The sequence below is a fragment of the Candidatus Dechloromonas phosphoritropha genome (assembly GCA_016722705.1).
GTDB lineage: Bacteria > Pseudomonadota > Gammaproteobacteria > Burkholderiales > Rhodocyclaceae > Azonexus > Azonexus phosphoritrophus.
In genome coordinates, this window is record JADKGN010000005.1 from 1 (window position 1) to 115,343 (window position 115,343).

Genomic DNA, 115,343 nt, shown 5'->3' on the forward strand with positions numbered 1-115,343 from the left:
GGAGCGAGGAACGCCATGCAATCCTTCAAGGCACTATTGATCGAGGAAGTTGACGGTAAAGTCGCCAGTGCGCTTCGCGACACTGGAAGAGGCGGACCTCGACTCGCGCCGTGATCTGCGTCGCCTATTCAAGTAGGGAACCACACACGCCCGCGCGATCAGCCATGGATCCACGCCTCTGCATCGGCGGTATCGATCTCTCGGGTAACGCCTTGATCGCAGGAGCACTGACTCAGTCGCGGCGGGCGATCCGGTGATTGCCACCAGTTTCGGGACACCCACCCGGCACCCGCGCAGTTATTCCGGCGACGCCCGGGTTCCTGGCGATTGGGTCGTTCTCCTCCCAGGGTTGTCGCTGCTTGACGCCATGGCGCTGGGAACCGGGTTTGGTCACGGGCGCGGGCCGGGGACGCCGGAATGGGAGATCCGGGGGATAGCGGAACACGGCGGGGGGATCCTGCGCTGCTCGACGGTGGAGTCGGCAGACGGGCGGGACGATATTCTGTTCTTGCGCTGCGGTACCACGTCGTCGCCCTGACTGGCGGTGGCGCGAGGAGTTGACGCGATTACCCTCGGCGCCTGGGCGCCGTCGAGGTGATGCCGCGCAGCGTCCCCTACATCGCGAAAATTCGTCCGCTCGATAAGGCGCGCTGGGCTTACGCCACAGACAACCTGGGTGGAGACGTTCTGACGTGGATTAACAGGCCTACGGCTCAGGTGGGACGACCGCCAGCATTGGCCTGGCGGCGAGCATGAGTCTGGAATACGACGGTCGTGCCGGCCCATCCCGCGCGGGTGTCGCTGCTCGGTATCGATTCGGGGTATATTCGAGAACCCTATCGGAGCGGTGCGGCGCCTGGCCAGCGACATGCGACCGCCGCATCCATCCGGATGTCGCGCAGGATCGGTTTTGGCAGATCTGCCGGCTGCTTTGCCGTGAATACATCGCCGGCCGTGCCAAGGGGCGGGTTGTCGTGGAGATAGGCGGAGAGTGAGATGACGGATCCGGTCCGTATTCTGGCTGTCGATGATTCACGACTGGTGGGGACGAAGCTAGCCCGGAACCTTAAGGGAACTTTCGATGTTCACTAGGAGGGCGACGGCGAGGGCAGCCTGGCAGTAACTTTGCCCGACCATTCGATCCGGGCCGTGATCTCCGATCTGCAAATGCCCAAGCTCGATGGTGCCGGACTGCTGCAAAGGGTCAGGGCATCCGCCAGCGCCGCCTGCAGGAGATGCCTTTTATCGTCGTTTCCGGCGAGGAAACCGAAGAGGAGCGTGAGCGGGTACGGGTGCTGGGAGCCTCCGACTTCGTGACCAAGGGTGCCGGCAGCGCGGGTGATCCTGACTCCGCCTTAACAACCTGCTTGCGCTGCCGGCCGCCCGCGAGAATCTTAAGCCGGGCGCGAGAGCAGGTTCAGCATCCGTCAACCGGCCTCTTTTTCGCGCAAGAATCTGGAGCACCAGGCTTCGCAGGCGCTGTCGCACGCGGTGCGCTCGGGGATCGACCTTTGCATCATGGTTCTTGGCTTTGATGCCTCGACCGGGTGTGCGAGCGGCTCGGGCAGGATCTGGCCGAGCGCGTCGGTGCTCGTTTTGCCAAGATGCTCGCCGGCAAGGTGCGAAACCGAGGATCTGCTGGGACATTTCGGGCCCGGTCAGTTCGCCATCGTTGCCCCGGGGACTTCGCCGCCGCCAACGGCACCACGTTCGCCGAGCGCGTCCGGGAAGCCGTCGAGGTCGCTCACGTCCCGGTTCAGGGGCAACCGGTTTCGCTGACCGTGAGTATTGGCGTGGCCAGCGTGCCGCCCGATAACGTGGATTCGGCGCTGGCATTGCTGGAACTTTGCGGGTCGGCGGATGCGCGAAGGCATGCGGGCTGGTGGCAACCGCATCGTTGCCGGCGACGGCGGGCCGGCGAAGCCCTATCAGATAAAGGTGCAAAGAGCACTGGAACTGATTCGCGAGCGGCGCGGCGAAGTCGTGCGCCCGCATCTTGGTCACCTTGGCGTCGAACTGTTGCCGCTGCTGCATCTGATGAATCAGGATTTGGGGTTGAATCTACCGCTGGCGGACATTGAACGCCGCTTTCGTGACCGGGCAAGCGAGAAAAAATAATCCGGCATTCTTTCCATGTGCAGGAAAACAATCTAGAGGATGACATATGACGACATACAAGGAATTCCATCAATACTCCATCGAAAAGCCGGACGAATTCTGACCGAGTGCGCAAACTCATCGACTGGAAAGAGCCATTCACCCAAGGGTGCGATTATTCGCGCCCGCCGTTCGCCAAATGGTTCGTCGGCGGCAAGACAAATCTTTGCTACAACGCGGTTGACCGTCACGCCGCCAAGCGTCCGAACGATCGGGCGCTGATCTTTGTCTCGACCGAGACCGACGAGGAAAAGATTTACAGCTTTGCCGAGCTGCAGCGCGAAGTCGAACGCATGGCGGCGATCTATCTGAGCCTCGGCGTCAAGCGCGGTGACCGCGTGCTGATCTACATGCCGATGATTGCCGAGGCCTGCTTCGCGATCCTCGCGTCAGCCCGGATTGGCGCCATTCACTCAGTCGTTTTCGGCGGTTTCGCGTCCGGGTCGCTGGCGACGCGTATCGACGATGCGAAGCCGACCCTGATCGTTTCTTCCGATGCCGGCATGCGCGGCGGCAGGGCCGTGCCCTACAAGCATCTGCTTGACGAAGGCATTGATCTGGCCGAGTACAAGCCAGCCAAGGTCCTGATGATCGACCGCGGCATCGACAAGGGCTTCAACAAGGTTGCCGGTCGTGACGACTACGCGACCCTGCGCGCCCAGTTCATGGATGCCCAGGTGCCGTGCGAGTGGATAGAATCCTCCGAGCCGTCCTATATTCTTTATACCTCCGGGACGACCGGTAAGCCCAAGGGGGTGCAGCGCGATACCGGCGGCTATGCGGTGGCTCTGGCCTCTTCGATGAAGAACATCTATTGTGGCGGCGAGGGTGAAACCTACTTCTCGACCTCGGACATCGGCTGGGTGGTGGGCCACCCTACATCATCTACGGTCCGCTGATCGCCGGCATGGCGACAGTCATGTGTGAAGGCACGCCGCTGCGTCCGGACGCCGGTATCTGGAGGCATATTATCGAGAAGTACAAGGTCAATGTCATGTTCCATGGCGCCGACTGCGGCGCGCGTCCTGAAGAAGCAGGATCCGGCGTACATGCACAAATACGACCTGTCCTCGCTCAAACACATCTTCATGGCTGGCGAGCCGCTCGATCAGCCGACACACGAGTGGTTCATGACCGAGTTGCAGAAGCCGATCATCGACAACTACTGGCAGACCGAAACTGGCTGGCCGATGCTGTCCGGCGTGCCTGGTGTTGAGAAGACGCCGATCAAGTACGGTTCGCCGAGTTTCCCGGTATATGGATACAACCTGAAGATTTACCGTGAGGACGGTTCCGAGTGCGATGCGAACGAGAAGGGCATCGCCGCCGTGGTCCCGCCGCTGCCACCGGGCTGCTTGACCACCGTCTGGGGCCAGGACGACCGCTTCGTCAGCACCTATTTCACCCTGTTCAAGGAGCCGCTGGTGTACTTGTCTTTCGACTGGGCGATCCGGGACGACGACGGTTACTTCACGATCCTTGGCCGCACCGACGACGTGATCAACGTCGCCGGCCACCGTCTCGGCACGCGTGAAATCGAGGAGGCGATCCAGAACCATCCGGCCATCGCCGAAGTCGCCGTGGTCGGTGTCGAGGACAAGTTGAAGGGCCAGATGCCGATGGCCTTCGCCGTGGTCAAGGATAGCTCGAAGATCGCGACTCCCGAACTGACCAAGGCGCTGGAGAAGGCGGTCATGGGAACGGTCGACGGCATTCTCGGCGCCATTGCGCGTCCGGGCCGTGTCTATTTCGTGAGCGGTCTGCCCAAGACCCGTTCCGGCAAGATGCTGCGCCGTTCGCTGCAGGCGCTGGCTGAAGGCCGCGATGTCGGTGATCTGCCGACGATCGACGATGCGTCGACGCTGGAACAGATCAAGAGGGTGCTGGACAGCTAATCACGCCTGCAATTTCAGCACGGACCCGCCGGGGAAACCCGGCGGGTTTTTTGTGTTTGGGCCGTAGGGAATGAGCGCCGTTGGCGAATGTTAGAATGCCGGCCAGATGCACAATTCAGTGATCGCGAGCAAATGATTTACGAAACCATTGCTGCTGTCGATATAGGTTCCAACAGCTTCCGCCTGCAGTTGGGCCGGGTGGTCGATGACCAGATCTATGCCCTGGACTCGCTCAAAGAGCCAGTGCGTCTGGCGTCCGGGCTGATGGTGGGACAAGCGTCTCGATCTCGAGTCGCAGGAGCGCGCCCTCAAGGCTTTGCGCTGTTTCGGCGAGCGCCTGCGCGGACTGGATCAGGGCGCGGTACGGGCGGTGGCGACCAATACTATGCGCGTGGCCAAGAATGCGGCTGAGTTTCTGCCGCTGGCCGAGGAGGCGCTCGGCTTTCCCATCGAGATTATCGCCGGCCGCGAAGAGGCGCGCCTGATCTACCTTGGTGCCGCGCATTCGCTCCCGGCTGCCGCGCACAGGCGACTGGTCGTCGATATCGGCGGCGGATCAACCGAGTTCATCATTGGCAAGAGGCATCGACCGCAACTGATGGAATCGCTGTACATGGGCTGCGTCAGCTACACGTTGCGCTTTTTCCCGGATGGCAAGGTCAACCGGAAGCGCTTACGCGACGCGCAGGTCGCCGCAGCAAAGGAAATCGAGCTTATCGCCCATGACTACAAGAGGCTTGGGTGGAAGGAGGCGGTCGGTTCTTCCGGGTCGGCGCGGGCGATTGCCGATGTGCTGGAGCTGAACCAGTTGAACCCGGGTGGCCGGTTCGGCATTACCCGGGAAGGACTCGACATGTTGCGTGACCTGCTGGTCGAGGCCGGCTCGGCCGAGGCCCCTCGATCTGCAGGGCATCAAGGCGGATCGCATACCGGTCATGGCGGGTGGAATTGCCATCATGTCGGCGGTTTTCGCGGAGATCGGGATCGAGACGATGTCGTATGCCGATGGCGCCCTGCGCCCTCGGCGTTCTCTACGATCTTCTCGGCCGATATCGCGACCACGACATGCGTGATTCGACGGTGGAGCAGTTCCGCCGCCGTTATCAGGTCGAGGTTGACCAGAGCGAGCGGGTCGAAGCCACTGCCCTGTCGGCGCTTACGCAGCTTGACGAGGCCGCGCCCGGCACGGGCGACCTACAGTTTCTGTCGTGGGCGGCGCGTCTCCATGAAATTGGTATTTCAGTGGCGCACAGCGCCTACCACAAGCACGGCGCCTACATTCTGACCTACGCTGACATGCCGGGCTTTTCGAAGCGGGATCAGGCCCGTCTGGCGATGCTGGTCCTCGCCCACCGCGGAACGCTTGACAAGCTGCGGGCCCCGCCTGCGGTCGACAGTATCTGGAAGCTGATTTTCAGTCTGCGGCTGGCGGTTCTGCTGCACCGGGCACGCAACGATCGTGCGCTGCCGGCATGGAGGGTGGCGGCAACATCCGATGGCTTTCGACTTGATCTGCCGGCGAGATGGCTGGCGGAAAATCCATGGACGGCGGCGGCCTTTAGTGAGGAGGCGGCAGTGTGGAAGGAAATCGGCCACGATTACGCGGTGAAGTCGACCGCAGAGAGGGGGCCGGCATGAGCAACCCGCCCCGTCTGCTGATCGAGCCGGGGAAGGTCGTGCTGAGTGGGGAATGGACGCCAGCCGCGCTGCTTCCTGAGCTTTCGCAATTGCGGTCGAGGCTGGTGGTGGGCGGGCTGGGCGACTTGTCGTGGGATCTCTCGGCCGTCGACCGGCTGGACAGCGCGGCAGCGGTGCTCCTCTGGCGGACGTGGAATGAGTGCTGGCCGGCCGAACTGAGCGTTTCCGATAGCTGCCGGCATGCCCTTGAACGCGTCGCGGCTGCCCCGGCGGATGCCGATTCCGGGCAGGACGCGGGGTCGGGGCTGGTCGAGCGGATCGGCTACCTCGTGCTTGCGGTCATCGACAACGGCCGTGGGCTGGTGACGCTGTATGGGCAAATGCTGCTCGATGTCTTGTATCTCGCTCGTCACCCCGCGCAAATGCCGTGGAAGGAAATTGCGGCAAATATCTACAAGGCCGGTGCGCTGGCCTTGCCGGTCACCGGACTGGTCGGTTTCCTGATCGGCGTGACGATCAGCTACCTGTCCGCCTTACAGTTGCGCAGCGTCGGTGCCGACCTGTTCATCATCAATATCCTCGGCATTTCGATCATTCGCGAACTTGGGCCAGTACTGGTCGCGGTGCTCGTCGCCGGCCGTTCGGGTTCAGCAATGACGGCGCAGATCGGCGTGATGCGGGTGACCGAGGAAATCGACGCCTTGTCGGCCATGGGAATTTCGCGCAGCATTCGCGTCATTTTGCCCAAATTATTGGCGTTGACCGTGGTAATGCCATTGCTCGTGCTGTGGGCTTCGGCCATCGCCCTGATCGGCGGCATGCTGTCGGCGATGCTGCAACTCGATATTTCGCTGATCTATTTCGTCGAAAACCTGCAGCGCGCGGTCCCGGTCGCCAACCTTGTCATCGGCCTGGCCAAAGGACTGGTTTTCGGCTTCATCATCGCTTGGGTCGCCTGTCATTTCGGCTTGCGCGTCAAGCCCAATACCGAGAGCCTGTCGGCCAACACGACCACCTCTGTGGTCACGGCGATCACCCTGGTCATTCTGGTCGATGCGGTGTTTGCGATTGCCACCCGCAACATGGGCATCCCGCAACTATGAGCGACGCTTTGCCAACCGCTGTTGTCGAGATGCGCGGCCTGAGCACGCGCATTGGTGATCGTTACATACATCGCAATCTCGACCTGCGGGTCGAACGCGGACAGGTGGTCGGTCTGGTCGGCGGCTCGGGCAGCGGCAAGACGACATTGCTGCGCCAGATCCTCGGCTGCTGCAGCCGGCGGCCGGCACGGTTCGCCTGTTCGGGCGGGATCTCGTCGCCGCCCGCCCGGAAGAGCAGACCGCCATCCTGCGTCGGCTCGGCATGCTGTTCCAGGTTGGTGCATTGTTCTCGGCGTTGCCGGTATTCGACAACGTCGCCTTTCCCTTGCGCGAGTTGAAGCTCCTCGACGCAGACTGGATTCGCCGCCTGGTCAATCTCAAGCTGGCACTGGTCGAGATGGAGGCGGAGCACGGCCGACTGATGCCCGCCGAACTTTCCGGCGGCATGGTCAAGCGCGTGGCGCTGGCCCGTGCCCTGGCGCTCGAACCTGAATTGCTGCTGCTCGACGAGCCGACGGCGGGTCTCGATCCGGATCGCAGCAGAAGCTTCATCAAACTGCTCGGGCAGTTGCAGGGCGAACTTGGCCTGACGGTGATCATGGTGACCCACGATCCGGAAACGCTTGCCGGCCTGGCGACCCATATCGCCGTGCTGGCCGACCAGCATATCGTCAATTTTGGCCCCGCTGCGGAAGTCATGGCCGGCGATCATCCGGTCGTTGCCGGTTTCCGGGATGGCGATAAGTCAAGGTTGTTGTAGGATTCGGCAATGGAAAACAAGTCGCATGCCTTTATCGCCGGTCTCTTCGCGCTTGTCCTCGGTGCGGCGGTGATCTTCGCCCTGTTCTGGTTACGCGGTACGCAGGAAAATCTGCGTGACTACGTCGTGGTCACCAAACACAGCATCGGCGGCCTTAATCCCCAGGCCCAGGTGCGTTATCGCGGGATTCGTGTCGGCAAGGTGACGGATATCCGGCTCGATCGCGACAACCCCAGCGACATCCTGATCAAGATATCCATCGCCGACGACATTCCGCTAACCAAGGGTACGGTCGCCACGCTTTCATATCAGGGGGTCACCGGAATCGCTCATGTTCTGCTGGTCGATAACGGCAAGAATCGCGAACCGCTGGTTGCCATTGACGGCAATCTGCCGCGTATCGCCATGAGTCCGTCGTTGTTCGACGAGGTCAGCGAGAGTGGCACCACGGCGCTGCACCAGGCGCAGGAAATCATGACGGCGGCCAGCGATCTGCTGAACGAGGAAAACCGCCGGCGCTTCGCGGCGACCCTGGTCAATCTGGAAGCGGCGTCGGCCAGCATGAAGCCAGCGCTCGACAACATGAACGCGTCGCTGCTCCAGGTACGCAAGCTGCTCGATGACCGCAATGTGCGGGGTCTTTCACAGGCTGCCGGCGAAGTCGGCCCGTTGCTCGCCGATACGCGGCAACTGGTGAGCAGGATGCAGGCGACCGCCGACAAACTCGACGTGGCCATCGGCGACGCCTCCGCTGGCGGGACCTCGGCGCTGATGCCGCGGCTCAATGAACTGGCGGCGGATTTCTCGCTGACCTCCAGGCAGTTGAGCCGCGTCCTGCGCCTGCTCGAGGACTCCGCCCCAGGGGCTCGCTTCGGGGTGCCGGCTGCGACGCCGGGACCCGGAGAGCCAGGGTTCTCTTCTGCTGGGGCCGCTGACGTGCGCCGTCCGCTGATCGCCTTTTGCTGCCTGCTCCTTGCGGCCTGTTATTCGGCCGGGAAGAGGGGAGGCGATAGTGCGCTGGCCATCTACGATCTTGGTCCGCCTGCCGTTCACGTGGCGGCTATGCTCAAGCGCCGCGAACTGGCGCTTGAGGTGCGGGCGCCCCTCTGGATGGACTCGATGGGCATCGAGTACCGGCTCGCCTATGACGAGCCGGCGCGCCTGCGCGAATACACTCGGGCACGCTGGGCTGGCCCGCCGGCACAGCTCATTCAGCAACGACTGATTCAGCAGCTCGGCATGCGGCCATCGGGTCAGGGCAGGACGCGCTGCGTGCTGCGAATCGACGTCGATTCCTTTGCTCAGGTCTTCAGTGATCCAGCGACGAGTCGCGGTCAGTTGCGGGGCAGGGCGCAACTCCTCGATTCGACGCGGGCACTCCTGATGATCTACGAGTTCAGTATCGAGAATTACGCGCCAAGCGCCGATTCGCGCGGCGGGGTTGCCGCCCTGGCCGAGGCGGTCGATCAACTGGCGCGCGAGCTTGCGGTCTGGGAAAAGTCCGCCTGGAGCGCGGGCAAGGGTGCTGACTGTTCAAGCTGAGACTATGTATTCGGCGATCCGCTGTTTCAGGTCTTCAAGATGGTCGTCGAAATGGGTGCAGTGCATCAGTGACAGCCCGAAGACGCAGGCATAGAGCAGCAGGCTGCGGCTCTTGGCCTCGGTATCCGTCATGCCGGCGGCGACGAAAAGCTTGCGGGTACAGTCCAGTCGATAGAGATCGACCGCTTCGACGAATGTCGCCGCTTGCGGGTCACGGCGGGCCCAGTCGCGAACCGCGAGTTCGATCGCCATTCCCTTGCGATTGCGACTGGCGCCATAGACCTCGACGGCAAAGTGAAGCTGTTCGCGCTCCCTCCCCGGCGTCACCGACGTGGTCTTCTCGATGTCACGGATGCGGCCTTCCTTCCAGTATTCGAGCATCGCCGTGAGCAGATCCTGGCGGTCCTTGAAATGCCAGTAGAAGCTGCCCTTGGTGACACCGCAACGTTTGGCGAGGACTTCGATGCGGAGTCCGCTGAGGCCGTCGCGGGCCAGTACGTCGATGGCGCCTTCGATCCAGTTTCCGCGGTCAAGCTGCACCCGCGGGCTCGCCAGTTTGCGGCGGGCCGGTTGGATCCGGGGTTGACAGAAGGTGTTTCCATACGCTACCGTATGTACTCCATACGAGACGGTATGGTCATTGTGCGCAATGTTGTGCGCTCTGTCAAACTGGTGGCAATCTGTAGTAAAAAGGCACTGACAAAATCAACTGACCGGAAAGGAGCGCTTTGTGAAGATTCTCGTCCCCGTGAAACGGGTAGGTGGACTACAACGTCAAGATTCGTCTGAAGGCGGATGGCACGGGTGTGGATCTGGCCAACGTCAAGATGAGCATGAACCCCTTTGACGAAATCGCCATTGAAGAGGCGGTCCGGCTCAAGGAGGCGGGCGTTGCCACCGAAGTCATCGCCGTTTCCTGCGGGCTCGCCGCCTGCCAGGAAACCCTGCGCACGGCAATGGCCATCGGCGCCGACCGCGGGATCCTCGTCCAAACCGACGTCGAACTGGAACCGATCGCTGTCGCCAAGTTGCTGAAAGCCCTCTGCGACAGGGAACAGCCGAAACTCGTCATTTGCGGCAAGCAGGCCATCGACGACGATGCCAACCAGACCGGCCAGATGCTGGCGGCGCTGGCAGGCTGGCCGCAGGCCACCTTTGCCTCCAAGGTCGTCATCGCCGACGGCAAGGCCATGGTCACGCGCGAAATCGACGGCGGTCTCGAAACCCTCGAGATGTTGCTGCCAGCAGTGGTTACTTCCGACCTTCGTCTGAACGAGCCGCGCTATGCAACGCTGCCGAACATCATGAAGGCCAAGAAGAAGAAGCTTGACACTGTCAAGCCAGCCGAACTTGGCGTCGATGTTGCTCCACGTCTGACGGTACTCAAGGTCAGCGAGCCGCCCAAGCGCTCGGCCGGCGTCAAGGTTGCCGACGTCGCCGAACTCGTCAATAAACTCAAGAACGAAGCCAAGGTGATCTAAATGACCATTCTCGTTATCGCTGAACATGACCATCAGGGCCTCAAGGCCGCCACACTCAACGCGGTCGCCGCTGCCGGCAAGATCGGTGGCGAGATCCATGTTCTCGTCGCCGGATCTGACTGCGACGGCGCCGTCCAGGAAGCCGCAGGCCTGCAGGGTGTCGCCAGAGTCAAGGTAGCCGATGCGCCTCACTATGCATCCCAGACCGCCGAGAACCTTGCCGCACTGGTTATCGCGAATGCGACGGGCTACACTCATATTCTCACGGCGGCCAGCCCCTTCGGCAAGAATATCCTGCCGCGTGTCGCGGCGCTGCTCGACGTTGGCCAGATATCCGAAATTAGCGCTGTTGAATCCGCCGATACCTTCACCCGCCCGATCTACGCCGGAAGCGCACTGGCCACGGTGAAGAGCGCCGACCCGGTCAAGGTGATCACCGTCCGCACCACTGCCTTCGATGCGGTCGCCGGTGGCGGCTCGGCCGAGGTGGAATACATCGCCGCCGCAGCCGATACTGCGCAGACGACGCTGATCAACCGCGAACTGGCCAAGTCCGAACGTCCGGAACTTGGCGCCGCCAAGATCATCGTTGCTGGTGGGCGCGGCATGGGCAGTGGCGAGAATTATCACAGGCTGCTCGAACCGCTTGCCGACAAACTCGGTGCCGCGCTGGGGGCTTCAAGGGCCGCGGTCGACGCCGGATTCGTGCCGAACGACTACCAGGTCGGCCAGACCGGCAAGATCGTCGCGCCGCAACTGTATCTGGCGATCGGCATCTCCGGAGCCATACAGCACCTGGCCGGGATGAAGGACTCGAAGGTCATCGTCGCCATCAACAAGGATCCCGATGCACCCATCTTCCAGGTGGCAGATTACGGACTGGTCGGCGATCTGTTCGAAGTGGTTCCGCAGCTCGAGGCAGCCGTCGGCTAGAATGGCCGAGTGAATCTGCCTGATACTTTGCTGGGCGAGGGTTGGTACTGGGCTGCCTGGGCTGTCTGGCTGCCACTCTTCGCCCGCAGTCTGTTCAGGGCGCCGTGGGCACTGCTCAAGAAGTCCGAGCAGTTGAACGTGTGGCTCGGCATGATCGTGCTGCTGGCGCTGATGTGGAGTCTCAAGGCGGGGGTCAAGCCTGGTCTGTCGCTGCATCTTCTGGGAGCGACGGTCTTTACCCTCAGCTTCGGTCCACATCTTGCGTTCATCGGCCTTTCGCTGGTCCTTCTGGGTGTCACCCTGAATGGCGATGGCGGGTACTTGGCCTTTGCAATCAACGCACTCGTGATGGCGGGTGTCGGGGTGACCATCAGTCAAGCCGTCCATAGGCTGGTCTTGGGCTTCCTGCCACGGCACTTCTGCATCTATGTCTTCATCAATGGCTTCCTTGGCCCGTTCCTGACGGTGCTGGGCGTGGGAATCGCGGCGACTTGCCTGCTGGCGATGGCCGGCGCTTACCCCTGGGACCATCTGGCCAGCGAGTATCTGCCGTATTTTATCCTCCTCGGGTTTTCGGAAGCCTGGCTCAGCGGCATGTTGATGACCCTCTTCGTAATCTATCGTCCGGAGTGGGTTGTGACTTTTGACGATTCCAGTTATCTCGCCAACAAATAGGTACTACAATTCGAAAAAATTCATGTCATTGGGGTCTAAAGTATTGAAAAATTCCATATTCCGTTCTTCCCTGATTGCAGCGATGATTGCGCTGGCGGGGGAGGCGGCGGCAATCGGCCTCGGGGAACTCAGAGGGAAGGCGGCTCTGGGCGACAAGCCGCGCTTCGAGGTCGATATTCTGGGTGCGGGGGCGGGTTTGCTGGATTCCAGCTGTTTCCGGCTCACGAAGCCCGCCGGCGACGATGATCTTCCCTGGTTGAAGCAGGCGACGCTCTCGGTTCGCAGGGGCTATCCGCCGGTACTCGAGATTCGTCCTGGTGTGCCGCTTGCGGACCCCGTGTTTGCGGTGGTGGTGAATGTCTCATGTGGGCATGACATCGTCCGGGAGTACGTCGTTTTTGCGTCACCACCGATCGGCCGCGCTGTGGACACGTCGCCTCGGGGCAGGGTGCCGGCGGCGACGCCGGCGCCGCGAAGGCAGGCTGGAGCGGCTCGCACTGCGGGGGCTCCGCAACGAGCGATTACCCGTCCGTTATCAGCGCCTGCCCCGGTGACCGGTCAACCGGCCGGGCCGGCGAAGGTTCAGGTCGCCGAGGCTGACGTGGCGCCGGCAGACGACAAGATCAAGAGCATGGAGGCCACGGTTGCCGACTTGCAGCAGCGCGCGGCCGAGCTGACGCAGAAACTGGAACTGGCGGCTGCTACCCCGGCCGCGGGGCAACCGGCTCAGCCCGAGGTCAAGCCGGTAACGCCGGTCCCGGCGCCTGAAGCGATCGTCACGGCAGCACCTGTCAGCGGAGGTTCCGATGGTTCGAACAATACCCTTTACGGGGCGCTGATTGGCGCGCTTGTGGCCGTTGCTGGCTGGCTGTTCTGGAGGAATTCCCGGGAGCGCGATGATCGGGGTGCGAACGGCAATGTTGTGGATGTCGAAGTCGACCCGCAACGCAAGGAAGAGCGCGAGGAGCGGGGCGGCGTTGACCTGCCGGTAGGGTCCGCTGCCATGAGGATGCCGATGAAGCTCGATGTCGGTGCCGAAGCGCCGTCGCGGCTGGACTCGATCATGTCGGTCTCGGCAGCCACGGTCGACGAGCATTTCGAGGCCAATCCGGTCATGGAACTGGCTGAAATAATGCTCTCTTTCGGGCGTGTGAAGGGTGCGGCACAGGCGCTTCAGGAGTATATCGACAGCAATCCGCAGGAAGCCCTCAAGCCATGGATCAGGCTTATGGAAGTCTACCGGATGGCGGGAATGCGCAAGGAATTCGAGAAGGTTGCCCGTGACCTCAACAAGAATTTCAACGTTGAGGTGCAGAGGTGGGAGCAGACGGTCGAGCCCGAGAGCGAGGGACCGGTTGACGTGATCCTCGATACCGAGCCGGTGGCCACAGGCAACCGGCTTGCCGAAGGCAAGATTGAAGGAATCGAGGGCATGCCGGCGATCACGGAGCAGGTTCTCATGCGCTGGAACGACGGCAGCGTCATCGAATACATGAATCAACTGCTGCGCGACAACCGGGGCGGGACGCGCCTGGGCTTCTCTTTGCCGGTCATCAGCGACATCCTGTTTCTGGTCGAGTTGAAAGAATTGTCAAACAATATTGAAAGCGAGTCCACACCATCATGAGTGAGTATCAGGCCCCATTGAAGGACATCCGGTTTGTCATGCAGGATCTGGCCGGTCTTGACCAGATCGTGTCCTTGCCGGGTTACGAGGAAGCGACACCGGATGTCGTGGATGCAATTCTCGAAGAAGCCGCGAAGTTTGCCGGTGGAGTTCTTTCTCCTCTCAATCAGGTAGGCGACAGGGACGGTGCCCGATGGAAGGATACCATCGTCACTACCCCGGCTGGGTTCAAGGAGGCTTATCGGCAGTTCGTGGACAACGGCTGGAACGCGCTTGGCTGCGACCCGGACTTCGGCGGGCAGGGACTGCCGCGATTGTTGTTCACCGCGGTCAGCGAGATGTGGAAGGCGTCCAATCATGCTTTCTCGCTATGTCCGATGCTGACCCAGGGAGCCATCGAGGCGCTGATGATCGCTGGCAGCGACGAACAGAAGGCGGCTTACCTGCCGAACCTCGTATCCGGTGAATGGGCTGGAACGATGAACCTGACCGAACCGTCCGCGGGTTCCGATCTGGCGGCTGTGCGCAGTCGTGCCGAGCCAGTAGGCGACGGCACCTACCGGATTTTCGGCCAGAAGATTTTCATCACCTACGGCGAGCACGACATGACGGAAAACATCGTTCATCTCGTGCTGGCGCGCACCCCCGATGCACCGGAAGGCGTCAAGGGCATCTCGCTGTTCGTCGTCTCCAAGTTTGTGCTAACGGCCGATGGCAAGCTGGGCGAGCGCAATGACGTCTACTGTGTTTCGATAGAGCACAAGCTTGGCATCCATGGCAGCCCGACGGCGGTGCTGGCCTTCGGCGACCACGGCGGTGCCATTGGTACGCTGGTTGGCGAAGAGAATCGCGGCCTCGAATACATGTTCATCATGATGAACGCCGCCCGCTTCAATGTCGGTCTGGAAGGACTGGGCGATGCCGAAAGGGCGTATCAGCGCGCCGTGGGCTATGCCAGGGATCGTGTCCAGGGCGGCGAAGTTGGAGTCCGGGGCGGCCCCAAGGTAGCGATCATCCGTCACCCCGATGTCCGTCGCATGCTGATGTCGATGCGCGCCCGCATCGAGGCGATGCGGGCGCTGGCCTACGTCACCGCAGCCGCGCTTGACAATGCGCACCAGAATCCGGATGGCGCCGCGCGTGCTCAGGCGCATGCATTCGCCGACCTGATGATTCCGGTGGTCAAGGGCTGGAGCACCGAGAGTTCGATCGACATCGCTTCCCTAGGCGTCCAGGTGCACGGGGGCATGGGCTACGTTGAGGAAACCGGCGCTGCCCAACACCTGCGCGATGCCCGTATCACGACGATCTACGAAGGAACGACGGCAATCCAGGCCAACGATCTGATCGGTCGCAAGATTGCCCGGGAGCAGGGGGCCACCATCAACGCGGTGATCCGCGAAATGCGCACCGCTGCCGCCGGTTTGGACGGTGATCTGGCAATGATCGGAGGCCGCCAGCTTGCCGCGGTCGACGCGCTGGAAAGGGCTGTTTTCTGGATTGTGGCTAATTTCGCCAGTGATCCGAAGGTGGTTCATGCCGGGGCGGTACCCTTTCTCCACCTGTTCGGCACCGTTGCCGGCGGTTGGCAGATGGGGCGGGCGGCGGTAATCGCCCGGGCGCGAATCGCGGCCGGCGACGACGACCCGTTCTGGTCAGCCAAGTTGGCGACGACCCGCTTCTTCGCCGATCATTGCCTGACCCAGGCAGCCGGCCTAGCGGAATCCATCATCGGCGGCGCGCCAGGGGCGCTGGAAATGGCCGACGACAGCTTCTGACAAATTCCCTCGTTTTGAGTGAAAGCCTGCGATAGTTGTTATAATCGTGGGCTTTTCAACCTTGCCCCACCGCATCCGCATGGCGGGGGGTTTAACCCAGAAGGAGTTTGCATGCGTCATTACGAAATCTGCTTTATCGTCCATCCGGACCAAAGCGAACAGGTGCCCGGCATGGTTGAGCGCTATCGCGCCATCATTGCCGCCAAGAGCGGCAGGATTCATCGTCTGGAAGACTGGGGCCGGCGCCAGCTGGCCTACCCGATCCAGAAAATCCACAAGGCTCACTACGTCCTGATGAACATCGAGTGCGACGGCGAGACGCTGAACGAACTCGAACACTCGTTCAAGTTCAACGATGCCGTCCTGCGCCATCTCACCGTCAAGATGAAGGCTGCGGTGACGACTCCCTCCCCGATGATGAAGGATGAGAAGTCCAGGTCAATGATGCCTGGTGACACGACTCCGGCGGAGTCGGCCGAAGCGGCTGTTGCCTGACGGCAATTCGTACGGGAAAGACGGCTGAACCGCGTCGAACTCTCGGGAAGGCTGGTCGAGCGCAAAGCCCTGCGCTATACCCCGGCAGGAGTACCGGTCAGTGAAGGATTGCTGAAACACGGGTCGACGCAGATCGAAAGCGGTACGGAGCGCTTGGTCGAGGTGGAAATTGCTGTAGTGGCCATGGGCGAACCCGCCCGCTGGCTTCAGGCGGTATCGATCGGCGGGGCAGTCAATGTGACTGGCTTTCTGGTAGCCAGGAGCCGCAACAGCAAGACACCTGTGCTGCATGTGAATTCAATCGAATTTTTGGAAGGAAATGAAAATGGCTCGATTCTTCAAGAAGAAGGAAGACGACAAGAAAAAAACGCGGTAGCGGTCTCTTCAAGCGCCGCAAGTTCTGCCGTTTTACGGCGGAAAAAGTCGAACAGATCGACTACAAGGATGTGGATGTCTTGAAAGAATACATCCAGGAAAACGCCAAGATCATGCCGGCACGGCTGACGGGCACCAAGGCGGGTTATCAGCGCCAGTTGGGCACCGCGATCAAGCGTGCCCGGTTTCTGGCACTGCTGCCCTACACCGACAACCATCAATAATTCCCGGGGAGACGAAACATGCAAATCATTCTGCTCGAGACGATAATCAACCTCGGCAACCTTGGCGACATCGTCAAGGTCAGGGACGGCTACGCCCGCAACTTCCTGATCCCTAAGCACATGGCGAAGCGTGCCACGCCGGCTACCCTGGCCGAGTTCGAGGCCCGGCGTGCGGAGCTGGAACGGGTTGCCGCCGAAAAGCGGGGCGCGGCACAAGGCATCGCCGACAAGATGGCCGGTCTCTCGGTTTCCCTCGCCCGTAAGGCCGGCATGGACGGCCGTCTTTTCGGGTCGGTCAGCAATGCCGATATTGCCGAGGCGCTCAAGCTCGCCGGCTTTGACGTCGACAAGTCGGCCATCCGTATGCCGGATGGCCCACTGAAGACGATTGGCGAATTCCCGCTTGATGTTGTGGTGCACGCCGACGTGGTGGCAAACATCTCCGTGGCAGTGGTTTCCGGCTAATCCAGGCTGTCCATTGCGACCAAAGGCCTCGCAATTGCGGGGCCTTTTTAATTTAAACTTGGCCACATGAATCAGCGCTTACAGAAAAGTTTCGTCAGCGACTCCGCGCTTGCCCAGTTGCGGGTGCCACCGCACTCGATTGAGGCGGAGCAGTCGGTCCTTGGTGGGTTGTTGCTCGACAACCAGGCCTGGGACCGGATGGGCGATCTGGTTACCGACAGTGATTTCTATCGCGACGAGCATCGGCGTATCTTCCGGCAGATTCGCAACCTGCTCGAAAAGTCGAGGCCGGCTGACGTCGTCACGGTCGCCGAAGCTCTCGATGCCGCAGGCGAAGGCGATCAGACCGGTGGGCTGGCCTATCTTGGAGAACTTGCCGCGAACACGCCGTCGGCTGCAAATATCAGGCGTTACGCCGAGATTGTCCGCGAACGGGCTGTCCTGCGCCAACTGGTCGCCACGGCCGACGAAATTGCCGCCGATGCGCTGAACCCGCTTGGGCGGGATGCTGATACCCTGCTCGACGAGGCGGAATCCAAGATCTTCGCCATTGCCGAAGCCGGTGCCGGTCACAGCGATGGTTTCGTCCACATCAATCCCTTGCTGACCCAGGTCGTCGAACGCATCCAGGAACTGCACGACCGCGACAATCCGTCGGATATCACCGGTGTTCCCACCGGCTACGTTGATCTTGACCGGATGACATCCGGCTTGCAATCGGGCGATCTGATCATCGTCGCTGGAAGGCCGTCGATGGGAAAAACCGCCTTTGCGCTGAACATTGCCGAAAGTGTGGCGGTCGAGACCGGTCTGCCGGTGGGAATATTCTCGATGGAAATGGGGGGCACGCAACTGGCGATGCGGATGCTGGCGTCGATCGGACGCCTTGATTCGCATCGGGTGCGCAGCGGACGCCTGACCGATGACGAATGGTCGCGGCTCTCGTTCGCGCTCGGAAAACTGCACGAAGCGCCCATCTATATCGATGAAACCGGTGGACTGACCCCGGCCAACCTGCGCGCCCGGGCGCGACGGCTGGCGCGCCAGTATGGAGGCAAGCTCGGCCTGCTGGTGATCGACTATATCCAGTTGATGAGCGGCAACCGCCAGGGCGAAAACCGGGCGACCGAAGTCTCGGACATTTCGCGGGCGATCAAGTCGCTGGCCAAGGAGTTACAGGTGCCGATCGTTGCCTTGTCGCAGCTCTCGCGCAAGGTGGAGGAGCGCACCGACAAGCGTCCGATGATGTCCGATCTGCGCGAGTCGGGCGCCATCGAGCAGGACGCCGACGTAATCCTGATGATGTATCGCGAGGAATACTACAAGCCCGACACGCCGGACAAGGGTGTCGCCGAAGTGATCATCGGCAAGCAGCGAAACGGGCCGACCGGCACAGTCAGGCTGACCTTCCTCGGTGAATACACGCGCTTCGAGAGTCTGGCCAGCGGCGGGTCTGGGCGCCCAGGTCATTGACCTGCAATACGGTAAGGCTAGAGTTCGACGCGGCGGCGCGCGCTAATGGTGAATTCAAAGCCGGCGGGATCGGTTCCGTCGCGCAGTGCTCCCCGTAATTCGAGTTGCGGTAGGAGCAGAAACGGTATTCTGGTCTGGCGGCCGGGGAGTTCGACATCAGTCCCGAAGTTGAAAGCGATCCAGTTCATTTCCCAGACGCCGAACAGTATCTTGCGCAGGGACAGCAACTTGCTGTCGCGATCCGATAGCCCTTCCATGGCGACGGCGCGCCTGACGTCGCTGGGGTCGACCGGAATCCAGCCAAAGCCGGGAATGTAGAACTCCGCCCGGACGTGTTGCGCCCGGGTCGCATCGTCGCCGTTGAGCCCCAGACTGCGGAAAAGCCGCGAGGGCCCAACGCGCAAGCCGTAAACGCAGCGTGCCGGAATGCCGATGGCGCGACAGAGTGCCACAAACAGTCCATTGATGTCGGCCGAACGCCCCCCGTACTGTCCGCGTATGAGTTGCTGGTTGACGTTGCCGCCACCGCAACCAGGCAATGCGGTATCGTAGATCGTATTGTCAACGACCCAGTCATAGATTGCCTTGGCCTGGGCCACCGGATCCTTGATCCGGCCAACGATCCGCTCGCCCAGTTGATGGGCCAGTCCGTCGTTGGGAATCAGTTGGGACGACTGAAGATTCCGCCGGAGAATGTCCTCACGCTCGGGCGCGACGGTGCGCCTGGCTACATCGAAATGGCGGTCCGCCGTCGTGACCAGCGTCCTGATCTGGAATCGCGCATCGTTGCCATCGGCCCATTCGGAATGAAACACTTCAAGGTCACCGTCGGGAAGCCGGCGCATACTAGAAAGTTTCGATTGCCATCCCAGCTGTGGCCAAGGGTCCGCTGGAAAAGAGTGTCTTGATTGAGTGGGAGGGGCAGCCACAGACGAGTCTGTCCGGATGCCCCCTTGACGGTTACACTGGTCGTAACCTCGTAGATTCGCCAGTCCACAGGCGGTTCAGGCGCCTTGACCGGGGGCAGGCGGCTTGCCGAGGTGCCTTGCGGCGGCTTTTCGGTAATCGGATCTTCGGCGGTATGGGCGACCGGACCTTGTGGCCGGGCCGGCGCGGGAGCGGGCTTTGCACGGCCGTGACTGCCCGTCGACCTTTTGGAGGCTGGTTTCGACGCCGGCTTGGCGTCAGACTTCTTCTTTGCTGCAATCGCTTCGCCCGAAAGCATCGAGAGGACCACGGCAGTGGCAAGGAAATCACGGCGTTTCAAAAGATCCTCCGGCGGAGACAGCCCGTGGCTGAAACGAAAAGGCCGTGTCGCTGACACGGCCCCTGTTAGTTATCAAGGAAAATTATAACACCTCGGCAGCGTGGTCAGCCAAGCGGGAACGCTCGCCGCGTTGTAACGTTATGTGACCGGAGTGCGGCCAGCCCTTGAAGCGGTCGACGACATAGGTCAGGCCCGAACTGCCTTCGGTCAGGTAGGGAGTGTCGATCTGCGCGATGTTGCCCAGGCAGACGACCTTGGTACCGGGGCCGGCACGGGTGACCAGGGTTTTCATCTGTTTCGGTGTCAGGTTTTGCGCCTCGTCGATGATCAGGTACTTCTTAAGAAAGGTGCGCCCGCGCATGAAGTTGAGGGACTTGACCTTGATTCGCGAGCGGATGATGTCGTGCGTGACGGCCTTGCCCCAGTCCCCGCCGTAGGGGCTGCTCCCTTCGTCGATGTGGGTCAGGACATCGAGATTGTCCTCGAGTGCGCCCATCCACGGCGCCATCTTTTCCTCCTCGGTGCCGGGCAGGAAGCCGATGTCCTCGCCGACCGGCACCGTGACCCGGGTCATGATGATTTCGGCAAAGCGCTTGCCTTCGAGCACTTGGGTCAGCCCGGCGGCGAGGGTCAGCAGCGTCTTGCCGGTACCGGCTTGGCCAAGAAGGGTGACGAAGTCGATTTCCGGGTTCAGCAGCAGGTTCAACGCGAAGTTCTGCTCACGATTGCGCGCCGTGATGCCCCAGACGGCGTTTTTCGGGTGCGCATAGTCGATCAGCGTTTCGAGAACCGCCGTGGTGCCGGCGGTTTCCTTGACGATTGCCGCGAAACCATCGCTTTCCAGCCAGACGAACTCATTGACCAGCAGTTGCGGGCACAGCGGTCCGCTGACCCTGTAGCAGGTCTTTGTCTCCTTCTTCCAGGATTCCATGCCCTGACCATGCTGTTCCCAGAAGGTGTCGGGCAGGGCGCGCGCGCCGGTGTAGAGGATGTCGGTGTCCTCGAGCACCTTGTCGTTGAAGTAATCCTCGGCGAGCAGGTTGAGCGCGCGCGACTTGATGCGCATGTTGATGTCTTTCGACACCAGGATGACCGGGCGCTTGGGGAATTTCTTCTGCAGGTGGATAACCACCGCCAGAATCTGGTTGTCGACCTTGGAGGTTGGCAGGCCCTGCGGCAGTTCGGCGCTGATCGCTTCGGTCTGCAGGAAGAGCCGGCCACTCGCCAGTTTGCTCGAGGGGCCATAAAGGTCGATCCCCTTGTCGATATCGACACCATCGTGGACCAGCATTTCGTCGAGCATGCGCGATGTCTGGCGGGCGTTGCGGGCGATCTCCGACATGCCTTTCTTTGTGGCTGTCGAGTTCTTCCAGCGTCATGATCGGCAGGAAGATGTCATGCTCCTCGAACCGGTAGAGGCAGCTCGGGTCGTGCATCAGCACGTTGGTGTCGAGGACGAAGAGCTTGGTAACGGCGGACTTCTTGATGGTGGCAGGCTCGCGCATCATGGAGCGGGTCATTCGTCGCGGTTCACAGGGCCTTGACGAAAGCCAGGACTTCCTCGGCATGTCCGGGCACCTTGACACCGCGCCATTCGCGCCGTAAAACGCCGTTGCGGTCGATGACGAAGGTGCTGCGTTCGACGCCGCGCACCTGTTTGCCATACATGTTTTTGTTTTTCATTACGGAGAACAGCGTGCACACTGCCTCGTCGGTGTCGGCACCGAGTTCGAAGGGCAACGACTGCTTGGCCTTGAAGCTTTCGTGTGACTTCAGGCTGTCCCGCGAAATTCCAAGAATTACGGCGTCGACCGCAACGAATTCCGGATACAGGTCGCGGAACTGCTGCGCCTCAGTGGTGCACCCCGGCGTGCTGTCCTTGGGGTAGAAATAGATGACGACGACCTTGCCGGCTTGTGTCGCCAGGTTGAAATCCTGACCGCCGGTAGCGGGCAGCGTGAAGTCGGAAATCTTCGTGTCGAGCATGGTGTTCCTCCTGATCTCGGTTATTTGGTCATTGTCGGCAATGGGCAGGGATGCGGTCAAGTTGTTACACTTCGCAGCATGCTGAAAATCCCGCTTCGCCTGGCGTCGATCCTGTTGCTCTCCGCCTGTGGGCAGGTGTGGAACGACCCGTATCCGGCGGCGAATGCCGAGCAGAATACCCTCTACGCCGCGTTCACCGACCGTCCGAAGCATCTTGATCCGGCACAGTCCTATACTGAGGATGAGCTGACCTTCACCGGGCAGATTTACGAACCGCCCCTGCAGTATCACTATTTGAAGCGTCCCTACGAGTTGATCCCGGCGACGCTGGAAGGGATCCCGCATCCACGTTTTCTCGACGATCAAGGCAGGGAATTGTCGGCCGATGCGCCGCTCGAATCGATTGCCGAGAGCGTCTACGAACTGAAGCTGAAGTCGGGCATCCGCTACCAGCCGCACCCGGCCTTTGCCGTCGACCAGCACGGTCAACCGCTTTATCTGGGCAAAAACGTGGCCGAAGGCCGGCAGAAGATTGCCGACTTTCCGCAGACGGGTACGCGCGAACTGACCGCCGACGACTACATCTACCAGATCAAACGCCTCGCCCATCCACGCCTGCATTCGCCGATTTTCGGCATGATGTCCGGGCGCATTGTCGGCCTCAAGGAACTGGGCGCAGTACTCCAGGAAGGGGCACGCGAGCTAGCGGCCAATGAATGGCTCGATCTTGACGCCTACCCGTTGTCCGGGGTCGAGAAGGTCGATAGCCATACCTGGCGCATTCGCATCAAGGGCAAGTATCCGCAGTTCCTTTTCTGGCTGGCGATGCCGTTCTTTGCGCCGGTGCCGCGCGAGGTCGATCGCTTCTACGCGCAGCCTGGCATGGCCGCCAAGAATCTGACGCTCGACTGGTGGCCGGTCGGTACCGGACCGTTCATGCTTACCGAGAACGATCCGAACCGGCGCATGGTGCTCACGCGCAACCCCAATTTCGCTGGCCGCCAGACCTTTCCCTGTGAAGGTGAGGAAGGCGATCGCGAGGCAGGCTTGCTTAAGGACTGTGGCAAGCCTCTGCCGTTTCTCGATCAGGCCGTGTTTACCCGCGAAAAGGAAGCGATTCCCTACTGGAACAAGTTCCTGCAGGGCTACTACGATGCCTCGGGAATCTCCTCCGACAGTTTCGATCAGGCGGTGCGTGTCAATGTCGGCGGCGACGTGGCGCTGACCGACGAAATGCGCGACAAGGGTATCCGCCTGCTGACCTCGGTAAAAACCTCGACCTTCTACATGGGTTTCAATATGCTCGACCCGGTGGTCGGCGGTCTCGGCGAGCGGTCGACCAGGATCAGGCAGGCGATCTCGATTGCCGTCGATCAGGAAGAATACATTTCGATCTTCCAGAACGGCCGCGGAATCGCTGCCCAGAGCCCGTTGCCACCGGGGATTTTCGGTTACGAAGGGGGCGAGGCGGGCCTTAACACCGTCGTATACGACTGGGTGGATGGCAAGCCGCGGCGCAAGCCGGTCGAGGTGGCCAGAAAACTGATGGTCGAGGCTGGCTACCCGAATGGTCGCGACGGAAAAACCGGCGAGCCGCTGGTCATTTACCTGGATACCACCAGCGGCGGCATGGGTGAAAAATCGCGGCTCGACTGGCTGACCCGGCAATTCGCCAAGATCGACATTCAACTGGTGGTGCGCTCGACCGATTTCAATCGTTTTCAGGACAAGATCCGCAAGGGTAATGTCCAGTTGTATTACCTGGGCTGGAATGCCGACTACCCGGATCCGGAGAATTTCTTCTTCCTGCTCGACGGCAACGAAGGCAAGGTCGCCAAGGGCGGCGAAAATGCGTCCAACTATGCCAATCCCGAGTTCGACCGCCTGTTCGCCCGGATGAAGAACATGAACAACACGCCGGAGCGCCTACAGATCGTCCGTGAAATGAACCGTATCCTGCACCACGATGCGCCGTGGGACTTTGGTCTGCATCCGAAAAGCTACACCCTGTCGCATCGCTGGCTGAAGAACCGCAAGCCGAGTGATGTCGGTAACAATATCCTCAAATATCAGCGCATCGACGCGGTCGACCGCGCCATTGCCCGGCGTGAATGGAATCGGCCGGTGCGCTGGCCGCTGGCGCTCGGTCTAGCGCTGATCGTGCTGGCAATCGTTCCGGCCCTTATCGGCTATCGGCGGCGGGAGCGTCGGGCCGCGGTCAAATGACGCTTGCCTACCGCCAGCAGGCGCTGGACGGCTTGCTGGCGGAATTCAGGCCGCTCTGGTCTGCGCAACCATTTCGCGAACCTCGGCCCGATTGGTGTCGGCAATGGCCGGCGCTGGAGGCCGAATTACTGGCCCTCGACGATAGCGAACAGGCACGCCCGGCCGACGATGGCGAGGCTGCGCTGGCGTTTGTCGCGCGGCATGTCGCTGGTCTCGCCGCGTTGAATGAACTGGCGCGCGTTGCGGACTGTTCGCGCTCGTCATCACCGGACTGTGGTCCGTTCTGGGCGTACGGAATTCCCGGCCGCAAACGGGCACAGATCGAAGCCTTTGCCGCGAGTGCCGTACGTAGTGGCCAGCCGCTGATCGACTGGTGTGGTGGCAAGGGACATCTCGGGCGTCTGCTGGCGCTGCACTGGAAAATCAGCGTGACGACCCTGGAAATCAACCGCAGCTTGTGTGCCGAAGGCGAGAAACTCGCCGGGCGGGCGCGGGCCGCGCAAGATTTCGTCGCCGGTGATGTCACGCGACTACCGGTTACCAATCTACCGAATGGCGGGCACGCGGCGGCGCTGCATGCCTGCGGCCATCTGCATCGTGCGCTGGTCGGGCGGGTTGCCGCAAGCGGCCTAGTGGCCCTCGACGTGGCGCCGTGCTGCTATCACCTCGGTGTCGCCGGTGATTATGTCCCGACGTCCGGGCCGTTACTGACGCGCGTGACCGGCGATGACGCCCGGTTGGCGGTCACTGAGTCGGTGACCTCTGCACCTCGTCAGAGGCTGCAACGTGATCGTGAAATGGCCTGGAAGCTCGCTTTCGATGCCTGGCGTCGGCTGGAAGGCGATGGTCAGTACGTGAATTTCCGCCCGGTGCCGGCGGCCTGGATGCGCGCCAGTTTCGCCGAATTCATGGTACTGATGACCCGGCGTGAGCAGCTTCCTGAACCCGGAGCGCATCGGCTGGCGGACTTGGAACAACGGGGCTGGGAACGGCAGCGGGAAGTCATGCGGCTGTCGATCGTTCGCCATGCCTTCCGTCGCCCGTTGGAAATCTGGCTGGCGCTTGATCTCGCCGTGCGGCTGGAGAACGACGGGTATTCGGTCAGCCTCGGGCGCTTCTGCGAGCGCCGGCTGACACCGCGCAACCTGCTTATCTCGGCGCGCCTGAGGTGAACAGGTAGGTGGCGAGGTCCGCCGGATGGTCGGCAACAAAGTCGGCGCCCCACGTATGCGGCGGGCCGCCATTTCCAAGGTAGCCGTAGGAAACCGCTGCGGTCAGCGTTCCCGCAGCGTGTCCGGCGACGATGTCGCGGCGGTCGTCACCGACGTAGAGGGTGCGTTGCGGTGCGCAGCCCAGCATTGTGCACGCATGCAGGACCGGCAGCGGGGAAGGCTTGGCCTCCGCCGTGGTGTCGCCGCTGACTACGCAAGTGGTGCGCGGGCTGAGTCCAAGGGCTGCGACGAGCGGATCGGTGAAGCGCGTCCGCTTGTTGGTGACAATGCCCCATGCGATGCCCTGAACTTCAAGCGTATCGAGCAGTGCGGGGATACCGTCGAAGAGTGTAGACAGTTCGCACAGGCGAGCGCTGTAGATTTCAAGAAAGCGGTTGGCCAGTCGCTCATAGTCGTCATCTGCAGGCGCGATGCCAAAACCCGCACCGAGCAGGCCGCGGACACCGCTCGAAGTATGTGGGCGCAGTCTGGAAAACGGCTGTTGCGGTCGACCTTCATCAACCAGCAAAATATTGACCGTAGCGCAGAGGTCAGGTGCGGTGTCGGCCAGCGTCCCGTCGAGGTCGAACAGGACAGCGTCAAGCATTCCTGGTGGCGCGGATCATATAATTGACGCTCGTATCGCGTCCCAGCGCGTAGTGCCGGGTCAGTGGGTTGTAGGTCATGCCGATCAGTTCGTCCGTTTCGAGGCCGGACTGCCTGCACCAGCGAGTCAGTTCGGAGGGCTTGATGAAGCGGGTAAAGTCATGCGTGCCTTTGGGCAGCATCTGCAGCACGTATTCGGCGCCGATCACCGCAAACAGGTAAGCCTTGGGGTTGCGGTTGAGTGTGGACAAGAAGACCTGGCCGCCGGGCTTGACCAGGCGCGCGCATGATGCGACGACGCTGACTGGGTCAGGGACATGTTCCAGCATTTCCAGGCAGGTTACGGCATCGAAGGCGCCGGGCATCTCGGTGGCCAACTGCTCTACGGAAATTTTGCGGTAATCGACCTTTTGTCCGCTTTCCAGCAAGTGCAGTCGAGCAACGCCAAGCGGCTTTTCCGAAAGATCGATCCCGGTGACGATGGCGCCGCGGGCCGCCATGCCTTCGGAGAGTAGGCCGCCGCCGCAGCCGACGTCGAGGATGTGCTTGCCGCTGAGGCCGATGGCGTCGTCGATCCAGTCGAGACGGAGGGGATTGATGTCGTGCAGGGGCTTGAATTCGCTTTTGGGGTCCCACCAGCGATGAGCCAGATCTCCAAATTTGTCCAGTTCTGCAGGGTCGGCATTGAGCATGGTTCGGCCTGAAACGTCAGTTTGGTTGAGCGAAAATGAAAAAGCCCTGCCGGAGCAGGGCTTTTGCTGAAGCGCGGCGTCTTACTTGGTGCCGATGACTTCGATGTCAGCGCGGCGATCCGGCTGCAGGCACTGGATGAGGGCCTTGGACTTGACATTGCCCTTGCACTTGTCGCCGGTGACCGGCTGGGTCTTACCCTTGCCTTCGGTATAGACACGGTTGGTCTCGATACCCTTGGAGACCAGATAGGTCTTGACGGCGGCAGCGCGACGGTCAGACAGCTTCTGGTTGTAGGCAGCCGAACCGATGCGGTCAGTGTGGCCGACGACGAGGATCACTTCGAGGTTGATGGCCTTGGCCTTGGAGACCAGTTCGTCGAGCTTGGCCTTGCCTTCCGGACGCAGCGTCGCCTTGTCGAAGTCGAAGAGGGCGTCGGCAGCGACGGTGATCTTCTCGGCAGTGGGCTTGACGCCGACGGCCGGAGCGGGAGCGGGCGGCTCGCAGACTTCCTTCGGCAGCAGGTCCTTGTCGCACTGGCAGCCGGCCGGATCCTTGGCGGCAGCCGCCGGGGTCCAGTAGCCGGTGCGCCAGCAGAGGCCGAAGCCGCTCAGGGCGACGACGTCGCGCTGGTCGATGACATAAACGCGCTCTTGTGCCTGAACGGCGGTGGCACCAAAGCCGATGCCGGCCAGCAGAGCCACAAGAAGAGATTTCTTGGCAATGTTCTTGATCATTGTTTTCCCTCGTTGAAGAAAATTAGTAAACCTTTTTACCCATGTAGCTACCTGTTTTCAGGATTCGCCACGGACCTCCAGCGTATTCTGCCATAGGGTGATTGCCGATTCCAAGTCATTTTGGCCATGCCAGGAGAGCTTTTTGTGGTCTACGCAACACTTTCCGGCGACCCAGACGTGAGTCACGCATTCACGGCCTGCGACATGGATGAGGTGCGATACCGGATCGTAACAGGGCGTGGTGTTCAGCCCCCTGAGGCTGACGGCGACGAGGTCGCCAGCCTTGCCGGGAGTGATCGAGCCAATTTCGCCAGCGAGGCCGAGCGCAGTGGCGCCATCGAGCGTGGCCATGCGTAACGCCTCGCGGGCGGGCAGCGCGCTGGCATCGCCGCTGCTGCCTTTGGCCAGCAAAGCGGCCAGACGCATCTCACCGAACATGTCGAGGCGGTTGTTGCTGGCGGCGCCGTCGGTGCCGAGGCCGACGTTGATGCCGGCTTGTCGCATTCGCACGACAGGGGCGATGCCGCCGCCCAACTTGAGGTTGGAAGTCGGGCAATGGACGACGCTGCAACCGGTCGTCGCCAGCAGTTCGAGGTCGGGTTCGTCAATGTGTATGCCATGGACGCCGATGAACCCCGGGCCGAGCAAGCCGAGCCGTTGCAACCGGGCGAGCGGGGTGAGGCCATGGAGGTGCCGGCTTTCTTCGATTTCGCGCCGGGTTTCGTGTATATGGCAATGGATCGGGATGTTGATCTGCGCCGCGAGGGTCGCCAGGCGCTCGAAAGTTGCGTCGGAAACAGTGTATGGCGCATGCGGCGCCAGGCAAAATCCGATCAGCGGATGGTTCAGCCACTGTTCGCGAACGGCGAGCCCCTTATCGATGTAATCGTCGGCGTCGCTGGCATAGGGCGTTGGAAATTCGATCGCCGTGATGCCGAGCATGGCGCGCATGCCGAATTCCGCTGCTGCCGCCGCCGCCGCTTCGGGGTAGAAATACATGTCGTTGAAGCAGGTGATGCCGCCGGCCAGCATTTCGGCGCAGGCGAGGCGCGTCCCGTCATAGACGAACTGGTGTGAGACGTTGGCCGATTCAGCCGGCCAGATATGCTTTTCCAGCCAGTCCATCAGTGGCAGGTCGTCGGCTAGCCCGCGCATCAGGGTCATCGCGGCATGGGTGTGCAGGTTGACCAAGCCGGGAATCAGGATGTGGTCCTCCAGAACGACCCGCTGTCCTGGATCGAAGCGGTCGCGTGCTTCCCCAGTGGGCAACACGTCCACGATTCGTCCATCGTGGACGGCGACAGCATGGTTTTTGAGAACCACATCGGGGTCGACCGCGGCAATCCAGCGCGGCTCGAGCAGCAAGTCGATGGTTTGGCGAGTAGTTTTGATGGACAACGGCGTCGGACTCGGTGTACGGGGCGTGTTAAAATAGCAAATTACGCTCGATTCATCCAATAAAGCGCTGCCCGGGCGGCGCGGACGTGAGACATGGACCCATTCGCCAAAGAAACACTGCCGATCAGCCTCGAAGACGAGATGCGGCGTTCCTACCTCGACTACGCGATGAGCGTCATCGTCGGCCGGGCTCTGCCGGATGCGCGCGACGGCCTCAAGCCGGTGCATCGCCGGGTACTGTTCGCGATGCACGAGCTGAACAACGACTGGAACAAGGCATACAAGAAATCGGCGCGTATCGTCGGCGACGTGATCGGTAAATACCACCCGCACGGCGACACGGCAGTCTATGACACAATCGTACGCATGGCGCAGAGTTTCTCGCTGCGTTATATGCTGGTCGATGGTCAGGGTAACTTCGGTTCGGTTGACGGCGACAATGCGGCGGCGATGCGCTATACCGAAGTGCGCATGGCCCGGATCGGCCATCAGTTGCTGGAAGATCTCGACAAGGAAACGGTCGATTTCGGGCCGAACTACGATGGTTCCGAGCATGAACCGCTGGTCATGCCGGCACGCATTCCGAACCTGCTGATCAACGGTTCGTCGGGTATAGCGGTCGGCATGGCGACCAACATCCCGCCGCACAACCTGAACGAGGTAATCGCCGGCTGTCTGGCACTGCTAGCAAACCCGGCGCTGAGCATCGATGAACTGATCGAGTACATTCCCGCCCCCGACTTCCCGACCGCCGCGCTGATCTACGGCATCATGGGAGTCCGCGAAGGCTACAAGACCGGCCGCGGCCGCGTCATCATGCGCGGCCGCACGCACTTCGAGGACATGGAAAAGGGCAATCGTCAGGCCATCATCATCGACGAGATTCCCTACCAGGTTAACAAGAAGACCTTGATCGAGAAGGTCGCCGAGCTGGTCAACGAGAAGAAGATCGAGGGCATCTCCGACATCCGCGACGAGTCGGACAAGTCAGGGATGCGTGTCGTCATCGAGCTGAAGCGTGGCGAAGTCGCTGAGGTCATCCTCAACAACCTGTACAAGCAGACGCAACTGCAGGATACCTTCGGCATGAACATGGTGGCGCTGGTCGACGGCCAGCCCCGCCTGCTCAACCTGAAGCAGATGATCGAATGCTTCCTGGCCCACCGTCGCGAGGTGGTGACGCGGCGCACCGTGTTCGAACTGCGCAAGGCACGCGAGCGCGGCCACATCCTGGAAGGCCTGGCTGTCGCGCTGTCCAACGTCGATGAAATCATTGCCCTGATCAAGGCGGCGGCGACGCCGGCCGATGCCAAGCGCGGCCTGATGGAGCGCACCTGGCGCAGCCCGGTGGTCGAGGAGATGCTGCTGCGTGCGGCCGCCGACGCCTCGCGTCCGGATGGGCTGGCGCCGGAATTCGGCTTTTCCGAGCAGGGCTACCGGCTGTCCGACGCCCAGGCGCAGGCGATCCTCGAACTCCGCCTGCAGCGCCTGACCGGCCTCGAGCAGGACAAGATCGTCGGCGAGTACAAGGAAGTCATGCTCAAGATCGCCGACCTGCTCGACATCCTGGCCCGACCCGAGCGCATCACCGAAATCATCGTCGGCGAACTGACGGCCATACGCGACCAGTTCGGCGACCAGCGCCGCTCCGAAATCGTCCTGTACACACAGGAACTCGGCATCGAGGATTTCATCACCCCGCAGGACATGGTGGTGACGCTCTCGCACGGCGGCTACATCAAGGCACAGCCGCTGGCCGATTACCGCGCCCAGCGCCGCGGCGGTCGCGGCAAGCAGGCGGCGGCGATCAAGGACGAGGATTTCGTCGATCAGCTATTCGTCGCCAATACGCACGACCATATCCTGTGCTTCTCCAATCGTGGCCGCTGCTACTGGCTCAAGGTGTATGAAGCGCCGCAGGGCAGCCGCAACAGCCGTGGCAAGCCGATCGTCAATCTCTTCCCGCTGGAGGAGGGCGAGCGGATCAATGCTGTGCTGCCGGTCAAGGAATTCTCCGAAGACCAGTACGTCTTCATGGCGACGCTGATGGGTACGGTCAAGAAGACGCCGCTGTCCGACTTCTCCAATCCGCGCAAGGCCGGCATTATCGCCGTTGCGCTCGATGACGACGATTACCTGATTGGCGTCGAGTTGACCTCGGGAGAGAGCGATATCGTGCTTGTCTCCGACGCCGGCAAGGCGGTCTGGTTCGACGAGGAAGATGTCCGCCCGATGGGTCGTGGCGCCCGCGGCGTGCGCGGCATGCGCTTGCAGAAAGGCCAATCGGTGATTTCCCTGCTGGTTGCCGAGAGCGATCAGCAGACCGTGCTGGTCGCCACCGAGAACGGCTTCGGCAAACGCACCGTGCTCGCCGATTTCCGCCATTCCGGGCGCGGCACGCAGGGCGTGCGGGCGATCGCCGCCGATCGCGAGCGCAACGGTATCGTTGTCGGCGCCAAGCTGGTGGGCGACGAAGACGAGATCATGTTCATCACCACCGGTGGCGTGCTGATCCGGACCCGCGTCGCCGAGATTCGTGGCATGGGCCGTGCGACGCAGGGCGTGACGTTGATCTCGCTGGACGACGGCGAGAAGCTCGCCGGGCTGGAAAAGATTGTCGAAACCGTCGCCGACATCGAGATCGCAGCCGAAGCCAATGGCGATGCTGCGGGCGAAGCAACAGGCGAAGCGGCCGGCGAGGCTGTGGGGGAGGAATGATGAGCCGGGTCTGGAATTTCAGCGCCGGTCCGGCCGCCCTTCCGGAAGAGGTCTTACGCCAGGCGCAGGAGGAAATGCTCGACTGGCACGGCGCCGGTTGCAGCGTCATGGAAATGAGTCACCGCGGCAAGGAATTCACCAGCATCATTGCGCAGGCCGAAGCCGACCTGCGCGAGTTGATGGGCATCCCGGCCAGCTACAAGGTCCTGTTCCTGCAGGGTGGGGCGACCCTGCAGTTCGCACAGATCCCGATGAATCTACTGGCCGGGCGTTCGGCTGACTACATTGTTACCGGTTCGTGGTCCGGGAAGGCGTTCAAGGAAGCGCAACGCATTGGCAACGTCCGTTGTGCCGCAACGACCGAGAGCAGTGCGTTCACCCGCTTGCCGGGCGCCGATGAAATAAAACTCGACCCCTTCGCCGCCTATCTGCACCTGTGCACCAACGAGACGATCCACGGCGTCGAGATCAGTGCCGGGCGCATTGCCGACACCGGCGTGCCGCTGGTCGCCGACATGTCGTCGCACATCCTGTCGCGGCCGGTTCCCGTCGAGAAATTCGGCCTGATCTACGCTGGCGCGCAGAAGAACATCGGTCCTTCGGGCCTGACGCTGGTCATCATCCGTCAGGAACTACTCGGCATGGCGCCGCTGACCATCCCGAGCATTATGGATTACGCGGTGATGGCCGAGAACGGCTCGCTGCTGAACACGCCGTCGACCTACGGCATCTATATCGCAGGCCTCGTCTTCCAGTGGCTCAAGCGCCAGGGCGGACTGGAAGGCATTGCTGCGGTCAACGCCGAAAAGGGCCGCATTTTGTACGGGTGCATCGACGCTTCCGGCGGCTTCTACACGAATCCGGTCGATCCCGACTGTCGCTCGCTGATGAACGTCCCGTTTACGCTGGCCGATCCGCAACTCGACGCCGCGTTCCTTGCCGAGTCGAAGGCGGCCGGTCTGGTGTCGCTGAAGGGCCACAAGTCGGTCGGCGGGATGCGCGCTTCGATCTACAATGCCGTGTCGCTGCAAGGCGTGCAGGTTCTGGTGGATTTCATGAACGACTTCGCCAAACGCAACGGGTAGAGGCCGATATGAGTGACGAACTGCAGAAGGAACTCGCCGGCGTCCGTGCTGATATCGACGGCATCGACGGCGAACTGCTGCGTCTGTTCAACCAGCGCGCCCGCTGCGCGCAGAAGGTCGGCGAGATCAAGGCCGCACATGGCGCGGCGGGGCACATCTACCGTCCCGAGCGCGAGGCGCAGGTGCTGCGCCGCCTGCAGGAAGCCAATCCCGGCCCGCTGCCGGGCGAAAACATCACCTTCTTCTTCCGCGAGATCATGTCGGCCTGCCTGGCGCTGGAAGAGCCGCTGGGCATCGCCTTTCTCGGTCCGCTCGGTACCTTCTCGGAATCGGCGGCGACCAAGCACTTCGGTCACGCGGCCCGCCTGCTGCCGCAGGTTTCGATCGACGATGTCTTCCGCGAGGTCGAGTCCGGGCACGCGCAGTACGCGGTAGTCCCCGTCGAAAACTCGACCGAAGGCGCGGTTGGCCGCACGATGGACCTGTTGCTGGCGACACCGCTGCGGATCTGCGGCGAACTCGTGCTGCGGATTCACCAGCATCTGTTGTCCAGCGAAATGGATCTCGATGGGATAACCAAAGTCTATTCGCATGCCCAGTCGCTGGCGCAGTGCCACGAGTGGCTGAACCGGATGCTGCCCAACGCACAGCGGATTCCGGTCGGCAGCAACGCGCAGGCGGCGCGGAATGCCGTGGACGAGGCAGGCGCGGCGGCGATCGCCGGTGAAGTCGCTGCTGCCCGCTACGAGCTGCCACGCCTGGCCGAAAACATCGAGGATGAGCCAAACAACACGACACGCTTCCTGGTGCTCGGCAAGCACGACGCCGGTCCGTCGGGCCGTGACAAGACCTCGCTGATCATGTCGGCACCCAATCGCACGGGCGCCCTGCATGAACTGCTGCTGCCCTTCGCCCATGCCGGCGTTTCGATGTCGCGCCTGGAATCGCGTCCTGCCCGCCATGCGCTGTGGGAATACGTCTTCTACGTCGATGTCGATGGTCATCGCGACGATCCGGCGGTGAGGACCGCGCTGGACGAACTGGCTAGTCGCGCTGCCTATCTGAAAATCCTCGGTTCCTACCCGGTCGCCGTTTATTGAGAATTTGCCCATGAGCCTCGTTGAACAAGCGCTGTCTTACGTTCGCGCCATTTCGCCCTACCAGCCGGGCAAGCCGATCAGCGAACTGGCCCGCGAGATGGGTATTCCGGTTGAAAAGATCGTCAAGCTGGCCTCCAACGAAAATCCGCTGGGCATGAGTCCGAGGGCGAGAAGAGCGGTCGAGGCGGCGATCAGCGGCGTCGAGCGCTACCCGGACCAGTTCGAACTGATCGGGGCAGTGGCCGAGCGTTGCGGCGTGGCGCAGAATCAGGTCGTCCTCGGCAACGGTTCCAACGACGTGCTCGACCTGATCGCCCGTGTTTTCCTGGCCCCGGGTCGCTCCGCCGTGTTCGCGCAACATGCCTTCGCGGTTTATCCGCTGGCCACGCTGTCGACCGGCGCCGAGTTAATTGCGACGCCAGCGAAGAACTACGGCCACGATCTCGCCGCGATGCGCGCCGCAATCCGGCCCGATACGCGCATTGTTTGGGTCGCGAATCCGAACAATCCGACCGGCAACTTCCTGCCCTACCCGGAAGTGCGCACCTTTCTCGAAGCGTTACCGCAAGACGTGGTGGTCGTCCTCGACGAGGCCTACAATGAATACCTGCCGCCGGCCGAGCGCGTCGACACCGCCGGCTGGATCAGGGATTTTCCCAATCTGGTCGTCACCCGTACCTTCTCGAAGATTTTCGGTCTGGCCGGACTGCGCGTCGGCTACGCGCTGGCTTCGGCGGAAATCGCCGACCTGATGAACCGCGTGCGCCAGCCGTTCAACGTCAACAACCTGGCAATTGCGGCGGCCATCGCCGCGCTCGACGACCACCTGTTCGTCGCCGAAAGCTACGAACTCAACCGGCGCGGCATGGAGCAACTGGTCGCTGGAGTCAAGCGCCTCGGGCTGGAACACATTCCTTCGCACGGAAACTTCGTCACCTTTAGGGCAGGCGACGGGGCGGGTGTGAATCAGAAGCTTCTGAAACAGGGCGTCATCGTGCGGCCGATCGGCGGCTACGGCCTGCCGGAATGGCTGCGTGTCACCATCGGCACTGAACCGGAAAACGCCCGCTTCCTCGAAGCGCTGGAGAGGGCGCTGTAGATGCCAGAATTCGGCAAAGTTGTCGTTTTTGGAACCGGACTGATCGGCGGCTCCTTCGCGCTGGCGCTGAAAGAAGCCGAAGCGGTCGAGGAAGTGGTCGGCTTCGGTCGTACGCCATCGACGCTGAGATCTGCGCAGAAACTCGGCGTTATTGACCGCGCCGGCATCAATCCGACCCATGAAATCGAGGATGCCGACATCGTTCTGGTTGCCACGCCGGTGGCGCAGATGCCGGAGATTTTCGGCCGTATCGCTCCGTACCTCGGTCCCAACACCATTGTCACCGACGGCGGATCGACCAAGGGCGATGTCGTTGCCGCAGCGCGCCACGCGTTCGGCGAGCGGATCAGCCACTTCGTGCCCGCGCACCCGATTGCCGGCGCCGAAAACAGTGGTCCATCGGCGGCGCGCTGGGATCTCTATCAGGGCAAGAAGGTCGTCGTCACGCCACTTCCGGAAAACGCCGACGATGCGCTTGACCACATCAAGCGCGCCTGGTCGCTGTGCGGGGCGGATATCTACGAACTGACGCCGGAAGCGCACGACCGTGTATTTGCCGCAGTCAGTCATCTGCCCCACCTGCTGTCGTTCGCGCTAGTTCATGATCTGGCGGTGCGCGAGGATGCCAACCTGTATTTCACCTTTGCCGCCTCGGGGTTCCGCGACTTCACGCGCATCGCTGCCAGCCACCCCGAAATGTGGCGCGACATCTGCCTCGCCAACCGCGACGCGCTGCTGGTCGAACTGGACAGCTATCGCGAGCAACTCGACGAACTTCGCGTGGCGCTGGCCCGCAACGATGGCAAGCGCCTCGAGGAAATCTTCGGGGTTGCCCGGCAGGCACGGCGCGAGTGGGCCGACGAAGGCTGAAATGATCCGCCTGCTGCGCGCACTGTTGCTGGCATTCGCGCTGGAGCTCCCGGCCACCCTGGCGGGCGCCGAAGCCCCGGCCATCCTGCTCGCCGAGGTCTATCGCAATCAGGTCGATGTCTCGCAGTATCTGGTCAGTGAAAAGCTCGATGGCGTGCGCGGCATCTGGGATGGCCAGACCCTGCGCTTCCGCAGCGGCAAGACCATCAGTGCACCGGCCTGGTTTCTCGATGGCCTGCCAAAGCGTCCTCTGGACGGCGAACTGTGGATGGGACGCGGTACCTTCGAACGGCTTTCCGGCATCGTTCGGCGCGAGATTCCCGATGAGGCCGAATGGCGGCAGGTGCGTTACATGATCTTCGAACTGCCTGGCGCACCCGGTACGTTTACCCAGCGCGCGGCGCTGATTCGCGAGATTGTCAAACAGGCCAATGTACCGTGGCTGCGTGAAATTGAGCAATTTCAGGTGGTCGACCGCAACAGCCTGCAAAAACGCATGACTGAGGTCGTCATGGCCGGCGGCGAAGGCTTGGTGCTGCACCGCGCCGATGCACCCTACGAAACCGGCCGTAGCGACACCCTGCTCAAGATGAAACCCTGGGAAGACGCCGAAGCGGTAGTCATCGGCCATCTGCCAGGCAAGGGCAGGCATGCCGGCAAGATGGGCGCCTTGCGCGTCCGTGCCAAAGACGGCCGCGAATTTTCGCTGGGCACCGGCTTCACCGACGAGCAACGCCGTGACCCGCCGCCAGTGGGCGCCACAGTTACCTATCGTTACCAAGACCTCACACGGAAGGGATTGCCGCGTTTCGCGAGTTTTCTGCGGGTGCGGATGGATTGACCGATGGATAAATGCCGCAGTCGAGTTGCACAAGTGGAGTGGCGTTTCTAAGAGTTTGCATCACTCTTTCCGTCGGCGGATACCGCAACAATGTAATGGCTGCTGCGAGAGAGAAATCTCTTTTCAACCAGGTGCCACATTGCGACGGCGCAAATTGCGGTCAAGAAGACGGCTGTCCCCAATAGGGCCCATGGGCTGTCGCTGAACTGGCCGGATACAAGAAGAAGCTGGATTATCGGGACATGCAGGATGTAGACGCCGTAGGAAAAGTCCCCGTACTTCCCAAAATTTCCCACATGCAGGAACAACCCGAAGTAGGCAACAAGGGTCGCAAGGGCGAACGGCTCGAAGAATGGCATCGGGTACCTGAAGTTGATGGCAAGAGCGATGACAGCCGCAACCAGAAAGTAGATGCATCTGCGCTCGAATAGAGGCAGGAAATAATAGAAGAAGGCGCCCGCCATGAAATAGGAAAGCTGTCCCGGGAGTTGTCTGCCAAGCCGCACATACAGTTCCAATCCGGTACTCTCGGCAATCGATGTCATGAGCATCAAATATGCAAGTGACGCGCAGTAGGTGACAAGAATCACCGAGAAATGTGAGAAGCGTCTGAAGAGAAAGACAAACACGGGAACCGAGAGATAGAACAGCACCTCGATCTTGAGCGTCCAGAGCGCGCCATTTACTTCGGGTATCTTGTTGCCCTCGAAAACGCCAGGCAGTGTAGGGTGCAGGAAATTCAGGAAAAGAAGGTTGGCAACGACGTATTTTGTCCATGCAGTGGAGAAATAGTCTGCCACGTTCAATGAGCTGACAGCCACAAGACCGATTGCGCAGAGCATGACCACGGTGAAATAGGCCGGATAGATACGGCGAACTCTTTTCCGGGCGTAAGCCCGGAGCGAGGAGGAGCGTTCGAAGCTCATGAAAATAAGGAAGCCGCTGACCACGAAGAATGCCTTCACGGCCATCCCTGATGACAGAATTCGGGATATCGGCTCCAACTCGCTGAATCCGGATAGCCCGTGAACGTGGACCAGGCAGACTGTTCCCGCGAACAGCAGTCTGAGCAGGTCAAAGTTGTTGGCTCTCAGACGAGGACTATTGTGCTGCACAAGGGGCTCCAGGTGTTGATTTCATCAGGGCGTAACGAACCTGGTGCTGATTCCGATCTTGTTCGAGGTCCACAGCCTGATATTTTTCGACGCGAAGGGCGAATCCTACCAAGTTTCCTCGGTGGTGCGTGGCAAGTGTTGGCTCATTTCCAGGGCAATCGCATTTGCCCCGGAGGTTCGAGGCCGAGCAATGAAATCCGATGGTCTGAAAGACGGTCGGCGGTACAGCGTGCCCTCATCCGTGTGTTCCGAGAATCAGGCCTTGAGCGCGATAATCTTCAAGGATGCCGGGTCCGAAAGAGAGGGGTCGCTCCGGGTCGGGGTGTAGAGTTATCCACGGTCGGCCGACAGACGGCGCTCCTTCTGCAGCCAGCTGACTGGTGGCCGGCGGTGGGCCCCAAGGGGACTTCCTTCGGGGCGTAACTCGGTAAGCATGGACAGGGTCATTCGGGTTTGCTTTTCTTGCGCAGGGACTCGCCATCGAGATTGAGGTAATGCGCTTAATGGACCAGGTGGTCGAGAATGGCATCGGCCAGGGTTGGGTCACCGATGACGGCATACCAGTACCGCATCGGTAACTGGCTGGTGATGATGGTGGAACGGCAACCATGTCGGTCATCGACGATTTTCAGCAAGTCGCGGCGGCTCTCGTCGGTCAACGGCGCCAGGCCCCAGTCATTGATGATCAGTACGTCGGTCTTGGCCAGCTGCGCCAAGGCCTTGGCATGGCTGCCATCGTGGCGCCCCAGCGTAACCGGTAACTCTGCGGCGTTCTTTCCAGCGCCGATCGTGCTGTCGACAATCTCCTCCTCGAATCACGAAACGCGGAGGAGGCCAGGATGGCCAAGGCAGGGGAAGGGTCGCGGGTGCGGCGTAGCGCGAGCGAATGGGGGGCGTTGCTGTCGCGATTTCCGGGCAGCGGTTTGAACGTTGCGACCTTCTGCAAACGCGAAGGGATCAGCGATACCAGCTTCCATCGCTGGCGCACACGTCTGGGCATCGCCCTCGACAGTCAGGACAAGGCCAGCGGCCAGCCGGCCACCTTCGTCGACGTCGGCCCTCTGAGCACAACCACGGCGACGCCCGCTCGTTTCCACCTCACCCTCGACCTCGGCGGCGGCCTGATCCTGCAGCCGGAGCGCCGCTGATGTTTTTCCCTGAAGGCCAAATCCGCGTCCAAGTCTATGGCCAGCCGGTCGACCTGCGCAAATCCTTCGACGGTCTGTACGCGATCACCCGTCATGTCCTCGGTCAGGACCCGCTGAGCGGCCAGCTCTTCGTCTTCTTCAATCGCCGTGGCACTCAGGTGAAGGTGCTCTACTGGGATCGCAGCGGCTTCTGCCTGTGGGCCAAGCGTCTCGAAGAAGGCCGTTTCGTCGCCAACTGGGATAAAGTGCGCACGTGCGAAATCGACTGGACCGGTCTGAAACTGCTCCTCGAAGGGATCGAGCCGGGACGCCGGAAGAAGCGTTATCACGCCTCTGGAGCGCCCATAAAAACGCTTCAAAACAGCGGCTTGTGTTAAAATGCACGCATGGATTCAGCACGTTACCAGACGGTTTACAACCTCGAACAAGCCGCGGCATTGTGCCCGCAAGAGGTGCTGGATCTGTGCCAGACGCTGTCTGCTGAAATCACCGCACTGAAGCAACAAATCGACTGGTTCAAGCGCCAGATCTTCGGCCAGAAAAGCGAACGACGCATCGACGTCACGCCGAGCGGCCAACTGAGTCTCGGCGAGTTCCCGACGCCCCCACCAGGTTCTGAGTCACCAGCTTCACCCCATCGCCGCGCATACCCGTCAGCCGACCAGCAAGCGTCCCAGTGACGAAAGCGTGCCCTTCTTCGACGAGAACCGCGTCCCAGTCGAAGTCGTCGAGCTCACCGCGCCGGAAGTCGAAGGCCTCTCTCCCGAGGACTACGAGGTCATCAGCCACAAGGACAGCTATCGCCTGGCGCAACGGCCGGGTAGCTACGTGGTGATCAAGTATCGCCGGCCGGTAATCAAGCTCAAGAGTAACCAGACACTGGTCTGCGCCAACGCGCCGGCCGGTGTCATTGAGGGCAGCCGGGCCGACGTCAGCTTCGTCGCCGGACTGCTGATTGACAAATTTGCCTACCACCTGCCACTGTATCGCCAGCATCAACGCCTGGCCGATGCGGGAATCACCGTCAGCCGGCCGTGGCTGACGCAGATCGGGCAACAGGGCATCACTCTGCTCGAACCGATCTACGAGGCGCAGTTTGCCTCGATCCGCAGCTCGCGCGTCAAGGCGATGGACGGACGCCGATCAAGGCCGGACAGGGCGCACCCGGCAAGCTGAAAGCGGCGTACTTCTGGCCGGTGTATGGCGAAGGCGACGAAATCTGTTTCCCCTTCTTCGCCAGTCGCGAGTTCAAGCACGTCGAGGCGGCCCTCGGACTGACCGCCGCCGAAGGCGCGGTGCTGTTGTCGGACGGCTATCAGGCCTACAGTCATTACGCGGCGCAGATCGGGATCACGCACGCCCAATGCTGGGCGCACACGCGTCGTAAGTTCTTTGACGCGCAAGACGCGGAACCAGAAGCGGCAGCGCAGGCACTCGCGCTCATTGGGGACCTGTATCAGGTCGAAGAGCGCATCCGCGAGCAAAAGCTCACCGGTGCAAGGAAGCGCGACTATCGTCTGGAGCATGCCAAACCGATCGTCGAGCGTTTCTTCGCCTGGGTTGGCGAACGCTTCGCGGCGCAGGGGCTGTTACCGCGCAATCCGCTGACCAGGGTGCTGGCCTACGCGCGCGATCGACGATGGGGACTGGAGGTCTTCCTCGCCGACCCGGACGTGCCGATCGACACCAATCACCTCGAACGCGCCCTGCGGGTGATTCCCATGGGGCGCCGCTCCTGGCTGTTCTGCTGGACGGAGTTCGGCGCCAGGCAGGTCGGGATCATCCAGAGCCTGATCGTTACCTGTCGGCTGCATCAGATCGACCCCTACGATTATCTCGTCGATGTCCTGCAGCGCGTCGCCGAGCACCCCGCCGACCGCGTCCATGAACTCACGCCACGGGTCTGGAAAGAACTGTTCGCTCAGAACCCGCTGCGCTCACCTTTGTACGCGTTGCCGAAGTAGGGGCGCTCGACGCCGCGTAGTTGCCGGTTACGCCCCAGCGCCAGCGCCGGGAGCAGACGCGGCAAGCAGACGTAAAGCGCGCTGTTTCCCTGCCGGCAGGCCTGATTCACCAAGGCACAAGCCAGGAAGGTCTTGCCAACCCCAATCGGGCTGCAAACCAGGACGTTCTGGTGGGTAGCCACCCAAACGCCAGCCATCAGACGCGCGAACAAGGCCCGGCCGAGTCCGCAGGGATAACGGAAATCGACACCTTCCGGGTTGGCAGCCTGCAGGCTTTGTGTGTTCAACACACGGACCATGCCGGTCAGACGGAGCTTTTGCAAGCGCTCGTGGGTAGGAAGGTGGAGCAATGTCATTTTCTTTCAGGTCAGTAGTAATGCGCCTGGCCGCGCACATTGGCGTGTTCCAGGGGAAGTGAAGTCTGTGCAGGCGTGGCGACAGGGCGCTTGTTCTGGCCATGTTTGAGGATAGATTTCAGGCTGATGATGGCGCCGGTGGCGGATACAGGGTGGCCTCGACCCCCATCCCGCTCATTCCGTCCGGCAGGGGATGGCCGATGCCGACCAGCTTTGCATGCCGGAGGATTTTGCCCACCGTCGTCGGCGAGGCGACGACTGCTCGGGCGATTTCACGATGGCTGCGCCTGCCTTCGTGGTACAGGCGCAGTACTTCCAGAATCTTGCGCATGGATAAGCTGCTAAATGCCATGTAGACCTCGGCAAAATCGTCGAGGGCGCCGCGGTTACCCCGCGTCCTGCGCTACTGCCTCCAACCGTCCAACTTGCCTTGGAATCGGTGTCCAGCTTCAGCCGGAATTCACAGCCGTTCCAGGTCGGGAATATTGAAGTCGCGCTCCAGGCAGGTGGGCCCAGGGGCCGATGCGTTGGTAGGCTGCTTCGGGCAGCGACCACACCGAATCGATGACGCCAGCGCCGTGCGTGTCGATCAGCAGGCCATCTGGCTCGCCGTAATGGCCGGGGAGACATGATCGCAGCCGGTGCGTTCCAGCGGCAGCGCGTCGATGAAGGCGTGCCGATCGCAGCCGAAATTCCGACCATTGACGAAGATATTGCCGACGCCGAGATGTGGCAGGCAGTCGGCGGCGCTGACGATGGCGCTGATGAATTCGCCTTCGTTCATTTCGGCGCCGCGCGGGTGTCCATTTTCTTGCTGTCGGCCTGGGCCAGTTGGTAGCCGGCTTCCAGTTTGGTGGCACCGAACGGTTTGTCGCCGACGGCGTGCGCCAGCGAGGTCAGAGCGGCAGCGACGAAGGTGGAACAGACGGTGAGGGTAACGATGCCAGCTTTTTCTAGCCCGAATTTTTCATAAAAGCAGGCGAATCTCGTTTAACCCATTGATATAATAGGGGTTACGCCAATAACGCTTTGTAAGAAGCCTAAACGAGACCGCCCATGGACCATTCTATCCCAACCCAGCTTCGCTTTCCCGCCAGCGCCGGATTTACGATCCGGGCAGAGTTTGACGGCGGGGCGATGTCCTCCGACTTTGGCGCACTCCTGTTGCGTGGCATCGACCTGCAAATCGGCCTGATTCCCCGCCTGGTCAGCGCGATTCACGACAAACGCCACGCCTCGTACATTGACCATCCCCTGGCCGACCTGCTCCGCCAGCGGATATTCCAGACCGCCAGCGGTTACGCCGACGGTAATGACGCCAACACGCTGCGGCGCGATCCGCTGTTCAAACTGGCGGTCGGTCGTGCCCCGCTGGACGAGGGAAATGACCTGGCCTCCGGCCCCACGCTCTCCCGGCTCGAAAACAGCGTATCGCGCAAAGACATTTACCGCCTGGCCAAAAGCTTCGTCGACGCCTTCATCGCCAGCTACGCCCAAGCGCCTGCCGTGATCGTGCTCGATATGGATCACTCGGAGGATGCCACTCACGGGCAGCAGGAACTGGCGTTCTATAACCCCCACTACGGGAATCACTGCTACCTGCCGCTGTTTCTCTTCGAAGGACTTTCCGGGAAGTTCATTACTGCCGTCCTGCGTCCGGGCAAACGCCCGACTGGCAAGGAGAACGCGGCCATCATCAAGCGCGTGCTGCGCTTGCTCCGCCAGGCTTGGCCCGAGACCCACATCATTCTGCGCGGGGATGGCCACTTCTCGAATCCCGAACTGATGGCCTTGTGCGCGTCCGATCCGCATCTGGACTTCCTCTTCGGCCTGGCCGGCAACCCGGTGCTCTCGCCCAAGGCCGAGCCGCTGCTGAAGAAAGCCCGTGCGCTGCACCAGACACACAGCGCCAACGCCCAGCGCCTGGGGAACGCCGAGCCTGCGGCGACACGACTGTACGACGATATCGAGTATCAGGCGGGCTCGTGGCCCAAGGCTTACCGCGTGGTGGTCAAGGCCGAGGTGATGGCCTTGGGTGACAACCCGCGGTACGTGGTGACCTCGCTGTCCGACCCGACGCCTGATGTGCTTTACAAAGAGCTGTACTGTGCTCGAGGGCAGGACGAGAACTTCATCAAGGCGGTGAAGAACGACTTGGCCAGTGACCGGACCTCCGATCATGCCTTCCTCGCCAATCACCTGCGGCTGTTCTATTCGTGTGCGGCGTATGGGTTGATTCACGGCTTGCGCGAGAACACGCTGGTGCATACGGAACTGGCCAAGGCGCAACCGCTGTCGATTATCCTGAAACTCTTTAAGTTGGCGGTGCGCGTGGTGCAGTACAAGGATCGGATCAAGCTGTCCTTGCCTACGTCGTGTCCGATGAAGGGGTGCTGGCGCGGGTGACCGAGTTGCTTTACCTCGTCCCGCGCCCGCCGGCACCGGCCTGATCGACTCGGCGACGCCGTCTCATGCTACCGACTCGAATCCGCTTGAGCGGAGGTCAGGTCTCGCCAGCGCTCTGTCCAGGGATCGATGGCGGCAGGGTGTGATGCCCAAAAGTTGGGGTATTTGGCCGATCGTGGCGGGTTGGCAGCAAAATTCGCAGCAAGCTGACTCGCATCACGGCTGGAATGGCACGACATTGACATCGCGCGGCGGGTTTATGAAACATCCGGGCTAGGGTGTGTTGACAATCACTCCGATAGATGACCATGGCATTGATCGGCGAAATCCTCGTTTACAGTCAATGAGTTACAAGGAGGCTGTTCACAGAGGTTGATATAGGTTCATATCCTGACTTTTGGGTGGCGTCAGGATGATGGTACGTTTGTGGTTGCGTGATGATCAGTTTGAGCGGATAGCGTCCCTGTTGCCGGGTAAAGCCAGCGACCCGGGGTGCACGGCGGCCGATAATCGACAGTTCGTTGAAGCGGTTTTGTGGATTGCTCGCACGGGTAGTCCGTGGCGTGACCTGCCATGCCCATTCGGGCCGTGGAATAGTGTCTATCAACGATTTGCTCGCTGGTCGCGGTGTGGTGTCTGGCATCGCATCTTCACCCAGTTGGCGCAGGACGCAGATTTCGAAGAGGTGTTCATCGACAGCACCATCGTTCGCGCCCATCAACATGCCGCCGGTGCACCAAAAAAAACGGTGGCCAGGCGCTTGGGCGATCACGGGGCGGACTGAGCACCAAGATTCACGCCCTGGTTGAAGGCTTGGGGTCACTCGCCCGCTTTCGTCTCACCGGTGGAGAAGCCGGTGACAGCCCTCAAGCGCTGCCCCTGTTGGGCGATCTGTTGCCCGACTCGCTGAGTGCGGACAAAGCCTACGACACAGACGCGATCATCGAGCATCTTGCTGCGAATGAGATTCAAGCGGTCATCCCTCCCAAAAGCAATCGTATTGTCCAGCGTAGTTTCGATCAGCACCTTTACAAAAATCGCAACCTGGTAGAACGCTTCTTCTGCCGGATCAAGCAGTTCCGAGGCATCGCCACGCGCTATGACAAACTCGCCGAACGCTTCGCTTCCTTCGTCGCCCTCGCCGCAGCTTTCATCTGGCTCACGTGATTGTCAACACACCCTAGACTTTCTCCGTTGAATTGAGGTTGATGCATCAGACTTTCTGACTCATCCAGGCACCCGTCGCAACGCGCAGAAACTGGAACTGCTTTTCCATCCGCTGGCAGCCAGCGTAGATCACCAGATGCAAGCGAAGCTGAACGCGTTCCCGGAAAGTGGTTTGGCGTTCGATCTGTTGCGAGGCGAGGCGAGAGGCTTCCTTGCAACTGATCATTTCCGTTCCAGTTTGCAACCTTTGCCACGAGTGCCTGTCCGATTGGTCGGACGGATGGGAAGATCCTTGCGAATTTTTTCAAGTATGATCGAAAAACTGGAATTCCCGCGAAACGACATGACCACAGACCCGCTGTGCGACACCGAGTTCCTGACCAGTCTGTGGAGAGATATGCTGCGCTTTGCTGACATTCAGTTGCGCAACAAGACTCAGGCCGAGGATGCGGAGCAGGGAGTATTGACTGCCGCGCTGGCCGGCCACGAAAAATCCGCTTCGCGGGTATCCTTGCGCACTTCGGTCCTGGCCATCCTCAAAAACAAGATCGTCGATGTCCCTCGCCGCAAGGTTCGGGAAAATGTGGTGGTCGCCGACGAGGATGCTGATTCGGATATCGAAGCCAATTTCAACGACCGTTCGTACTGGGCCCAGAACACTCCCCGCTCCGAATGGGAGAGTCCGGACAAGGTGACGGAGAACAAGCGGTTCTGGGAGGTCTTCGAAGCCTGCCTCTACCGCTTGCCCAAAGCAAGTGCCAGCATCTTCACGATGCGCGAGGTGCTCGGCTTCGATAGCGATAACATTTGCGCCACCCTGACGATCACCAGCAACAACTGCTGGGTCCAACTGCACCGCACCTGTCTGGGCGTCAACCGGTTTGGCGAGGCAACTTGAGAGTGTGCATCATTGATTGTCCGACATGGCGCTTGATCTTCGTGTTTTACGATGAGACACTTCTGAATATTATTGTTTTATGGAAGTCCCCCCGGGGCTATCCTGTGGCCTGTATCAAACAACCTTGACGGAGACCTAGATGAAATCCTTTGCCATCATGACTGCTGCGCTGGTGCTCGGCTTGACGCTGGTTACCGGCGATGCCGAAGCAGCGAGGCGCCTGGGCGGCGGCAAATCCGCCGGTATGCAGCGCGAATCGATCAGCGCCCAGAAATCGACCAATGCCGCCCCGGCCCCCAGCCAGGCAGCGGCAACGGCGCCACAGGGAGCGCCGGGCGCTCCTGCGGCCCAGCCCAAGCGTTCGTGGATGGGCCCGCTGGCCGGTCTAGCGGCCGGTCTCGGCCTGGCGGCGCTGGCCTCACATTTGGGTTTTGGTGAAGGCTTGGCCAATATGTTGATGATTGGGTTGTTGATCATGGCCGTCGTGATGGTCATCGGCTTCGTCATGCGCCGCCGGGCGGCGTCCCAGCAACCGGCGCTGGCCGGTGCCAGCGGCATGCGGTATGCCGCGCAGGGCGCCGATACGAATCGTGATGACCGGAACGTCGAGCCCCGCTTTTCTACTCCGGTCGCTGCCGGGAGCGGGGCGGCGGCAATTGCCGGTGCGGGTACCACGGTAAGTATTCCAGCCGGATTCGATGTCGATGCCTTCGTCCGCAATGCCAAGGTGAACTTCATCCGCCTGCAGGCGGCGAACGATGCCGGCAATCTGGAAGACATCCGCGAGTTCACGACGCCGGAAATGTTTGGCGAGATCAAGCTGAATTTTGTCGATCGTGGCCAGGCGGACCAGCAGACCGACGTTGTCACTGTCAATGCCGAGGTTCTGGATGTTGCCGAGGAAAGCGAGCGTTACATCGTCAGCGTGCATTTCACTGGCCTGATCCGTGAAGCTGCCAATGCTCCCGCGGAACCGTTCGATGAAATCTGGCACATGATCAAGCCGCGCGCAGGTGGCGGCTGGGTGCTCGCGGGCATCCAGCAGACCCAGTAACGCGGCACCCGCCCAGGGAGGGGCTCCGACGGAGCCCCTTTTTTTTCGGCAGTTCGGGGAATGTTTTGCCGTTCTCGGCGGGGCCCACGCGAGACGGTTTCGAAAACTGACAGACAAAAAAACCCCGCCATGCAGGCGGGGTAACAGGGAGGTCTCGAAACGAGGGATTTCGAGGAGGGTAAAGGGATGGTTCAGTCCTTGCGCCGTCTCTTGAGCAAATGGCGGCCGATCACGATGGCGACGCCGACGGCAACCGCGGCAAGAAAGGCATTGATCGGTTCCGCGCGACCATCGGCCAACCAGTCCAGGCCGGCAACGCCCACGAAGACGCCGAGGCTTTCACTGATCGGGAGATTATCGGCAAAGGCCATTAGTCCGCCTGGCTAATTGGTGCTGAAACGGCGGCGAATTCTACCGCAACCTGATCCAGAAGATGCCGGCGGGCTGTTTCCAGAAACCGGCTGATATTCATTTCACACATGATTTTGTTTTCTTTACTGGAGATTTTCTGGTTATCTATGATCATGATTCTATGGGCGCGCCCCTGCCACGTCTGTAGCGCGCGCGTTGCCTCGACGTAACGGATTTTGATGTTCTGTGACGCTATGTGACGGGAGTTACTGCGCCAATGGCCAGGTGAGGGTGAAGCGGGCGCCGCCGAGAGGTGCGGCGTCGGCTGTGGCGGTTCCGCCATGCAGTTCAAGGACGCGCCGCGTGATGGCCAGACCGAGCCCGTAGCCGCCGGTGGAGCGATCGCGCGAGCGGTCGAGCCGGGTGAATGCGGAGAAGACGCTCTCACGGTCTTCTGGCGGAATACCGATGCCGTCGTCGTCAACATGGACGATGATGTTCCCCTGGTGAAGTTCGGAACTGACGCTGATCTGCTTGCTTGCGTACTTGAAGGCATTACGTAACAGGTTGCGCAGCGCATAGGGCATCGCTTTGCGATCGATATCGACCGCCACGTTTTCGGGCAGTTTCGCGGTGTCGACCGTGATCGTCAGATCGCGACCGAGCAGGCGAACGGCATCGACCTCGTCGCGCAGCCAGTCGGCGAAGCGCACGCTGGAAAAATGTGGCTCGGGTGCCTCGCGCTCGAACCGGGCGTAGGTCAGGCTGGTGTCAATCAGATGGTCGAGTTCGTCGAGGTCGGCTTCCATCATGGCCCACAAGCGCTCGCGCTCGGTTTCGTCATTGGTGTCGCTGAGCATTTCCAGCGCAAAGCGCATACGGGCGATTGGCGTGCGCAGTTCGTGGGAAATCGCCGAGGAAAGTTCTCGGTGGGTGGCGAGCAGTTGCTGCACCCGTTCGGCCATGCTGTTCATGGTGTCGGAAAGCGGGGCGAAGATCTGGCTGCGGGCTGGCGGCGAGCGCGCCTCGAAATCGCCGTCGCCGAGGTCGCGGGCGGTCTGGCGCAGGGTTTCCAGATCACGCCAGACCGGGCGCACCCAGAACCACAGGGCAATGCCGAAAATGACGCCGATCAGGCTCCAGGTCAGCAGGCGCAGGCGGAGGTCGAGTGGCAGCCGTTCCGTCAGTTCTGGATTGCGGTTCGCGGCCAGCGGACCGACGACCAGTACCTTGCTGCTAGTGCCGAGGCGGCGATACATGATGTCGCCGTCGTGGTCGATGGCGATGTCGCCGGCGTCCAGTTTGCTGACCTGGTCCGGTGTCAGGGTCCGGTCGAGGCTGATGCGTTCGACGATGCCGAGCCGGTAGGAAAACTTGTCGTCAAGCTGATTGATCTTGCGCTGCCAGTCCCGGCGCGGGGTCCGGTAAAGTTCATCCTCGATCAGCGTGATGGTGCCGCGCATGAAGCGGCGGGCGTAGTCGTCGGTGATGCCGCGCTGTGCGGTGGAGATGATGAAGTCGGCGGTGAAGGCGATGGCGACGAACGAACCCATCGCCAGCAGGTAGAAGTTGAAGAACAGTTTGGATAGGCTGTAGCGCCGGCCCCGCCAGCGTTGTGGCGCGGCGCGAAAGAGCGAGCGGGCGAGGCTCTGGTTTTTTTCTTGCCCGTGGCCGGGCTCAGTTCCAGTCATGCTTGCTGAACAGGTAGCCCTTGCCGCGAACGGTCTTGATGCGCGTCGGATTCTCGGGGTCGTCGTTCAGCTTCTTGCGCAGGCGCGAGATGCGGGCATCGATCGAACGGTCGAGGCCGTCAAAGCCGATGCCGCGCAGTTCCTGCAGCAGGTCGTCGCGCGAGAGCACGTTGCCGGCGTGCGAGGCGAGGAGCCAGAGGAGGTCGAATTCGGCGGTGGTGAGATCGATCGTTTCGCCAGCCAGCGATGCGGTGCGCGTCGCCTGGCTGATCTGGAAATGGCCGAAGACCATCTTTTCGGCCTCGCCGGCGTGGTTTCCGCCGGTCGCTGGCAAGCGGCGCAGCAAGGCCTTGATGCGCGCGAGCAGCACGCGCGGCTGGACCGGCTTGGCGATATAGTCGTCGGCGCCCATCTCGAGTCCGAGAATCTGGTCGAAGTCCTCGTCGCGCGCGGTGAGCATGAGAATGACACCGCGATAGTGCGGGCGCACGGCCCGGCAGACCTCGAACCCATCCTTGCCCGGGAGCATGACGTCGAGGATGACCAGATCCGGCTGCTCGGCCAGGATGCGGGCCTCGGCCCTGTCGCCGCGCGGCTCGATGGTCACCAGCAGATCGTTCTTGGTAAGGTATTCGGCCGTCAGATCGGCCAAGCGTTCGTCGTCTTCGACCAGGAGTATTCGTGTGCTCATCCGCCAATCTTAACGGCGGCCCGCGTCGCGGTCCACCCTGTTGCGGTCGACGCTTTTCGGAGAGCATTTTTCACCGGGCAATCGACTCGTCCCGGTGGCCGCGTGGATACCGTAAAATGTTGCGATTGACTCAATTTCGTGGGGCCGCATGTTATCTGGTGTCTTTGATCTGCCTTGGTGGGGCTACGTACTGGTGGTCCTTGGCATCACGCATGTCACGATCGCTTCCGTGACCATCTTTCTTCACCGCCATCAGGCGCACCGGGCGCTTGACCTGTCGCCGTTGCCGGCGCACTTCTTTCGTTTCTGGCTATGGCTGACGACCGGCATGGGCACCAAGGAGTGGGCGGCGGTTCATCGCAAGCACCACGCCAAGTGCGAAACGCCGGCTGATCCACACAGCCCGCAGGTGCTGGGGATCAACCGCGTGCTGTGGGGCGGCGTTTTCCTCTACGTCAAGGAAGCGGGCAATCCGGAAACCTTGCGCCGATACGGCCACGGCACTCCGGACGACTGGCTGGAACGGCACATCTATATGCCGGGTCAGAAGGCTGGCATCATCCTCATGCTGATAATCGATGTCGTCCTGTTCGGCGCCGTTCCCGGCGCCCTGATATGGGGCGTGCAGATGGTCTGGATTCCCTTCTGGGCGGCCGGCGTCATCAATGGCCTCGGGCACTACTGGGGCTACCGCAATTTCAATTGCGCCGATGCCTCGACTAATATCTTTCCCTTGGGAATCTTGATCGGCGGCGAAGAACTGCACAACAATCACCATTCGTTCGCGACCTCGGCCAAGTTGTCGAACCGCTGGTACGAATTCGATATCGGCTGGATGTATATCCGCATTCTTTCCGCGCTCGGCATGGCCAGGGTGAAGAAACTGGCGCCAGTGCCGAAACTCGTCACGCCGCGCCCGCTGGTCGATGGCAATACGCTGGAAGCGGTCATCAACAATCGCTACGACGTCCTGGCAAGCTATGCCGTATCGATGAAGAAGCTTTACCACGAAGAACTGGCCGGGTTTCAGGACAAAGCCAGCTACAAGGAACTGAAGCGCTGGCTGGAAACCGATGTTGGGCAGATTCCGGAGGACTGGCGCAAGCGCATCGAAGAGATGCTGGCGCGAAGCCAGAATCTCGCCACTTTTTACGCCATGCGCGCGGAACTCACGGCGGTATGGAACCGGACCAACGCCAGTCGCGAGCAGTTGATTACGGATCTTGAGGCCTGGTGCCAGAAGGCAGAGGCGTCCGGCATCCGCCAGTTGCAGGAGATGTCGGTCAGGATGCGCAGCTATGCCTTGGCGTGAGGTGCCCGTCAGGGCATGGTTTGCCGCGCTGGCGCTGGGGGTGTTCGGCCTCGTGGCGGCCGGCATGGAGTTGCAGAACCTGTTAAGCCTGGCACCGTGCCCATTATGCATATTCCAGCGCCTGCTCTACATGGTCATCGGGCTGGTCGCGCTGCTTGGCGTACTGGTGCCTGCGGGAAGGTTGCTCTGGTCCCCGCCGATCGCCGTGCTGGCGGCCGGCGGCGCGGCGGTCGCCGGCTATCAGTCGTGGATGCAGGCCTTCCCGCATCTGGCGACCGAGTGCAGTTACAGCGACCCCAACACCATCGAGCGTCTGGTCGACTGGCTGGGCATGTTATGGCCGTCGTTGTTTCTCGCCACCGGCTTCTGCGCCAGTCGCGACTGGGAGTTCCTCGGGCTGTCGATGGCCAACTGGTCGCTGCTGATGTTCGGCGGCATCGTCGGCTATGCCGCGCTGCTCTTCGTGCGCAAGGATTGACGAAGTGCGGGCTGAAAAAAACCCGCCATAAGGTCTAGCCACTTACTCAACCTGTTGAAAGCCGCCTAATAAGCGAGCACAATACCCCGTAGGGACAACCACTTACGGGGTATTTTTATGGCCGGAAAAATCTCCGGTAGCGTAGTGCCATCCGCTGTTAGCGCGGGGGCCGGCACCGTCCCTATTCCGCCCTCGGCAAAGTCTCGCGTACCTCCGGCGATTGACGGGATACAGGTCAACTTTTGCAAGAACCCGGCCTGTGGCAACTATGGCGTGCCGCCCAAGCCCACCGCTGCAAGGGGAGGTTCGCGGAAGGCTCCACCCGCGGCACCAGAGCCGGGTGCTTACATCGTGTGGGCGGCAGGGGCGGGATACCCTGTGCTGAAGTGCAAGCTCTGTGGTGAGTTCCCGCCTATCAAGAGTAACCTGGGGGTCGCGGAAGAGGTGGCTCGGCAGGGGCATACCTCCATGCCCCTGCCGAGCCCTGCTGCCCTCACCCAGCTTGCTTGAACAACGGTGTAGGCATTTCCGCCGGCACAGCGTATTACTACGCATTTGGCCTAACGGACATTGGGTCCCAGCGATACCGATGCCGTCGCTGCGGCAAGACCTTTTCGGTGGGGCAAAGTACCCGCCGGCAACGGATGCCCCATAAGAACCGCGGTATCTTTCTGGACCTGATGAACAAGGCTCCGTTTAACCGTATCTGCGAAAAGCACAGCATCAACATCGGCACGGTCTATCGGAAGTTGGACTTCATTCACCAGCAATGCCAAGCCTTTGTGGCCGACCGGGAGCGTAGGTTGGCAGACGGCCTGGAGATACCACGCCTCTACTTGGCGACTGACCGGCAGGACTACGCTATCAACTGGTCTTTTCGTAATGACAAGCGAAATGTCGTACTTCACGCTGCCGGCTCAGCCGACCAGAGCACCGGATACGTGTTTGGAATGCACCTGAACTTTGACTATGGACTCGACCCGGTGGCGGTCGAGGCTGATGCGGTCGCCTGCCACGATTATGCAGAGGCCTTTCCACATAGGAGATACGCACGGTTATGGCTGCGGCAAGACTACGCGGCGGCAGCGGCAAAAAGCCCGAAGCGTCCCAAGGTTGCGGGCTCGTTGAAGGCAGCGATTGACGGAACCTACGTTGCTGCCACTAGCCGTAATGACGTAGAGGTATTTGAATCCGTGAGCAGCAAGGAGCAGTTGCCGCTCACCGGGATGCAGGTTCATGCCGAGTACACACTTTACGGGCACTTCCTTCACTTGAAACGATTACTACCAGGTGCAGAGAAGTTTCGATTCTATCTGGACCAGGACTCAGGAATGCGGGCGGCATGTCTAGCTGCCTTCCAGCCGGAAATTCAGGCCCGGCGAGCAGACGCCTTCTACGTTCGCATTTTGAAAGAGACCACCACGGCCGAGAAGCGAAAAGCAGTGCTGGCGGCCAAGCGGGGATTCGACGCGGCAGCCGTCGCCAATCCAGGACTTTCGCCGGACGAGGTGAAGGTGCTCATGATGCGTGGAGAGCTCAGTCGGATACTAACGATTGGCCCCTGGTCAGACCGGTGGGCTGTTCATCCCCTGCCGAACTCCAGCGAGCCAGAGAAAGCGATGTGCTACGTGACGGACTACGGTGATTTGTCCGAGGAGCACCTGGCTAGGCTGTACCTGCGAGCAACGCTGCATCCGATTGACTGATTTTTCATGCAAGTCCGGCGCCGGTTGAGCCTACTGGAGCGTCCGATAGGGACGGCTAGCAAAGCGGGCCGGACCTGGTATGGTTACAGTGCCTATCGACCGGAAAACATCGTCAAGGTACTGGATATCTTTCGCGTGTATTACAACTACTCCTTACTGGGACAGGATAAGCAAACCCCAGCAATGAGGCTGGGGCTTGCGAAGGGGGTTATCGACCCAATCCTCTTGACTTAGCGGTCTGTCATCTAATTTTGGCAACTTTGCCATCTGGCCGCGCCAAGATATAATCGAGCATGTAACCAATTGATATAAATAGGCGTTATATGACGGCCTAAATATGCCAATATCGTTTCACGGCTAACGGACTACATTCATGGCGCCAATTTCCTTGCCGCCGCCCGCCGCGAGCCTCGGTTTTTCACCCGAAACCGTGAATTGCCATTCACGAATCTGATCGCTTTCCTGCTCACCGGCATTCGCGGCGCAGTTCAGGCGGAGCTTGATTCCTGCTTTGCCCTGCTTGCCGGAAGAACCCGCCTTTGTCGGGCGATCACGGCCAGTGCCTTCTCAAAGGCGCGCAGCCATCTGGTCGCCAATCTCTTTGAGCCGCTCAATACAGAATTGCTGCGCCTGGTCGATGAGGTCGTTCCGCAGCAGCCGGACTGGCAAGGCTTGCGGGTCTTGGCGGCGGATGCATCGAAGGTACGTCTGACCTTGCTTGACCTGGAAGGGCGCCGCCATATTCGAGAAGCGGCCATCTTCGGTTTGTTTCGGCCAGGGATCGAATTGTTCGACTCGCTGATTTTGCACAGTTCGCTGGTCGGCGAACGTCAGATGTTGTTTGAGCGGCTTGACCGACTCGGTGCTCAGGACATGCTGGTGCTTGATCGCGGGTATCCGGGTGCCTGGTTGGTCGCGGCGCTGTTGCATCGAGGTATCCCCTTTTGCATACGCTGTGATTCGTCCGCTTCCTTTTCTGCCATCACCCAGTTCATGCGATCCGGAGAAGATGAGGCGCAGGTGACATTGCCGCCACCGCATCGTCAGGATGCCATTGATTACGAGTGTCCGCGTCTGCCTTCTATGGTTCGCCTGATTCGTCAGGTGACGCCGACTGGCAAGGTACGGGTCTTGATGACCTCCTTGCTTGATACCGCGCGGTATCCGGCCACAAGCTTCTCAGCCCTTTATCACAGCCGTTGGCGTATCGAGGAGGCGTTCAAGCGCATCAAACACCGGCTCAATCTGGAGCACACGTCCGGCCTGACTTGGCTGGCCGCCTGCCAGGATGTTGGGGCCAAGATGGTGTGTGACAATCTCAATGCCCTGGCCACCTACCTGGCTGCGGAAGAGCGGCTGCCCAGCGATTCGCCATGGCGAGTGAATCGGACGATGGCCTTCAATACCGTACGTCGTATCTTGCCCCGAGTCTTGGCGGGTGTGCAGCAAATCACCACCCGAGTTACCAAGGAAATCTTCTCGGAAATCGTCAAAAACCTTCAGAAATTTATCCCTGATCGTGCTCGACCTCGGCCAAACCAGCGAAAGCCTCACCTGTCCTTTGCTTACAAACCCGCCGTATGACTATGGACTAAGTTGAGAGGATTGGTTATCGACCCACAGGAGGTACTCTACTTTCGATAGGCCGATAGCCCTTAATCCATTTTCAATAGATTAAGGAGGCGCTGATTAATTCCTTTCTCGCGTCGAACACGCAACGTAAGCTATTGATTGCATTGGGGCGGCAATTTCGTAAACCGATTAAATCAGCGCTTCCTTAAGTAAGTGGCTAGCCATAAGGCGGGTTTTTGCCGGATACCGAAACAGCCTTGATCATCTCAGCTTGATTTCCTTGTAAGCGACATGCTTGCGAACAACCGGGTCGTACTTCATGAACTCGAGCTTTCCCGGCGTCGTGCGCTTGTTCTTGGTAGTGGTATAGAAATGTCCGGTGCCGGCCGTGGATTCCAGTTTGATCTTCTCGCGACCGCCTTTGCTCTTGCTAGCCATCTTTATTCTCCTTCCCTATCAGACTTCGCCACGGGCACGCAGGTCGACGAGGACGGTATCGATACCGTTCTTGTCAATGAGGCGCAGGCCGGCATTCGAAACACGCAGGCGGACGAAGCGGTTCTCGCTTTCGACCCAGAAACGCCGATACTGCAGATTCGGCAGGAAGCGGCGCTTCGTTCTATTGTTGGCATGGGAAACCTTGTTCCCAACCATCGGGGCTTTCCCCGTTACTTGGCAGACTCGCGCCATGATCGATGCTCCAGAAATCGCTAGAAGAAAGCCCATCAGTATAACGAAGACTCCGGGGTTGTTTCAAGGTTTTTTTGCTTTCTACAGCAATCCGCGCTCGGCAAAGGAAAGCGGCGGGGCGCTCCCGGCGACGACGAAATGATCGAGAACCTTGACATCGACCAGGGCCAGCGCGGCTTTCAGATTCCGGGTCAGCATTTCGTCGGCCTGCGACGGCTCTGCAACCCCTGAAGGGTGGTTATGGGCGAGGATCACGGCCGCCGCATTCTGAGCGAGCGCCGCCTTGACCACCTCGCGTGGATAGACGCTGGTTTGCGTCAGCGTTCCGGTGAACAATTCCTCGGCCTTGATCAGGCGGTTCTGGGCATCCAGCCACATGGCCATGAAAACCTCGCTCGGACGGGTTGCGAGTTTTAGGCGCAGCCAGTCGCGAACCTTGCCCGGCGATGAAAAGACGGTCTCGCGGGCGGTCATGTCCTGAGCCAACGCCCGCCGGGCCAGTTCGAAACTCGCTTTCAGTTGCGCTGCCTTGGCGGTGCCGATGCCGGAAACGCTGGCCAGTTCTTCGAGCGAGGCGTCGACCAGCGCGCTCAGGCTGCCCTCGAAGCGCAGCAGCAGTTCGCGGGCGAGGTCAACGGCACTCTTGCCGCGCACGCCGACGCGCAGATAGATGGCCAGCAGTTCGGCGTCGGAGAGCACTTCCGCGCCGTGTGCCAGCAGTCGCTCGCGGGGCCGTTCGCCTTCCGGCCAGTCGGTGATCGCCATGGCAATTCCATTAGAATGTGGGTGTCGCTCATTCTAATGGCAAGACAATGGAATTACAGGGAAAGCGCATCGTGTTCGGGGTCACTGGCGGTATTGCCGCCTACAAGGCAGCCGAGTTGCTCCGCCTGCTGGGCAAACAAGGCGCCGAGGTGCAGGTGGCGATGACCGAGGGGGCGATGCATTTCGTGACGGCGACGACCTTCCAGGCGCTGTCCGGCAAGCCGGTGTTCAGCGACCAGTGGGATGCGCGGATGCCAAACGCGATGGCGCACATCGATCTGTCGCGCTCGGCCGACCTGATCCTGGTCGCTCCCGCCTCGGCCAATTTTCTGGCGCGCTGTGCCAATGGCTTCGCCGACGATCTGCTAGCCACCATGGTGCTGGCGCGCAATTGCCCGCTGCTACTGGCCCCGGCGATGAACCGCCAGATGTGGGAAAACCCGGCGACGCAGCGCAATGTCGTGCAATTGCAGGCCGACGGCGTGCAGTTCGTCGGTCCGGCCAGCGGCGAGCAGGCCTGCGGCGAAGTCGGCGTTGGTCGCATGGCGGAGCCGGCCGAAATTCTCGAGGAGGTGATCGCCCTCTTCACGCCCAAGGTGCTGGCCGGCAAAAAGGTTTTGCTTACCGCTGGCCCGACCTTCGAGGCGATCGATTCGGTACGCGGCATCACCAACCTGTCGTCGGGGCGCATGGGCTATGCGGTGGCGCGCGCGGCGCGCCAGGCAGGCGCCGCGGTGACGCTGGTTTCCGGTCCGGTCGCTTTTGACGCACCTTTCGGCGTCGACCGCATCGATGTCAGAAGCGCGCTCGACATGCACGCCGCCGTGCTGGAACGGGCCGCGGCTGCGGATATTTTTATCGCGGTGGCCGCGGTGGCCGATTACCGGGTCGCCAATGCAGCCGAACACAAGCTAAAGAAGGACGCGGGCGGGATTCCACCGATCGAGCTGATCGAAAATCCGGACATCCTCGCCGCAGTGGCGGCGCTGAAGGATGGGCCGTTCTGCGTCGGCTTCGCCGCCGAGAGCCGCAATCTCGAGGAATACGCGCAGGCCAAGCGGCAACGGAAGGGTATCCCGCTGATTGCCGGCAACCTGATCCAGCACGGTTTCGGCGGCGACGATAACCGCCTCGTACTGTTCGACGACCATGGCACGCACCCTCTGACGCCGGCGCCAAAATCCGTGCTCTCCAGCCAGCTCGTCCAACATATCGCCGATCTCATGGAAAAATACTGATGCGCCGTATCAGTGTGAATTTACCCGAGACCCCTCGATGGAGTGGGAGCCTTCTCCCACAAGGCTTTCAAGACCCCGCAGGTATCGCACAATGGTGAGACAAATTGGCGATGGTGGAGACATTTTTATAACGATCACGGGATGAAACGGTCTGGTATTTCAGAAGGCGCAGACCGGATGATCTCAGAGCAGTTATCGGTCAGGGCCTCAAAAAATCTGGCAAATATTGCATTGACACATTGGCAACACGGGGCGGCGACACAACATTTCGTTGGTGAGACAACACCCATCAGTTGCAAGTCCGGCTTTACCGCAAGGAGTCTAATAAGGCCAGGCTACTCGAAGGACAGGACTTCGTTAGACTTGAGGCGACACTATCAAGGGGCGCGCGTCAGGACTTCGATCTGCACCGGATAGTGGAGTTACCGCAGTTCGCAGACTGAGGTTCCTCCATCTGCGTATCCTTGGCTCAGATGGAGGCACTATCACCCTAGCAGCCTGTCGGGCTTGAGTTCGACCGATGGCGCGATTTCATAATCCGGGACGAATTGACACCTTTTGGGGCGAAATCGGGTTGTTTTTTCATGGAATTGCAATGCTCCTGTTCTATTTTCTCACTGCGGACGCAATACGGCCATGCGCTTCAAATTCCACGCGAGGCAAACCAGCGTCCATTCGTTCTTGACGTTAGAAAGACCGCGGAGCAGAAACTGGCGCAAGCCCATCACCGACTTGATGATGCCGAACACCGGGTCAACCGTCTGTTTGCGTAGCGCATAGGCGGCACGCCCCGTTCGTGTCTTGAGCGTGTGTTTCATGATCTCGACCGGCGAGGCGTCGCCCGCCAGCAGCAGCGGCTCGGTAAAACGTTCCCGCCAGTCCGGATGGTGCTCGTCGCGCTGGACGGCAATCAGCGGCTCACTGTTGGCGGCGAGACACGCCGCGACGTTCTTCGCGCTGTAATAGCCGGTGTCGGCCAGCCAGGTCTTGGGCTGATTTAGCCCTTCGGGGTTAGCCTGAACTTTCGCCAGCATGGGCTCAACCTGTTCTTTGTCGTTCGTGGCTTGAGTAACATGCGTGGCGAGGATGAGCATCGATTCGGTGTCAACGACCGCCTGCGCGTTATAGCACTGCTCAAAGCCGCCACCAGCCACCTTCATGATCCGCGATTCTTCGTCGGTCAGGTTGATCGGGTCGTTGGCTCGCGGGCCCGGCTCGGGAGGCTCCGGCTCCTTGCCACGGGGCTTCTTGCCCGTCTTTGCTTCCTTGGCCACACGAGCCGACATCTTGGCCTCGTACTCGGCCTGTTCCCCCGCGAACCGCTCCTGGGCTCGCGCTTCGATCTTGACCTTGGCCGCCGCAATCGCGGCCAAGCGATCTTCCCGGCGGGTGATCTCCTCGGGAATGCTGACCCCGTCCGGCACGACCGACTGGTCGGCCGCTGCGGCCAGCGCTAACAGTTCCTGCACTTCGGCCTTCAGATGGGCTTCGATCTTCTCGCAATGCCCGTACGACAAGGCGCTGTGCCGGCTAGCATTGGCGTGAATCTTGGTGCCATCCAGGCTTACCGTGCCAAAGCGCGAGAGTTGGTTCTCTCGGGCCACCTGTAGCACTTGAACAAACGCCGATTCAAATTCCTGGCCAAAGCGCGTCCTGAACGTCGCCAGGGTGTCGTGATCCGGATGCCGGTTGCAGGCAATGTACCGGAACGCCAGCGAGTCGTACGTTGCCCGTTCGATCTTGCGACTGGAGAACGTGCCCGTGGCGTAACCGTAGATCAGCAACGACAGCAGCGTCGCCGGATGGTAGGCCTCACTGCCTCTGCCCGCATAGGCCCGCTCCAGCGCCGAGAGGTCCAGCCCTTCGACCACATCCACAACGTACCGTGCCAAGTGCGCCTTGGGTAACCAATCCTGCACCGAAGGTGGGAGCAGGTAGTCCGTATCTCGATCTATCGGTTGAAAGGCCATTACCGTGCCCGTTGAAATAGTGGATATGATTATATCATATTTCTGGTTAAGTCCGACAGGCTGCTAGCCAATGTATTTCTTGAGCAGTCCGATTGAATTGCCAAACTTGTCATTTCGTCGGAACTAGTGTTTAATTGCATTAATAAACATAGTTAACTATGATGACTCCATCGAGTGTTACGAGATGGAGGCGGCGGTGTCGCGAGTTGCATCGGCGATTAATTGCACGGCAGAAGACAGAAAGGAACTGGAGCGGCTGAGCAAGAGTCGCACGGATGAAGCACGCCTGGTGGAGCGGGCGAAGCTTGTTCTGAGGTGCCTGACGGGGCGACGCAACGACGAAGTGGCGGCAGAGCTTGGCATTCAGGCGGCAACGGTAAGCACCTGGCGCAAGCGGTTTTCCAGCGAAGGCTTGGCGGGATTGCGGGATCGCCCCCGGCCTGGCAAACCGCCAGTCTATCCGGCGTCGGAATTGCGCCAACGCATTCTCAAGCAACTCGAAGCCCCGCCTCCGGCCGGGTTCTCGGGCTGGGACGGCGGCGCGCTGGCTCAAGCCCTCAACGTTTCTGATGACGCGGTGTGGCGTGTGCTGCGAAAGGAAGGCATCCAGCTTCGGCGACATCGTTCGTGGTGCGTGAGTACCGATCCGGAGTTTGCGGCCAAGTCGGCAGACGTCATCGGGTTGTATCTGAGTCCGCCGCAAAATGCCCTCGTGCTTAGCGTCGACGAAAAACCGTCGATTCAGGCGCTGGAAAGGAAAACCGGCTATGTTTGCACCAGTAGCGGCAAGATCGTGCGAGGACTGAAGAGCACCTACAAGCGACATGGCACGATCAACTTGTTCGCCGCCCTCAATGTTGCGACCGGCGAAATTAAATCGAAGACCACCCACACCAAGAAACGTCCTGACTTTCAGGCGTTCATGGACGAGTTGGTCGTTGATATTCCGGACGATCAGCAAATCCACGTCATTCTTGACAATTACAGCACCCACAAGAAAAACCACGAGTGGTTGGCCCGACATCCCAATGTTCACTTCCACTTCACCCCGACTTCAGCCAGTTGGCTCAACCAGATCAAGATTTGGTTCGGCATCTTCGCGCGCAAAACACTCAACGGCGCCAGCTTCGCCACCATCGAGCAGTTGGTACAGGCCATCGAGGCGTTTATCGCAACCTACAACCAATCCGCATCTCCTTTTGTTTGGCGCAAACGTGAAGTCAAGGGCGCTCAACTTAGAAATAAAATCGTTAATTTACGCAATTAAACACTAGCTCTATCCTAGGGTCGAAGCGCTCGATCCAATGACTTGTCAATATTTCGGGTTATTTGTCTTCAACGCGTCTTCCACGCTGTCACGAAGCCAAGCGGGTAGGTTCCAGTTCCCGTAGCGATCATTCCAACGACCACCCAGCATCTTGATGATGCTGTTCAAAGCCTTGTCGTATGGAAACCAGATCGTCAAATATGATGAATAATCTCGAAGAAATACCTTTCTGTTTCGGGCATAAAACACTTTCTCCTTGTAAGAGCATCTGGATGGTGTCTGGATAGTATCCTCGTTGGCATCGCTTACTACGATTGGCATATCCTCAGCCTTCTTCTTTGCTTCCGATCTAGCCTGCTTACGAAGTTCTTCTGCTGCCGGGTAGAAAATCCACTCCTTGTTGGCATGGCCATCAATTACGACTTTGGCTAGGCTGTCCCAGTCCCAAGTCTCTTGAAGCTCTGGATCGACAGTGATTTCAACCGGATTGAGTCCCTAAACTGCTGTAAATCGGGTGGCAGGTAGCCACCGCTTCGATTCGGTAAACTGACGTTGCGAGACGATCGATAACCGAAGGAGAGAAGCGATGACTGGGTATGAGGTTAGCGTAGGAACGGACTTGCTGCCAGGGCTTTTAAACGGGCAGGACGGGCTGGCGAAACTGGTGGAAGCGGTGCTCAATCAAGTACTGGAGGCGCAGGTGACGGAAACGCTGGGGGCGACGCGGCACGAGCGCACGGACGAACGGGCCGGCTATCGCAACGGCTACCGGCCACGCACCCTTTACACGCGGGTTGGGCCGGTGACGCTGCTGGTGCCGCAGACGCGGGACGGCAGCTTTTCGACGGACATCTTCAAGCGCTACCAGCGGAGCGAGCAGGCCTTCGTTCTGGCGCTCATGGAAATGGTCGTGCACGGTGTCTCGACGCGCAAGGTCTCGGCGATCACCGAAGAGCTGTGCGGCGCCAGCTTCTCCAAATCGATGGTGAGCGCACTGTGCGCCGGACTGGAACCGCGGGTCAGCGCGTTCAACGAACGGCGGCTGGACGGCGAGTATCCCTTCGTGCTGGTCGATGCCCTGTTGATCAAGAGTCGGCAAGAAGATCGTGTGGTTTCGCGTGCCGTGCTGACCGTCTCAGGCATCCGCTCCGATGGCTTCCGGGAGATTCTGGGCGTGCGGATCGGCGACACCGAGAGCTTCGCCACCTGGGACGGACCTTCCGCTGGCTCAGAGGGCGCGGCCTCAAGGGCACGCAGTTCATCATCTCGGACGACCACGGCGGCCTGCGTGAAGCGGCAGCGCGGCACTTTCAGGGGGCCAGCTGGCAACGCTGTCAGGTGCATCTGATGCGCAACATTCTGGGCCAATGCAACACCCGCCACCGCGCCGAGGTGGCAGCTGCCGTCAAGCTCGTGCTGCAGGCGCCCGATTTGGTCGAGGCCAAGCGCCGCCTGGCGGAATTCACCGAGCGCTTCGCCAAGAGCGCCCCCAAAGCGGTGGCCTGCCTCGAAGCAGGATTCGAGGATGCCATGGCGGTAATGGTCTTGCCCGAGAAGTATCGCAAGCGGCTACGCACAACGAACATGCAGGAGCGGCTCAACGAGGAAATTCGCCGGCGGGAGCGCGTGATCCGCATCTTCCCCAACGACGAGTCAGCCTTGCGCCTGATCGGCGCTCTGCTGGCCGAACAGAACGAGGCTTGGCAGGAACGGAAGTACCTCGACATGGATGAATTCAAGGAGTGGGCGGCTTCCCGCGCCGCAGCTAGCGAGGGCAACAACGTTGTTGCCCTCGCTAGCTGAAAACCATTCGTCATTCATCGGATCGAAGAGTATTTACAGCAGATTTTGGACTTGACTTTCAACCGCTGCCAACCCAAGGTGTTCAATCAGATCGTGCTTATCGAAATCAACGAAATGCGTGACTGCCACTTCGACGAGAAGGTCTGTGTTCCCGTTCGCTGCAACTAGATCAGGTCGAATCAGCTGCCCACGATTTTCAAGATCCTGACCAGCTAAAACCATCAATGGAACTTCCTGGCGGATGCATGATAAGTTGGTAAAAACCGGCTTAACTTCTATGACATGCTCTGCGCGGCGGCCATGAGATGCCGCCTCTACTGCTCTGACTGCAAACGCGGGTAAAATCATTCCTGATCGATCGATGATGATCTGTTTAGCTGCACGGTGAAGGGCACTCTCGGCAGCTCCATCGCAATCTGCGCCCGTGTGGTGCGCAAAATGCCAGGATCGCTCTTGACCCTGCTTGGCCACCAACAGACTATTGCAATGAGTGCAAATACACTCGCAATGAAGTCCGTTCTGTGCCTCGGCAATTGAAATCATTCGCTCAGTAGTCTTGTGAAAAGCAAATGCTTGTTTCATAGTTGGCTGTGTCATGACCTTCTCCTAAAAATATGTCTGCTGACAAACTCAATTCTCCAGAGCCACTCGCTACGGAACAGACCCAAAACGGGGTTCAAACGGGGTTCGATCTTTGGAAAAGCGCGTCTTTACTTGAGTCTTCAAGCCAGACCTGGAACGAAAAAGGTCGGTTGGACACGAGCTTGCTTCGGGCGATATGTGCCCTAACGATCCAATTTCCAGAACGTGCTGGAGAGGGGTTTAGTCCGATGGAGGTCGCAGATGCAATCGGGCAACAAATGGGGCGCTCATGGACCCCTGGCGACGGCAAGGAACAGATTTCAGATAAAGTCCGTCGCCAATGGAAGCAACTCGAAAAGCTCATGGATCAAAAGCGAGAGGGGCTATTTCAGCAAGCTGCTGACCAGGGATTCTCGTATATCGCTTGGCCCGAACGTGACGAGGGTGGCGGTACCGGGAAAATGACCCGCTATCTCCTCAGGGAGCGGCAGGTATCGATTAATGTCGATGAAACTGAGAGCACGCTGGGAGCTTCGGTACATACTTCTTCTGCCGATGAAATTCGCTATATCTGCGAGGATCTCGACGATGCTGGGCCCATAGCTCGATATTTCTCTCGTGGCTACAAGATGAACGGCTGGCGTCGCTGGATGTTCGTCGCGGTAATTCTTATTGCTGCGATTGAAGCAGCTTTTCTTGTGATTGTGGTGACCGCATCGCTTTCAGGCAAGGCGGGTGTGATGGGGTTCATCAACATCTTGTTCGCTGCTGCTGTCTCCTTGTGGGGCACATGGAAAGTTATTGGCCCGATCGTCACACTGCCTGATAGGCGTATCAATCTGGCACCGTGGTGGATGCAGTCAGAGAATGATGATCGACTAATCGAATGGCGCTGTCCTCCGAAGCACAGCATGAAAGCTATTAAGGCTGCTCGCTACACCTCAGCCTGCCCACTCTGTAATGGAAAAATCAGCGTAAAAAATGGTGGTCGCGAATTTCATGGCCGACTTGTGGGGCGATGTGCAGAAGCGCCTTCTGAGCACATCTTTTCATTCGATCACGTATTGCGTCGAGGGAAACTACAGCGGTAGCGGCTCGTTTCAGAGAAGCATGTCCGAAATGGTTGTTTGAATCGCCCACGATTTTGGCAGCAGTTGGGTGGTCTTAGAGCAAAACCGATCCTTCAGCACTTAGCGTTGGGACTTTTTTTGAGTTCAGTAGGCAGAACCTTATACTTCTCTGCCTCAAGAGTGCAACGCAAAGGTGTTGCACATTTTCAATTAATCGCAACTACCGTGGTACTTGGTCGCCAATAAAGCCAATAGGTTAGAAGGGTATCTCACCGATGCACCGTATCGACGTCAAGATTCTCGACGCGCGCCTGCGCGAAAGCCCGCCGCATTACGCCACATCTGGTTCTGCCGGGCTGGATCTGCGTGCCTGCCTCGACGCTCCGCTGCAGATTGTTCCCGGCCAGACGACGCTGGTGCGCACTGGCATGGCCATTCACCTGGCTGATCCCGGTCTGGCGGCGCTGATCCTGCCGCGTTCGGGCCTCGGTCACAAGCATGGCATCGTGCTTGGCAACCTGGTCGGGCTGATCGACAGCGATTACCAGGGGGAGCTGATGGTTTCGGTGTGGAATCGCGGACACGAAAGTTTCACGCTTAACCCGCTCGAGCGCATCGCACAACTGGTGGTCGTGCCGGTGTTGCAGGTCGGCTTCAATGTAGTCGACGATTTCGCCACCAGTGTTCGTGGTGAGGGAGGGTTCGGCAGCACCGGTAAAGGCTGATGCCGCTTGCCGTGATGTGATCAGCCCTCGCTGACCTTCCGGAAGGGCAGGTGGGTGGCGGTTTCGGCGGCATAGTCGACAATCGCCGGGTGCTGCCTGGCGAGGTGCTGGCCGATCAGGTGGCGCATCCTGGCGTCTTCGATCCAGTGGCAGGAACGCACCACGGTCGGCTCGAAACCGCGCGCCACCTTGTGTTCGCCGCCGGCTCCAGGCTCGAAGGTGGATAGTCCTTCGCGCAGGCAGTAGTCGATGCCCTGATAGAAGCATAGCTCGAAATGCAGGCTGTGGTAGTTGCCGATCGTTCCCCAGTAGCGCCCATACAGCGTGTCGGTACTGCGGAAGCAGATCGACAGGGCGACCGGTTCGCCGCCGTTGCGGGCGATGAAGACGACCATTCGTCGGCCCAGCGCGCTGGCGAGATCGGCAAAGCACTGCGGTGTGAACGCGGCGTAATTCCCGTATTTGTTGAAGGTGGCGGTGTAGAGGTCGTGCAGGGCGGGCCATTCGTCGGGGGCGATCCCGTCGCCGTGCCGGACCTCGATGTCGAGGCCGCTTTCGGCAACGCGCCGGCGTTCCGCCCTGACCTTGCGCCGCCGCTCGGCCGAAAATGCGCCAAGGAAACCGGCGAAATCGTCATAGCCATGGTCACGCCAGTGGAACTGAACATTGTGGCTGACCACCAGCCCCTGCGCACGTAGCAATTCGACCTCGTCGGCGGCGGGAAAGGCGACATGCCATGACGAAAGCCTTTGCTCCGCCACCGTCTCCAGAGCGCCAGCGATCAAGGCTTGGCGAACGGCATTGCCCGCGGCTTCTGGCCCGACCAGAAGTCGCGGGCCGGTTGCCGGCGTATGCGGCAGGCCACTCAGCAGTTTGGGGAAGTAGGGCTTGCCGAGCTGGCTATAGGCGGCTGCCCACGACCAGTCGTGAATGAAGTCGCCGTGTGAATTGGCGCGCAGGTAGAGTGGCAGGATGCCGCATAGCGCGCCGTCCGCGTTCCTGGCGACCAGATGCTGTGCTTGCCAGCCGCAGTCCGGCCCGGCCATGCCGTGCCGTTCGAGGATGGCGAGAAAATCGCCATTGAGAAAAGGATGGCCGGCAGGCGCCAGCCGTGCCCAGTCGGCGTGGGGAATCTTGCTGGCGGCGCTTGCTATGGAAATGCTGATTGGGGACATCGGGGACTCGACATGGCGACCGGGGTCAGATTCTCCGAACCGCCATCGGTTCCACCGCAAAACTTCTTAACGCGTCAGGCTGGCGGCGAATCGCCGTTTCTCGGTTGGCGACAGTTGCTTGACCCGATACTCGGCCCTTGACGCTGCCGAGCAGCCGAGCTGGCGGGTGCGACCGCGTATAACGCGCGCCTGCACCGTTCAGGTGGGCCGTGTAGCGCGCTTCGACGTCGACGGTGATGCCGGTGTAAATGCTGCCGTCAGCACATTCGATCAGGTAGAGATACCAGGGCTGCGGCAGCATTGCGGTGCGGTCGACGGCGAAAAGCGAGGGAAAATCGCCTACTTGCCGAGGGCGGCGAGGGCAGCAGCGTAATCGGGTTCGTTGGCGATTTCGCCGACCAGTTCGCTGTACAGGACGCGATCGTTTTCATCGAGCACGACCACGGCACGCGCCGTCACGCCGGTCAGCGGGCCGGTCTTGATGGCGACGCCGTAGGCGTCCATGAATTCGCGGCCGCGCATGGTCGACAAGGTCTGCACCTTGTCCAGTCCTTCGGCCCCGCAGAAGCGGGCCTGGGCGAACGGCAGGTCGGCGGAAATGCAGAGGATGACGGTGTTGGCGACGTCGCTGGCGTTCTGATTGAATTTGCGCACCGAGGTCGCGCAGGTCGGCGTATCAAGGCTCGGGAAAATGTTCAGAACCTTGCGCTGGCCAGCCAGACTGGCCAGTGTCACATCGGCTAGATCCTTGCCGACCAGCGAGAAGGCGGGTGCCTGATCGCCCTTGGTGGGGAAATTGCCGCTGACTTCGATGGGGTTGCCGCCAAGCGTAACGGTATTCGACATTTGATCTCCTGTTGAGTAGTTGGTGGCCGCCGGAGCCTTTCGGGATTCCGGCGGCCGGTTTGGTGACTATCGGGTGGATGCCGGTTGCGCCGACCCGTTCCTTGATTTTCGCCTGAAAAGGTGGGTTGACCGCAACAGCATGCTAACCCATCGCCTTCAGGTGCTGGATGATCTCGCCGGCCATCGGTTGCGCGCTGCCATAAAGCATGCGGCAGTTGTCGGTATAGAACAAGGCGTTCTCGACGCCCGAATAGCCGGTACCCTTGCCACGCTTGATGACGATCACGTTATGCGCCTGGTCGGCGTTGAGGATCGGCATGCCGTAGATCGGGCTGCTCTTGTCGGTGCGCGCGCTCGGATTGACGACATCGTTGGCGCCGATGATCAGTGCGACATCGGCCTGGGCGAACTCGCCGTTGATTTCCTCGAGGTCGAAAATCTTGTCATAGGGCACGCCGGCCTCGGCCAGCAACACGTTCATGTGGCCCGGCATGCGCCCGGCGACCGGGTGAATGGCGAACTTCACCTCGACCCCAGCCTCTTCGAGGATCGAGGTCATTTCCCATACCTTGTGCTGGGCGTGTGCCACGGCCATGCCGTAGCCGGGAACGATGATGACCTTGCTGGCGTAGCGCATCACCGCCGCTGCATCGAGAGCGGAGAGCTCCTTCATCGAGCCACTGATCGCTTCGCCGGGGCCACTCGCCACCATCGGTGTAAAGAGAATGTTGGAGATCGGCCGATTCATCGCTTTGGCCATCAGTTGCGTGAGCAGCGTGCCGGCGGCGCCGACGACGATACCGGCAATGATCAGTGCCGGGTTGCCCTGCACATAGCCCTCGAAACCGACCGCGAGGCCGGTGAAGGCGTTGAACAGCGAAATCACCACCGGCATGTCGGCGCCGCCGATCGGCAGGGTGACGATGACGCCGAGCACCAGGGCGACGGCGAAGAAGAGCAGGATCAGCGGCGGATGGGCCGGAGCCATGCTCACCATGATCGCGCCGAGCATCACGGCGACCAGCGCCAGCACCACGTTAACCGCGTTTTGAGCCGGCAAACGGTAAGGTTTATCGAGCAAACCCTGTAACTTGGCGAAGGCGATGCAGGAACCGGTGAACGAGACTGATCCGATCAGCGCGCCGAGCGCGCCAAGAGTTAGCGTGACCAGGCTGTGCGCTTCGCCGCGGGCAAATTCGATGGCGGCAATGGCCGCCGCCGCGCCACCACCCATGCCGTTGTAGATGGCGACCATCTGCGGCATGTCGGTCATCTTGACCTTTTTGCCCGAAATCCAGGCCGCCGCGCCGCCGACGCCGAGCGCCGCGAAGATCAGGGCGGTGTTCTTCAGCCCCGGAATCAGCAAGGTGCCGGCGATTGCGAGGACCATGCCGTAGCCGGCCCAGACGATGCCTTTGCGGGCACTGGTTGGCGAACTCATGCCCTTGAGGCCGAAGATGAAGAGCACTGCGCCGATGAACCAGGCGCCTTGAACGTAGAAGGGCAGAACCATTATTTGTCCTCCTTCTTCTTGAACATGGCGAGCATGCGTTCGGTCACCACGTAGCCGCCGGCGGCGTTGGCCGCACCGAGTGCGACGGCGAAGAAACCGATGGCCTGTTCAAGCAGGGTGTCGGCCGAACCGAGGGCGACCATGGCGCCGACGACGACCACGCCGTGGATGAAGTTGGAACCGGACATCAGCGGCGTGTGCAGGATGACCGGCACCTTGGCGATGATCTCGTAGCCGGTGAACGCCGCGAGCATGAAGATGTAAAGCGCGAGCATGCCGTCCATCAGGCGTCTCCCATTATTTGTTTGACCGTCGCGTTGACCGTTTCGCCATCCTTGCACAGCAGGGTGCCGGCGACGACTTCGTCGCTCCAGTTGATGTCGAGTTCGCCATTCTTGATCCATGGCGAGATGAAATTGTAGATGTTCTTGGCGTAAAGCTCGGAGGCGTGCGTCGGCATGCGCGAGGGCAGGTTGAGCGGCCCGTGGATGTTCACGTCGTTGGCGATGACATGCTCGCCGGGCTGGGTCAGCTCGCAGTTGCCGCCCGATTCGGCCGCCATGTCAACGATGATGGCGCCATATTTCATGCGCCCGACCATGTCGTGGGTGATGATGACCGGGGCCTTCTTGCCGGGGATGGCGGCGGTCGCGATGACGACATCGGCGAGGGCGACGGCTTTGGCCAGACTCTCGGTCTGACGTGCCTTCTCTTCGGCGGTCAGGTCGCGGGCGTAGCCACCCGTGCCGTCGGCCGAGACACCGGTATCGACGAACTTGGCGCCGAGCGATTCGATCTGCTCGCGGGCAGCGGAACGGACGTCATAGGCTTCGACCATGGCACCGAGGCGTTTGCAGGTGGCGATCGCCTGCAGGCCGGCGACGCCGGCGCCGATGACCAGGACGCGCGCCGGCCTGATCGTCCCGGCGGCGGTGGTCAGCATCGGGAAGAACTTGGTGCAGCGGGCGGCGGCGATCAGGCCGCACTGGTAGCCGGAGCAGGCGCCTTGCGAGGAGAGGGCGTCCATACTTTGCGCGCGCGAGATGCGCGGCAGCAGTTCGAGGGCGAAGGCGGTGACTTTCCTGGCGTTGAGCGCGGCCAGCCTGGCCTTGTCCTCGAAGGGCCTGAGCAGGCCGATCAGGGTCGAACCCTCGGGCAGCGCGGCGATTTCGTCGGGCGAAGGCGGGGTGACGCGCAGGATCAGGTCGGCGTGGCCATAGGCTTCGCGGATGCCGCTGACCATGATGATATCGGCGTAGTCCGAGTCGAGGAAGTGGCTGTCGTTCCCGGCGCGTTGTTCCATGCACATTCGGGCGCCGAGGGCGGCAAATTTCCTGGCGGTCTCCGGCACCAACGCGACCCGGTGTTCACCGGGGACGCGTTCTCTGGTCACCGCAATGGTCAGCGGCATGCTGTTGTCTCCTTGCTGTCGCGGGGGGCCGCGTTTACTTGTGGCTGATTGCCGGATCGATGGTTCAGGAAGCGTCCATCTGGCAGTTATGGAAGCGCAGTTCCTGCGGGTAGGGGAAAAAGTCCTCGACGTGGCCGTCGCGGATCTTCTGCTGTGCCCCCTGCCAGAAGTTTGGTGACAGTAGATCCTTGTGGTGCTTGTGGAAGATCTTGCGCAAGGTCGGCGACGCGAGCAGGAAGGTGCCGAACTCCTCGGGAAAGACATCGTTCCTGGCCACCGGATACCAGATCTCGCCCGACATCTCGGCCTCGAAATCCGGAGCCGGTGGAATCTTGCGGAAGTTGCAGTCGGTCATGTACTCGATTTCGTCGTAGTCGTAGAAAACGACGCGGCCGTAGCGGGTGACGCCGAAATTCTTCCATAGCATGTCGCCCGGGAAAATGTTGGCCTGGGCAAGTTCGCGGATCGCGCTGCCATATTCCTTGATCGCGTGCTCCAGACCCTCGATGTTGTCGGTGCGTTCCATGCGCTCGAGGTGGATGTTGAGCGGCTCCATGCGGCGCTCGATGTAGATGTGCTTGATGACCAGCGTGTCGCCGTCGATCTCGAAGCACGAAGGGGCCAGGGTGCGCAGTTCCGCCATGACTTCGTCGTTGAAACGAGCGAGCGGAAAGGCGGCGTTGGAAAATTCCAGGGTGTCCGCCATGCGGCCGACGCGGTCGACCTGCTTGACCATCATGAATTTCCGCTTGACCGTCGCGCGGTCCATCTCCTTTGAACTGCCGAAGATGTCCTTGATGATCTTGAAGACGTAAGGGTAGGACGGTAGCGTGAATACCAACATGACCAGCCCGCGGATCCCGGGGGCCATGATGAACTTGTCTTCCGAATGGCGCAGGTGATAAAGCAGATCGCGAAAAAACATGGTTTTGCCCTGCTTGCCGAGGCCGAGCATGATGTACAGCTCGGAGCGCGGCTTGTTGGGCAGGATGGAACTCACGAACTGGACATAACCCGACGGCACCTCCGTGTCGACCATGAAATAGGCACGCGACAGCGAAAACAGCAGGCCGATCCGCCAGGCGTCGAGGAGAATGGCGTCGAGGTACAGCTTGCCTTCGTCGTCATGGAGGACGGGAATGGCGAAGGGGTATTCGGCGGCGCCATTGATCGCCTTGCCGATGATGTAGGCGGCCTTGTTGCGATAGAAGGCCGAACCCAGTACCTGGATCTGGAAGTTGAACTCGCGCGCCGGCATGCCCTTCAGGCGGCAGCGAACAGCGTGATAGACGTGGTTGGTGTCGCGCTCGAGGTCGGCGAACGGCCGCTGCCAGGCGAAATCGCGGACGATGGCGCAGATGGTGCCGCGCAGGCCGTCTTCCCTGGCGTAGTAGCTGCGGTAGATGGGCGCGAAGTCGGCTTCGATGTTCTCGGTGGACAAGGTTGGGCGAATGAACATGAAGTCGTTGCGGAAATAGTCGCGGTGGAGGATTTTGGTCGTCACCGAGTTGAAAAAGGTCTCGGCCAGTTCCGGCTGCTTGTGATTGAGCAGCAGGCCGATGTAAAGCAGCTTGACCTGCTGCCAGGTAGTGTCGTCGATGTGTTGTGCGTCGAAGCCGTTGCGCAGGCGCTCGACGCATTCGTCGACGCGGTCATCGTAAAAGCGGATGCGCTTCTTGACCGCCTTGTGCACGCCGATCCAGTTGGCCTGCTCGAAGCGGGTCTTGGCTTCCTTGCTGGTGGCGCGAAACAGCGTGTAGTGCTTGTTGAAGCCCTGAATCAGCGCCAGCGCGATCTGGTGGGCGCTGGTGCCGTAAAGGCCGAAGGAGATTTTCATTGTGGGCGATTCTCGGTGAAGCATGATTTTAGCACTCGCGACTTCCGGTCAATAGCATGTGGGATGGCTGACAGCCTTCCTCCCATGGCACATAAAGATGTCCCGAGATGTTTTTCTTGTAAGCATGACGAGAGAAGGAGGCTGTAAAATGGTGCTGTGTAAATCAATCCAAATCGAGGAATTACCATGGCTTCCGGGAAATCAAAGATCATCTACACCCTAACCGATGAGGCGCCGGCGTTGGCGACTTGTGCCTTTCTGCCGATCGTCCGTACATTCACCGAGCCGGCCGGCGTCGAGATAGAGAAGGCCGACATCTCCGTCTCGGCCCGTGTGCTGTCCGAGTTTTCGGACTGCCTGCCCGACGAGCAAAAAATGCCGAACACGCTGGCTGATCTCGGCAAGCGCACCCTGCTACCGGAAACCAACATCATCAAGCTTCCGAACATCAGCGCCTCCGTGGGCCAGCTGATGGCCTGCATAAAGGAACTGCAGGCACAAGGCTTCAAGATTCCCGACTTCCCCGAAGCCCCCAAGACCGAAGAAGAAAAGGCCATCCGCGCACGCTACGCAAAGTGTGTCGGCAGTTCGGTCAATCCCGTCCTGCGCGAAGGCAACTCCGACCGTCGCGCCCCGCTCGCCGTCAAGAACTTCGCCCGCAAGTACCCGCACTCGATGGGCGAATGGAAGCAGTGGTCGCAGACTCACGTCTCGCACATGCATCATGGCGACTTCTACCACGGCGAAAAGTCGATGACGCTCGACAAGGCACGGGACGTGCGGATGGAACTGATCGCCAAGGGTGGCAAGATCAGCGTGCTGAAGCCGAAGCTTTCGCTACTGGCGGGCGAAATCATCGACTCGATGTTCATGAGCAGGAAGGCGCTCTGCGACTTCTACGAGAAGGAACTCGAAGACTGCCGACAGTCCGGCATCCTGTTCTCGCTTCATGTCAAGGCGACGATGATGAAGGTGTCGCACCCCATCGTCTTCGGTCATTGCGTGAAGATCTACTACAAGGAAGCCTTCGAGAAGCATGCCAAGCTGTTCGAGGAACTCGGGGTCAACGTGAATAACGGCATGATCAATCTCTACGACAAGATCAAGACCCTTCCCGAGTCCAAGCACGATGAGATCATCCGTGACCTGCATGCCTGCCAGGAGCATCGTCCGCGTCTGGCGATGGTGGATTCGGCGAAGGGCATCACCAACTTCCACTCGCCAAACGACATCATCGTGGACGCATCGATGCCGGCCATGATCCGCGCCGGCGGCACGATGTGGGGAGCGGACGGGAAGCAATACGACGCCAAGGCCGTGATGCCCGAATCGACTTTCGCCCGGATCTATCAGGAGATGATCAACTTCTGCAAATGGCATGGCAATTTCGATCCCAAGACCATGGGCACCGTGCCGAACGTCGGCCTCATGGCCCAGCAGGCCGAGGAGTACGGCTCGCACGACAAAACCTTCGAGATCGCCGAAGACGGCATTGCCAACATCGTCGATATTGCCACCGGCGAAGTGTTGCTGACGCAGAACGTCGAGGCAGGCGACATCTGGCGCATGTGCCAGGTCAAGGACGCGCCGATCCGCGACTGGGTCAAGCTGGCCGTCACGCGCGCCCGCAACTCCGGCATGCCGGCCGTCTTCTGGCTGGATCCGTACCGTCCGCATGAAAATGAACTGATCACGAAGGTCGAGAGTTACCTCAAGGATTACGATACCAGCGGCCTGGACATCCAGATCATGTCGCAGGTGCGCGCCATGCGCTTCACCCTGGAGCGCGTCGTCCGCGGTTTCGACACCATATCGGTTACCGGCAACATCCTGCGCGACTACCTGACCGACCTGTTCCCGATCATGGAACTTGGCACCTCGGCCAAGATGCTGTCGATCGTTCCCCTGATGAATGGCGGCGGGATGTACGAAACCGGTGCCGGCGGTTCCGCGCCGAAGCACGTCCAGCAGTTGACGCAGGAAAACCACCTGCGCTGGGATTCGCTGGGCGAGTTCCTGGCTCTGGCCGTGTCGCTGGAAGATCTCGGCATCAAGGAAGGCAACGCCCGCGCCAAGCTCCTCGCCAAGACACTGGACGCCGCGACCGGCAAGCTGCTCGACAACAACAAGTCGCCATCGCGGAAGACCGGCGAGCTGGACAACCGCGGTTCGCAGTTCTACCTGGCCATGTACTGGGCCCAGGAACTGGCGGCGCAGAAGGAAGACGCCGAACTGGCGACCCACTTCGCCAAGCTGGCCAAGGCCCTGACCGAAAATGAGGCACAGATCGTCGCCGAGCTGAAGACGGTGCAGGGCAAGCCGGTCGATATCGGCGGCTACTACAGGGCCGATCCCGACAAGTGCAAGGCCGTGATGCGTCCGAGTCCGACGCTCAACGCCGCGCTCAAGGCGGCACGCATCTAGGCGACAATCCTATGGCGGCCGGCGCCGGCCGCATTGGCGAAAGGAGCGAAGGTCCAAACGGCCTTCGCTCTTCTGTTTTTCGGGTTGTTTTCGCGGTTGACCGCAGCAGTGCCGCCGTTGGGCGAAATGGCTGCCATGCCGTCGGGTTTTGCTTCATAATAATCCGCGCCGCCGGCCGGATGGGTGCCCTGCCAGGCCTGCCCCGCCAAGGGGTTCGACGCAAATCGTGGTCGTCCCATAACAACGCAAGGAGTGAATATGTCATCACACATCAAGGTTCCGCAAGACGGCTCGAAAATTGTTCCGGGACAAGCGGTTCCCGACAACCCGATCATTCCCTTCATCGAAGGTGACGGCATCGGCATCGACATCACGCCGGTCATGATCAAGGTGATCGACGCTGCGGTCGACAAGGCTTATGGCGGGAAAAAGAAAATCCACTGGATGGAAGTGTTCGCCGGCGAGAAATCGACCCGCCTGTACGGGCCGGACGAGTGGTTCCCCAAGGAAACCTTCGATGCGCTCAAGGAGTATTCAGTGTCGATCAAGGGACCAATGGCAACCCCGGTCGGTGGCGGTATCCGCTCGTTGAACGTGGCGCTGCGCCAGGAACTCGACCTCTACCAGTGCGTCCGTCCAGTGCGGTATTTCAAGGGCGTGCCGTCGCCGCTCAAGAATCCGGAACTGACCAACATGGTCATCTTCCGCGAGAACACAGAAGACATCTACGCTGGTATCGAGTGGGCCGCCAACAGTGATGCCTGCAAGAAGGTCATTGATTTCCTGGACAAGGAAATGGGTATCAAGAAAATCCGTTTCCCGGAATCTTCCGGCATCGGCATCAAGCCGATCTCGATCGAAGGCACTACCCGCCTGGTGCGCGCTGCGCTCAAGTACGCCATCGACAACGACCGCAAGTCGGTGACCATCGTGCACAAAGGCAACATCATGAAATTCACGGAAGGCCTGTTCCGTGACACCGCCTACAAGGTCGCGTGCGAGGAATTCGGTGCCGAGTTGATCGACGGCGGCCCGTGGTGCGAGTTCAGGAACCCGAACAGCGGGCGCGAGATCATCGTCAAGGACTCGATCGCCGACGCCTTCCTGCAGCAGATTCTGCTGCGTCCGGCCGAGTACGACGTGATCGCCACCACCAATCTGAACGGCGACTATATCTCCGACGCGCTGGCGGCGCAGGTCGGCGGCGTTGGCATCGCGCCAGGCGCCAACATTTCCGACCAGTACGCCTGCTTCGAGGCGACCCAGGGCACAGCGCCGAAGTACGCCGGGCTGGACAAGGTAAACCCCGGTTCGCTGATCCTTTCCGCTGAAATGATGCTGCGCTACCTCGGCTGGTTCGAAGCGGCCGATCTCGTCATCAAGGGGATGGAAGCGGCGATCGGCGCCAAACAGGTGACCTTTGACTTTGCCCGCCTGCTGGAAGGCTCCGAGGAACTGTCCTGTTCCGAATTCGGCGATGCCATGATCGAGCGCATGTAAATCCGGCAGGTTTTCAAGCCCGCATGAAGCCTCCAGCAGGGGGCTTCTACATTTCTGGCGGCGCTTTCAGTGCTGTCTTTCGCTTCACCGACGGCAAAAAAGCGAGGGTATCGCTCGCCCCTCTCTGGTGCGCTGCCCAAGGCGGCGCCGGGACCAAAGATCGGCGCCACGCGTAACACCGGCAATTCCTGGCCTTACGAACCTGAATATTCCATAGGCGGCTTCGGGGTGGAACCTTGTGGCTCCATCGCTGTCCTCCACTCAGGAGGGGTTAGACGTGAATGGCACTTACTTAACGTTCAACTCTTTGATGCAAATGATGAAACAGGCTGGATCGACGCGTGATAAGTTGGCGTCGCCAAATACCCAACCCGCCCACGATGAGCCAGCCCAAATGCATCCTATCCGCAGTACACGCGCACAGCAACACCGAACGGTCAAGGCCCACGCTGCCCAGAGCGACGCCTATGCGTTTTTCAACCTGTTGATGGGGCCGGAATTGTTCGATGCCGTGGAATCTGAACTGCCGCCCCACCGAGAAAGGCAATATCCCCCGACGGAGACGTTGTCGATGTTTCTGGCCCAAGCGCTGAGCACCGATCGTTCCTGCCAGAAGGCAGTCAATGACCGTGCGGTCAAATGCCTGGTTGGCGGCCTGGTGCCGGGCAGCACCCACACGGGCGCCTATTGCCGGGCGCGAAAGCGCTTGCCTTTGAAGATGCTCAGTACACTGGCGTGCCACGTGGGGCAAAGAGTCGCCACGCAGGCGCCGACAGCTTGGCATTGGCGGGGTCGTCCCGTCCGTCTGGTGGACGGGACGACCGTCGTAATGCCCGACACCTCAGACAATCAGGTCGTCTACCCGCAACCGACGAGCCAGAAGCCGGGACTGGGTTTCCCGCAGTGCCGGATCGTTGGGCTCGTTTGTTTGGGTAGCGGGGCGGTCCTCAATGCCACGACCGGCTCCTGTCGGGGCAAGGGCAGCGATGAGCAGTCGTTGCTGCGTTCGATATTCGATTCTCTGGAGCAGGGTGATTTACTGTTGGGCGACGCCTTCTACGCCACCTACTTTCTCCTCTGCTCATTGCGCGAGCGGTGCATTGATGCGGTGTTTGAACAAAATGGCGCGCGGCAACGCACCACCGATTTTTGCCGAGGTCGGCTGTTGGGGCAGCGCGATCATCTGATCGTGCTGCCAAAACCCGTCAGCAAACCCGACTGGATGCCTCAGGCCGACTACGATCAGGCCCCCGAGAGTCTGACCGTACGCGAGCTTCGGGTCGGTGGCAAGACACGGGTGACGACATTGCTTTGCCCAAAACAAACCGACAAGACTGCCTTGAAATCGCTCTATCGGGATCGCTGGCACGTTGAACTCGATCTGCGCAACATCAAGACCACGCTCGGCATGGAACGACTGAGTTGCCTGACGCCTGCGATGGCGATCAAGGAAATCTGGGTCTATCTGCTCGCCTACAATCTGATTCGCTTAATGATGGCTCAGGCTGCGATGCTCTCCCACAGATTGCCGCGCCAACTGAGCTTCAAGCATACCGTGCAAATCTGGCTCGCCTGGGCACCCTTTGCGAGCCGCAGCCATCACGACATACACAGCGAACTATTCGTTTTAATCGCCCAACAACAGGTCGGTAACCGACCGGGCCGGATCGAGCCTCGCGCCGTCAAACGACGACCTAAACCCTATCCAATGCTCACCAAACCACGTAATCTCGCCAAAGCTATCGTCATGAAAAGAGCCGGCCCCGGAATTTCGGACAGAGGGATAAGTGATAGCCTTGCTCAATCGCAGGCCGCGTAGCGGCCGAAATGAGGAGCAAGAAGATGACGAGAAGGAAGCGGCGGAATCACTCGCCGGAGTTCAAGGCGAAGGTGGCGATGGCGGCCATCAAGGGCGACAAGACGCTGGCCGAGATGGCGCAGCAGTTCGATGTTCACCCCAACCAGATTACCGACTGGAAGACACAGTTGATGGAGCGTTCGTCAGTCGTGTTTGGCGACACGACCGCCAAGGAGAAAGACCCGGACATTCTGGCCATGGAAGCAAAGATTGGTCGCCTGAGTCTGGAAAATGATTTTTTAGAAGGCGCGCTCACCAAGGCGGGACTGCTGAGCGCAAGACGATGATTGACCGCAGCCACACCCTGCCGGTAGTCCGGCAATGCCGGATTCTCGGGCTTGCCCGGTCGACCGCCTACTACACCCCGGAACCTGTCTCGTCCGCCGATCTGGCGCTGATGCGCCGCATTGATGAATTGCATCTGGAGCACCCGTTCGCTGGCAGCCGGATGCTGCGCGACCTGCTGCGCCTGGAAGGCCATTCCATCGGCCGCAAGCACGTGCGCACGCTGATGAAAAAGATGGGGATCGAAGCACTTTACCGGAAACCGAACCTTTCCAAACGGCATGATGCCCACCTGATCCATCCCTATCTGCTCAGGGACCTGGTCATCGACCGCCCCAATCAGGTTTGGGCCACCGACATCACGTACATTCCGATGCGCCGGGGCTTCGTCTATCTGGTCGCCGTTATCGACTGGTGCAGCCGGAAAGTCCTCTCCTGGCGGTTATCCAACACGCTGACTACGGATTTCTGTCTGGAGGCGGTCAGCGAAGCCATCTTGCATTTCGGCAAGCCGGATATCTTCAACACCGATCAGGGTAGCCAGTTCACCAGCAGCGATTTCACCGGGTTGCTGAAGGATAACGGAATCCGGATCAGCATGGATGGCAAGGGCTGCTGGCGTGACAACGTCTTTGTCGAACGACTCTGGAAAAGCGTCAAGTACGAGGAGGTCTATCTCAAGGCTTACGACACGGTGGCCGATGCCAAGGCCAACCTGGGGCGCTACCTGGATTTCTACAACGCCCGCCGACCGCATCAAACCCTTGACGGTAAAATGCCGGATACGGTCTACGTCGAAAACCTGCCAAAAGAGACGTTCGCAGCATGACCACCGCGTTACCCACCGCGCCGTCAGCCTACGGTCTAAACGGACCTTCGGCCGCCGTCACCGTGGATAACGCTACCCCGCAGGGCTCCACCTATCTCCGTGGAAAAACTGTCCAAGTAAACGGGACCAGCTCTAAAAATGGACATCCCAAAAAGCTTAAGTAAGTGCCATTCGGGTTAGACGTCGTTTATTGGCAAACGCTATCCATTCAGGGTATGGTCATGGCTGGTTATCATGCCGCTGAAATAGGAGGCGTAATTTCATCGAATTCCGATGATCTAAGGTTGATAGTTTGTTCTTGTTTGGTAAAAACGTATCTGAGTTTGAGAGACTTACTTAAAAGTTAGGCCGTACAAACATGGCGCGGACATCTGTACCTCAATCGCACAAGGTCGCTGTACTCACAGAGGCGGGTTATCGGTGCGCAGTACCAACATGCCGAACGATACTTGCCCTGGATTTGCACCACATGGTCGAGGTTAGCGAAGGAGGAGGCAATGCTCAGTCCAACCTGCTTCCACTTTGCCCGACCTGCCACGCGCTTTTTCATCGCGGAGAGATCCGGCGAGACTCCATCTATGCATGGAAGTCCATGCTTGTGTCACTGAACCAAGCGTTTGATCAACGCGATATCGATGATCTTCTTTTTCTTGGGACCGAGAATTCTGTCGACTTGATGTTCTCATGTGACGGTGTGGCGAAGTTCTCCCGCTTGATTGGGAGTGGGTTAGCGCAGTACAGCATGGCGCTCGCTGATTATTCAAGTGGTGTCAGGTTGTACCGGGTTAGTCTAACTGAGCGAGGTAAACACTTGGTTCAAGCGTGGAAGTCCGGTGATCGCAATGCTTTGGCAAGCGTACTCGGTGCAGCCTAACCTTCGCTCAAGCGGAGTGCCAACGGCATGCTGCCGCTGTCGCGCGCTTAGCTCGAACTTTCTGTCGCTACACGCACCATAATTGCAACAAAACTAAGGAGGATGGCACCATGTCAATCTACAAAGTCAAATTGGAAAGAAAACAGGAAGTCGCTGCTGGAACAATGGCGTTCTATTTTGAAAAACCGAAGGGGTTTGCCTTCAAAGCAGGTCAGTACGGTGACCTCACCCTGATCAACCCTGCTGAAACTGACGCAGAGGGCAACATACGAGGATTTTCCCTGGCGAACGCGCCTCATGAAGACTTTCTCATGTTTGCGACCCGGATGCGCGATACCGCATTCAAGCGTGTGTTAAGGACAATGGAACCGGGCACGGAACTCACGCTGGACGCTCCTGGTGGCTCGTTCACGCTCCACAACAATGCGAGCATTCCCGCCGTTTTCCTCACGGGTGGTATCGGAATTACCCCCGTCAGAAGCATCATTCTGCAAGCCGCGCACGACAAGCTTCCCCACAAGATTTTCCTGTTCTATTCCAATAACCGGCCGGAAGACGCTGCGTTCCTGGACGAGTTGGTGGAAGCTCAGAAAGAAAATCCGAATTACACCTTTATCGGCACGATGTCCCAGATGGAAAAGTCAAGCCGCGCATGGGATGGGGAGACCGGTTTCATCACCCAGGCCATGCTCCAGAAATCCATTGGCGACCTGACGCTCCCCATTTACTACGTTGCCGGCCCACAAGCAATGGTGCAGGCGATGCGCGAAATACTGAATAAGGCGGGAGTTGATGACGACAGCATCCGCACGGAGGAGTTTTCGGGCTACTGACACTGAGCCAGGAGTGCCACATGAACATCAAAATGAAACGGGTGTATGAAAAACCGGACCAAGAGGATGGTAGACGCATCCTCGTGGACAGGCTTTGGCCACGAGGCTTGACCAAGGAAAAAGCAAGTGTTGACCTGTGGCTCAAAGATATTGCGCCCAGCACGGAGCTTCGAAAATGGTTTGGCCACGACCCGAGCAAATGGGAAGAGTTCAAGATGCGGTATCTCAGCGAACTCAAAGAGAATAGCGAATCAATCCAGACCCTGAAGCAAGAACTGAAAACGGGGAAGGTGACGCTCCTCTATGGCGCGAAGGACGAAGAGCATAACGAGGCGCTTGTCATCCTGGAAAACAGCGCGCTGTTTCATTAGCGGGAAGGAGAAAGCGGCGCACATGAAGCGGCGGTAGATGGGCGCTGTTAGCGAAGCGCTGATTTATTCGTCACCCTGGCGAAGGCCGGGATTCGGGCCGTTGGTTTTTCTGGATTCCTGCCTTCGCCGGAATGACAATCCGGGAATCAATCAGCCTCTCCTTAGCTCGACAGAGGATGTGGACGGCGACCAAACGCGACCGAACAAGGCGCTGCACCCGACCGCCTGCAGCCCTACGCCCGTGCCTCGCTTTGGGCCTCCTGCGGCAGGAACGCTTGGCCGTTAAGCTTTATTAGCCCCGGCGGTTTCAAGTCCGAAGTGCAACAAGCTGATGATGATGCTTAAAGAAGTCGAAGGATTCTGGGATAAACAGTTCGGCCGGACAGTGAAAGTTGAGGCTCTTTCGAGGTCGGGTATTGAGTTGCCAGGCAACGGCATCGAGTTCGGTCTGAGAGAATCCAGAGAGATCGGATCCCTTGGGAAAATACTGGCGAAGCAAGCCGTTGGTATTTTCGTTGATGCCGCGTTGCCAAGGGCTGTGCAGATCGGCGAAATAGACCGCGACGCCAGTGATTTCGGAAAGGCGCGCATGCTGCGCCATCTCGCGCCCTTGGTCGTAGGTCAGGGAAAGGCGTCGTTGCGCGTCAACCCGGTTGAGGACAGCGCCAAAGGCCGTGGCCGCGGTTTCGGCCGTGGCGTCCTCCATCTTGACCAAGGTGACAAAGAGCGTGGTCCGCTCGACCAGCGTGCCGATGGACGAGGCATTGCGTGCTCCCTTGATCAGATTGCCCTCCCAGTGGCCGGGAATGACACGCTCGCTGATCTCCGGTGGGCGCAGATGGATGCTGGTCATCTCAGGAATCTGGCCCCGGCAATCTTCGCCTCGGGCGCGCGGCCGACGACGCTTACGCGCTTGTCGCAGGCAGGCGATCTACTCACTGCGCAGCGTGCCGCGTGTTATCGCGTAAAGCGCGGTGTCCCCCAGGGGGACTTCCTTCGGGGCGTAGATGGTCTCGTGACTGACCTGAAGCTTGGGTTGATCCGGGTGCATTCGCTGCAGTATGCCCGCGATCTGTTCCGGAGAATGGCAGGCGCGCAGCAGGCGTTCGACATGTGTCCAGAGCGGACCGTCCTGGGCGAGTCGAGAAGGGTATTGTGCGGTCCTTGCCAACATACTGGCGCGCTGCTGCGTGAGTGGCGCCCGATAGCCGCCCGCGACCGGCGGACGCCCGCGTTTCTTGGGTGCTGTGGCGGGATTGCTCCAGCCGTTGCGGTTTAATTCACGACTGATCGAACTCGGCGCGCGCTGGACGCAGCGGGCAATTGCCCGCTGCGTCCAGCCCTGCTCAAGCCCCAACTGGATCATCGTGCGTTCTTCACAACTCAGGTGTTCGTATTTCGTTCCCATCGCCACACATTACCTCCCGGAAAGTGTTGCACTTCAGATTTGAGCGCGCCATATATTGAAATTGCCAAAAAATTTGATTCGTAATCAGTAGGTCGGAGGTTCGACTCCTTTCTGCAGCACCACCTGAATTTCTCATGTCGCTTGTTAAAGTCCCGGAATGTGGTCATTCTCGAAGCTCCGGGATTTTTTCGTCCGCAAATTGCTGGGTGGTGGCTGTTATCGGGACGACATGCGGGTAATGTTTAGCGCACAGGGACAGGATCAGGAGATGAGTAAGAGCTACGAGAAAAGCCAGCCTCCCCGCAGCGACATCGATGCACTTTCCGAGCCGCTGGTCATCGAATTCGGCACGGCATGGTGCGGTTACTGCATGGCGGCGCAGCCGCTGATCGAAAGCGCGTTGAAAGATTATCCGGCGCTGCGCCACCTCAAAGTCGAGGACGGGCCGGGACGACCATTGGGACGTTCGTTTCGCGTAAAGCTGTGGCCGACGTTGGTCTTCATGGCGCATGGCCAGGAAGTGGCGCGTCTGGTCCGGCCGGAGAGCGCTGCGGAAATCGTTAATGCACTGCGCCGGATCGCCGATCAAGAGCCTGATCGAGCACGCCATGTCATTTGAACCCGAAGCGGCCAGTATTCTGTACTGAATCGGATCGGACGAATCGAGCGTCCACCTCTTCACTGTGCCCCGTTCCTGGGCGGATGCATGGGACAACTTTCATTACACCCGGCACCACCTGTCGCACCTGACTTCGTTGCGCGAGGATGCATTGCTGGCGCTGCTCGCCGGAACGTCGACGAGCGCCCGGAGGTCGCCGACGGCGATCTGTGCATTGCAGTGCCGGAAGCTGCGAGCAGGGCTGTCGAGCGGTTCTTCCTTCCCCTGGGCTTGCCCAAGGTGCGCGTATTTCTGACCCGCGGCAACTTTTGATGGCCGCACACGCGTGCGGACAGGAATGCGCGGCGGCGGAACTCAGCGTTGCTGCCACTTAATGTTAGCCACGGCGCCGGTGACGATGCCGGCGACGCTCTTGAGTGAACCCAGGGCAAGGGTCGAGACGCCGGTCACGCCCTGGCCGATGGTGCAGGCAATGACCAGGACGCCGCCGAAGCCCATCAGCATGCCGCCCATGAGATGGTTGCGTAGATCCTCGAAAGATGCGGACCTCTTCCAACGGAGCTGGCGCGACGTGATGGCATGGACGAGCGAACCGAGAACGACGCCGATGACGGTGGCAATGCCGAAGGTCACGTGCAGGTACTTGTCGGTCCTCAGCATCAGCAGCTCCAGGCTGTAGGCGGTGGGAGCGACAAAGCTCGGCGACTCCATGGCCCGGGAGTTGGTCCCGAAATGGGGCATCTCTATCGTAGCGGGATTTTTCGCAAAGCCGATACGTCCCGAAAGGTACCAGCCCGCTGTGACCAGCAATCCGAGAGTCGCGCCGCCGGCACTGCATGCCTTATTCGCCGGCGTCCTCAGGCGTTGGTGGTGATCGCGTGCAGCTTGGCGAAGGCGAACAGTTCGAGGCGGCTGGACAGGCCGAGTTTGCCGTAGATCGAGTTCAGGTGATTGCGCAGCGTGTTTTCGCTAATATTGAGGCGCTCCGCGATCAGCCTGCCACCGGCTGAGGCGTCCTTGGTGATCTCGGTAATCGTTTGCCGTTCGCGCCGGGTCAGGCTGGCAATCCTGAGTTGATCCGGTGTCTCGAACTCTGCTTTCCGACGTTGGGCAAGATGAAAAAAGATCCGGCCGGTGGCGGCGCCATCGATCCAGAATTCGCCTTCATCGATCTTCTCGATGGCGCTGAGCAGCGACGCGACCGGCTCGCTCCTGGTTACGACCCCGCGCGCACCCGCCAGGATCGCACCGTCGTGCACCGAGACATCGCGCGAAGCAGTCAGCGCGAGCACGCGCGCCGGCGATATGGAGCACAGTTCGGCAATCGCATCGATTCCGATATCCCCGTCAAGGTCGACCACGATGACGTTGATCGGCGTATCGTAAATTATTCTGGCGGCTTGGCCGCAATCAGTCGCGCTACCTGCGAGTTCGACCTGCGGGTCCGTGTCTTGGAGAAGTTTCTCCAGTCCCCAAAGTGCGATCGGGAGATCGCTGACCAGCATTACGCGGATCGACCTAGTTTGATGATTTGTCATGGTTGGTTGCTGAAACTATCTTGGATTTGAAAAAATAGTACATTTATACTACGCTTTTGTTATGAAATCTAGTAGGTACTAAAGAAATCTAATAGGCGACGTTGCGCCTCGCGTTTGCGAACCTCAGGCTCGGCGTTAGAATTCGGGTGGGCGTCGCACCGGGCCGACTGGTGTTGCGTCGCGACACTATGCAAATCGAACATTGGGAGAGCGGCGATGGAAATTGCGGGCAAGGTATTTCTGGTGACTGGCGCGGGTTCCGGATTGGGTGCGGCAACGGTGCGGGCATTGGCCGCAGCCGGCGCGAACGTGGTTTTGGCCGATGTGAACCGCGAGGCGGTTGAGAATCTGGCGGCCGAACTCGGCGCCAACGCCTGCTTCGTCGAGACGGATGTCGCAAACGAGGCGAGTGCGGTCAACGCCGTAAATACGGCTAATTCTGTTTTCGGTGGCCTGCACGGGCTGGTCAACTGTGCCGGTGTGGCGCCGGCCGAGAAGGTGGTCGGCCGCGACGGGCCGCACAAGCTGGAGACCTTTGCGCGGACGATCAACATCAACCTGGTTGGCACCTTCAACATGATCCGGCTGGCGGCCGAGGCGATGCTGAAGGGTGAGCCCGATGCCGGCGGTGAGCGCGGCGTGATCGTCAATACGGCAAGCGTGGCCGCCTTCGAAGGCCAGCTGGGGCAGGCGGCCTATGCCGCATCGAAGGGCGGAATCGTCGCCCTGACCCTGCCGGTGGCGCGCGAACTGGCGAAGAGCGGGATTCGCTGTGTCACTGTCGCCCCGGGCATCATGGAAACCCCGATGCTGATGGGCATGCCGCAGGAGGTCCAGGATTCGCTGGGCAAGATGGTGCCGTTTCCGTCACGCATGGGCAGACCGGCCGAATTCGCGGCGCTGGTCAGGCACATCGTCGAAAATTCCTACCTGAACGGCGAGGTGATCCGTCTGGACGGCGCCATCCGCATGGGAACCAAATAATCTATACTGCGGCTCCGCCTCCTGGACCGGAAAGGCACTGCGGCGCCTTTTCTCATTTGCATGCCTGAAGCTCCCTGTTATCACTGCGGCCAGCCGATTCCGGACGATGTCGAACTGTCGGTGGCGGTGGCCGGCAAAGAACGCCCGATGTGCTGCCACGGGTGCCAGGCCGTAGCGCAATCGATAGTCGCCAACGGGCTCGAGGACTACTACCGCAGCCGCGATTCGTTGCCGGAAGCGCCGCGCGAGGCGATGCCGGCCATCCTCGAGCAACTGGCGCTGTACGATCACGCCGATTTCCAGAAGAGCTTCGTCAAGGAGTTGGGGGAAAACGAGCGCGAAGCGTCGCTGATTCTCGAGGGGATTACCTGCGCTGCCTGCATCTGGCTCAACGAGCAGCATGTCGGCAAGTTGCCTGGCGTCACGGCGGTCGACATCAACTATGCGACGCGCCGGGCACGGGTGCGCTGGAACGAGTCGCGGATCAGGCTCTCCGATATCCTGGGAGCGATCGCCGCCATCGGCTACCGCGCCTATCCCTACGACCCCGCGAAGAATGAGGAAATCTCGCGCAAGGAGCGGCGCGACGCGCTGTGGCGCCTCTGGGTGGCTGGCTTCGGCATGATGCAGGTGATGATGTACGCCTTTCCGATGTACATCGCCGACGGCGACATGACCGCCGATGTCGAGAGCATGATGCGCTGGGCCAGCCTGCTGCTGACCCTGCCGGTAGTCTTCTATTCCGCGGCGCCGTTCTTCCGCAATGCCTGGCGCGATCTCGGGTTGCGCCGGGTTGGCATGGACGTTCCGGTGGCCCTCGGCGTCGGCACGGCCTTCGTCGCCAGTTGCTGGGCGACGTTCATGCAGGCGGGCGAGATCTATTTCGATTCGGTGACCATGTTCGTCTTCTTCCTGCTCGGCGGTCGCTATCTGGAAATGACGGCGCGCCAGAAGGCGGTCAGCGTGACCGAGGCACTGGCCCGACTGCTGCCGGCCTTTGCGCAAAAAATGCCGAATTTCCCGGTCGACCGCAACACCGAACAGCGGGTAGTCGCCGACCTCCGCACCGGTGACTACGTGCTGGTGCGAGCTGGCGACATCGTGCCGGCCGATGGCCGGGTCGTCGAAGGCGTGAGTTGCGCCGACGAGGCGCTGCTCACCGGTGAGAGCCGGCCAGTGCCGAAATCGCCGGGCGAACCGGTAACCGGCGGCACGATCAACGCCGAGAGTCCGCTGGTCGTACAGGTGGAGCAGGTCGGCACGGGCACGCGACTTTCCGCCATCATCAGCCTGATGGAGCGCGCCGCAGCCGAGAAGCCGCGCATCGTCGAACTGGCAGACCGTATCGCCAGCTATTTTGTCGCGACGCTGCTCTTCGTCGCTGCCGCGGTCGCGGTGGGCTGGTACTTCGTCGATCCATCGCGTGCCCTGTGGATCACGGTGTCGGTTCTGGTTGTGACCTGTCCCTGCGCCCTTTCGCTGGCGACACCGATCGCCCTGACGGTCGCGGCCGGCGCACTGGCGAAGGATGGCCTGCTGGTGACACGCGGGCACGCCATCGAGACGCTGGCCCAGGCAACGCATTTCGTCTTCGACAAGACCGGGACGCTGACCACCGGGCGCATGCACCTCGTCGATGTGGCCGTGTTGGGAGCGCTGGAGCAGGAAGAGTGTCTGGTGGTTGCCGCTGCCCTCGAGCAAAGTTCCGAACATCCGGTGGCGGCAGCGCTGCGCCGGGTGGCCGGTGCAGCGCTGCCGCTGGCGGCGGATGTCGTTGTCGAGCCCGGGCAGGGGATCTCGGCTACAGTCGCCGGGCGGCATTGCCGCATCGGGCGTCCCGCCTATGCCCTGCGCCTCGGCGTCAGCACTCTCCCGGATTCGGCTGCCACCTGGTTTGACAGCGGCGACACCGTCGTTGCGCTGGCGGATGCAACCGGCTGCCTGGCTCTGTTCCGGATGGGCGACGAACTCCGTCCCGAGTCGGCGGCCCTGGTTGCGGATCTGCGTGCTGCCGGAAAGAAGGTCTTGCTGCTGACCGGGGATGCGCCGGCGGTGGCGCGGCGGGTTGCCGACCAACTGGGCATCACCGACGTTCGCGCCGGCGTGACGCCACAGGGCAAGCATGACTGTGTCACGGCGCTGCAAGCGAGCGGCGCAGTGGTGGCGATGATCGGGGACGGTGTCAATGATGCGCCGGTCCTAGCTCGGGCGCAGGTGTCGGTGGCCATGGGGGGGGGCGCACAACTGGCGCGTACCCAATCCGACTTCGTGCTCCTTTCCGAGAATCTTGACCACCTGCGCCACGGCTTGCGGCGCGCAATGATGACGCTGCGCATCATCTGGCAGAACCTGTGGTGGGCATTCGCGTACAATTTCGTTGCCCTGCCCTTGGCCATCGCCGGTTATGTCACACCGTGGCTAGCGGGGATCGGCATGTCGGCTAGTTCGCTGCTGGTCGTGCTCAACTCGCTGCGCATTCAGCGCATGGAAACGGACTGATGGAAAGCATCTATCTGCTGATCCCGATCTCGGTGATCCTCGTCTTCGTGATTGCGGTGATCTTCTGGTGGTCGGTCCGCAGCGGTCAGTTCGACGATCTGGAAGGCCCAGGGTTCAGGATACTAATGGATGACGACGGCCCGGACATTCCGCAACCGGGCGTGGAACAGAGCGACAAACCGGAGAAAAGTTGACCTTTGTCAACGCCTGGCTAGGACGGTGCATGAATAATCGAATCATGTGAAGTGAGTGTTTCATGGCGATTCTCTGTTGGGGTTGGGGTGCGTTACGACGCACCCTTTTTTTGTCCGCCTACGCAAGCCGGATTTGCCGGATTGCTACGCCCTTCGGACTAATTTGACCTAGATAATCTGGACGTTGATCTAGGTCAAATCCCCCCGCCTGTTCTACAATACCATCCGGTTCTATGTGCCACCCTCGGTTCACGGAGTGGTCATTCAGTCTTTTCTTCAACGAGAGGTGGGTTCATGTCTGGATCGCAAACCACATATAACGACAAGGTCGTCCGGCAGTTCGCCGTCATGACCGTCATCTGGGGCATTGTTGGCATGTCGGTCGGTGTCATCATTGCTGCTCAGCTGGTCTGGCCGGAGCTCAATATGGGCTTCCTGCATTTTGGCCGACTGCGTCCGCTGCACACCAACGCGGTGATCTTTGCGTTTGGTGGCTGCGCCCTGTTCGCAGCGTCTTATTGGACTGTTCAACGCACCAGCCATGCGCGACTATGGGGTGGTCCGCTGGTGCCTTTCACCTTCTGGGGCTGGCAACTTGTCATCGTGTTGGCGGCGATCACTTTGCCGCTGGGTATTACTCAGAGCAAGGAATACGCCGAACTGGAATGGCCAATCGATATCCTGATCACGCTGGTCTGGGTTTCCTACGCCTTTGTTTTCTTCGGGACCATCGCCAAACGAACGGTTTCCCACATTTATGTGGCCAACTGGTTCTTCGGCGCCTACATCATCGCCGTTGCCCTGCTGCACCTGGTTGATAACGCTGCAGTGCCGGTTTCGCTGACCAAGTCCTACCCGGTCTATTCAGGTGTTCAGGATGCGATGGTTCAATGGTGGTACGGTCACAATGCTGTGGGTTTTTTCCTGACCGCAGGCTTCCTGGGCATGATGTACTACTTTGTGCCGAAGGCCGCCGGACGTCCGGTTTATTCCTATCGTCTGTCCGTGGTGCACTTCTGGGCACTGATCTTTACCTACATGTGGGCGGGCCCGCACCATCTGCACTACACCGCGCTGCCTGACTGGACGCAATCAGTCGGCATGGTCTTCTCGCTGATTCTGCTGGCGCCGTCCTGGGGTGGCATGATCAACGGCATCATGACTCTGTCCGGTGCCTGGCACAAACTGCGCGACGATCCCATCCTCAAGTTCCTGATCACGTCGCTGTCCTTCTACGGCATGTCGACGTTTGAAGGTCCGATGATGGCGATCAAGACTGTCAATGCGCTGTCGCACTACACGGACTGGACCATCGGTCACGTGCACTCCGGTGCGCTCGGCTGGGTGGCCATGGTTTCCATCGGTTCCATCTACTACCTGCTGCCGAAGCTCTTCGGCAAGAGCGAGATGTACAGCGTCAAGCTGGTCACGGTTCACTTCTGGATCGCCACCATCGGTACCGTGCTTTACATCGCCTCTATGTGGATCGCCGGCGTCATGCAGGGTCTGATGTGGCGCGCCGTGAATGCTGACGGTACGCTGGCTTACAGCTTTGTCGAATCGGTCAAGGGGTCCTACCCGTTCTGGGCGATCCGCTGGCTGGGTGGCGTTCTGTTCCTGACCGGCATGCTGATCATGGCCTACAACATGTTCAAGACCATGGCAGGCGGTCGGACTCAGGATATGCCGGTGATCGTTCCGGCTGGCCATCACGCCTGATTAGGGGGAAGTAACAATGCTAAAGCATGAACAAATTGAAAAAAGCGTTGGCCTGCTTATCGTCCTGACCTTTTTGACCGTCAGCGTCGGTGGCTTGCTCGAAATCGTTCCGCTCTTCTTCCAGAAATCGACGACGACGCCGATCGAAGGGGTAAAGCCCTACGATGCGGTTCGGCTTGTCGGTCGTGATGTCTATGTTCGCGAAGGTTGTTACCTCTGCCACTCGCAAATGATTCGTCCTTTCCGTGCGGAAACCGAGCGTTACGGCCACTATTCCGTCGCCGGAGAGTTTGTCTACGATCACCCGTTCCAGTGGGGATCGAAGCGTACCGGGCCGGATCTGCATCGTGTCGGCGGTCGTTATTCTGATGAATGGCAACGTGCTCACCTGACCAATCCACGCGACGTGGTTCCCGAGTCCAACATGCCTGCGTTTGCCTTCCTGGCCAATACCAAGGCCAAGGATAGCGTCGGTGCCGACGTCGAGAAGAAGATGGAATTGATGCGCTATTACGCCAATGTTCGCGGTATCCCGTCCAATTCCGATGAGGATATCAAAGGCGCCAAGGCTGCGATCGGTGACATGACGGAAATGGACGTTCTGATTGCCTACCTGCAAGGCATGGGTACGGCACTGGGCTCAATGAAACAATAAGCCATGGACATCAACGATCTCCGTTCCATCATCACGGTTGCCGGGTTGCTCTGCTTCCTGGGGATCGTCTGGTGGGCCTACAGCAAACGCAGCAAGAAGGGGTTCGATGAGGCTGCCAACTTGCCGTTCGCGGAAGACGATGATCAGGATGCGGCGTCAAAGGCGCCGCATTCTCGCTGAAAAGAGGAAAGCAAATGAGCGATTTCGTTAGCGGTTTTTGGAACATGTATGTGATTGTGATTGTGCTGGCCAGTATTTTCGCCTGTGCGCTTCTTCTCTACATGCAGGGCAAGGCGAAGTTCACCCCGGGCAAGACCATGGGTCATGTCTGGGATGAAACCCTGGAGGAATACAACAACCCGATGCCCAGGTGGTGGAGTTGGTTGTTTGTCATCACGGTGATTTTCTCACTGGTATATTTGGTACTCTATCCGGGTCTTGGCAAGTTCCCGGGAATCTTGGGCTGGACATCAGTTGGCCAGTACAAGATCGAACGTGAGCGCATGGATGCCACCATTCAGCCGATGTACGACAAGTACCTTGCCATGGACGTCAAGGCGGTCGCCGCCGACAAGCAGGCGATGGAAACCGGGAAGCGCCTCTATCTGACCTACTGCATGCAGTGTCACGGTGCGGACGCGCGTGGTGCCAAGGGCTTTCCCAACCTGACCGATTCTGACTGGCTGTATGGCGGCGAACCGGAACAGATCAAGCAGACTATCGACGAAGGCCGCATGGGTGTGATGCCTCCGCATGTGCAGCTCGGTGCCGACACCATCAAGGATTTGGCGAACTATGTCCGTTCGCTTTCCGGCCTGCCAAACGATTCGGTGCGCGCGGCAAAGGGCAAGGAAGCGTTCACCTCTGCCGGTTGCGTGGGTTGTCATGGTCCGGATGCCAAGGGTATGGCAGCGATTGGTGCCCCGAACCTGACTGACAAGGTCTGGCTCTACGGTTCGTCCGAGGCGACTATCACCGAGACCATCGCCGGCGGTCGTCAGAACAAGATGCCCGCCTGGAAGGAATTCCTCGGCGAAGGCAAGGTGCAGGTGCTGGTTGCATACATCTATAGCCTGAGTCACGGAACCCATTAATTTCGGTTAAACGGGGCGGGCAACTGCCCCTTTTAGTGCCAAGTAAGATATTAGTAAATACTGATCTATATCAACATGGCGTTCCCGAATTTCCCGCAAGATTGATCCTCTAGCGCATTCGGATTTGGATACAGGGATCATGGAACCCACCGGGAACACGAAAGAGAAGCCAGCACCCGCGCCGGCAGTAGTTTCTTTCTACGAGAAGCACAAGAAGGTCTACATCCGCGACGTCAAGGGTTGGTGGAATACTTGGCGCTGGGCTTTCGTCTGGTTCACCCAGATTCTTTTCTACGGCTTGCCGTGGCTTGAGTGGAATGGTCGGCAGGCGGTGCTTTTCCACATCGTCGAGCACAAGTTCTATCTGTTCGGCCTTGTCCTCTGGCCGCAGGACGTCTTCTATCTGGCGCTGCTGCTGATTATTTCGGCGTACGCCCTGTTCCTGTTCACGGCGGTGGCCGGGCGACTCTTCTGCGGCTATGTCTGCCCGCAGACGGTCTACACGGAAATCTTCATGTGGATCGAGAACAGGCTTGAAGGCGATCGTTCAAGGCGGATGAAACTGGACAAGGGGCCGATGACGGGCCGCAAGTTCGCCCTGAAGGCAATCAAGCACACGCTCTGGATTCTCATTGCGCTGTGGTCCGGTTTCACACTCGTCGCCTACTTCACGCCGGTCCACGAACTCATTGCGGCGTTGCCTTTCGACCTTTCCGGATGGGAACTGTTCTGGACCTTCTTCTACGCTGGTTTCTTCTACATGCAGGCCGGCTTTTTGCGCGAGCAGGTCTGCAAGTACATGTGTCCCTATGCACGTTTCCAGGGCGTGATGTTCGATCCGGATACCTTGGTCATCACCTACGATCCTGAGCGTGGTGAGCCACGCGGTGCGCGGCGTAAGGGTGTCGATGTCAAGGCTGCCGGGCTGGGCGATTGCGTCGATTGCGGATTGTGCGTTGTCGTTTGCCCTACTGGCATCGATATCCGCAATGGGCAACAGTACGAATGTATTGGCTGCGGTGCCTGTATCGATGCCTGCGACCCGGTCATGGACAAGGTTGGCCTGCCACGTGGTCTGATCCGCTATACGACCGAAAATGCTTTGGCCAAGCACTGGACCTCCAAGGAAGTGCTGGCTCACCTCGTCCGCCCGCGAATCATTCTTTATTCAGTAATCCTGATCGGTATTGTCGTTGCGTCGGCATGGTCACTGGCGATGCGCGTACCGCTCAAGGTCGACGTGATCCGTGACCGCTCCCTGCTGGCTCGCGAAGCAGATGACGGACGTATCGAAAACGTCTACAACCTTAAAATCATGAATACGACTGAAGAGCCCAAGCGCTACACACTCTCGGTTGAGGGCATGGACGGGATCGAACTTGCCGGTGAGCGCATCGTTAGCGTCGGCAGCGCCGAGAACCAGGAAGTCACCGTCGTGGTGCGCGTTCCGCCCGAATCGGGAAAGAAGGGCGCCAACACCATTTATTTCGATATCAAGGCCGAGAACAACGACAAGATCGCGGTTCATGAAAAGGCCTCTTTCCTGATGCCCTGACATGAGTACCTCAATGACACTGCGAAGCGACAGCAAACCCTGGTACAAGGAACCGTGGCCGTGGATATTGATGGCTGGCCCGGGAACCGTAGTCGTTGCCGGTTTCGTGACCCTGTGGTTGGCGATTGCCAGCAATGATGGGCTGGTTACCGACGACTATTACAAGCAGGGGATGACGATCAATCAGCGCTTGCAACGCGACCATTACGCAAAGGATCTTGGTCTGCATGCTGACTTCATGCGTTCTGGACAGCAGGTTCGTTTGCTGGTCAGGGCTGATCACGATGCAGTGCTTCCAGAGATGTTGGTGCTCAAGTTGTCGCACCCAACCCGCGCCGGACAGGATCAGATGGTAAAGATGACATCCGAGGGCCAAGGCTTCTATGGCGGCGTTTTGAGTGCTGATGTAAGCGGTCGCTGGTATGTGTCGATCGAGGATCCATCCGGAAAATGGCGATTGCAAGGGGAGTGGCAAGCGGACGCCGAAGACCAGTTGCCCATCGTGTCACGCTCGGATAATTAAATTTGTTGTTCTGTTAATGGGAGGTAGATTATGGCTTGGGAACTGTTGTTTTCTAGTGATTTTGGCCTGATGACTGTCGCAGGTATTACCTTCATGATCTTGATGGGGGTATTCATGACGAGAATGTACAAGAAGAAAATGGACGAAGAGATCCGTAAACTGGGCAAGTAACCACTGCCTGACTGCCGCTTTGCGAAGTGGGCTTTATCCCCCGTTCGGTACTGCCCTCGGGGGTTCGTATTTGATGGATTAGAAATTGCGAAATGAACGGGGTGATGAGAAGGGCGCTCCTAGTCTCCATCGTAATCCATCTCGCCGTGCTGCTGCCGTTCCGCAATGCGCTTCTGCGTCCGGAGCCACCCGGCCATTCCGCCAGCCAGGCCATCGAAGCCCTGTTGATTTCCGTGCCGCGCGAGAAGCAGCGGACGCTCCCTTACGAAAGCCTTGCGCCGCCTTCTGAGAAACAGGTGCGTACTGCAGCCGAGGTGCTTGCGAAGTCCGGAGTCGAAAAGCGATCCCCGGTTTTGCCGTCCTTTTCACGGTCGACCGCAACAGATGATGTCGCGGTAACCGAGCGGGCCGCTGTCACTTCCGGCACTATGCCTCAAACTGTGAGCCCGGCTGCGCTCCAGGCCGAAGATGTCAGTGCGGACGGTGTGCGCCAGTATCGACTGAACCTCGCTCGCGAGGCGCGACGGTTCAAGGATTATCCGCGAGGAGCGAGGGAGCGCGGATGGGAAGGGGTCGTCGTGGTGGTCGTCAATACGGTTGCCGGGGTTAGCGTTCCGGTTGTCAGCCTCAGTCAATCCAGCGGCTTCGATGTACTCGACCAGGCTGCACTGGACCTTGTCGGGCAGGCTGTAAGTACGGCCGCGATGCCCGACAGCCTGCATGGTGCGTATTCCGACGAATCTGGACAGCGATTCCGAGCCAAACTGGACACGCATTCCGGAGCAAACTGGACAGTCGGAGCGTAGCGACGCGGGGTTTTTGGTTTTTACTCTGTTGATGTCATGGGGGTCAAGTTTTTGTCGCGCCATGGAGAGTTATCCACGGTCGGCCGGCAGACTGCGCTCCTTCCATAGCAGGCTGGCTGGCGGCCGGCGGTGGGTAACTCGGTAAGCGTGTGCGGGGGCACATGGGGTGGCCTCGGGTCATTCCGGTTTGCTCCTTTTGCGCAGCGATTCGCCATCAGGGTTGAGGCTATGTGCCTGATGCACCAAACGGTCGAGAATCGCATCCGCCAGCGTCGGGTCACCGATGGCCTCATGCCAATGCTTCACGGGCAACTGGCTGGTAATGATGGTTGATCGCGTGCCGTGCCGGTCATCGAAGATTTCGAGCAGGTCACGCCGACTTTCATCGGTCAGTGGTGCTAGCCCCCAGTCATCAATCAGCAGGACGTCGGTTTTGGCCAACTGCGCCAGCGTCTTGGCATAACTGCCATCCCCACGACCGATAGCCAGTGCCGGCAACAGGCGTGGCAAGCGCACATAGAAGGCAGAACGCCCCTGACGGCATGCCTGATTGGCCAGGGCGCAGGCAAGGAAGGTCTTGCCGACGCCGGTTGGCCCGCAAATCAACACATTCTGGTGGTCGCCGACCCAGCGCCCGGTCATCAGACGGGCAAACAAGGCCCGGTCAAGACCGCGCGGATGGCGGAAATCGACATCCTCCGGTGTCGCCGCCTGTTTCAATTTGGCCCGTTTCAGGCGAGCGGCGTTCTGCCGGGATTCGCGCTCGGCCAGTTCACTGTCAATCAGAAGGCCAAGGCGTTCCTCGAAGGCGAGTTGGCTGATGTCGGCTTGTTGTGCTTGGCTGGCTAAAGCCTTGGCCATGCCGGTCAGGCGGAGCTGGTGCAGTTGGTCCACGGTCGGGTGATGGAGCATAGATGTTTCCTTTCAGGTCAGTGGTAGTAATGCGGACCACGCACGTTGGCGTGATCCAGGGGGAGAGCGGTCTGGGCCGTTGCCGTCAGGCGCTTGATGTCCAGGCCATGCTTCAAGATGGATTTCAGGCTGCCGTAGGACAGCGCGTTGATGTCGACGGCCCGCTCGCACGCCGCCTCCAGACGGTCCTCGCTGTAAGCCTTCGATAGACGCAGAATGCCCAGGCAACTGCGGTACCCCTGTTGCGGATGGCGGCGTTGATGCAGGACATGTTCGATGACGGCTTTGGTGTGCGGCCCAATACGGCCAGCCCAGTCCAGCAGCCGAGGGGCATTCCAGCCCTGAACGGATTGATGGGCCGGCGTCATGTGGGCGTCGACGGTGGTATGTCGCCCCTTGAGCGAACTGCGCACATGGCTGGCGATGCGACCTCCCCGGTGGAACACTTCAACTGTCGTTGCAGTGAAGCGGGCATCGACCTTCTGCCGTGCGAAGCGCTAAGGCACCGAGTAGTAATGGCCGGCGATTTCAACGTGGTAGTCGATACCGACCGTCACCACCTTCCATTCGGCGAATTCGTAACGCGATTCCGGCAACGGGCGTAAGGCCGGGCGGTCCATCTCGGCAAAGGCACTTTCCCGTGACCCCGGCAGTTTCTTGAAGGGGCGGCGATTCAGGGCCTGCATCAGTTCGGCAATGTGCCGATTGAGCTCACTGAGGCTGAAGAATCGCTGATTCCGCAGGCGAGCAAGCACCCAGCGCTCGACGAGCAGAACACCCGCTTCCACCTTGGCCTTGTCTTTCGGGCGATACGGCCGGGCCGGCACGACGGCGGTGGCGTAATGGACGGCCAGGTCGCGATAGCTGGGATTGAGCTCGGGGTCGTAATGGCAGGCTTTGTTGACGCCACTCTTCAGATTGTCGGGCACCAGCATGGCCGGCACACCGCCGAAGAATTCCAGTGCTCGGACATGACTGCCAATCCAGTCCGGCAGTGCCTGGCTCCATGTGGCGTCACAATAGGTGTAATTCGAGGCGCCGAGGACGGCAACGAAGATGGCCGCCTGGCGGATTTCGCCGGTCAGCGGGTCGGTGACTGGAACGGTCGGGCCGGCGTAATCGACAAACAACTTCTCGCCGGGTGTGTGGGTCTGGCGCAGACTGAGCGACAAACGCCCAGCCCAAACTCGGTAGTGGTCGCAGAAGCTGCTGTATTGATAGCCGTCCGGGTGCTCGCTCTTGTACTCCTGCCAGAGCAGGTCGAGCGTCACGCCTTTCCTGCGCAGTTCCCGCTGCACGCCGGCCCAGTCGGGTTCCGGTCGACGGGTTGCCGAGGGCGCCGACGGCGGGTAGAGCAGCGCCTCGATGCCGGCTTCAGATACTCCAGCCGGCAGCGGATAGCTCAATCCGGCCAGTTTCGCCCGACGGAGAATCTCCCCCACCGTGGTCGGTGAGGAATCGACTGCCCGGGCAATCTCGCGGTGACTGCGACCGTCCGCAACGGATAGCCGTAATACTTCAAAAATCTTGCGCATGGATAACCTGCTATTCGCCATGTGGTCCTCGGCAAATGCGCTGAGGGTGCCACGGTTATCCCGCGTGCTACGTTATGACTTTGGGCTGTCCAGATTCCGTCGGAATCGGTGTCCAGTTTGCCTCGGAATCAGTGTCCAGGTTCCGTCGGAATGACTGTCCAGTTTGGGTCGGAATTCGCACATGGCCGGCAGTTTGCGCTGACGCTGCCAATCCACTACCGCCTGGATGAGTAATCAGGTCGCTATACTCAACGGACCAAGCGCCGTTTCGTGAAATCCGAAGCTACCTTTTGCTGCATCCTTGAGGTAGTGTTCGAGGCAGTGGGTTACGCTGCGGAAGGCGATTTCACCCCACGGAATGTCATTCGGCTGCAGCAGGGCAGCCTCGAGGCTTTCATCCCCGGCCGAGTGCTCGGGTGTGGTGAGATGGCCGCGATAGAAGAGATGAACCTGATTTATATGCGCGATGCTGACCATCGCAAATGGCGCTTCAACAATGATCCGTGCGCCAGCTTCCTCGTGTGTTTCACGACAAGCCGCTTCGGCAGTGGTTTCACCATTTTCCATGAAGCCGGCAGGCACCGTCCAGAAGCCACGTCGCGGTTCGATGGCGCGGCGGCAAAGAAGAATACGACCCTCCCAGGTTGCGACGCAGCCGACGATGAGCCGTGGGTTCTCATAATGAACGTGACCGCAACGGCAGCAGACGTGCCTGGGGAGGGTGTCGCCGGCGGGAATCTCGAAGGAGAGGCCAGCACCGCAGTGAGTGCAGAACTTGATCATCGAATGAGCGCGTTCGGGATGGTGCTCGCAGTTTAGCATCGCGCTCGAACGGGACTTGTAAATTGCGACGAGGGCATGGATCAGCTTGCAAATTCGTTACGATACGCGACAAGATGGCTGGCACAAGGAAGGAAATCACCCTTGCAGGTGTTCGCGGGGGCGTCAATCAGGCGCTAGATGTTGCCAACTTCCCGAAGCTTTTTCAGATACCTTGAAATTCGGTGGTCCGTGGGCTGCCTAACGAAGAGGATGGCCGATCACCCGTGATTCTGGCTTGCTGGTCAGATGGAAGTATCGGACCATGCCGTAAGGCCGAGTGTCAGGCTATAATTCAATGGTGTTTCCGCGTGCCCCCGTAGCATGAAGGTCGTGCAGTTGATTTGTAATCATCAGGTAGCGGTTCGATTCCGTTCGGGGGCACCATCCGCAATGGGTACTCAACAGGGCACTCTTTCGGGCGGCCTCGGTTGTTCATCGTCTCCGTCCGTGCAGCCAAATTTTCCTGCCCGTGACGATGCGTCTGTAGCCACGTTGCCCGAAGTTATGTCGGGAAGATAGTTATGGAATCTGATTTGCTTGCCAGACTCGACCTCGGTGCCGTTGCCATCGCGATGCTTGTTCTCGGGGCTGTTGTTTCGGCGCTTGTCATCTTTCTGAGGCAGAATCGGAAAGACCTTGATATTCTCGAGGAAGAGTTGGAGTCCGAGAGTGCGGATGATGATGAGGACGCCAATGATTCCAAGCCAGGGTATCGTTTGTAGGCATTCGATCAAGGTGGTGGCTTGATCCTCAGCTTTCGCGGCGCTTGAACCCCAATTTTCGTGACAAATCATCCGCCGCCGCGAGCATCGCTTTGGCAACTGGGCTGTCCCACTCCACGCTGAATTCGCCTACCGTGCCAAGCGATGTAATTGTGGCGACCATCATGCCCGAGTGATCGAAAATTGGGGCACTGAAACCGTTGATTCCCGGGGTTAGGCTCCCTGAAGCGCGGGAGATGCCGTGCCGGCGTATTTCTGTGAGTGTCTTTTCGAGTTGGCGGCGCGCGGTCGTGATAGCGATTTTGCTGGCTTCTGAAATTTCGTGCAGCTCCTGATCGAGCATCTGCTTCAGAAACGGCGAGCGGAAGAAAGTGGCAAAGGCCCTCCCAGTTGCGGACTTACAGATTGGCAGTTCGGTGCCGACCCGCAACGTGATCATGATTGGGGAGCCCGAATCGACAATGCGCACGATCGTCGCGCCGCGATTGCCCCACACTGCAAGCGCTACGGTCTCCTGAATCTCCTCGCACAGGTTTTCAAGAATGGGGCCGGCAAGGCGGACGGGATCCAGTCGCCCGAGAGCGGACAGGCCAACGTCGAGTGCATAGCTGCCGAGAAGGTAGCGTCCGCTGCCACTGTCCTGTTCGATCATCCCGGTACGCATGAAGCTGACCATATAGCAATGAGCCTTGGCGGCAGGCATTCCGGCGCCTCTGGCGATATCACGCAACATCATCGGCCGGCCATTGCTGGCGAGCACGTCCAGGAGGCGAAAACCCACTTCGATCGACTGTATGCCATGACGATCGCTTGCCACTTTGGTAACCATGAAATGCCGTCCCGGCAAAAAACTTCATTTTATGTGTATATGCCTGCCGTGCAGCGGCGAATATAATTCACACAAGAAACTCAAAAGGAATAGTTATGCGAGCGGTTCTGGTGGCAAATCCCAAGGGTGGGGCAGGGAAAACTACTCTTGCGACCAATCTCTCTGGATATTTCGCCAATCAGGGAAAGAGAGTCACACTCTGCGATCTCGACCGGCAACAGTCTTCCCTGCGCTGGATGGCATTCCGCGATCCGGACATGGCTCCGATTACGGGCTATTTCGCCGCCAATCAGATTGTCCTTAATCTTCCGCAAGAGGCGGACTGGGCTGTGCTCGATGCACCAGCTGGATTGCAGGGCTACAAGCTTTCGGATTACTTGCGAACGGTGGACAAGGTGCTGGTGCCACTTGTACCTTCGGTCTTCGACATGGCGGCTACTGAAGATTTCCTCAATGCAATTCGCGGCGAAATGCGGGGCCGGCGCGGATGTCTGGGCATTGTTGCGATGCGCGTCGATCCGCGTACGAAAGCCGCTGGCATGCTCGAGGAGTATCTGAAGCACTTCGACATCCCGATTGTCGCCTACCTGCGGAGTACGCAGAATTACGTCAATGTAGCCGCCGCCGGACTCACTATATTTGACCCCCCCCGTACTCGTCACAAGAGGGATATCGAGCAATGGGAGGGAATGTTGAGTTGGCTTGCAGCCAGCTAGTATATCGTTCCATCAATATAATTACGTATTATGCGATTTCGAGGTCGAATTTCTTCCAGCGAAAGACAACTGGGGTGGCGTTCATCTCATCGATACCTTTCAGGATGCGCGCTTTGAGTTCATGAATCGAGGCGACGCGGATATGGCGGAGGAAGGTCCGGGCCATTTTCGAGAAAGCGCATTCGATCAAGTTGAGCCAAGAACCATGCTTGGGTGTATGAACATACTCGAAACGTCCGGGTCGCGTCGCCAAGTAAGCCATCGTCTCTTTCGAGATGTGGGCCGAGTGATTGTCGAGGACGACACGGATAATGGCCTCCGGCGGGTAGTACGCATCGATCGAACGGAGCAAACCGATGAATTCGCAGCTGCGGTGCCGGTCTTCGACTTGGGCAAACACATGGCCGGCGTGCAAGTCGATGCCGGCCAGGATCGATACGGTTCCATGGCGGACGTACTCGTAATCCCGACTCACCGTCGGCGCTTTGCCGGGAACCGGTGGCCGGTCAGGCGCCGTCAAGCCAATCGCTTGAACGCCGGGCTTTTCATCGACACTGACCGTGTAAATCGGGTTCGGCCGTCCATCATGAACGGCGCCTTCGGTGTAGAGGGAAACGTCCCGGTAGACCATCAGCACCTCATGCATCTTCCGGTCGAAGTCGGGATCCCGTTTCTCCAGGTAGTAGGTGATCTTGTGGGGTTTGAGTTGGTTTGCATCAAGAATCCGCCAGACCGTGCTCTTGCCCGCACCGGCAAGACGAGGGAAGCCCGATGCCGCTGCCTGTTCGGCCACATGGCGGGCCAGCGCCGAGATGCTCCACAACTCCGCAGCCAGTCCAAACTCCCTTGGTTTGGTGCACGCTACGCTGACCACCCAAGCCTTGGCCTCCTCAGTAATCTCCGGGGCGTGAGGCCGGTGGTAGGTATCCTTCAATCCGGCTTGAATGCCCGCCGCAAGTGCCTTGTCGATGCATTTGTAGATCATCGGCCGGCTGACGCCCAACTGCCGCTGAATCTCGGTGATCGATACGCCCTGCGCGTATTTGAGCAGCACGCCGGCACGCTCCACTTCGCGCAACGGCGCCGTTCGCGACGCCGCCAATTCAGACAACCTGGACCTCTGCTCGTCTGTCAGCAACAGTGCTGCTCGCCCGCTTGTCCGTCCCATGATCACCTCCACGTCAAATGCTAAGACAATCATGGCAATTAAAGGCACGTTTGTAAATATATTAATGGAACGTACTACTAGCCGGCCGGACGGCGGGTCTTAAAATATTTGTGTTGGAATAGTTGTTGACACCTGTGGGGTTGGTCCGGATAATGCAGCGCTCTGACGGACGCGGGGTGGAGCAGTCTGGCAGCTCGTCGGGCTCATAACCCGAAGGTCGCAGGTTCAAATCCTGCCCCCGCAACCAGCAAGCTGAGCGCTTGGAAGATGCCAAGCGCTTTTGTTTCTGGAAAGTTGGAAGTGGATGTTTGTAAAGCCTGCCGTAATTAATTTTGTCTTGACGTTTTGTTGTGGGTATTGGATAATTCCGCTTCTTTGCTGCTGACGTCTTTTTTAGGCGGTGCGGTGTTGATCTTTAAAAATTTGGACAACCGATAGGTGTGGGTGTCTTGGTGCGAAGCAACGCGAGTTGCGAAACGTATTAAGGCAATCACACGGATGGAGAGATCCATCGAGGTAGAGAAATCTATCGTCAGTGAATTGCGAGTTTGATGGATTGAACTGAAGAGTTTGATCCTGGCTCAGATTGAACGCTGGCGGCATGCCTTACACATGCAAGTCGAACGGCAGCACGGGGCAACCTGGTGGCGAGTGGCGAACGGGTGAGTAATGCATCGGAACGTGCCATTGAGTGGGGGATAACGTAGCGAAAGTTGCGCTAATACCGCATATTCTGTGAGCAGGAAAGCAGGGGACCGCAAGGCCTTGCGCTCTTTGAGCGGCCGATGTCAGATTAGCTAGTTGGTGAGGTAACGGCTTACCAAGGCGACGATCTGTAGCGGGTCTGAGAGGATGATCCGCCACACTGGAACTGAGACACGGTCCAGACTCCTACGGGAGGCAGCAGTGGGGAATTTTGGACAATGGGGGCAACCCTGATCCAGCCATGCCGCGTGAGTGAAGAAGGCCTTCGGGTTGTAAAGCTCTTTCGGCCGGGAAGAAATCGCATGGGCCAATACCCTGTGTGGATGACGGTACCGGAATAAGAAGCACCGGCTAACTACGTGCCAGCAGCCGCGGTAATACGTAGGGTGCGAGCGTTAATCGGAATTACTGGGCGTAAAGCGTGCGCAGGCGGTTTTGTAAGACAGGCGTGAAATCCCCGGGCTCAACCTGGGAACTGCGTTTGTGACTGCAAGGCTAGAGTACGGCAGAGGGGGTGGAATTCCACGTGTAGCAGTGAAATGCGTAGAGATGTGGAGGAACACCAATGGCGAAGGCAGCCCCCTGGGTCGATACTGACGCTCATGCACGAAAGCGTGGGTAGCAAACAGGATTAGATACCCTGGTAGTCCACGCCCTAAACTATGTCAACTAGGTGTTGGGTGGGTAAAACCATTTAGTACCGTAGCTAACGCGTGAAGTTGACCGCCTGGGGAGTACGGCCGCAAGGTTAAAACTCAAAGGAATTGACGGGGACCCGCACAAGCGGTGGATGATGTGGATTAATTCGATGCAACGCGAAAAACCTTACCTACCCTTGACATGCCAGGAACTTGCCAGAGATGGCTTGGTGCCCGAAAGGGAGCCTGGACACAGGTGCTGCATGGCTGTCGTCAGCTCGTGTCGTGAGATGTTGGGTTAAGTCCCGCAACGAGCGCAACCCTTGTCGTTAATTGCCATCATTTAGTTGGGCACTTTAGCGAGACTGCCGGTGACAAACCGGAGGAAGGTGGGGATGACGTCAAGTCCTCATGGCCCTTATGGGTAGGGCTTCACACGTCATACAATGGTCGGTACAGAGGGTCGCCAAGCCGCGAGGTGGAGCCAATCCCAGAAAGCCGATCGTAGTCCGGATTGCAGGCTGCAACTCGCCTGCATGAAGTCGGAATCGCTAGTAATCGTGGATCAGCATGTCACGGTGAATACGTTCCCGGGTCTTGTACACCGCCCGTCACACCATGGGAGCGGGTTCCGCCAGAAGTAGGTAGCCTAACCGCAAGGAGGGCGCTTACCACGGCGGGGTTCGTGACTGGGGTGAAGTCGTAACAAGGTAGCCGTAGGGGAACCTGCGGCTGGATCACCTCCTTTCTAGAGAAGCATCCTGGCACCCACAACCTATCGGTTGTTCATGAGTAGCAAGCAGGCGAGGGTCTGTAGCTCAGTCGGTTAGAGCATCGTCTTGATAAGGCGGGGGTCGTTGGTTCGATTCCAACCAGACCCACCAAAGTCTTATCAGTTAAACGAGTCAGGCAAGGCGTGAAATGTCGCCGCATAGCAGCCGCTATGCAAGGCATTGAACAGCGCAGCATGGCGCGTTTAGAGGGGGATTAGCTCAGCTGGGAGAGCACCTGCTTTGCAAGCAGGGGGTCGTCGGTTCGATCCCGTCATCCTCCACCAGAATCCAAAGATAAGCGGTGACCGTTTATCTATGGCTTTTGAGGAATCAATTGCTGCGCTCTTTAACAAAACGGAAGAAGGTTGTGTCACTCTTGCCGAAGAGGCAAGAGTGATGCGTTGTGATTGCATCGATCTTTGTACAGCAGTCAGCGGTATGAAGATCGCATAAATGAGTTGCCTGTAGCCTGGCTTCGCGAGAGGCCGCAAGGTTATAGGATCAAGCGACTAAGTGCATGTGGTGGATGCCTTGGCGATCACAGGCGATGAAGGACGTGCAAGCCTGCGAAAAGCGGGGGGGAGCTGGCAATGAAGCTTTGATCCCCGATATCCGAATGGGGAAACCCACTCCGCAAGGAGTATCTTTATCTGAATACATAGGATATTGAGGCGAACCCGGCGAACTGAAACATCTAAGTAGCCGGAGGAAAAGAAATCAACCGAGATTCCCCAAGTAGTGGCGAGCGAACGGGGATCAGCCTGCTAGTAATAGCGGAGACGTTAATAGAACGGAATGGAAAGTCCGGCCGTAGTGGGTGATAGCCCCGTATATGAAAACGACTCCGTGGTACTAAGTTAGCGAAAAGTAGGGCGGGGCACGTGAAACCTTGTCTGAACATGGGGGGACCATCCTCCAAGGCTAAATACTCGTGATCGACCGATAGTGAACTAGTACCGTGAGGGAAAGGCGAAAAGAACCCCGGGAGGGGAGTGAAATAGATCCTGAAACCGCATGCATACAAACAGTGGGAGCCTCCTTGTGGGGTGACTGCGTACCTTTTGTATAATGGGTCAGCGACTTACGTTGTGTTGCGAGCTTAACCGAATAGGGGAGGCGTAGCGAAAGCGAGTCCGAATAGGGCGTTTAGTAGCACGGCGTAGACCCGAAACCGGATGATCTATCCATGGCCAGGATGAAGGTGCCGTAACAGGTACTGGAGGTCCGAACCCACTAATGTTGAAAAATTAGGGGATGAGCTGTGGATAGGGGTGAAAGGCTAAACAAATCCGGAAATAGCTGGTTCTCCCCGAAAACTATTTAGGTAGTGCGTCATGTATCACTTGCGGGGGTAAAGCACTGTTATGGCTAGGGGGTCATCGCGACTTACCAAACCATGGCAAACTCTGAATACCGCAAAGTGCGAGCATGGCAGACAGACAGTGGGTGCTAACGTCCATTGTCAAGAGGGAAACAACCCAGACCGCCAGCTAAGGTCCCCAAGACACAGTTAAGTGGGAAACGAAGTGGGAAGGCATAGACAGCTAGGAGGTTGGCTTAGAAGCAGCCATCCTTTAAAGAAAGCGTAATAGCTCACTAGTCGAGTCGTCCTGCGCGGAAGATGTAACGGGGCTCAAACTGTGCACCGAAGCTGCGGATATCGAAAGATATGGTAGGGGAGCGTTCTGTAGGTCTGTGAAGGTGTCTTGTAAAGGATGCTGGAGATATCAGAAGTGCGAATGCTGACATGAGTAGCGATAAAGGGCGTGAAAAGCGCCCTCGCCGAAAGCCCAAGGTTTCCTACGCAACGTTCATCGGCGTAGGGTGAGTCGGCTCCTAAGGCGAGGCAGAAATGCGTAGTCGATGGGAAACAGGTCAATATTCCTGTACCGATTCTAGATGCGATGTGGGGACGGAGAAGGTTAGGTCAGCCGGGTGTTGGACGTCCCGGTTTAAGCGTGTAGGCGTGCCCCTTAGGCAAATCCGGGGGGCTGAGCTGAGGCGTGATGACGAGGAACCACGGTTCCGAAGTGATTGATACCAAGCTTCCAGGAAAAGCCACTAAGCTTCAGTCTAGAGTTGACCGTACCGCAAACCGACACAGGTGGGCAGGATGAAAATTCTAAGGCGCTTGAGAGAACTCAGGAGAAGGAACTCGGCAAATTAACACCGTAACTTCGGGAGAAGGTGTGCCCCGGTAGCGTGTAGAGACTTGCTCTCGAAGCGCGATGGGGTTGCAGTGAAATGGTGGCTGCGACTGTTTAATAAAAACACAGCACTCTGCAAACACGAAAGTGGACGTATAGGGTGTGACGCCTGCCCGGTGCCGGAAGGTTAAGTGATGGGGTGCAAGCTCTTGATCGAAGCCCCGGTAAACGGCGGCCGTAACTATAACGGTCCTAAGGTAGCGAAATTCCTTGTCGGGTAAGTTCCGACCTGCACGAATGGCGTAACGATGGCCACACTGTCTCCTCCTGGGACTCAGCGAAGTTGAAATGTTTGTGAAGATGCAATCTACCCGCGGCTAGACGGAAAGACCCCATGAACCTTTACTGTAGCTTTGCATTGGACTTTGAACCGGTTTGTGTAGGATAGGTGGGAGACTGTGAAGCCGGGACGCTAGTTTCGGTGGAGTCAACCTTGAAATACCACCCTGATTTGTTTGAGGTTCTAACCTTGGTCCGTGAATCCGGATCGGGGACCGTGCATGGTAGGCAGTTTGACTGGGGCGGTCTCCTCCCAAAAGGTAACGGAGGAGTACGAAGGTACGCTTAGGGCGGTCGGACATCGCCCACAAAGTGCAATGGCAAAAGCGTGCTTGACTGCGAGACCCACAAGTCGAGCAGGTACGAAAGTAGGTCATAGTGATCCGGTGGTTCTGTATGGAAGGGCCATCGCTCAACGGATAAAAGGTACTCTGGGGATAACAGGCTAATTCCTCCCAAGAGTTCATATCGACGGGGGAGTTTGGCACCTCGATGTCGGCTCATCACATCCTGGGGCTGTAGTCGGTCCCAAGGGTATGGCTGTTCGCCATTTAAAGTGGTACGCGAGCTGGGTTTAAAACGTCGTGAGACAGTTTGGTCCCTATCTGCCGTGGGCGCTGGAAATTTGAAGGGGGCTGCTCCTAGTACGAGAGGACCGGAGTGGACGAACCTCTGGTGTACCGGTTATGACGCCAGTCGTATCGCCGGGTAGCTAAGTTCGGAAGAGATAAACGCTGAAAGCATCTAAGCGTGAAACTCGCCTTAAGATAAGATTTCCCGGAGTCTTGAACTCCCTGAAGGGTCGTCGAAGACCACGACGTTGATAGGTCAGGTGTGGAAGCGCAGCAATGCGTTAAGCTAACTGATACTAATTGCCCGTGCGGCTTGATCCTATAACCTTGTAGCACCGCAGGAACTCATAAGCACTCACAACAACAACCCTCTCCCAATTTCGCGTTTGCCGCGCCAACCCGCGTCAAACCAACCAGTTACGCTTGGCGACCATGGCGTTTCGGACCCACCCCTTCCCTTCCCGAACAGGACCGTGAAACGAAACCGCGCCGATGATATTGCACTTTCGTGTGAGAAAGTAGGTCATCGCCAGGCTACCCCATCCTAAACCCCCTCCCAATTACAACAGCCGGCGAGGGGGTTTCTGCTTTGTAAAAGAAAATTACGGTTCAAGCGTGCTAGTATTCGCAGTGGCGAGTCTCCCCGCATTGTAGTGTGGTGAACTTGGTCAGGTCCGGAAGGAAGCAGCCACAGCCGTTTGCTGCAAGTGCCGGGGGTTAGGCTCGCCATTTTCTTTTCTCCATCCTTGTGGGGCGCATGAGTTACCAGGTTCTCGCGCGAAAGTGGCGGCCGCGCAGTTTCACCAGCCTGATCGGGCAGGAACACGTGGTACGTGCCTTGACGCATGCACTAGCCAGTCAGCGACTCCATCATGCCTATTTATTCACGGGCACGCGCGGGATTGGCAAGACGACCCTTGCCCGAATTCTCGCCAAATCACTGAATTGCGAAACCGGTGTGACAGATACACCCTGCGGCATTTGTTCGGCATGTCAGGAGATCGATGCGGGGCGCTTTGTAGATTTGCTGGAAGTCGACGCGGCGACCAATACGCGGGTCGATGAAATGCGCCAATTGCTGGAGAACTCGGTTTACGCTCCGACTCGTGGCCGCTACAAGGTCTATGTGATCGACGAAGTGCATATGCTCTCGAACTCGGCGTTCAATGCGATGCTAAAAACGCTCGAGGAACCGCCCGAACATGTTAAATTCATACTGGCAACGACTGATCCCCAGAAGATACCGGTTACGGTGCTTTCCCGCTGCCTGCAGTTCAATCTCAAACAGATGCCACCGGGCTCGATTGCAGCCCACTTGGCCCATGTCCTCCAGGCCGAGGGCATCGCTTATGATTTTCCCGCGCTCGCTTTGATTGCGCGATCTGCAGGCGGCAGCATGCGCGATGCGCTCTCACTTCTCGATCAGGCGATAGCACATGGCGCGGGAACGGTCGAGGAGCAGCAGGTTCGCGCAATGCTCGGGACGGTTGACCTCGACTATCTTTATTCAATCCTCGAGGCAGTTCAATCCGGTGACTCGGCAGACCTTCTGCGCCTAGCTGCCGAGATGGCGTCGCACAGCCTTTCGTTTGGCCTTGCGCTTCAGGAACTCGCGGGTTTGCTGACTCGCCTGCACGTGGTTCAATGCGCACCCAGTTCGCTGGATGATGAAGATCCAGACCGGAGCCGTCTCCTAGGGCTGGCTAGCAGGCTCTCGCCAGAGTTCGCCCAGTTGGCATATCAAATAGTGATACACGGCCGGGCCGAACTGCCGATGGCCCCAGACGAATACGCCGGCTTTGTGATGACTTTGCTGCGCCTGCATGGTTTCAGGCCGGAGTCGGTGGCTGACGTTGTTCAGGCAGCGCAGTCATCTGTTCAGCGGGCGGCCGCCGGGAATGGCCCTGGCCCGGTCTTGATCCCTGAGCGGCTTGCGCCGCAAGACTCCCGGGTGCAGCCTAACGGGAAAGACAGTGCCCAGAGTCTTCCCAGGAATGAGTGGCGTGACATGGTTGCCGCGCTTCATTTGAATGGTCTCGCGCGGGAGCTTGCGCAGCATTGTGAGCTCAAGGAGGTCAGCGAATCCGACTGCGTGCTTCGCCTGGCGCCGGCACATGGCCATCTCCAGATGAAACCGGCTCCGGAGAGATTGCAGAAAGCGCTCAGTGGCTATCTGGATCGCCCCATTACCTTACGCTTCGAACTTGCGCCGACCGAGGGCGATACTCCGGCGGTCGCGGTCGGCAGGGAGCGGCGCGAACAGCAAGAAGAGGCAATTTCCTCGATCGAAAAAGATGCATTTGTCCGTGACGTCATCGAGAATTTTGATGCATCACTTGTCGAATCATCAATCAAACCCATCGCATAGTGGAGATCCAGAAATGATGAAAGGTGGCTTGGCGGGCCTGATGAAACAGGCCCAGGCAATGCAGGACAACATGAAGAAGGCACAGGAACAGCTTGCGCTGACGGAGGTTGAAGGACAATCAGGTGCCGGCATGGTTAAGGTCGTGATGACCTGTTCTCATGACGTCCGTCGGGTGAGTATCGACCCATCGGTTCTCGATGACCGCGAGATGCTCGAAGACTTGGTTGCTGCCGCAGTCAACGATGCCGTGCGTCGCGGCGAGGAACTGAGCAAGGAAAAGATGGCAGGCTTCACGGCAGGTCTGAACCTGCCCCCCGGCCTGAAGTTGCCATTCTGAGCACGTGAACCCATCGGGTCTGCAGGTGCTGATCGAAGCGCTACGCTGTTTGCCTGGCGTCGGGCCGAAGTCGGCTCAGCGCATGGCCTACCATCTCCTTCAGCATGACAGGAAAGGGGCGCAGCATCTTGGGGACGCCCTGTCAAATGCGCTGGCATCGGTCCGTCATTGCCGGCGTTGCAACACCTTTGCCGAGAACGAGATTTGCGAGCGCTGCGCCTCGCCCCGCCGGGATCCATCGTTGCTCTGCGTGGTCGAAACCCCGGTTGACATGAACATGATGGAGCAGACGCTTTCGTATCATGGGCTCTATTACGTCCTGATGGGTCGGATTTCCCCGCTTGATGGGGTCGGAGCCCGCGAACTTGGTCTCGAACAACTCATCGCACGTGTCCTCGATGGTGCCGTTCGGGAGGTGATTCTGGCGACGAACTACACCAACGAAGGGGAGGCGACCGCACATTACATTGCCGCCATGCTGCAGCCGAAGGGGGTCAGCGTGACAAGAATCGCCCGTGGCGTGCCGGTCGGTGGTGAGCTCGAATATGTCGATAGCGGAACTCTGGCCCAGGCTTTGCGGGAGCGCAGGACTTGTTCAGAGTGACAATGGCTTTTATGGCGAGTTCCCGTAGCGTATAATCCGAGGTTTATTTTTAATCTCATCCAATTCCTTTAGGGGTCAGCGTAATGAGCGATCAAGGAAAAATGGACTGCGGCAGACGGCGTCTGATCGTCGCCACCGCGGCCGTCGGCGGGGCTGGTGCGGTTGTCGCGCTGGTGCCGTTCGTGTCCAGCTTGCTTCCGTCTGAGCGTGCCAAGGCAGCAGGCGCTCCGGTAGAAGTTGAAATCGGCAAGCTGGAAGCGGGCCAGATGATGACTGTCGAGTGGCGCGGCAAGCCGGTGTGGATCATCAACCGGACTGCGGACATGCTCGCTACCCTGCCCAAGCTGGATGCTCAGATGGCCGATCCGAATTCGGACAAGGACATGCAACCAGCTTACGCGAAGAACGAGACCCGCTCCATCAAGAAGGAGTTCATGGTGGTCATCGGCATCTGTACCCACCTCGGCTGTTCTCCTTCCTCGAAGTTCAAGGCGGGCGCCGGAGAGGGAATGCCGGCTGACTGGCTGGGTGGGTTCCTCTGCCCCTGTCACGGTTCAACCTTCGACTTCGCCGGGCGCGTTTTCAAGTCGAAACCGGCCCCGGACAACCTAGAAGTTCCGCCGCACGTGTATCTGACCGATACCCGTATCCTGATCGGCGAAGACAAGAAGGGAGCATAGAAATGGCTGCTGGCAAAGTCGAAAAGTACAAGTCTGACGGGTCCATCGGTGGCAACGCCCTAGAGTGGGTCGATGCCCGTTTTCCGGCTACATCGATGTGGAAGGAGCACCTGTCTGAGTACTACGCCCCGAAGAATTTCAATTTCTGGTATTTTTTCGGTTCCCTCGCGTTGTTGGTCCTGGTCATCCAGATCGTTACCGGCATCTTTCTGGTCATGCATTACAAGCCGGATGCTGCGCTGAACGCCAACGGGGTGCCGGTTGCGTTCGCCAGTGTCGAGTACATCATGCGCGACGTGCCCGGCGGATGGCTGATCCGCTACATGCACTCGACCGGCGCCTCGGCCTTCTTCATTGTGGTCTATCTGCACATGTTCCGCGGCTTGCTCTACGGCTCCTATCGCAAGCCACGTGAACTGACCTGGCTGTTCGGGGTCGGCATTTTCCTCGTGCTGATGGGTGAAGCCTTCTTCGGCTACCTGCTGCCATGGGGGCAGATGTCCTTCTGGGGCGCTCAGGTTATCGTTAATCTGTTCTCCGCCATTCCTGTGATCGGTAACGATTTGTCTCTCCTGATTCGTGGCGATTTCGTCGTCGGCGATGCGACCCTCAACCGCTTCTTCTCCTTCCACGTCATTGCTTTCCCGCTCGTGCTGCTCGGCCTTGTTGCCGCGCACATTCTGGCGTTGCACGAAACCGGATCGAACAACCCTGACGGCATCGAGATCAAGGCCAACAAGGACAAGAACGGCATTCCGCTCGACGGCATTCCCTTCCACCCGTATTACACGGTGAAGGACATCGTTGGTGTCGTGGTCTTCCTGTTCGTCTTTTCTGCGGTGCTCTTCTTCGCGCCGGAAGGCGGCGGTTACTTCCTTGAGTACAATAATTTCTACCCGGCCGATCCGCTGAAGACCCCGCCGCACATCGCGCCGGTCTGGTACTTCACGCCTTACTACTCGATCCTGCGCGCCATGGTGTGGAACTTCTTCGGCCTGCCCGCAAAGTTCTGGGGCGTGGTCGGAATGGGCGCCTCGGTCGTCATCTTTGCCTTCCTGCCCTGGCTGGACCGCAGCCCGGTCAAGTCGATTCGCTATCGCGGCCCGATCTACAAGACCCTGTTGACGTTGTTCGTGATCTGCTTCGTCATTCTCGGCTACCTCGGCACGCAACCGCCGTCTCCGATGGGCGAAATCGTCTCCCAGATCTGCACGGCGTTCTACTTCGGTTTCTTCCTCGGCATGCCATGGTGGTCCCGAATGGACAAATTTAAGCCCGTGCCCGAACGCGTGACGATGAAGTGAGGATGCGAAAAATGAAAAAATTCCTGATGGCATTGCTCTTTGCACCTCTGACCGTGCTCGCAGTCAGCGGCGCTCACCTTGATCACTGGCCTGGAGCGGTTGGCGACAAGGCGGCGTTGCAGAATGGCGCCAAGCTGTTCGTCAATTACTGCCTGAACTGTCATGGCGCGTCGCATCTGCGTTACAACAAGTTGACCGAGATTGGCTTGACCGAGCAGCAGGTGAAGGACAACTTGATGTTCACGTCCGACAAGATTGGTGACCAGATGCGCGTCGCTGCTCATTCCGAGGATCAGAAGCAGTGGTTCGGCGCCGCGCCGCCGGACCTGACCGTGATTTCGCGGGCGCGCGCTTCCGAAGTTGGATCGGGTGCGGATTGGCTCTACACCTATCTGCGTTCGTTCTATCGCGACGAGAATCGCCCGACCGGCTGGAACAATGTGGTTTTCGAGAATGTCGGTATGCCGCACGTTCTCTACGAACTGCAGGGCCAACAAGTTCTGAATCATGAAACGCACAAGCTGGAACTGGCGGTTCCGGGCAAGCAGACGCCTGCGGAATTCGACAAGTCAGTTTCCGATCTGGTCAGCTTCATGGTCTGGATGGCCGAGCCGAACCAGGAGTTCCGTCAGCGACTCGGTTATGGCGTGCTTGCCTTCCTGTTTGTGCTTTTCCTGATTGCCTACGCGTTGAAGAAGAACTACTGGAAAGACATTCACTAATCTTTTACCGGGTTAGCTGACGGCATCGCGGATTGGCTCAGGCCGACCCGCGATGCCGAACCTCATTTTGAAGGTTTCTGTACATGATGAACCTCTACTCGGGCACGACCTGCCCATTCAGTCATCGCTGCCGGATTGTCCTCTACGAAAAGGGCATGGATTTTCAGGTCATCGATGTCGACATGTTCAACAAGCCCGAAGATCTGGCCGTCATCAACCCGCACAACCGGGTGCCGGTGCTGGTCGAGCGCGACCTGGTATTGTTTGAGCCGAACATCATCAACGAGTATATCGATGAGCGCTTTCCGCATCCGCAATTGATGCCGGCAGATCCGATCATGCGCGCCCGCGCCCGCCAGTTGCTCGTCGGGATGGAGCGCGAAATCTTCTTGTTCATGGAAACGATCGAAAAGCACACCAAGTCTGCCGAAAAGGGGCGTCAGGAAATTCGTGCCCGCCTGACCGAAATTATCCCGATCTTCAACAAGCAGAAATTCATGTTGGGTGACGACTTCTCGATGCTCGACGTGGCTATCGCGCCACTGCTCTGGCGTCTTGACCATTACGGCATCGATCTCGGCAGGAATGCGGCACCTCTGATGAAGTACGCCGAGCGCATCTTCAGCCGTCAGGGTTTCATCGATGCGCTGACGCCGTCCGAAAAGGCGATGCGTAAGTAGGGCATGGATCTCCCGTCCACCAAGCCCTATCTGTTACGGGCCATCTGGGAGTGGTGCTGCGATAACGGGTTCACGCCGTACATTGCGGTCCAGGTCGATTCGCGCACGCGAGTTCCGCGTGAATTCACCCGCGACGGGCAGATCGTGCTCAACATCGGGCCGGACGCCAGCAACAAGCTGATGATCGGCAATGACTTCATCGAGTTCCAAGCCCGCTTCGGGGGCGTGGCACGCGAATTGTCGGTGCCGGTGGAGCAGGTGACGGCGATCTATTCGCGTGAAAACGGTGCCGGGATGGCATTCGAGATCGGTGCCGAGGCCGGTTTGGTGGCCGACGATGCGCCCAAGCAAGAAACAGGGGAGACCAGCGGCGACAATCCCGAACCACCGCGCCCCGAAGGTGGGCGTCCGAAGCTGCAACGCATCAAATAGGGTTTCCGGTTGCGGTCGACGCGCAAAAAAGGGGAGATTTCCGAAGGGAATCTCCCCTTTTTGCATCTAAGTCCATGATTCCTTCAGATGGCACGCCTGTTGCTTGGAGATTGTCTGGAAGGAATTTCATGAACCGACAAGTCAAATCCACCTGTTGTTACTGCGGCGTTGGCTGCGGTGTTGTTATAGAAACCGAGAACGGAACGATCATCGACGTTCGCGGTGACCATGACCACCCCGCCAACCGTGGGCGCCTGTGCACCAAAGGTGCGACTCTCGCTCAGACCACCGAACTCACCTATCGTCTGCAGCACCCGGAGCGGCGCCGCGCCGAGGGTGGCAGTCGCGAGCGGATCGGCTGGAACGAGGCGCTCGACGAGGCGGCCGGGCGTTTTGCCGAGACGATCCGCGCCGACGGTCCGGACTCGGTCGCCTTCTATATCTCCGGCCAGCTGATGACAGAAGACTACTACGTTTTCAACAAGCTGGCGAAGGGGCTGATCGGTACCAACAACGTTGATACCAATTCGCGGCTCTGCATGTCGTCGGCTGTTGCCGGCTACAAGCAGACGCTGGGCGCCGATGCACCGCCGTGCAGCTACGAGGACATCCTGCAGGCCAAGGTCATTTTCATTACCGGCGCCAACCCAGCGGTGGCGCATCCGATCATCTTCCGCTATATCGAGGATGCACGGGCAGCCAATCCGGATCTGAAGATCATCGTCGCCGACCCGCGCCGCTCGGAGAGTGCCGAGATTGCCGACCTCCATTTGGCGATCAAGCCGGGCACCGACATCGCGCTGTTCAATGGCATGCTCAACGTGTTGATTGCCGAAAACCTGGTCGATACACCCTACGTCGAAGCCCATACCAACGGCTTCGCGGCGTTGGCTGAGATTGCCAAAAATTATCCGCCAGCCGTCGTTGCCGACATCTGCGGCGTCGAGGCAGCGGATATCGTCAAGGCCGCGCGCTGGTTCGGCGGCAGCGCGGCATCGCTGTCGCTGTACTGCCAGGGTCTCAACCAGTCGGCGCACGGCACCCACAACAACGCTGGCATCATTCATCTGCATCTGGCGACCGGCCAGATCGGCAAGCCGGGAGCCGGTCCGTTCTCGCTGACTGGGCAGCCCAACGCCATGGGTGGGCGCGAAGTCGGCGGCTTGTCCAACCTCCTGTCGGCGCATCGCGATCTTGGTAATCCGGCGCACCGTGCCGAGATGGCGCGTTTCTGGGGGGTACCGTTCGTGCCCGCCAAACCGGGCAAGTCTGCGGTCGACCTGTTCAAAAGCCTGAAAACGGGCGAGATCAAGGCGGTCTGGATCGCCTGTACCAATCCGGCACAGTCGCTGCCCAACCAGGCCGCCGTCCGCGAAGCGCTGCAGACCGCCGAATACGTGGTGCTGCAGGAAGCTTACGGCAACACCGACACCGCCGATTATGCCGACCTGCTGCTGCCGGCCAGCGGCTGGGGCGAGAAGCACGGGACGGTGACCAATTCAGAGCGCTGCATTACCTGCGTCCGGCCGGCGGTAATGCCACCGGGCGAAGCGCGGCATGACTGGGAGATCGTCGTCGATTTCGCCCGTCGCCTCGGCCAGAAACTGGATCATGCCGGCGCCGACAAACTGTTTCCCTATGTCGATGCCGAAGCCATCTTCAACGAGCATCGCGAGAGTACCCGCGGCCGCGATCTCGATATCACCGGCCTGAGCTATGCGCTGCTCGAAGCGCAAGGGCCGCAGCAGTGGCCATATCCGGAAGGCGCTAGCGCCGGCAAGGTCCGTCTCTACGAGGACGGCTGTTTTCCGACTGCCGATGGTCGGGCGCGCTTCGTCGCCATCGAGCACTTGCCGACTGCCGATGTGCTGGCTGCGGATACACCCATCAGCCTGCTGTCGGGCCGCATGCGCGATCACTGGCACGGCATGAGCCGCACCGGCACGGTGCCGCGCCTGTTCAATCTTGAGGACGAACCGCTGCTCGCCATGCATCCGTGCGACATGCGCCACCGAAATCTGGAAAGCGGCGATCTGGTCCGCGTCACCAATCCCCGCGGCGAAATGACTGTCCGTGTCGCCGAACGCCCCGGTCTGCAGCGCGGCTGTGCCTGGATGCCGATGCACTGGGGCAGCCAGTTCATGAATTCACCCGGCGCCAATGCGCTTGCCTGTGATGTCATTGACCCTTATTCGATGCAGCCGGAACTCAAGCATGCGGCCGTGCAGATCGCCAAGGTCGACCTGCCTTATCCGCTGGCCATCGTTCGTCGTTGTGCCAGCCGCAGCGATGCCTTGGTCCTGATGCAGGAAGCCAGATCAAAGATTGCCAGCTTTTCCTATG

At 59.6% G+C, this 115,343-nt stretch carries 93 protein-coding genes, 4 tRNA genes, 3 rRNA genes, 1 other RNA gene and 14 pseudogenes (1 of these 115 running past the window's edge); 78 read left to right on the forward strand and 37 right to left on the reverse strand.

The annotated features are described in order from the left end of the window. Positions 1 to 1,860 precede the first annotated feature (1,860 nt). The 6 genes and pseudogenes from IPP03_19540 (at position 1,861) to IPP03_19565 (ending at position 9,095) form a co-directional block, all read left to right on the forward strand. Entirely contained in the window at positions 1,861 to 2,118 is a 258-nt protein-coding gene (locus IPP03_19540; GenBank protein ID MBL0354737.1) for a hypothetical protein, read from the forward strand. 46 nt (positions 2,119 to 2,164) lie between these two features. Next, positions 2,165 to 4,052 (forward strand): annotated as a pseudogene (locus IPP03_19545) (propionate--CoA ligase). Between the two features lie 132 nt (positions 4,053 to 4,184). Continuing rightward, positions 4,185 to 5,690, forward strand: a pseudogene (gene ppx, locus IPP03_19550) (exopolyphosphatase). Continuing rightward, positions 5,687 to 6,793, forward strand: a complete 1,107-nt coding sequence (locus IPP03_19555; GenBank protein ID MBL0354738.1) for an ABC transporter permease — start codon at positions 5,687 to 5,689, stop codon at positions 6,791 to 6,793. Before ppx ends, IPP03_19555 begins: the two are co-directional and overlap by 4 nt. After that, positions 6,790 to 7,553, forward strand: a pseudogene (locus tag IPP03_19560) (ATP-binding cassette domain-containing protein). The gene IPP03_19555 and the pseudogene IPP03_19560 overlap by 4 nt, the downstream one beginning before the upstream one ends. Before the next feature lie 9 nt (positions 7,554 to 7,562). After that, complete coding sequence (locus IPP03_19565) at positions 7,563 to 9,095, forward strand: MCE family protein (GenBank protein ID MBL0354739.1); 1,533 nt, start codon at positions 7,563 to 7,565, stop codon at positions 9,093 to 9,095. Here IPP03_19565 and IPP03_19570 read toward each other — a convergent pair. Then, positions 9,087 to 9,650: a TetR/AcrR family transcriptional regulator gene (locus IPP03_19570; protein MBL0354740.1), complete on the reverse strand. Its 564-nt coding sequence runs from the start codon at positions 9,648 to 9,650 to the stop codon at positions 9,087 to 9,089. The two genes, IPP03_19565 and IPP03_19570, sit on opposite strands and share 9 nt — an antisense overlap. A gap of 175 nt (positions 9,651 to 9,825) precedes the next feature. On the opposite strand from IPP03_19570, the pseudogene IPP03_19575 reads away from it, so the two are divergent. The 10 genes and pseudogenes from IPP03_19575 (at position 9,826) to dnaB (ending at position 18,621) form a co-directional block, all read left to right on the forward strand. Beyond that, positions 9,826 to 10,576: pseudogene (locus IPP03_19575) on the forward strand (electron transfer flavoprotein subunit beta/FixA family protein). Beyond that, entirely contained in the window at positions 10,577 to 11,509 is a 933-nt protein-coding gene (locus IPP03_19580) for an electron transfer flavoprotein subunit alpha/FixB family protein (GenBank protein ID MBL0354741.1), read from the forward strand. A 9-nt stretch (positions 11,510 to 11,518) separates the two neighbouring features. Beyond that, positions 11,519 to 12,184, forward strand: a complete 666-nt coding sequence (locus tag IPP03_19585; GenBank protein ID MBL0354742.1) for an energy-coupling factor ABC transporter permease — start codon at positions 11,519 to 11,521, stop codon at positions 12,182 to 12,184. 43 nt (positions 12,185 to 12,227) lie between these two features. Next, complete coding sequence (locus IPP03_19590) at positions 12,228 to 13,811, forward strand: hypothetical protein (GenBank protein ID MBL0354743.1); 1,584 nt, start codon at positions 12,228 to 12,230, stop codon at positions 13,809 to 13,811. Then, positions 13,808 to 15,589: an acyl-CoA dehydrogenase gene (locus IPP03_19595; GenBank protein ID MBL0354744.1), complete on the forward strand. Its 1,782-nt coding sequence runs from the start codon at positions 13,808 to 13,810 to the stop codon at positions 15,587 to 15,589. The genes IPP03_19590 and IPP03_19595 overlap by 4 nt, the downstream gene beginning before the upstream one ends. A gap of 111 nt (positions 15,590 to 15,700) precedes the next feature. Beyond that, entirely contained in the window at positions 15,701 to 16,084 is a 384-nt protein-coding gene (rpsF, locus tag IPP03_19600; GenBank protein MBL0354745.1) for a 30S ribosomal protein S6, read from the forward strand. Positions 16,085 to 16,108: 24 nt separating this feature from the next. Next, entirely contained in the window at positions 16,109 to 16,543 is a 435-nt protein-coding gene (priB, locus tag IPP03_19605) for a primosomal replication protein N (GenBank protein MBL0354746.1), read from the forward strand. Continuing rightward, a pseudogene (locus tag IPP03_19610) lies at positions 16,462 to 16,683 on the forward strand (30S ribosomal protein S18). The gene priB and the pseudogene IPP03_19610 overlap by 82 nt, the downstream one beginning before the upstream one ends. 18 nt (positions 16,684 to 16,701) lie before the next feature. Continuing rightward, positions 16,702 to 17,148, forward strand: a complete 447-nt coding sequence (locus IPP03_19615) for a 50S ribosomal protein L9 (protein MBL0354747.1) — start codon at positions 16,702 to 16,704, stop codon at positions 17,146 to 17,148. Between the two features lie 66 nt (positions 17,149 to 17,214). Continuing rightward, on the forward strand, positions 17,215 to 18,621 hold the full coding sequence (dnaB, locus tag IPP03_19620; GenBank protein MBL0354748.1) for a replicative DNA helicase: 1,407 nt from the start codon (positions 17,215 to 17,217) through the stop codon (positions 18,619 to 18,621). 17 nt (positions 18,622 to 18,638) lie between these two features. On the opposite strand, the gene IPP03_19625 is transcribed toward dnaB, so the two are convergent. The 3 genes and pseudogenes from IPP03_19625 to IPP03_19635 form a co-directional block, all read right to left on the reverse strand. After that, positions 18,639 to 19,436, reverse strand: a complete 798-nt coding sequence (locus IPP03_19625; protein MBL0354749.1) for a transglutaminase domain-containing protein — start codon at positions 19,434 to 19,436, stop codon at positions 18,639 to 18,641. 534 nt (positions 19,437 to 19,970) lie between these two features. Continuing rightward, positions 19,971 to 21,408: pseudogene (locus IPP03_19630) on the reverse strand (PhoH family protein). A 10-nt stretch (positions 21,409 to 21,418) separates the two neighbouring features. Next, positions 21,419 to 21,874 carry a peroxiredoxin gene (locus tag IPP03_19635; protein MBL0354750.1) on the reverse strand — a complete coding sequence of 152 codons (456 nt, stop codon included), beginning with the start codon at positions 21,872 to 21,874 and terminating at the stop codon, positions 21,419 to 21,421. A 78-nt stretch (positions 21,875 to 21,952) separates the two neighbouring features. Between IPP03_19635 and IPP03_19640 the strand changes: the two genes are divergently transcribed. Together IPP03_19640 and IPP03_19645 are read left to right on the forward strand one after the other, a co-directional pair. After that, the gene (locus IPP03_19640) at positions 21,953 to 24,100 is read left to right on the forward strand and encodes an ABC transporter substrate-binding protein (GenBank protein ID MBL0354751.1); all 2,148 of its coding nucleotides are present in this window, start codon (positions 21,953 to 21,955) and stop codon (positions 24,098 to 24,100) included. Further along, on the forward strand, positions 24,097 to 25,272 hold the full coding sequence (locus tag IPP03_19645; GenBank protein MBL0354752.1) for a methyltransferase: 1,176 nt from the start codon (positions 24,097 to 24,099) through the stop codon (positions 25,270 to 25,272). The genes IPP03_19640 and IPP03_19645 overlap by 4 nt, the downstream gene beginning before the upstream one ends. Here IPP03_19645 and IPP03_19650 read toward each other — a convergent pair. The 4 genes from IPP03_19650 to IPP03_19665 form a co-directional block, all read right to left on the reverse strand. Beyond that, a complete protein-coding gene (locus tag IPP03_19650; GenBank protein MBL0354753.1) occupies positions 25,250 to 25,918 on the reverse strand; it encodes an HAD-IA family hydrolase in 669 nt (222 codons plus the stop codon). The two genes, IPP03_19645 and IPP03_19650, sit on opposite strands and share 23 nt — an antisense overlap. Next, positions 25,911 to 26,609, reverse strand: a complete 699-nt coding sequence (gene ubiG, locus IPP03_19655; protein MBL0354754.1) for a bifunctional 2-polyprenyl-6-hydroxyphenol methylase/3-demethylubiquinol 3-O-methyltransferase UbiG — start codon at positions 26,607 to 26,609, stop codon at positions 25,911 to 25,913. Before ubiG ends, IPP03_19650 begins: the two co-directional genes overlap by 8 nt. An 81-nt stretch (positions 26,610 to 26,690) precedes the next feature. Further along, the gene (locus IPP03_19660) at positions 26,691 to 27,344 is read right to left on the reverse strand and encodes an OmpA family protein (GenBank protein ID MBL0354755.1); all 654 of its coding nucleotides are present in this window, start codon (positions 27,342 to 27,344) and stop codon (positions 26,691 to 26,693) included. A gap of 57 nt (positions 27,345 to 27,401) precedes the next feature. Beyond that, positions 27,402 to 28,736 carry a TRZ/ATZ family hydrolase gene (locus tag IPP03_19665; GenBank protein ID MBL0354756.1) on the reverse strand — a complete coding sequence of 445 codons (1,335 nt, stop codon included), beginning with the start codon at positions 28,734 to 28,736 and terminating at the stop codon, positions 27,402 to 27,404. A gap of 99 nt (positions 28,737 to 28,835) precedes the next feature. Between IPP03_19665 and gyrA the strand changes: the two genes are divergently transcribed. The 6 genes from gyrA to IPP03_19695 are packed head-to-tail and all read left to right on the forward strand — an operon-like array spanning position 28,836 to position 36,455. Further along, the gene (gene gyrA, locus IPP03_19670) at positions 28,836 to 31,460 is read left to right on the forward strand and encodes a DNA gyrase subunit A (protein MBL0354757.1); all 2,625 of its coding nucleotides are present in this window, start codon (positions 28,836 to 28,838) and stop codon (positions 31,458 to 31,460) included. After that, positions 31,460 to 32,545, forward strand: coding sequence for a 3-phosphoserine/phosphohydroxythreonine transaminase (gene serC / locus IPP03_19675; protein MBL0354758.1), 1,086 nt, complete (start codon positions 31,460 to 31,462; stop codon positions 32,543 to 32,545). The genes gyrA and serC overlap by 1 nt, the downstream gene beginning before the upstream one ends. Positions 32,546 to 32,553: 8 nt before the next feature. After that, the gene (pheA, locus tag IPP03_19680; protein MBL0354759.1) at positions 32,554 to 33,645 is read left to right on the forward strand and encodes a prephenate dehydratase; all 1,092 of its coding nucleotides are present in this window, start codon (positions 32,554 to 32,556) and stop codon (positions 33,643 to 33,645) included. Between the two features lie 10 nt (positions 33,646 to 33,655). After that, complete coding sequence (locus tag IPP03_19685) at positions 33,656 to 34,744, forward strand: histidinol-phosphate transaminase (protein ID MBL0354760.1); 1,089 nt, start codon at positions 33,656 to 33,658, stop codon at positions 34,742 to 34,744. Beyond that, the gene (locus tag IPP03_19690; protein ID MBL0354761.1) at positions 34,745 to 35,614 is read left to right on the forward strand and encodes a prephenate dehydrogenase/arogenate dehydrogenase family protein; all 870 of its coding nucleotides are present in this window, start codon (positions 34,745 to 34,747) and stop codon (positions 35,612 to 35,614) included. Position 35,615: 1 nt separating this feature from the next. Then, entirely contained in the window at positions 35,616 to 36,455 is an 840-nt protein-coding gene (locus IPP03_19695) for a DNA ligase (GenBank protein MBL0354762.1), read from the forward strand. 47 nt (positions 36,456 to 36,502) lie between these two features. On the opposite strand, the gene IPP03_19700 is transcribed toward IPP03_19695, so the two are convergent. Together IPP03_19700 and IPP03_19705 are read right to left on the reverse strand one after the other, a co-directional pair. Then, positions 36,503 to 37,582 carry an acyltransferase gene (locus IPP03_19700; protein ID MBL0354763.1) on the reverse strand — a complete coding sequence of 360 codons (1,080 nt, stop codon included), beginning with the start codon at positions 37,580 to 37,582 and terminating at the stop codon, positions 36,503 to 36,505. 488 nt (positions 37,583 to 38,070) lie between these two features. Then, positions 38,071 to 38,373, reverse strand: a complete 303-nt coding sequence (locus IPP03_19705) for an ATP-binding protein (GenBank protein MBL0354764.1) — start codon at positions 38,371 to 38,373, stop codon at positions 38,071 to 38,073. A 36-nt stretch (positions 38,374 to 38,409) separates the two neighbouring features. On the opposite strand from IPP03_19705, the gene IPP03_19710 reads away from it, so the two are divergent. The 3 genes and pseudogenes from IPP03_19710 to IPP03_19720 all read left to right on the forward strand — a co-directional run bounded on the left by IPP03_19710 (position 38,410) and on the right by IPP03_19720 (position 40,682). Next, the gene (locus IPP03_19710; GenBank protein MBL0354765.1) at positions 38,410 to 38,718 is read left to right on the forward strand and encodes an IS66 family insertion sequence element accessory protein TnpB; all 309 of its coding nucleotides are present in this window, start codon (positions 38,410 to 38,412) and stop codon (positions 38,716 to 38,718) included. After that, complete coding sequence (gene tnpB, locus IPP03_19715) at positions 38,718 to 39,095, forward strand: IS66 family insertion sequence element accessory protein TnpB (protein ID MBL0354766.1); 378 nt, start codon at positions 38,718 to 38,720, stop codon at positions 39,093 to 39,095. The genes IPP03_19710 and tnpB overlap by 1 nt, the downstream gene beginning before the upstream one ends. 9 nt (positions 39,096 to 39,104) lie before the next feature. Beyond that, a pseudogene (locus IPP03_19720) lies at positions 39,105 to 40,682 on the forward strand (IS66 family transposase). Here the strand turns inward: IPP03_19720 and IPP03_19725 are convergent. The 3 genes and pseudogenes from IPP03_19725 to IPP03_19735 all read right to left on the reverse strand — a co-directional run bounded on the left by IPP03_19725 (position 40,640) and on the right by IPP03_19735 (position 41,822). Then, positions 40,640 to 41,038, reverse strand: a complete 399-nt coding sequence (locus IPP03_19725) for an ATP-binding protein (protein ID MBL0354767.1) — start codon at positions 41,036 to 41,038, stop codon at positions 40,640 to 40,642. The pseudogene IPP03_19720 and the gene IPP03_19725 overlap by 43 nt on opposite strands. A 118-nt stretch (positions 41,039 to 41,156) precedes the next feature. Next, positions 41,157 to 41,369, reverse strand: coding sequence for an AsnC family protein (locus IPP03_19730; GenBank protein ID MBL0354768.1), 213 nt, complete (start codon positions 41,367 to 41,369; stop codon positions 41,157 to 41,159). A gap of 129 nt (positions 41,370 to 41,498) precedes the next feature. Then, positions 41,499 to 41,822: pseudogene (locus IPP03_19735) on the reverse strand (DUF692 family protein). Between the two features lie 272 nt (positions 41,823 to 42,094). Between IPP03_19735 and IPP03_19740 the strand changes: the two are divergent. From IPP03_19740 to IPP03_19755, 4 genes and pseudogenes are all read left to right on the forward strand, one after another. Then, positions 42,095 to 43,488, forward strand: a pseudogene (locus tag IPP03_19740) (IS1380 family transposase). A gap of 371 nt (positions 43,489 to 43,859) precedes the next feature. After that, positions 43,860 to 44,611, forward strand: a protein-coding gene (locus IPP03_19745; GenBank protein MBL0354769.1) for an IS5 family transposase whose coding sequence is annotated in 2 segments (ribosomal slippage) — positions 43,860 to 44,181 and positions 44,181 to 44,611 — 753 coding nt in all. Because the reading frame shifts where the segments join, the coding sequence is not laid out codon by codon here. A gap of 310 nt (positions 44,612 to 44,921) precedes the next feature. Continuing rightward, positions 44,922 to 45,509 (forward strand): RNA polymerase subunit sigma, encoded by a 588-nt coding sequence (locus tag IPP03_19750; protein MBL0354770.1) that lies wholly within the window; start codon positions 44,922 to 44,924, stop codon positions 45,507 to 45,509. A gap of 139 nt (positions 45,510 to 45,648) precedes the next feature. Next, positions 45,649 to 46,563 (forward strand): Tim44 domain-containing protein, encoded by a 915-nt coding sequence (locus tag IPP03_19755; GenBank protein ID MBL0354771.1) that lies wholly within the window; start codon positions 45,649 to 45,651, stop codon positions 46,561 to 46,563. 191 nt (positions 46,564 to 46,754) lie between these two features. Here the strand turns inward: IPP03_19755 and IPP03_19760 are convergent, their stop codons facing one another. From IPP03_19760 to IPP03_19770, 3 genes are all read right to left on the reverse strand, one after another. After that, the gene (locus IPP03_19760) at positions 46,755 to 46,934 is read right to left on the reverse strand and encodes a hypothetical protein (protein MBL0354772.1); all 180 of its coding nucleotides are present in this window, start codon (positions 46,932 to 46,934) and stop codon (positions 46,755 to 46,757) included. A gap of 246 nt (positions 46,935 to 47,180) precedes the next feature. Next, complete coding sequence (locus IPP03_19765; protein MBL0354773.1) at positions 47,181 to 48,605, reverse strand: two-component sensor histidine kinase; 1,425 nt, start codon at positions 48,603 to 48,605, stop codon at positions 47,181 to 47,183. Next, positions 48,592 to 49,296 (reverse strand): winged helix-turn-helix domain-containing protein, encoded by a 705-nt coding sequence (locus tag IPP03_19770; GenBank protein ID MBL0354774.1) that lies wholly within the window; start codon positions 49,294 to 49,296, stop codon positions 48,592 to 48,594. The genes IPP03_19765 and IPP03_19770 overlap by 14 nt, the downstream gene beginning before the upstream one ends. A gap of 148 nt (positions 49,297 to 49,444) precedes the next feature. Between IPP03_19770 and IPP03_19775 the strand changes: the two genes are divergently transcribed. From IPP03_19775 to IPP03_19790, 4 genes and pseudogenes are all read left to right on the forward strand, one after another. After that, on the forward strand, positions 49,445 to 50,608 hold the full coding sequence (locus IPP03_19775) for a fatty acid desaturase (GenBank protein MBL0354775.1): 1,164 nt from the start codon (positions 49,445 to 49,447) through the stop codon (positions 50,606 to 50,608). Next, positions 50,595 to 51,086, forward strand: coding sequence for a disulfide bond formation protein B (locus IPP03_19780; GenBank protein ID MBL0354776.1), 492 nt, complete (start codon positions 50,595 to 50,597; stop codon positions 51,084 to 51,086). The genes IPP03_19775 and IPP03_19780 overlap by 14 nt, the downstream gene beginning before the upstream one ends. 183 nt (positions 51,087 to 51,269) lie before the next feature. Next, positions 51,270 to 53,026 (forward strand): annotated as a pseudogene (locus tag IPP03_19785) (IS1 family transposase). A 135-nt stretch (positions 53,027 to 53,161) separates the two neighbouring features. Further along, entirely contained in the window at positions 53,162 to 54,376 is a 1,215-nt protein-coding gene (locus IPP03_19790; protein ID MBL0354777.1) for an IS4 family transposase, read from the forward strand. A 249-nt stretch (positions 54,377 to 54,625) separates the two neighbouring features. On the opposite strand, the gene rpmG is transcribed toward IPP03_19790, so the two are convergent. The 3 genes from rpmG to radC form a co-directional block, all read right to left on the reverse strand. Next, positions 54,626 to 54,802 (reverse strand): 50S ribosomal protein L33, encoded by a 177-nt coding sequence (gene rpmG / locus IPP03_19795; GenBank protein ID MBL0354778.1) that lies wholly within the window; start codon positions 54,800 to 54,802, stop codon positions 54,626 to 54,628. Between the two features lie 18 nt (positions 54,803 to 54,820). Continuing rightward, positions 54,821 to 55,054: a 50S ribosomal protein L28 gene (gene rpmB, locus IPP03_19800; GenBank protein ID MBL0354779.1), complete on the reverse strand. Its 234-nt coding sequence runs from the start codon at positions 55,052 to 55,054 to the stop codon at positions 54,821 to 54,823. Positions 55,055 to 55,135: 81 nt separating this feature from the next. Next, positions 55,136 to 55,819, reverse strand: coding sequence for a DNA repair protein RadC (radC, locus tag IPP03_19805; protein ID MBL0354780.1), 684 nt, complete (start codon positions 55,817 to 55,819; stop codon positions 55,136 to 55,138). Between the two features lie 47 nt (positions 55,820 to 55,866). Between radC and coaBC the strand changes: the two genes are divergently transcribed. Continuing rightward, positions 55,867 to 57,057, forward strand: a complete 1,191-nt coding sequence (gene coaBC / locus IPP03_19810; protein ID MBL0354781.1) for a bifunctional phosphopantothenoylcysteine decarboxylase/phosphopantothenate--cysteine ligase CoaBC — start codon at positions 55,867 to 55,869, stop codon at positions 57,055 to 57,057. A 614-nt stretch (positions 57,058 to 57,671) separates the two neighbouring features. On the opposite strand, the gene IPP03_19815 is transcribed toward coaBC, so the two are convergent. Further along, positions 57,672 to 59,027 carry an IS1182 family transposase gene (locus tag IPP03_19815; GenBank protein MBL0354782.1) on the reverse strand — a complete coding sequence of 452 codons (1,356 nt, stop codon included), beginning with the start codon at positions 59,025 to 59,027 and terminating at the stop codon, positions 57,672 to 57,674. A gap of 196 nt (positions 59,028 to 59,223) precedes the next feature. Here IPP03_19815 and IPP03_19820 point away from each other — a divergent pair, with 196 nt between their 5' ends. Further along, positions 59,224 to 60,294 carry an IS630 family transposase gene (locus IPP03_19820; protein MBL0354783.1) on the forward strand — a complete coding sequence of 357 codons (1,071 nt, stop codon included), beginning with the start codon at positions 59,224 to 59,226 and terminating at the stop codon, positions 60,292 to 60,294. 586 nt (positions 60,295 to 60,880) lie between these two features. Then, positions 60,881 to 62,097: pseudogene (locus IPP03_19825) on the forward strand (IS256 family transposase). A 33-nt stretch (positions 62,098 to 62,130) separates the two neighbouring features. Here IPP03_19825 and IPP03_19830 read toward each other — a convergent pair. Continuing rightward, entirely contained in the window at positions 62,131 to 62,694 is a 564-nt protein-coding gene (locus IPP03_19830) for a hypothetical protein (GenBank protein MBL0354784.1), read from the reverse strand. A 233-nt stretch (positions 62,695 to 62,927) separates the two neighbouring features. Between IPP03_19830 and IPP03_19835 the strand changes: the two genes are divergently transcribed. Continuing rightward, on the forward strand, positions 62,928 to 63,770 hold the full coding sequence (locus IPP03_19835) for a hypothetical protein (protein MBL0354785.1): 843 nt from the start codon (positions 62,928 to 62,930) through the stop codon (positions 63,768 to 63,770). Between the two features lie 254 nt (positions 63,771 to 64,024). Then, positions 64,025 to 64,474, forward strand: coding sequence for a dUTP diphosphatase (gene dut / locus IPP03_19840; protein MBL0354786.1), 450 nt, complete (start codon positions 64,025 to 64,027; stop codon positions 64,472 to 64,474). A 20-nt stretch (positions 64,475 to 64,494) separates the two neighbouring features. Here the strand turns inward: dut and IPP03_19845 are convergent, their stop codons facing one another. From IPP03_19845 to aceK, 7 genes are all read right to left on the reverse strand, one after another. After that, on the reverse strand, positions 64,495 to 65,649 hold the full coding sequence (locus IPP03_19845) for a GNAT family N-acetyltransferase (protein ID MBL0354787.1): 1,155 nt from the start codon (positions 65,647 to 65,649) through the stop codon (positions 64,495 to 64,497). Between the two features lie 25 nt (positions 65,650 to 65,674). Further along, positions 65,675 to 65,950 (reverse strand): GIY-YIG nuclease family protein, encoded by a 276-nt coding sequence (locus IPP03_19850; protein ID MBL0354788.1) that lies wholly within the window; start codon positions 65,948 to 65,950, stop codon positions 65,675 to 65,677. Between the two features lie 38 nt (positions 65,951 to 65,988). Then, the gene (tpx, locus tag IPP03_19855) at positions 65,989 to 66,495 is read right to left on the reverse strand and encodes a thiol peroxidase (protein MBL0354789.1); all 507 of its coding nucleotides are present in this window, start codon (positions 66,493 to 66,495) and stop codon (positions 65,989 to 65,991) included. 142 nt (positions 66,496 to 66,637) lie between these two features. Then, positions 66,638 to 68,008: an NAD(P)(+) transhydrogenase (Re/Si-specific) subunit beta gene (locus IPP03_19860; GenBank protein MBL0354790.1), complete on the reverse strand. Its 1,371-nt coding sequence runs from the start codon at positions 68,006 to 68,008 to the stop codon at positions 66,638 to 66,640. Next, a complete protein-coding gene (locus IPP03_19865) occupies positions 68,008 to 68,292 on the reverse strand; it encodes an NAD(P) transhydrogenase subunit alpha (GenBank protein MBL0354791.1) in 285 nt (94 codons plus the stop codon). Before IPP03_19865 ends, IPP03_19860 begins: the two co-directional genes overlap by 1 nt. Then, on the reverse strand, positions 68,292 to 69,419 hold the full coding sequence (locus IPP03_19870; GenBank protein MBL0354792.1) for an NAD(P) transhydrogenase subunit alpha: 1,128 nt from the start codon (positions 69,417 to 69,419) through the stop codon (positions 68,292 to 68,294). Before IPP03_19870 ends, IPP03_19865 begins: the two co-directional genes overlap by 1 nt. 64 nt (positions 69,420 to 69,483) lie before the next feature. Beyond that, complete coding sequence (aceK, locus tag IPP03_19875; protein MBL0354793.1) at positions 69,484 to 71,256, reverse strand: bifunctional isocitrate dehydrogenase kinase/phosphatase; 1,773 nt, start codon at positions 71,254 to 71,256, stop codon at positions 69,484 to 69,486. A gap of 186 nt (positions 71,257 to 71,442) precedes the next feature. Between aceK and IPP03_19880 the strand changes: the two genes are divergently transcribed. After that, positions 71,443 to 73,680 (forward strand): NADP-dependent isocitrate dehydrogenase, encoded by a 2,238-nt coding sequence (locus IPP03_19880; GenBank protein ID MBL0354794.1) that lies wholly within the window; start codon positions 71,443 to 71,445, stop codon positions 73,678 to 73,680. On the opposite strand, the gene IPP03_19885 is transcribed toward IPP03_19880, so the two are convergent. Then, complete coding sequence (locus tag IPP03_19885) at positions 73,677 to 73,952, reverse strand: hypothetical protein (protein ID MBL0354795.1); 276 nt, start codon at positions 73,950 to 73,952, stop codon at positions 73,677 to 73,679. The genes IPP03_19880 and IPP03_19885 overlap by 4 nt on opposite strands. On the opposite strand from IPP03_19885, the gene icd reads away from it, so the two are divergent. The 6 genes and pseudogenes from icd (at position 73,939) to IPP03_19915 (ending at position 80,230) form a co-directional block, all read left to right on the forward strand. Continuing rightward, on the forward strand, positions 73,939 to 75,180 hold the full coding sequence (icd, locus tag IPP03_19890) for an NADP-dependent isocitrate dehydrogenase (GenBank protein ID MBL0354796.1): 1,242 nt from the start codon (positions 73,939 to 73,941) through the stop codon (positions 75,178 to 75,180). The genes IPP03_19885 and icd overlap by 14 nt on opposite strands. 394 nt (positions 75,181 to 75,574) lie before the next feature. Continuing rightward, positions 75,575 to 76,933: pseudogene (locus tag IPP03_19895) on the forward strand (IS4 family transposase). Positions 76,934 to 77,022: 89 nt separating this feature from the next. Then, positions 77,023 to 78,152 (forward strand): IS3 family transposase gene (locus tag IPP03_19900; protein MBL0354797.1). Its coding sequence is split into 2 segments (ribosomal slippage): positions 77,023 to 77,272 and positions 77,272 to 78,152, totalling 1,131 coding nucleotides; the frame shifts between segments, so codons are not numbered across the junction. Between the two features lie 469 nt (positions 78,153 to 78,621). Continuing rightward, positions 78,622 to 79,026: an HNH endonuclease gene (locus tag IPP03_19905; GenBank protein MBL0354798.1), complete on the forward strand. Its 405-nt coding sequence runs from the start codon at positions 78,622 to 78,624 to the stop codon at positions 79,024 to 79,026. Between the two features lie 110 nt (positions 79,027 to 79,136). After that, positions 79,137 to 79,859 carry an FAD-dependent oxidoreductase gene (locus IPP03_19910; protein MBL0354799.1) on the forward strand — a complete coding sequence of 241 codons (723 nt, stop codon included), beginning with the start codon at positions 79,137 to 79,139 and terminating at the stop codon, positions 79,857 to 79,859. A gap of 20 nt (positions 79,860 to 79,879) precedes the next feature. Further along, on the forward strand, positions 79,880 to 80,230 hold the full coding sequence (locus tag IPP03_19915; GenBank protein MBL0354800.1) for a DUF488 domain-containing protein: 351 nt from the start codon (positions 79,880 to 79,882) through the stop codon (positions 80,228 to 80,230). Between the two features lie 307 nt (positions 80,231 to 80,537). Here IPP03_19915 and IPP03_19920 read toward each other — a convergent pair. Beyond that, positions 80,538 to 81,638 (reverse strand): annotated as a pseudogene (locus IPP03_19920) (IS30 family transposase). Positions 81,639 to 81,906: 268 nt separating this feature from the next. Here IPP03_19920 and IPP03_19925 point away from each other — a divergent pair. Next, positions 81,907 to 82,257, forward strand: a complete 351-nt coding sequence (locus IPP03_19925; GenBank protein MBL0354801.1) for a thioredoxin family protein — start codon at positions 81,907 to 81,909, stop codon at positions 82,255 to 82,257. A gap of 354 nt (positions 82,258 to 82,611) precedes the next feature. On the opposite strand, the gene IPP03_19930 is transcribed toward IPP03_19925, so the two are convergent. Together IPP03_19930 and IPP03_19935 are read right to left on the reverse strand one after the other, a co-directional pair. Further along, positions 82,612 to 83,118, reverse strand: coding sequence for a YeeE/YedE family protein (locus IPP03_19930; protein MBL0354802.1), 507 nt, complete (start codon positions 83,116 to 83,118; stop codon positions 82,612 to 82,614). Then, complete coding sequence (locus tag IPP03_19935; protein ID MBL0354803.1) at positions 83,115 to 83,795, reverse strand: response regulator transcription factor; 681 nt, start codon at positions 83,793 to 83,795, stop codon at positions 83,115 to 83,117. Before IPP03_19935 ends, IPP03_19930 begins: the two co-directional genes overlap by 4 nt. Positions 83,796 to 84,011: 216 nt before the next feature. On the opposite strand from IPP03_19935, the gene IPP03_19940 reads away from it, so the two are divergent. The 11 genes from IPP03_19940 (at position 84,012) to IPP03_19990 (ending at position 93,995) form a co-directional block, all read left to right on the forward strand. After that, complete coding sequence (locus tag IPP03_19940) at positions 84,012 to 84,779, forward strand: 3-hydroxyacyl-CoA dehydrogenase (protein MBL0354804.1); 768 nt, start codon at positions 84,012 to 84,014, stop codon at positions 84,777 to 84,779. 60 nt (positions 84,780 to 84,839) lie between these two features. Beyond that, positions 84,840 to 87,278, forward strand: a complete 2,439-nt coding sequence (gene cadA, locus IPP03_19945; GenBank protein ID MBL0354805.1) for a cadmium-translocating P-type ATPase — start codon at positions 84,840 to 84,842, stop codon at positions 87,276 to 87,278. Continuing rightward, on the forward strand, positions 87,278 to 87,472 hold the full coding sequence (gene ccoS, locus IPP03_19950) for a cbb3-type cytochrome oxidase assembly protein CcoS (GenBank protein ID MBL0354806.1): 195 nt from the start codon (positions 87,278 to 87,280) through the stop codon (positions 87,470 to 87,472). The genes cadA and ccoS overlap by 1 nt, the downstream gene beginning before the upstream one ends. Positions 87,473 to 87,766: 294 nt before the next feature. After that, positions 87,767 to 89,191, forward strand: coding sequence for a cytochrome-c oxidase, cbb3-type subunit I (ccoN, locus tag IPP03_19955; GenBank protein MBL0354807.1), 1,425 nt, complete (start codon positions 87,767 to 87,769; stop codon positions 89,189 to 89,191). Between the two features lie 16 nt (positions 89,192 to 89,207). Further along, positions 89,208 to 89,846, forward strand: coding sequence for a cytochrome-c oxidase, cbb3-type subunit II (gene ccoO / locus IPP03_19960; GenBank protein ID MBL0354808.1), 639 nt, complete (start codon positions 89,208 to 89,210; stop codon positions 89,844 to 89,846). 3 nt (positions 89,847 to 89,849) lie between these two features. Then, on the forward strand, positions 89,850 to 90,026 hold the full coding sequence (locus IPP03_19965; protein ID MBL0354809.1) for a cbb3-type cytochrome oxidase subunit 3: 177 nt from the start codon (positions 89,850 to 89,852) through the stop codon (positions 90,024 to 90,026). Between the two features lie 14 nt (positions 90,027 to 90,040). Continuing rightward, positions 90,041 to 90,940: a cytochrome-c oxidase, cbb3-type subunit III gene (gene ccoP, locus IPP03_19970; GenBank protein MBL0354810.1), complete on the forward strand. Its 900-nt coding sequence runs from the start codon at positions 90,041 to 90,043 to the stop codon at positions 90,938 to 90,940. Positions 90,941 to 91,079: 139 nt separating this feature from the next. Then, positions 91,080 to 92,495 (forward strand): cytochrome c oxidase accessory protein CcoG, encoded by a 1,416-nt coding sequence (gene ccoG, locus IPP03_19975; protein MBL0354811.1) that lies wholly within the window; start codon positions 91,080 to 91,082, stop codon positions 92,493 to 92,495. A gap of 1 nt (position 92,496) precedes the next feature. After that, entirely contained in the window at positions 92,497 to 93,018 is a 522-nt protein-coding gene (locus IPP03_19980; GenBank protein MBL0354812.1) for a FixH family protein, read from the forward strand. Positions 93,019 to 93,045: 27 nt separating this feature from the next. Beyond that, on the forward strand, positions 93,046 to 93,189 hold the full coding sequence (locus IPP03_19985) for a DUF3149 domain-containing protein (GenBank protein MBL0354813.1): 144 nt from the start codon (positions 93,046 to 93,048) through the stop codon (positions 93,187 to 93,189). A 104-nt stretch (positions 93,190 to 93,293) separates the two neighbouring features. Continuing rightward, positions 93,294 to 93,995: a TonB family protein gene (locus tag IPP03_19990; protein ID MBL0354814.1), complete on the forward strand. Its 702-nt coding sequence runs from the start codon at positions 93,294 to 93,296 to the stop codon at positions 93,993 to 93,995. Between the two features lie 177 nt (positions 93,996 to 94,172). Here the strand turns inward: IPP03_19990 and IPP03_19995 are convergent, their stop codons facing one another. The 3 genes and pseudogenes from IPP03_19995 to IPP03_20005 form a co-directional block, all read right to left on the reverse strand. Next, entirely contained in the window at positions 94,173 to 94,907 is a 735-nt protein-coding gene (locus IPP03_19995; protein ID MBL0354815.1) for an ATP-binding protein, read from the reverse strand. Between the two features lie 17 nt (positions 94,908 to 94,924). Further along, positions 94,925 to 96,463: pseudogene (locus IPP03_20000) on the reverse strand (IS21 family transposase). Positions 96,464 to 96,676: 213 nt separating this feature from the next. Continuing rightward, positions 96,677 to 97,222, reverse strand: coding sequence for an NUDIX hydrolase (locus IPP03_20005; protein MBL0354816.1), 546 nt, complete (start codon positions 97,220 to 97,222; stop codon positions 96,677 to 96,679). A gap of 352 nt (positions 97,223 to 97,574) precedes the next feature. On the opposite strand from IPP03_20005, the gene IPP03_20010 reads away from it, so the two are divergent. Next, positions 97,575 to 97,648, forward strand: a tRNA-Thr gene (locus IPP03_20010). A gap of 137 nt (positions 97,649 to 97,785) precedes the next feature. Then, on the forward strand, positions 97,786 to 97,986 hold the full coding sequence (locus IPP03_20015; protein ID MBL0354817.1) for a hypothetical protein: 201 nt from the start codon (positions 97,786 to 97,788) through the stop codon (positions 97,984 to 97,986). Positions 97,987 to 98,014: 28 nt separating this feature from the next. On the opposite strand, the gene IPP03_20020 is transcribed toward IPP03_20015, so the two are convergent. After that, complete coding sequence (locus IPP03_20020) at positions 98,015 to 98,815, reverse strand: IclR family transcriptional regulator (protein MBL0354818.1); 801 nt, start codon at positions 98,813 to 98,815, stop codon at positions 98,015 to 98,017. A 95-nt stretch (positions 98,816 to 98,910) separates the two neighbouring features. Between IPP03_20020 and IPP03_20025 the strand changes: the two genes are divergently transcribed. Next, positions 98,911 to 99,531, forward strand: coding sequence for a ParA family protein (locus tag IPP03_20025; GenBank protein MBL0354819.1), 621 nt, complete (start codon positions 98,911 to 98,913; stop codon positions 99,529 to 99,531). 28 nt (positions 99,532 to 99,559) lie between these two features. Here IPP03_20025 and IPP03_20030 read toward each other — a convergent pair whose 3' ends face one another. Then, positions 99,560 to 100,699, reverse strand: a complete 1,140-nt coding sequence (locus IPP03_20030) for an IS630 family transposase (protein ID MBL0354820.1) — start codon at positions 100,697 to 100,699, stop codon at positions 99,560 to 99,562. 170 nt (positions 100,700 to 100,869) lie between these two features. On the opposite strand from IPP03_20030, the gene IPP03_20035 reads away from it, so the two are divergent. From IPP03_20035 to IPP03_20110, 16 genes are all read left to right on the forward strand, one after another. Continuing rightward, a tRNA-Met gene (locus IPP03_20035) sits at positions 100,870 to 100,946 on the forward strand. 311 nt (positions 100,947 to 101,257) lie between these two features. Then, positions 101,258 to 102,790, forward strand: a 16S ribosomal RNA gene (locus IPP03_20040). 59 nt (positions 102,791 to 102,849) lie between these two features. Continuing rightward, positions 102,850 to 102,926: transfer RNA gene (locus tag IPP03_20045), tRNA-Ile, on the forward strand. A gap of 97 nt (positions 102,927 to 103,023) precedes the next feature. After that, positions 103,024 to 103,099 (forward strand) — tRNA-Ala (locus IPP03_20050). 215 nt (positions 103,100 to 103,314) lie between these two features. After that, positions 103,315 to 106,194: ribosomal RNA gene (locus IPP03_20055) — 23S ribosomal RNA — on the forward strand. A gap of 101 nt (positions 106,195 to 106,295) precedes the next feature. After that, a 5S ribosomal RNA gene (rrf, locus tag IPP03_20060) occupies positions 106,296 to 106,408 on the forward strand. The 16S, 23S and 5S rRNA genes sit together here with 3 tRNA genes alongside, the layout of an rRNA operon. A 97-nt stretch (positions 106,409 to 106,505) precedes the next feature. Then, an RNA gene (gene ffs / locus IPP03_20065) (signal recognition particle sRNA small type) lies at positions 106,506 to 106,604 on the forward strand. 26 nt (positions 106,605 to 106,630) lie between these two features. Then, positions 106,631 to 108,241: a DNA polymerase III subunit gamma/tau gene (gene dnaX / locus IPP03_20070; GenBank protein ID MBL0354821.1), complete on the forward strand. Its 1,611-nt coding sequence runs from the start codon at positions 106,631 to 106,633 to the stop codon at positions 108,239 to 108,241. Between the two features lie 13 nt (positions 108,242 to 108,254). Continuing rightward, entirely contained in the window at positions 108,255 to 108,578 is a 324-nt protein-coding gene (locus IPP03_20075; protein MBL0354822.1) for a YbaB/EbfC family nucleoid-associated protein, read from the forward strand. Between the two features lie 4 nt (positions 108,579 to 108,582). Then, a complete protein-coding gene (gene recR, locus IPP03_20080; GenBank protein MBL0354823.1) occupies positions 108,583 to 109,182 on the forward strand; it encodes a recombination protein RecR in 600 nt (199 codons plus the stop codon). Positions 109,183 to 109,265: 83 nt separating this feature from the next. Beyond that, positions 109,266 to 109,862 (forward strand): ubiquinol-cytochrome c reductase iron-sulfur subunit, encoded by a 597-nt coding sequence (petA, locus tag IPP03_20085; GenBank protein MBL0354824.1) that lies wholly within the window; start codon positions 109,266 to 109,268, stop codon positions 109,860 to 109,862. 2 nt (positions 109,863 to 109,864) lie between these two features. Then, a complete protein-coding gene (locus IPP03_20090; protein MBL0354825.1) occupies positions 109,865 to 111,166 on the forward strand; it encodes a cytochrome bc complex cytochrome b subunit in 1,302 nt (433 codons plus the stop codon). Positions 111,167 to 111,177: 11 nt separating this feature from the next. Beyond that, positions 111,178 to 111,888: a cytochrome c1 gene (locus IPP03_20095; GenBank protein ID MBL0354826.1), complete on the forward strand. Its 711-nt coding sequence runs from the start codon at positions 111,178 to 111,180 to the stop codon at positions 111,886 to 111,888. Positions 111,889 to 111,971: 83 nt separating this feature from the next. Next, positions 111,972 to 112,568 carry a glutathione S-transferase N-terminal domain-containing protein gene (locus IPP03_20100; protein ID MBL0354827.1) on the forward strand — a complete coding sequence of 199 codons (597 nt, stop codon included), beginning with the start codon at positions 111,972 to 111,974 and terminating at the stop codon, positions 112,566 to 112,568. 3 nt (positions 112,569 to 112,571) lie between these two features. Next, positions 112,572 to 113,000 (forward strand): ClpXP protease specificity-enhancing factor, encoded by a 429-nt coding sequence (locus tag IPP03_20105; protein ID MBL0354828.1) that lies wholly within the window; start codon positions 112,572 to 112,574, stop codon positions 112,998 to 113,000. Between the two features lie 128 nt (positions 113,001 to 113,128). Further along, positions 113,129 to 115,343 carry the 5' portion of a molybdopterin-dependent oxidoreductase gene (locus IPP03_20110; GenBank protein ID MBL0354829.1) on the forward strand. Its footprint extends 509 nt past the window's final position, so 2,215 of the gene's 2,724 nt are visible here — the first part of the coding sequence; it begins with the start codon at positions 113,129 to 113,131; the stop codon falls past the right edge of the window.

Bases quoted from the DNA above. Each gene is read 5' to 3' on its own strand.
- petA (MBL0354824.1), top strand. From the start codon at position 109,266: ATGAGCGATCAAGGAAAAATGGACTGCGGCAGACGGCGTCTGATCGTC.
- IPP03_19880 (MBL0354794.1), top strand. From the start codon at position 71,443: ATGGCTTCCGGGAAATCAAAGATCATCTACACCCTAACCGATGAGGCG.
- ccoO (MBL0354808.1), top strand. From the start codon at position 89,208: ATGCTAAAGCATGAACAAATTGAAAAAAGCGTTGGCCTGCTTATCGTC.
- rpmG (MBL0354778.1), bottom strand. From the start codon at position 54,802: ATGGCTAGCAAGAGCAAAGGCGGTCGCGAGAAGATCAAACTGGAATCC.
- IPP03_19685 (MBL0354760.1), top strand. From the start codon at position 33,656: ATGAGCCTCGTTGAACAAGCGCTGTCTTACGTTCGCGCCATTTCGCCC.
- IPP03_19905 (MBL0354798.1), top strand. From the start codon at position 78,622: ATGGTCGAGGTTAGCGAAGGAGGAGGCAATGCTCAGTCCAACCTGCTT.
- IPP03_20025 (MBL0354819.1), top strand. From the start codon at position 98,911: ATGCGAGCGGTTCTGGTGGCAAATCCCAAGGGTGGGGCAGGGAAAACT.
- rpsF (MBL0354745.1), top strand. From the start codon at position 15,701: ATGCGTCATTACGAAATCTGCTTTATCGTCCATCCGGACCAAAGCGAA.
- IPP03_19865 (MBL0354791.1), bottom strand. From the start codon at position 68,292: ATGGACGGCATGCTCGCGCTTTACATCTTCATGCTCGCGGCGTTCACC.
- IPP03_19870 (MBL0354792.1), bottom strand. From the start codon at position 69,419: ATGCCGCTGACCATTGCGGTGACCAGAGAACGCGTCCCCGGTGAACAC.
- IPP03_20105 (MBL0354828.1), top strand. From the start codon at position 112,572: ATGGATCTCCCGTCCACCAAGCCCTATCTGTTACGGGCCATCTGGGAG.
- IPP03_19780 (MBL0354776.1), top strand. From the start codon at position 50,595: ATGCCTTGGCGTGAGGTGCCCGTCAGGGCATGGTTTGCCGCGCTGGCG.
- IPP03_19965 (MBL0354809.1), top strand. From the start codon at position 89,850: ATGGACATCAACGATCTCCGTTCCATCATCACGGTTGCCGGGTTGCTC.
- IPP03_20090 (MBL0354825.1), top strand. From the start codon at position 109,865: ATGGCTGCTGGCAAAGTCGAAAAGTACAAGTCTGACGGGTCCATCGGT.
- IPP03_19690 (MBL0354761.1), top strand. From the start codon at position 34,745: ATGCCAGAATTCGGCAAAGTTGTCGTTTTTGGAACCGGACTGATCGGC.
- IPP03_19925 (MBL0354801.1), top strand. From the start codon at position 81,907: ATGAGTAAGAGCTACGAGAAAAGCCAGCCTCCCCGCAGCGACATCGAT.
- IPP03_19940 (MBL0354804.1), top strand. From the start codon at position 84,012: ATGGAAATTGCGGGCAAGGTATTTCTGGTGACTGGCGCGGGTTCCGGA.
- ccoG (MBL0354811.1), top strand. From the start codon at position 91,080: ATGGAACCCACCGGGAACACGAAAGAGAAGCCAGCACCCGCGCCGGCA.
- ccoN (MBL0354807.1), top strand. From the start codon at position 87,767: ATGTCTGGATCGCAAACCACATATAACGACAAGGTCGTCCGGCAGTTC.
- IPP03_20015 (MBL0354817.1), top strand. From the start codon at position 97,786: ATGGAATCTGATTTGCTTGCCAGACTCGACCTCGGTGCCGTTGCCATC.
- IPP03_19760 (MBL0354772.1), bottom strand. From the start codon at position 46,934: ATGGCCTTTGCCGATAATCTCCCGATCAGTGAAAGCCTCGGCGTCTTC.
- ubiG (MBL0354754.1), bottom strand. From the start codon at position 26,609: ATGCTCAATGCCGACCCTGCAGAACTGGACAAATTTGGAGATCTGGCT.
- gyrA (MBL0354757.1), top strand. From the start codon at position 28,836: ATGGACCCATTCGCCAAAGAAACACTGCCGATCAGCCTCGAAGACGAG.
- tpx (MBL0354789.1), bottom strand. From the start codon at position 66,495: ATGTCGAATACCGTTACGCTTGGCGGCAACCCCATCGAAGTCAGCGGC.
- IPP03_19635 (MBL0354750.1), bottom strand. From the start codon at position 21,874: ATGCTCGACACGAAGATTTCCGACTTCACGCTGCCCGCTACCGGCGGT.
- radC (MBL0354780.1), bottom strand. From the start codon at position 55,819: ATGGCGATCACCGACTGGCCGGAAGGCGAACGGCCCCGCGAGCGACTG.
- ccoS (MBL0354806.1), top strand. From the start codon at position 87,278: ATGGAAAGCATCTATCTGCTGATCCCGATCTCGGTGATCCTCGTCTTC.
- aceK (MBL0354793.1), bottom strand. From the start codon at position 71,256: ATGAAAATCTCCTTCGGCCTTTACGGCACCAGCGCCCACCAGATCGCG.
- IPP03_19830 (MBL0354784.1), bottom strand. From the start codon at position 62,694: ATGACACAGCCAACTATGAAACAAGCATTTGCTTTTCACAAGACTACT.
- IPP03_19850 (MBL0354788.1), bottom strand. From the start codon at position 65,950: ATGCTGCCGCAGCCCTGGTATCTCTACCTGATCGAATGTGCTGACGGC.
- IPP03_19725 (MBL0354767.1), bottom strand. From the start codon at position 41,038: ATGACATTGCTCCACCTTCCTACCCACGAGCGCTTGCAAAAGCTCCGT.
- IPP03_19935 (MBL0354803.1), bottom strand. From the start codon at position 83,795: ATGACAAATCATCAAACTAGGTCGATCCGCGTAATGCTGGTCAGCGAT.
- IPP03_19860 (MBL0354790.1), bottom strand. From the start codon at position 68,008: ATGGTTCTGCCCTTCTACGTTCAAGGCGCCTGGTTCATCGGCGCAGTG.
- serC (MBL0354758.1), top strand. From the start codon at position 31,460: ATGAGCCGGGTCTGGAATTTCAGCGCCGGTCCGGCCGCCCTTCCGGAA.
- IPP03_19990 (MBL0354814.1), top strand. From the start codon at position 93,294: ATGAGAAGGGCGCTCCTAGTCTCCATCGTAATCCATCTCGCCGTGCTG.
- IPP03_19640 (MBL0354751.1), top strand. From the start codon at position 21,953: ATGCTGAAAATCCCGCTTCGCCTGGCGTCGATCCTGTTGCTCTCCGCC.
- IPP03_20075 (MBL0354822.1), top strand. From the start codon at position 108,255: ATGATGAAAGGTGGCTTGGCGGGCCTGATGAAACAGGCCCAGGCAATG.
- IPP03_19885 (MBL0354795.1), bottom strand. From the start codon at position 73,952: ATGTGTGATGACATATTCACTCCTTGCGTTGTTATGGGACGACCACGA.
- IPP03_19915 (MBL0354800.1), top strand. From the start codon at position 79,880: ATGAACATCAAAATGAAACGGGTGTATGAAAAACCGGACCAAGAGGAT.
- dnaX (MBL0354821.1), top strand. From the start codon at position 106,631: ATGAGTTACCAGGTTCTCGCGCGAAAGTGGCGGCCGCGCAGTTTCACC.
- IPP03_20030 (MBL0354820.1), bottom strand. From the start codon at position 100,699: ATGGGACGGACAAGCGGGCGAGCAGCACTGTTGCTGACAGACGAGCAG.
- ccoP (MBL0354810.1), top strand. From the start codon at position 90,041: ATGAGCGATTTCGTTAGCGGTTTTTGGAACATGTATGTGATTGTGATT.
- IPP03_19615 (MBL0354747.1), top strand. From the start codon at position 16,702: ATGCAAATCATTCTGCTCGAGACGATAATCAACCTCGGCAACCTTGGC.
- IPP03_19540 (MBL0354737.1), top strand. From the start codon at position 1,861: ATGCGCGAAGGCATGCGGGCTGGTGGCAACCGCATCGTTGCCGGCGAC.
- IPP03_20100 (MBL0354827.1), top strand. From the start codon at position 111,972: ATGATGAACCTCTACTCGGGCACGACCTGCCCATTCAGTCATCGCTGC.
- coaBC (MBL0354781.1), top strand. From the start codon at position 55,867: ATGGAATTACAGGGAAAGCGCATCGTGTTCGGGGTCACTGGCGGTATT.
- IPP03_19750 (MBL0354770.1), top strand. From the start codon at position 44,922: ATGATCGAAAAACTGGAATTCCCGCGAAACGACATGACCACAGACCCG.
- IPP03_19730 (MBL0354768.1), bottom strand. From the start codon at position 41,369: ATGCGCAAGATTCTGGAAGTACTGCGCCTGTACCACGAAGGCAGGCGC.
- IPP03_19995 (MBL0354815.1), bottom strand. From the start codon at position 94,907: ATGCTCCATCACCCGACCGTGGACCAACTGCACCAGCTCCGCCTGACC.
- IPP03_19845 (MBL0354787.1), bottom strand. From the start codon at position 65,649: ATGTCCCCAATCAGCATTTCCATAGCAAGCGCCGCCAGCAAGATTCCC.
- IPP03_20020 (MBL0354818.1), bottom strand. From the start codon at position 98,815: ATGGTTACCAAAGTGGCAAGCGATCGTCATGGCATACAGTCGATCGAA.
- IPP03_19580 (MBL0354741.1), top strand. From the start codon at position 10,577: ATGACCATTCTCGTTATCGCTGAACATGACCATCAGGGCCTCAAGGCC.
- IPP03_19565 (MBL0354739.1), top strand. From the start codon at position 7,563: ATGGAAAACAAGTCGCATGCCTTTATCGCCGGTCTCTTCGCGCTTGTC.
- cadA (MBL0354805.1), top strand. From the start codon at position 84,840: ATGCCTGAAGCTCCCTGTTATCACTGCGGCCAGCCGATTCCGGACGAT.
- IPP03_19555 (MBL0354738.1), top strand. From the start codon at position 5,687: ATGAGCAACCCGCCCCGTCTGCTGATCGAGCCGGGGAAGGTCGTGCTG.
- IPP03_19650 (MBL0354753.1), bottom strand. From the start codon at position 25,918: ATGCTTGACGCTGTCCTGTTCGACCTCGACGGGACGCTGGCCGACACC.
- dnaB (MBL0354748.1), top strand. From the start codon at position 17,215: ATGAATCAGCGCTTACAGAAAAGTTTCGTCAGCGACTCCGCGCTTGCC.
- pheA (MBL0354759.1), top strand. From the start codon at position 32,554: ATGAGTGACGAACTGCAGAAGGAACTCGCCGGCGTCCGTGCTGATATC.
- IPP03_19755 (MBL0354771.1), top strand. From the start codon at position 45,649: ATGAAATCCTTTGCCATCATGACTGCTGCGCTGGTGCTCGGCTTGACG.
- IPP03_19815 (MBL0354782.1), bottom strand. From the start codon at position 59,027: ATGGCCTTTCAACCGATAGATCGAGATACGGACTACCTGCTCCCACCT.
- IPP03_19710 (MBL0354765.1), top strand. From the start codon at position 38,410: ATGGCCAAGGCAGGGGAAGGGTCGCGGGTGCGGCGTAGCGCGAGCGAA.
- rpmB (MBL0354779.1), bottom strand. From the start codon at position 55,054: ATGGCGCGAGTCTGCCAAGTAACGGGGAAAGCCCCGATGGTTGGGAAC.
- icd (MBL0354796.1), top strand. From the start codon at position 73,939: ATGTCATCACACATCAAGGTTCCGCAAGACGGCTCGAAAATTGTTCCG.
- IPP03_19765 (MBL0354773.1), bottom strand. From the start codon at position 48,605: ATGACTGGAACTGAGCCCGGCCACGGGCAAGAAAAAAACCAGAGCCTC.
- IPP03_19770 (MBL0354774.1), bottom strand. From the start codon at position 49,296: ATGAGCACACGAATACTCCTGGTCGAAGACGACGAACGCTTGGCCGAT.
- IPP03_19645 (MBL0354752.1), top strand. From the start codon at position 24,097: ATGACGCTTGCCTACCGCCAGCAGGCGCTGGACGGCTTGCTGGCGGAA.
- IPP03_19695 (MBL0354762.1), top strand. From the start codon at position 35,616: ATGATCCGCCTGCTGCGCGCACTGTTGCTGGCATTCGCGCTGGAGCTC.
- dut (MBL0354786.1), top strand. From the start codon at position 64,025: ATGCACCGTATCGACGTCAAGATTCTCGACGCGCGCCTGCGCGAAAGC.
- IPP03_19980 (MBL0354812.1), top strand. From the start codon at position 92,497: ATGAGTACCTCAATGACACTGCGAAGCGACAGCAAACCCTGGTACAAG.
- IPP03_19595 (MBL0354744.1), top strand. From the start codon at position 13,808: ATGAGTGAGTATCAGGCCCCATTGAAGGACATCCGGTTTGTCATGCAG.
- IPP03_19660 (MBL0354755.1), bottom strand. From the start codon at position 27,344: ATGATCAAGAACATTGCCAAGAAATCTCTTCTTGTGGCTCTGCTGGCC.
- IPP03_20095 (MBL0354826.1), top strand. From the start codon at position 111,178: ATGAAAAAATTCCTGATGGCATTGCTCTTTGCACCTCTGACCGTGCTC.
- IPP03_19775 (MBL0354775.1), top strand. From the start codon at position 49,445: ATGTTATCTGGTGTCTTTGATCTGCCTTGGTGGGGCTACGTACTGGTG.
- IPP03_19910 (MBL0354799.1), top strand. From the start codon at position 79,137: ATGTCAATCTACAAAGTCAAATTGGAAAGAAAACAGGAAGTCGCTGCT.
- IPP03_19835 (MBL0354785.1), top strand. From the start codon at position 62,928: ATGGAGGTCGCAGATGCAATCGGGCAACAAATGGGGCGCTCATGGACC.
- tnpB (MBL0354766.1), top strand. From the start codon at position 38,718: ATGTTTTTCCCTGAAGGCCAAATCCGCGTCCAAGTCTATGGCCAGCCG.